The organism is Paenibacillus sp. FSL H7-0357 (assembly GCF_000758525.1).
Classification (GTDB): Bacteria; Bacillota; Bacilli; order Paenibacillales; family Paenibacillaceae; genus Paenibacillus_AQ.
Map to the genome: position 1 here is coordinate 5,881,284 of NZ_CP009241.1, position 115,343 is coordinate 5,996,626.

The following is a 115,343-nucleotide window of genomic DNA, read 5'->3' on the forward strand; positions in this document are numbered from 1 at the left end:
TCTGCCGACTCGGCGGAATTCCACGGCACCAAATGATCCACATAATAGCGGTAGCCTTTATGGGAAGGAATTCTCCCTGCCGATGTATGGGGCTGCTCGAGATATCCTAAATCCTCCAGGTCGGCCATTTCGTTGCGGATAGTAGCAGGACTGTAGCCTACATCCCCCCGTTTGGAAATGCTGCGCGAGCCCACTGGCTCAGCGGAAGATATATAATCATCAACGATAGCGTTAAGTATCATTCTCTGGCGTTCGGTTAACATGTAATTCCCTCCTATCGGCTGTGGCTCCGATTCGTTAGCACTCTGGTCAGATGAGTGCTAACCACTAATACAAAAATACCAAACTGACCTTGACATTGTCAAGTCAGTTCAGCATCTTGGGTGCAGTCATTATTCGACTCATTCCTGAATTCCCCGGAAAGTCTGCCGGTCACTTGCCACACCTTGCAGTGCAATCCAGGAATGAGTACTTAATATCAGCTTCTATATTTATGTTGCAGGCTACTTGCGGCCCGGTTAATTCAGCATCTTAAGCACAGCGATTTCGTCGCAGGCATTCTGCTTCTTGCAGTTGACACAATCGGTCCATACCTTCTCTGGGAAGATTTCTTTCTCTACGACAGTGAAGCCGTTTCTGAGGAAAAAATCAACTGCATAGGTCAAGGCCATAATCTTCGGAATCCCCTGACGTCTTGCTTCTTCCGTCAGCTTCTCCAGAATCATTGAGCCTACTCCCTTGCCTTTACCCTCATCACGCAGACCGAGGGAACGAACCTCGACAAGATCATTGCCCAGTCTGAAAAGCGATCCGCAGCCGACAAATGTGCCGCCGATTTCAGCGATCACAAACTGATCAATCTGGCGGGCCAGCGCTTGCCTGGAACGGGGCAGCATGATACCGCTCTGAGCGTATTCTTCAATCATTAGAAACAGCGGCTCAACATCCTCCACTGTAGCATTTCTGCATATCACCTTCTGATCTCCTGCAGGAACTGAATGGCGGATCATTTCCGTTTTGACAAGCACTTTGACTCACCCCTCGTTGTTAATATGAATAAATATACAACATAGTGAATTACAATTCAAGGGGTATTTTAAAATTAAACCTCTGTCAAAGCACCGACAAATTCACCAAATACATCATTCCCGAACAGGATTCCCTGCTTGCTCAGACGGTAGACATCCCCGTCCTGCTCAAGCAGCCCGGCATGCAGCATTTTATGCAGCGAGTCCGCAAAAACAGTCTCCAGCGATTTGCCGAACTGAGCCTTGAACGCCCGGTCCGACACGCCTTCACGCATGCGCAAACCGACCATCATGAAGTCCTCCATCGCCTCCTGTTCGGAGATCGGGAAGGAATCCAGCCGCGGCAGCCCGCTGCGCGAAGCCTCGATATACGGATTGACACCCTTAATATTCATATGCCGCTGCCGTTTGACATATCCATGCGCCCCCGCGCCCAGGCCGTAATAATCTTCATTGCGCCAGTACGTAATATTGTGGCGGCTTTCCATTCCCGGCTTGGCGAAGTTGCTGATCTCATATTGCGTGTAGCCCGCAGCCTCCATCGTTGACATCAGCAGCAGGTACATCTCCAGCTCATCCTCTTCACTTGGCAGCGGAAGCTTGTTCTTGTTAAACAGCGTGTGGAACAGCGTGTTCTCCTCTACCTTCAAGCTGTAGATGGAATAATGGGGCAGGTCCAGCTCCAGCGCCTTGCGGATGCTTTCTCTAAGCATATCCACCGTCTGGTTCGGCAATCCGAACATCAGGTCAACAGACAGATTATCCAGTCCGACCGCGCGTGCATTTTCCAGGCTGCGGTACACGTCATCCACATTATGAATCCGTCCAATGCCGCTAAGCAGCTCATTCTGGAAAGCCTGGACACCAAAGCTAACCCGGTTGACTCCGCCTTCTTTCATTACCATTAGCTTATCCTTGTCCGTAGTACCGGGATTTGCCTCCATCGTGAACTCGATATTCTCATCCCACTGCGGGAAATGCTTGCGTACTGACTTCAGAAAATAGGCCATTTCGTCCGGCTTCAGCACCGTCGGTGTTCCCCCGCCGACAAAGATCGTCTTGATGACACCCGGAGGGGTGTTCTTCACCGTCAGTTCCATCTCCCGGTCCAGGGCATGCAGATAGTCCATCACCGGCTGGTCCTTCAGAACATAGGAATTAAAATCACAATAAAAGCACTTGTTCGTGCAAAACGGGATATGAATATATACGGCCTCAGGGGGACGGCCATTGTTTTCTGTGTTCATAGCTGTCTCCTTACTATACTAAAGTCTTCAGCAAAGCTGACTTGATTGTGAAGAAATCTTGACGCCTTTATATTGGAAAGGCCTTGATTTACCCCATATCTTTACTTCTCTATCACAAAAGGGAAGCCTGACGGCTTCCCTTGCAGAGCGATCACTTGCCATTGACATCCTTTAAGACTGTTTTACTCGTCAATCTTCAGCACGGCCATGAACGCTTCCTGCGGCACCTCAACGCTGCCGACCTGCTTCATGCGTTTCTTGCCTTCCTTCTGCTTCTCCAGCAGCTTCCGCTTACGCGAGATGTCCCCGCCGTAGCATTTGGCAAGAACGTTCTTGCGCATCGCCTTAACGGTCTCACGGGCAACAACCTTCGTGCCGACAGAGGCCTGAATCGGCACCTCGAACATTTGCCGCGGGATGATGCCGCGCAGCTTCTCGCAAATGATCCGCCCGCGGTTGTACGCGCGGTCGCGGTGGACGATGAACGACAGGGCATCGACCTGCTCTCCGTTCAGGACAATGTCCATCTTCACCAGGTTGGACTGGCGGTAGCCGGAAATTTCATAATCGAAGGAAGCATAGCCCTTCGTGCCTGACTTAAGCTGGTCGAAGAAATCATATACGATTTCGGACAGCGGAATCTGATAAGTGATCGTCACCCGATTGGAATCGAGATACTCCATGTTGACGAATTCACCACGTTTGTTCTGGCACAATTCCATTACGGTACCCACATAATCATTCGGGACGATAATCGCGGCCTTAACGTACGGCTCTTCCACGTAATCAATAGTACCGATTTCCGGATAATGCGACGGATTATCGATCTGAAGCATTTCACCGTTGGTCAGCATAATCCGGTAAATAACGCTCGGGGCTGTCGTAATCAGCGGCAGATTGAATTCACGCTCAATCCGCTCCTGAATAATCTCCATATGCAGCAGTCCGAGGAAGCCGCAGCGGAAGCCGAAACCGAGCGCGCTTGAGCTTTCCGGCTCAAAGCTGAGCGACGCATCATTAAGCTGGAGCTTCTCCAGCGCTTCGCGCAGGTCGTTGTAGTCCGATGTTTCGATCGGATATAGACCGCAATATACCATCGGATTGATCTTACGGTAACCAGGCAGCGGTTCCGGGGTTGGATTCTTGGCATCCGTCACCGTATCCCCGACACGGGTGTCGCCTACATGTTTGATTCCGGCTACGATAAAGCCGACATCGCCGATGTTAAGCTCATCGACAATGGTCATGCGCGGCATAAACGCCCCGACTTCGATAACCTCGAATACCTTTTCCGTTGCCATCATCTTGATCTTGGAACCGGTACGGATCTTTCCGTCCATAACACGTACATAGACGATAACGCCTTTGTACGGATCATAGTGAGAGTCAAAGATCAATGCCTTCAGCGGTTCTTCAGAGTTGCCGGTCGGTGCAGGAACCTGTTTGACGACCTGCTCCAGAATTTCCTTGATACCGATACCGGCTTTGGCAGAAGCAAGCACCGCTTCACTGGCATCCAGTCCGATCACATCCTCAATCTCCTGCTTAACCCGTTCCGGGTCGGCGCTTGGCAGATCGATTTTGTTGATAACCGGCAGAATCTCCAGGTTGTTGTCCAATGCCAGATACACGTTAGCCAGCGTTTGCGCTTCAATCCCTTGCGCCGCATCCACGACCAGCAATGCGCCTTCACAGGCGGCAAGGCTGCGGGAAACCTCATAGGTGAAATCGACGTGTCCCGGTGTGTCAATCAGGTTGAGCAAGTAATCCTGGCCGTCGTCAGCACGGTAGGTGAGACGCACAGCCTGCAGTTTAATTGTAATCCCGCGTTCGCGCTCCAGATCCATCTGGTCAAGCACCTGCTCTTGCATTTCGCGCGAGCTAAGTGCACCTGTATACTCAAGAATACGGTCAGCCAGTGTCGATTTACCATGGTCTATATGTGCAATAATCGAGAAATTGCGGATTTGTTGTTGTCTTTTCTGAACGTCAGTCATTCCTTACCCCCACAGACAGCCTAATGTTAATCCACTTATTATAACAGTACGCGCTTCCCCCATCAATCCCGTCCCCCGCAGGAAAATAAAGAAAAGACATCCGGTTGATGTCTTTTCATATAAGGCCTATGTTATAAAGGCTCTTCCTGGCCTTTTACAGCTGCAATGAATAAACATGCTGCATTCTTCGTGCGGGGTGCCTGTCACTCTTCGACAGAGTCGAACAAGGAGACTACCCAGCGGATGCTTTTTTGCGAAGCCTGCTGCAGCAGGCCTGCCGTCTTATCCGCCAGCACATCCACTCCCCTGTTTTGCTCCTCCGGAATCAGAATCTGCTCCGGGGTCAGCGTGCTGTAATCCCTCACTTCCTGCTGCGGGAGCTGCTCGGTGCCATTAGGCACCGCAGTTTGCTTCTGGACCCCCGGAAGCACCGTGTAAGCACCTGTTGCCGGATCTATAGCCACAGGCACATAAACGTAAGCCTGCCCACCCTTAACGGCTCCCGCCCCTGTTCCCGTCACGGCGGAAGCTCCTGCTGCTTGTCCGGTCTGGGGGGTCCCGGATATTCCGTTCCAGCCCGGCAGCACCGCGGAGTTCTTAGCGACGCTGCTGCCAACTCCGCCAAACTGCATGCCAATCAATATGCCGATTCCCGCCCAAATTCCGACCATCGTCAGTTTTTTCCCGAACCGCGACATAGCTGTCACTCCCTTTTAATACTTGCTGATACTTGTTAATGCTTGCTGTAAAGCCCGCCCGATTTAATAGCGCTGTATGAATTAAGAAACGCCGCCTGTGCTTTTTGCTCCCTGGACGCCCTCAGCTCCGCTTTCCTGCGTCTGCGTATCGGCGCTTTTGTCCGGGGCGGCAGCTTTTTCGGCGTCATGGCTGCTCCAGTACACATCGGCGATGGCATCGGCTAGAACGTCTGCTGTACGCTTCAGCTCCTCGGCAGTATTGTCAATTCCGCCCACCTCAATCAACACGCTGTTTGGTGAGAGACTCTGGTTATACTCCCCGTTGTTTCCGTTTCCGGACGACTTGCCCCAGATGCCCCGTGAGAGACCCGGATAGCTTTTCTCAAGCAGCTGATGAATCTCGTTGGCGAAAGCCTCATTTTTCTTCCAGTTCTTATTCGCATGGCCAAGAATGAAATAGACCTGGGCGTAGCTTTTGCCTCCGATCTCTGCAGTCGTTTTGCCATGGCGCTGTGAATCACGGTGTATATCGATCAGCTCAGTCATTTCCTGATTCCCGGCAAGCGCTGACTTAATAGTCATCCGTGAATATTTATAGGAAAAATTCCAGCTGTAATCCGGTACCTTCGTCGCGTAATCCTCCTGTGCATGCACCGTTCCAATTCCCCGCTTTTCCAGCCGCTTTGTTATATATGATCCTACCAGCATTACATTTTTGGAAGGCACGCCGGAGCTTGGATTGTCGCTTTGCACCCCCAGCAGAGGATTGTAAGCCTCGCGGGGATGGGAGTGGTAGACCAGAATGCGTTTAATTGATGTATCCTGCACATTCCCCCCGTTATCACCCGGGCTGCTGTTGCCCCCGTCTCCTCCGGTCTCGGGAGAGTCAGGCGTCACCGTAGCCTCAGGTTGCGGAGAAGCCTCTGTACCCGGGTTGTCTGTGTCTTCCGCCGGAGATGGTCCATGTTCATCCACCACACCCTCTGCGCCAGTCCCTGTTCCGCCGTCCGAGGCCAGCTCATCACTGCCCGGATGATAATCAGCCGGTGCTCCCGTAGCGCCGCCTGAGCCTTTACGGAGCAGGAAAGGATCATCCGCTGCCAGCCCCGGCACCTCACGCGAGAGCAGACTCTTCGGATCACCGGGATCGACGCTTGTCAGCAGCCGGAACACGAAGGAGGTGACCTTTGGGCCCGAAAATGCCGAAGGCTCGTCCCCTTTAGGCAAATGCGGAACCTCCATGCCCAGAAGCTCCATAAAGAATCCGCTGGAAAGCGAAGCAGCCAATCCTTTCATAGAAGGAATGGGTGAAGAGTTCAGCTTCTGTCCGGCTAATCCACCGGCTCCAAGCAGCATGAAAAACACAAGTGAACCTCCGGCCAGCAGCAGCATTGTTCTCCCCAGCGACAGAACATCCAGCAGCTTTCCCCGCAGCCGGCCGATATTCCACAGCTGAAACCATTTTCTATTCATTATTGTTATGTCCTCCTCCAGCCCTCTGTAATCTCTTATATTTCAAATCTATGAGCCAGGGAGGAATACTAGAACCGAAAAAGAGATAAGTAGAAACAGCAGCGGTGGAATCTGCCAGCCGGTAACAGAAAAAAACCCGCACAGGCTTTGCCGTTCGGCAGCCGGTACGGGCTCTATATTCAGGTGAAAATTAATGCGTGTAGGCTCCGACATTGCCTGGATCCACGGCTTCATGCAATGCAGCATTCAGTCCGCTGGCAACGATATTGGCAATTTCCTCAATAAACTCATCGATTTCCTTAGGGGTAACAATCAGATCATGTCCCAGCGGCTCAAGCACTTCCTTGACCAGCGCAAGCCGCTCCTGCTCGGAGATATCATCCAGCATACCCATGATTTCTTTCGTATGGGCTGCCCCGTCTCCAACCTGTGCAAAGTGATTCTTCATCATCTCCAGCACATTATTGACGATGGTGGACGCATAACAAACGGTAGGAACGCCGATAGCAATGCAGGGAATCCCCAGAATCTCCTGAGTCAGTCCACGCCGTTTATTACCGATTCCCGAACCCGGATGAATCCCGATATCGGCAATTTGAATCGTCGTATTGATCCGCTCAAGTGAACGGGAGGCCAGGGCATCAATCGCAATAATGACATCCGGCTTCGTGCGGTCCACGATCCCTTGCACAACCTCGCTCGATTCAATGCCGGTCAGTCCGAGCACACCCGGGGCAATCGCACTCACATTACGGTAGCCGGGAGAGACCTGATCCGGAACCAATTCATAGAACTGTCTCGTAACCAGTGCGTTCTCCACCACCAGCGGGCCGAGCGAGTCCGGAGTTACATTCCAGTTGCCCAGTCCCACTATCAGCACGGAGGATTCTTTGTTGATTCCGATCCGGTTCAGGAACTGTTCAAATTCGCGGGCAAACACGGTGGATACCTTCTGCTGCAGACCGGTATCTCCGCCGCGAAGTGCCGGAACTTCCAGCGTCACATAATTTCCGATCGCACGCCCGATAGCCTGTGATCCTGCATTATTGGCTACTCCAAGCCGGGTTACCTTGATTCCGCCCTCTTCTTCCACCTCTTCATTCACACCGGGAATCGGCGTTTTTTGCGGTCCCTGGGCCATTTCCTTCGCCTCTACCGCCAAATCCGTACGTACCGAATACAGCTGAAGATCCAGTTCCATTGATAGTTCAGCCTCCTTATAATTTAATGAGCATTAGCTTTTGCTTTTTGTCGATAGTGTGCGAGAGATAGCTGTGGTTTATTCAGGGCAGCAAGGTTTAATTCAAATTCAAAATAGGTATAACATTTCACATTACGGTACTGAGAGGATCAGCTACATTGGAATGCGATTTTCAAAAGCTTTTAGTGTTGCTTTTTGCTAACGGTCATGCTAAACTATTTTAAGTTGTGAATCATATGATGATTTCGAATGTCTTCCAGGAGGTGAATGCAATGCCAAATATCAAATCCGCGGTTAAACGCGTCAAGACGACCGAAAAACGCCGTGCACTGAACGCTTCCCAGAAGTCCGCGCTTCGTACAGCTGTGAAAACTGCTGATGTAGCACTGACAGGAACGGAAGTTGAAACTGCTCAAGCTGCTTTCCAAGCTGCTTCCAAAAAGCTGGACAAGGCCGTAAGTAAAGGTCTGGTTCATAAAAATGCGGCTGCCCGCAAAAAATCCCGCTTGGCGAAGAAATTGAACGCTCTTAAGGCAGAAGCCTAAGCCAAGGGCGACATTCATAATGAGCATTCTAAGAACCTGACCGCTATGCTGCATACGGTTAGGTTTTTTTGTGCCCATTTACCTCTTTATAATAGTAGGAACTGCAAAAGCCTGCCCGGTGATATTACGCAACACGGGGCAGGCTTTTTTGCAGTATGTTCTATGAATGGTCTTGTTCCGGTTCAAGCGCCCAGCTGCAGCATAAACATCTCCAGCCCAAGCACCTTGTCTATAGCTCCTGTCTTCATCTTGTAATCCAAATCGGCCAGGGTGCTCAGAATACTCCGCAGGCGCTGGCTTTCAAATTTACGGGCCTGCTCACCAGCCAGCTTGACGGCATAGGGATGCAGTCCAATTTGCGAAGCAATCTGCCCCTGTGAGTAGCTCAGCGCGGACAAATCCTTAACCTGCAGAATGATCCGGAACTGCCGGGCGATCAGCGCGGCAATCTTGATCGGTTCCTCGCGTTGCTTCAGCAGCTCGTAAAGTGTATTAAGCGCCTTGTCGAGGCGTAAGTTCGCTATATCCTCCACCAGGGTGAACACATTCTGCTCAGTGCCGCGGTGTACCAGACTCTCCACTGCTGCAGCATCCACGGTTCCGCCCTGACCTGCGAACAAGCACAGCTTGTCCATCTCTGCAGACAAACCCTGAAGCCCTGTCCCGGCACTGGCCACCAGCGCCTCGGCTGTTCCAGACGCCACGCTGCAGCCGCGCTCACGGAAGCCCTTCTCCACCCAGCGCAGCAGCTCTTCCGCACCCAGCGGATTGAAGGCCAGCACCGTGCCTGCGGCCTTGGCCGCTTTGACGATTTTTTTGCGTTCATCCAGCTTGTCATTATTGACCATAAATACGATTACACTGAATTCAGCCGGCTGCTGCATATAATCGCTAAGTATTTCTACACGATGCTCAATCTTTGCGTTCTCTTTCCCCGCCGTGAACAGGGAAGCATCTCTCACCAGCAGCAGCTTCCGCTCCACCATAAACGGCACAGTCTCCGCTTCTTCTATAACCGCCTGCACGGGCGTCTCCGAGAGATCGAAGGGAATCACTGCAAAGTCACGGTCCTCTTTGGCAATCAGATGCTCCTCCAGAAAGGCCGCAAATTCATTCATCCGGAACTTCTCACTGCCATACAAAACATACAGCGGTGAAATATTCCCCTTCTTGATGTCCTTGGCCGCCGTTTTGGCATCCATCCCGCCACTTCCTTTTCCATTGCATTCCTCAAAGCTTTGTATGAATCCAATCCATTTTTATATTTTAACAAAAAAGCAGCTATAAACATAGGCGTCTTTCCCTCTATCCGTCCAAGCTTCCTGCAGCATGACATGCAAAAACGGAGCAACTTCGGCAGCGTTGACCAAAGTTGCTCCGTTTCAGCGGCGCATCTATATAAACGACGGAAGGAAAAGCTCTAGAAACTTCCCTTCCGACGGTCATACCGATGAAACTCGCAATCCTGAAATTCCTGTCCTCTTACCATAGCATATTCCACTAGCTCTCAAAAAGTTCCACTCTGCAATTATTTATTGGACGTTGCCGCGTCCGGGGTAACAGCAGGTGAAGCTACCGGCGTAGGCTCCGGTGATGCTGCCGGTGAGGCAGAGACACCGGCTTCAGGAACTGTATATACATTGGCTACTTCAGCGCCGTTCTGCTCGGTCACATAGGAGAACTGCAGTCCGTCCGCCGACCAGTTACCGGAAACCCACGCTCCTTCCAGTGGAAGTGAGGTCAGGACCGTCCTTTCCTGCTCTGGTCCGTTTGAAGGAAGCTTATAAATTACCAGCTGCTGTTCGGCCAGTTCAGCTGTGTAGAGACCATCGGGTGAGGTCCACGAAGCTTGGGCTTTGAGAGCAGAAAAGCCCATATTTCTATCTTCCCCCGCCCCGGGCTCATGGGAGGCATCCAGAAACTCCCGGCTGTCGGCTGCTGCCGGATCCCCGCCTTCGTCCAATTCCATGTTATTGCTGCTTTTGGAGTCCATATCCGCAGCCCCGGGTGCCGGAGTTGCTGTTCCGGTAGTGACCTTCCTGCTTGAAGTCCGCTTATCTGATCCAGACTTTTTGGTCATGGCAGGAGCTTTATCCGTTGCTTCTGCGGTTGGAGCAGCAGCAGTCTCTGCCGGTGCGACACTACCGCCGGTATTCTGGCCCCCGCCAGCGGAAGTAGGATCCACTTTCTCGGAGTTCTCCAACTCTTGCTTGCTCTCGCCCGGTGCAGCATCCTCCTCAGCGGAATCCGTAGCTGCCGAGGACATTATGCTCAGGGCATCATTGCCGGCGTTGTTCTCAGCTGTCTGTTGTAGCGATTGCTCCACATCCGCCGTCGGCATGCTGCCCGGCATATTAAACATAGCAATAAGCAGGATAACCGCTGCCGCAGCAGCTCCTATGCCTGTCCGCGCTGCCAGGGAAGCTCCCTTGGAAGCTTTGCCATGGGTGCTCTTGCGGGAAAAAGGCACGACCTTTGGATCTTCTTCAGGGCTTACCGCATCTGCGCTTTTCCCCTGGATGTTTAGGTCCAGTTGATCAAGCTGAGGCAGGATTGAGTCAACCAGACTGAATGGGGGTTTCACGTCCGGCAGCTGCTCCAGTTGCTGGGAGAGCATCTTCAGCCGGTCAAAGACTTCCGCGCAGGAAGAACAATCATCAATATGACGGAACATTTCAATCATCTCGTCCTGACTGAGATCATGATCCAAATAGCGGTGCATCCATTCCATCACCTCCGCGCATTTCATCCTGATACACCACCTTTCTGGTACTCCTGAAGTCTATTCTGCAGCTGCTGCCTTGCCCGGAACAGGTAAGATTTCACTGTATTCAAAGGCAAATCCAAACAGTCTGCTATCTCGTTGTAAGAAAAATCCTGCAAATATCGCAGTACAATTACGGTGCGGTGATGCTCAGGGAGTTGGTCAATCGCTTCACGGATATCCTCCTGCAAATAGGCGGACATCACTTCGCGCTCCACATTATGTTTATTGTCCTGAAACACCATTTCGTGTTCATCAATTGAAACTGTAGGTTTTGTTCTCCTGAATTTGTCAATGCAAATGTTGGTAACGATCCGCTGAACCCATGTTTTGAACTGTGCCTTCTCTTCATATGAACCAATTTTGGTATACACTCTGATGAGTGCCTCCTGTGATGCATCCAGAGCGTCCTGTTCATTATGCAGAATATAGAAGGCTGTTTTATATACATGTCCCTCAATTTCTCGCAATAGGGTGATTAGAGCGTCGCGATCGCCCGCTTGAGCGGCTCTGATGAGTCCCTGCTCCACCACGAAGGTTCCCCCTCTCTATGCAATCTTACTGACGCGCAAGACTGCGGATTTGTTGCAAGCCTGTAATCATTATTTTTAGGATACCAAACTTTGTTTATTACGTCTTTCCGGCCGCAAGGGTTTCAGCCCTTAGCTTCCACCGGAACGGTCTATAATCCTTACTAAGCATACAGGGGAAGCACTGAATCTTCAAATACTCTTTTATAGAAGTTCGTTACAAAATTGAAACAAAATAGCCCCACGGAGTGGGGCTGACGGCTAAATCTATGTATTTGGCAATCATTACATCCTATTTATACAAGACAGTTTGGCACAGCATTAAAATGGAATAGTTGTCTTTCTGCTCATCATCCACAATATAGATTTCACCGCCCACAAAAAGCTGCGGGTTGTTGTAGTTTCGCTCCAGCCTGTAAATCCGGCCCACCGTCACCTTGCAGCCATGCTTGCTACATTTAATACAGACATACTGCGCGTCATCCTCAGTAGCTGGGCTTAGCAGCTTATTGTTATAGGCAGACATCCAACTCACTCCCGGCAAACTAAATTATAACGCCGCTCTCTACTCTACAGTTTATTGTTTTTGTCCCTGTTCTATACAATGAAGCTTTGAAAAGAACGACAAAAGCCGTCCGGCCGGCAAGTACCCGGTCGAACGGCTTCTGTTTTGTACCATTTGGGATTTCAAGGTTTATACGCCCTTGATCTCCTTGAACTTGGCTACATACTGGGCAGCCAGCTCGGTGATTTGATCATAGCGGCCATGCTTGGCGGGGGCGGTAAGGTTGCCGCCAATGCCTACAGCGATGCAGCCGTTTGCAATCCATTTCTCCATATTGTTCAGATCCACGCCGCCTGTCGGCATGATGTTGACATGCGGCATCGGACCTTTGACCGCTTTGATATAATCCGGTCCAAATGCACTGCCCGGGAACAGCTTCAGAACATCCACACCCAGCTTGAGCGCTTCCTTCATTTCATTCAGCGTCAAGCAACCCGGCATGTAGGGAATCCCATATAGATTACACATCTTCGCCGTCTCTTCTTCAAAGGAAGGGCTGACCACAAATTCCGAGCCTGCCAGAATAGCAATTCTTGCGGTAAGCGGGTCGAGCACCGTGCCTGCACCAATCACAGCACGGCCTCCAAAATCGGCTACCAGCCGTTTAATTGCCACATCGGCATCCGGTGTAGTAAAGGTTACCTCAATGTTGTTCAGTCCGCCTTCAATACAGGCGGCAGACATCCGGTAAGCATCATCGGCATTGTCCGCACGGATAACGGCAACTACGCCAACGGATGTGATGTTTTGCAATACTTTTATTTTCTTCATCGGTTAACTCCCTTTCTTCATTCGAATATAGGATGTAAGAAATACTTCTTTAGATAAATTAATTTATCTAATTTACTAACATCAGCTCAAAACCTTATATGAAAATAGTAATAACAATGCTGTCTACAGTCAATATATATTTATGTGAATAACGAATTAATTCTTTTCCTCAGTCACAAAATGCTTATAAATAAAGGATTTATGTAATATACAATATTAAATTCTATACACAGGCTACGATGAAAGCGTAATAACTTATTGTACAAAACCGATTTATATGATAATTTCAAATTACAAATCATTTATACAGGGCTTAGATCATTACCCTGAGGAGGAATTATCCATGAGCAAACCATTAAACGCAGTCACATTCGGGGAACCGATGGCGATGTTTTATGCTAATGAGGCCGGACCGCTGCATGAGGCCACTTCATTCTCCAAGGCGCTCGCCGGGGCAGAGAGCAATGTGGCGACCGGGTTGTCGCGCCTGGAACACAAGACCGGCTATGTCACCAAGCTTGGTGAAGACAACTTCGGCCAGTTCATTGCCTTGGCGCTGGAGAAAGAGGGGATTGATACAAAGAGTATTACGTACACCAAGGAATTCCCGACCGGTATGCTAATCAAATCCAAGGTACTGACCGGTGATCCGAAAGTGGAGTATTTCCGCAAAAATTCCGCAGCCTCCAAGCTGAGTCTGGCCGACTTCAATGAAGAATACTTCGCCTCCGCCGGTCACCTGCATGTCACCAGCATCTCATCTGCACTTTCAAAGACCTGTCATGAGTTCTCCCTGCATGCCATGGAATTTATGAAAAAGAGCGGAAAAACCGTCTCTCTTGACCCCAATCTGCGCCCCACACTATGGCCGGACAAGGAGACTATGGTTAGAACGATCAACGACTTGGCGACACGTTGTGACTGGTTCCTGCCAGGGCTTGGGGAAGGCAAGATTCTGACCGGACTGGACACACCGGAGGATATTGCCGGCTACTACCTGGATCGGGGCGTATCCCTGGTCGTGATCAAGCTGGGACCTGAAGGTGCATATTACAAAACCTCCGGCGGAGAAGAAGGTTATGTCGATGGCTTTAAGGTAGAAAAGGTTATTGATACCGTAGGTGCAGGTGACGGCTTCGCCGTCGGCGTAATCAGCGCGCTGCTGGAGCAGCTGCCGGTAGGGGAAGCAGTGAAGCGAGGCAATGCCATCGGCGCTTTGGCTGTAATGTCGCCAGGTGATATGGACGGACTGCCTACACGGCACGGGCTGGAAAAGTTTATGAACGCCAGCGTGTAATTAGGCAAATACCCACTGACTGTAAAAATAACTGAATGAAAAGCCCTACACAGTTTTAAAGGGACTGTGTAGGGCTTTTCATTGTGAGGCTGCACAGATCAGATTGTGATTAACAATGCTTTATAAACCGTTTTATTTAGCCGGTGCCTGTACGGACTGCCCCTGCTGGAGTGCGGGAGGAAACCGGTAGGTGATCGGAACGGAAGTATCCTCGTTCTCAATTAAAGACAGCATGATTTTGGCTGCCTGCATCCCCATCTCATAGGCCGGCTGCCGGATGGTCGTGATATCCGGGTTATAAATCCGTGCAAACTCGGCATCGTCAATGCCGATGACGGACAACCGGCCGGGAATGGCAATGGAGTGGCGGTTGGCGTACTTGAGAATTTCCCCAAGCACAAGGTCATTGGCTGCAAGCAGCGCTGTCGGCGGCTGCGGCAGAGCGAGCAGCGCATCCAGGGCCGAAGCGATTTCTTCCCTTGGGACGCTGCGCATATACTGTTCGTTCAGCGCCAGTCCGGCATCCTCCATCGCCTTCCGAAAGCCGCTCATCCGTTCCCTGCGCGGCGTAATGGCATGCTCACCGAGCGGCAGCGAGAGCAGGGCTATCGCCTCATGGCCATGCCGCACGAGCTCCTTGACTGCAGTCTTCACCGCCATTTCGTTATCCAGCAGCAGGCTTTGCGTAGTGACCCCTTCCACCAGCCGGTCCATAAATACGAGCGGGTAATGGGCTTCGATAAGCCGGGTATAGACGGAAGGATTGTCTCCTGTCGGGAAGATGATGAGGCCGTCCACCTGGCGGGCCACCAGCGTCTCCACGTAAGTATTTTCCTTATCAGCATTCTCGTCGGCATTACAGATAATGACTTGTATCCCGTGGCGCTGCAGCTCATTCTCAATTGCCCTGATGCATTGTATCGACAGCGAATAATCTATATTGGCCACAATGACACCGACCATAAACGTGCGATTCTGCTTCAGGCTGCGGGCCAGCCCGTTCGGCTGATAATTCAGCTCTTCAATGACGGCAGCAATCCGGTTTTTGGTCGCCTCGCTCATATATTTAAACCGTTTATTCAAAAATTGCGAGACCGTGCTTTTCGACACTCCCGCCTTTTGGGCAACATCCTCAATTGTCAGCTTCTTCATCTTTTCCGCTCCACTCTTCCTCATAGAAAAAATACTTGTTATTCACGAACAGTCAGAGAGCAGCAGCAAAAAAGCTGTACTTTCTGATATTATCAAAAAGTATAGCTTTTTTTTAGTAAATTATCTAGTAATCGATCAGAGCAGAAAGATGAAGAAGATAAATATTCATTTCCAGGGGTCCATATTCAACCCATATTCTTGTTCCCACCAATCAAATAACCAATGCTCTCCAATCGGCAAGGTGATTTCTGTTGACCGTTTCTCGCCCTGCACTTCATAATGCGCGGTCAATATTAATCTCTTCTTTAACGTATTGATGTTGCTATCCGTAAAAGATGTGTTTATTTTGGCATCTGTAACTTGTTCATCCACGCTGATGGTGCCTTCCAGAATCTGTACCTTGCCTGTCTCGATATCATAAAGCTTATTGTGGGCAACAAACCAATACCCCGAACAGCAGGATTGCGGGATTTATCTTCAGCGTCGAGCGGCCGCGATATTTGCCTATATTTCGATAGGCTTTCAAGAAGACCTCCTGACTGATATCATCCGCCTGCTCGCGGCTGCGTGTCAGAAAAAAAGCATAGTGCCAGACATCGGAGCCATAACTCTCCATCATTTCCCGCAGCGTCATTGACGGTGTACACGCCATTGTATAGGACAATTTCTCGCTGTGCATCTTTGTTATCACCTCTCGCCCAATAAGACTCTCCAGCACACAAATGGTTCCATCATTTTCCTCTAAAATTAATAATTTGCCGCCGTTTGCCTTTATCCCTCTATAGCCCCCTTAAAGACAGGAAAATCATCGTTTCTCCTTCTCCAATGTTTGCTGTTCCTCTTGAGCTGCCCTAAGCTTATGGCGAACTGCAATCCCCTCCTGTTGCACCTCCAATTGAATTTCCCCATGCAAATCAGTCCGGTATACCGCAGTATTCGATTCCGCCAAACGTTGCAATACGTCGCCGTTCGGATGCCCGTACAGATTATTGACACCTGCTGAAACCACAGCAAAAGCCGGCCTCCAGAATTCCAGCCATTCGGCTCCAGTCGCGGTCTTGCTTCCGTGGTGGGCAACCTTCAGTACATCGATCTTCGCGCCACTGTCTAGTCCACTCTGTTCTGCTGCCAGAATTACCGCCTGCTCCGACGCTTTATCCATATCTCCGGTAAACAAAAAATTGTGTCCGTTCATCTCCAGACGAAACACCACCGATTCATGGTTCTGGTCTTCCACTGCCGGAAGTACGGACTGCCCGTCAGTTTGCTGCGGCTCCGGCCACAGAAAAAACAGCTTCGTCTGATCATCCGGAGCCAGTGTCAGCCCCTGCTGCACAGCGTACAACCGGGCTTTCTTCGCAATAGCGGTCCTCATCAGCTTCCTGTAAGGCTCACGCTCAGCCAGCGTGCCATTGAACAGCACAGCCGACACGGGCATTCCCTCCAGTACTGCCTGTAGTCCCCCGGCATGATCCTGATCACCATGCGTCAAAATAACGGCGTCCAGGCGGTGGATGCCGCGCTGCTTCAGCAACGGGAGCAATGTCTTCGCTCCAACTTCAAAGGGATCACGGCGGATGCGCCATTCCTCCTTGTTCCCAAAGCTCAACGTACCTCCTCCGTCGACAAGAATATGCGCCCCGCCGGGGGTTGTTATCAGGATGCTGTCACCTTGCCCGACATCCAGATAACTGATGGCTCCCGCACCCTCAAGGCTCACTGCATGGTAGCCCCTGTAGAGCAGCAGCAACAGCCCGGCTGCACATATCAGAACCGCAGATCCGGCCAGTCCCATTCGGCCCCGGGGCTGGAAGGATAGCGCCAGGGCATCGCGTTCCCGGCTTCTTCCTTCGCCCTTGCCGTTGCCTTCCGGGGCCAGTTCGGCCAACGGCCTGGTTTCATCCTCCATATATTGCGGAATCTCCCGTGCATGTGCCCCTGCCCGCTGTTTCAAGGCGTACAGCAGCCCATACAGCAGGAGGTAATAGCCGCAAATCCACAGCAGTGTAGGTGAGCGCCAGATCAGCACCCCGCCGGAGAATACGTTAACCCATTCCACCGCTCCAAAAGTGGCATTATTCAGCAGCTCGGCAGCATCTGCAACCACGCCTGCACCAGCTTCCCAGAACCAGCCCAGCAGGAGAGCCAGTGTTCCCAGCGGCAGCACCAAAAAAGTGATGAAGGGCACCAGCACCAGATTTGCAGCAAAGGACAGCAGCGAAATCTGGTTAAAGTAATAAATCGTCAGGGGAAAGGAAACCAGCTGGGCGATCAGGGTTACCGATATGGAACTTCCCAGCCAGCTCGGCAGACGCCTCATCAAAGGATTGGCAAGCGGCACATAGACCATCAAACCTGCCGTCACCAGAAATGAAAGCTGAAAGCTGACACTCAGCAGCAAATACGGGTTCCAGACCAGCATAATGAGTGCCGCAGCGGCTAGAATATTCAGTCCGTCCTTGAGCATCCCAAGCCGCGCGGCAAGGAGCGCGATCATGCCCATCAGTCCCGCCCGCACAATTGACGGCCCTGCCCCGGATAACAGCACATATACAGGAACCAGAAGTAGCGTGACAGTCAGCGCCGTTTCTCTTGTTACCCCGCAATGCCTGAGGATAAATAAAAGCACTGCGACATACACCGCCACATGCATGCCTGATATCGCCAGAATATGGGTCAATCCCAGCTGTGAGAACTGCCGGAAGGTCTCCGGGTCCAGGTCGTCCTGGATTCCGATCACCAGCCCTTTCATATATCCCGAATGCCGGTCCTGGAACAAGCGGTCCATTTCAGCTCCAAGCACAAGACGCGCCGCATCATTCCAGCGCAGCAGGGTTGAAGCTCCCCAAGACTCTGGAGGCGTAGCCTCCACGCTTCCGGCCCCGCTTCCTTTCAGGAGCCAGTAAATTTTTTGGGTATGCAGATAAGCACGGTAATTGAAGCCTCCAAAATTACGCGCCTCCGCCGGCAGTACCAGTTCACCCGCCAGCATCACCTGGTCTCCTCTTGCCCAATTGGCGGCCACGGCAATTTCCGCTTCAGCTTGGAGTTTGATCTGAACAGCGACAAGCTCCCCATCTACCTGTGCTGCAGGCTGCCCTGCTGCATTGCTCCGTATCTGTGATAGCTTCAGCGTAAAATCCACCCGGTCCCCGTCCCGTTCGACAGGAGACACAATCATCCCCCCGGCTTCCACATTACTCTCCTGCAGCTCTGCCGGTTGCGATGCAAGTGCTTTTGGCAGCTGACTGACATTGCGGCCTTCATTCCACTCCCAATACAGGGCGGCGACAGCAAGCGATATTGCGAATACAGCAAGCTGCTTCCAGCCCAATCTCCCGCAGGCCGCATAGATCGCGAGCAGCAGCAGACAGCCTGCCCACAGAATCAGCAGCTTGTAGCCCGAGAACAGGCAGGCTGCAGCACTTCCTGTGATCCAGCAGACTGTAAACCCTAACAACGGCCTTCCCTTCATTTCTTTCCCTCCTTCTGAACTGACCAGACAACAAAAAGAACCCCAATATACGCGTACATCCGCGCATACAGAGGTTCTTCCCCTTTACTCATTTAATTTCGCATGGATTCTGTTACTCCGAGACGGTGATCATCGTTTCTGCCGGCGGCTCATAATTCTCCAATTGGCGGAAAATGATCCCTTTGGTGGTCAGCATATTCTCTACCTTCTCCATATCCTTGCGGTATGGGCGCAAATAGACAATCTCCACAATACCGCTGTTGGCCAGCATGTTGGCGCAGGTCCAGCAAGGCTCATCGGTGACGTAGACCGTACTTCCTTCCCGGTCGCTCCGGTCGGTAAACAGCAGCAGATTCTGCTCGGCATGAATCGTGCGGATGCAGCGCTGCTTCTTCACCATCGTTTCCACACCGTCTACGATCTCCCGCTCATATTGTTCGGAGACCATGCAGCCCGCCTCCGAGCAGTCAGGAACTCCCATGGGCGCTCCGTTATACGCGGTACCCAGCAGTTTCTTGCCCTGCACCAGCACAGCACCGACATGGCGGCGGTTGCAACGCGAACGCGTAGAAACCATGCAGGCAATATCCATAAAATATGTATCCCAGTTTTTGCGATAGGCCACACTCATCAGTAATCTCCGCTTTCTCTTCAATAGTTGTTCACTATTGTAGCATATTGCAGCTTGCTTACACTAGGAGAACAGTCTCCTCATCTCCGGAAACGCATCTCCCGTTTCAAAAGACTACCAGAGGCTCAAGCTTTTCCAGCATCTTTGGTCCAATTCCCTTCACCTCACCTAGTTCGGACAAGCTGTGGAAAGCCCCCTTGCTGCTGCGGTAATCAATAATCGCCTGCGCCTTCTTCTCGCCGATTCCCGGCAAATCCATAAGCTCAGCGGCTCCGGCGGTGTTCACATTGATTTTCCCTTCCGTCTTCTCATTAGCTTGTGCCGTGGAAGCTGCGCCTTGTGCCGATGGGATACCCTCTCCGCCTGCCACTGCAGTAGTCCCAGCCGTTTGTGTGCCCGCCGTTGCCGCCGCGCTGCCCCCTCCTGTCCCGCTATTATCCAGAGATGCGGCTCCTCCAGCGGGGTCAGCAGCATTTGGAGCGCTGTCCGCCCCGGCTCCAGTAACTGTAGTATTACCAGCCTGTGTTGCTGCTCCGGCTTTTTGGGCTCCTCCGTTTACTTCAATCCCCTCTTTACTAACCTCACCCTGCAGCGCAGCTGACTTGCCGCTCTTTCCAGCGGGAAGCGGTTCCTCTGCATTCGCTCCGCCAACCGCCAGCGCCATAGAGGTATCCATCGTCTCCCACCCGGAGATGCCGCTGTCTTCTTCCCGATCCGCAGCCCAGACCAGCCCTCCTCCCAGCAATACTGCTACGATACCACTGACTATCATTCTCTTATTCAAGTACCTGTCCTCCTCTACAATTTGCCCTGATTATTTATGCAATCCTTATGCAAAACCAAATATGACGCAACTTCTGGAGTTTTATTCAAAAATGCGGGCGAAACCTGTCATGTGTCCAAGTGTACACTGCATACATTTAACGAAGAGTATTCCTGCAAGCCCAGCAACTCAGGGAAAGGAGGTAACCACAGAATGAAAGTGGGATTTATCGGAACAGGCAGCATGGGCAGTCTGCTCATTGACGCCTTTCTTTCTTCAGGAGCACTTGATGCATGTGACGTGCTGGCCAGCAACCGCAGTTCAACCCGGCTGATTCAGCTTCAGAAGGACCACCCTGGCATCACCATATGCGGCAGCAACAGGGACACCGCGACTGGCAGCGACATTGTATTTTTATGTGTCAAACCTTTGGAATTCAAAACGCTGACGGATGAAATCGCACCCTGTCTGAATAGCGAGCAGATTGTCGTATCCATTACCAGTCCGGTCCAGCTGTATCATCTGGAATCGGTTCTGCCGTCCAAAATAGCCAAGGTCATCCCCAGCATCACCCACAGTGTCAAAAGCGGAACTTCACTATGCATTTTCGGCAGCAGAATTAATAAAAAAGACAGGCTGTTGCTCCTGAGGCTGCTGTCTTTCATAAGTGTTCCGGCGGAAATCCTGGAGAGCCATACCCGAATTGCTTCGGATTTCTCCAGCTGCGGTCCTGCATTTATCAGCTATTTCATCGAACGCTGGATCGCCGCAGCGGTGGAAGCCACAGGCATTGAAGAAGCCTTGGTCAGCCGTCTGGCCGGAGAAATGCTGCTCGGGACAGGCAAGCTGCTGACAGAAGCAGACTTCACCCCGCAGGAGCTGCAGGAACGTGTCGCTGTCCGCGGAGGCATTACAGCGGAAGCCTTGAATCATCTGCGCAGCAGTCTGGAAGGTGTATTCGAGCGGCTGATTACCACAACGCATGATAAATATGATGAGGATGTCGACAGGCTTAATTCACTCTTCGGCCGGGACGGTATTGTGCAAGGCCCTTTGGATCGCTAGAAGCCTGAACGGCTTGAGAAAAAGCGGGCCTGCGAGCTGCATTGGAACATCCATGAATTTTGAATCCTTAACAAAAAACCCGCAGCACGGAATACTCCGTAGCTGCGGGTAAAAATGCGTTCTTCGCTTAACCCACTACAATATTTACAAGCTTTCCGGGAACCGCAATGATCTTGCGTACGGTTTTGCCCTCTACAGCCGCCTTCACACTAGGAAGAGCCAGTGCATGGTTCTGCATGTCTTCCTGCCCCATATCCTGCGGGATCTGTGCACGCCCCACAATCTTGCCGTTAACCTGTACAACGATCTCCACTTCTGCATCCACCGTCAAAGCTTCATCATAAGCTGGCCATGATACATAGCTGATGCTGCCTTCGTGGCCCAGCAGCTGCCAGAGCTCCTCGGAAATATGAGGTGCCAGCGGCGACAGCATTTGTACGAAATGCTCTGCCGATTCACGGGACAAGCTGTCCTGCTTATAGGCATCGTTGATGAAGATCATCAGCTGGCTGATCGCCGTATTGAAGCGCAGATTCTCGAAGTCCTCGGTAACCTTCTTCAGTGTCTTGTGCCAGGTGCGTTTGAACTCGTCTGTACCGCCATCCTCGGAAATCTTGGCACTGAGGCTGCCGTCCTCGTTCACGAACAGGCGCCATACGCGGGAGAGGAAGCGGTGAATGCCTTCCACGCCTTTTTCATTCCAAGGCTTGGTTGCTTCCAGCGGACCCATGAACATTTCATAGACACGGAGTGTATCTGCGCCAAAAGCTTCCACAATTTCATCCGGGTTGATGACATTGCCGCGTGATTTGCTCATTTTTTCGTTGTTGTTGCCCAGGATCATGCCCTGGTTCACCAGCTTGTGGAACGGTTCCTTGGTATCCACTACACCGATATCATACAATACTTTATGCCAGAAACGGGCGTACAGCAGGTGAAGCACTGCATGTTCAGCTCCGCCAATGTACAGATCAACCGGCAGCCACTCCTTTTGCTTCTCCGGCGAACACAGCTCCTTGTCATTATGCGGATCAATATAGCGCAGGTAATACCAGCAGCTGCCGGCCCATTGCGGCATTGTGTTCGTCTCGCGGCGGGCTTTCATCCCGGTTTCCGGATCAACGGTTTCCACCCACTCGGTGACATTGGCCAGCGGGGATTCGCCCGTACCCGAAGGTTTGATCGCGTCCACATCAGGCAGCACCAGCGGCAGCTGATCCACAGGAACAGTCTTCATCGTGCCATCTTCCAAATGAAGAATCGGAATCGGCTCGCCCCAGTAGCGCTGGCGGCTGAACAGCCAGTCACGCAGGCGGTAGGTTACCTTGCCTTGGCCGCTGCCCTTTTCCTCCAGCCAGGCAATCATCTTCACGATGGCTTCGCTGTTATCCAGACCGTTCAGGAAATCGGAATTCACATGCGGGCCATCACCACCATAGGCTTCTTCTCCCACATTACCGCCCTGTACTACTTCGACGATGTTCAAGCCAAATTGCTTGGCGAATTCCCAGTCGCGGGTATCATGTCCCGGAACCGCCATAATAGCTCCGGTTCCGTAACCGGCCAGTACATAATCGGCGATCCAGATCGGCACCTGTGCTCCGTTGACCGGGTTAATGGCGTAAGCGCCGGTGAATACGCCGCTCTTCTCCTTGGCCAAATCCGTACGCTCCAGATCGCTCTTGCGGGCAGCTTTGTCGCGGTATTCCGCGACCGCAGCACGCTGAGCTTCTGTCGTGATGGCATCTACCAGTTTATGCTCTGGTGCCAGCACACAGTAGCTTGCGCCGAACAAGGTATCCGGACGGGTTGTGAACACAGTCAATGCTGCGTCATGTCCATCAATCGCGAAATTGACTTCCGCTCCGGTTGATTTGCCGATCCAGTTGCGCTGCATATCCTTGATGCTTTCTTCCCAATCCAACTCTTCCAGATCCTCCAGCAGGCGTTCGGCGTATTCTGTAATTTTCAGAATCCACTGGCGCATCGGTCTGCGGACGACGGGATGACCGCCGCGCTCGCTTTTGCCGTCGATAACCTCTTCGTTGGCCAGCACCGTACCCAAAGCTTCGCACCAGTTCACCGATACCTCAGCTACATATGCCAGGCCGCGGTTGTACAGCTGGATGAAGATCCATTGTGTCCATTTGTAATAGCCCGGATCGGTTGTGCTGATCTCGCGGTCCCAGTCATAGGAGAAGCCCAGCGATTTGATCTGGCGGCGGAAATTGTCAATGTTCTTGAAAGTGATGTCACGCGGATGTTGTCCGGTATCCATCGCATACTGCTCTGCCGGAAGTCCAAAGGCATCCCAGCCCATTGGATGCAGCACGTTATAACCGCGCATCCGCTTGTAGCGGGAGACAATATCCGTCGCCGTGTAACCTTCCGGGTGGCCTACGTGCAGCCCTGCGCCTGAAGGATACGGAAACATATCCAGGGCGTAAAATTTCGGTTTACTTGAATCCTCACCTGTCTTAAACGTTTTGTTCTCATCCCAGAACTTCTGCCATTTGGGTTCAATGCTCTGGGCGCGGTAGCCGGCCCCAGCTGGGGTGCTCACTTTGTTTTCGCTCATCTTATGCTCCTCCTTGGAGTGTTGCTTACTTAGTTAAACCTGCTGTTCTTAAAAGAATTCAGGGAATAAAACTCCGCTGCAAAAAAGTTTTGTGCTTCCGCCCGCTGTTATACTCGGATTTCTGATCTCACACTAAGCGGTTGAAAAAGACTCGCTGCTCCGCTGGGAGATGTCTGCCTTCGATCGTCTCAGGCAGACTTGTTGTTTACCGGGGCATAAGCCCAACTCCGCAAAAAAACCTCCCATCCCTAGCGTATGATCGCTAGGGACGAGAGGTTTGAATTCCCGTGGTACCACCCTAGTTAGCGGCTGAACATGCTTTATTCTGCCACTCACTTTGACACCCTTTAACGGAGGTGAGGCGACGACGGTTCACACACTGGCCTTTCGCAGCATCTGCCCTGCGAAACCTGCGGCTTGCGCCGTTACTCGGAGGTGAGTTCATTCCGTTCCGTTAACCGGCTTGCACCAATGCACCGGCTCTCTGCTATAACGTCGCGTGAGTTAATACTCCTCTTCATCGAACTGCTATTCATCACAACATAATCGTAATATTACACAACATTATAACCAAAAACGTTGACTATAGTCAACGTGGAATTATCCGAAATACAAGCTGTAGAGCGACAGAGCGGAAATCAGGTTGAGTAATACATGGGCAACCATGCCTATGTAAATGTTTTTGGTCCGCCATACGACGAAGTACATCGGAAAGATTGCAATCAGCCGGGTGATAATCATCCAAGGAGAGAAAAAATGATACACGACAAACAGCACCACATTTATCAGCAACCCCCAGCCCCGGTATCTTCCCAGCCTAGGCAGTAGATATCCTCTAAAATACAATTCCTCTACGACCGGTGCCAACAAGCCAATCAGAATAAAATCACTGACCCAGGTTGCCACCAGCATGCCATGTGAATAGCGGGACATATCATCAGTACTGGCATCGAACCAGTCAGGATAAAAGGAAAAGACATGTTCCAGCAAAACACGGCTTACCGGTTCCATTAGCCAGAAGATCAGAACCGCCCAGCCCAGCACTACAGGGACGAGAATGAGATAGTGCCGCAGGGGCAGTTTTTGACGATATGGCATAATGCCCTTTAACGAAAATGTGCCGGTCTGTCTCCGGGCTTGATAGATCAGAATCCCAAGCATGGCTGGAGCGAGCCAAAGTATCGTTTCTAAGTTGATGGAAAGCGCAATTGTAAGTCCAGCTTTATGTAATATTGGCGAAATAAAAAAAATAAAAAGAAAAGTGACTGCACCTGGGATAAGATGAAATGCTGCTGCTTTCAGCAGCGAGTGCTGCTCTGTTTCCTGCTCGTTTCGAATTGCGTGAGTATTCAAAAGGACCTCCTATCTCTTCCTATCCGTACGATCTTAACAACTCCGGCGGCTATCAATAACAGACAGAAGATCAAAATAAAGTGCGCTATGCCCGGAAGAAACAATAAAGCTACCGGCCAAGGGAGCAGTAGCATGGGAATACCAATCAGTACGGCAATGGGAAGAACAATATTGAGTAAGAGTAGAGTCATAGAACGGATGTAGCGCCCCGGCTTTGTCAACTGTTTTGTATTTTTCCATTTAATCAATCCGTATAAGGACCATACATATAAAATAACAAACAGTAACAGAACAGCATTAATAGTCATGTGTATTTTATTATAATGAGGCAGTTTATCTACAGAAGCCACCTGCCCGTGAAGCACTTCTCCAATCCCCTGCAGGATATAATCATAACTTGCTAAAAAATCCACGGAGTTGAACAGCAATACGATCCCATACTCTCCATCCATCGACAAATAGGAAGAAGAACTTTCCGTTGTACCATTATGCCAGACCGTTTCATCAGAGATTATCCAGCCCATTCCATAATACTCGCCTTGCTTAATCAGCGAAGCAGGTTGATGCATCCGGTCCATGCCTGCCTTTGAAAGCACCCTTTGATCCTCAAAATGGCCGCCATTCATCTGGGCGATTAAATACTTGGACAGATCCTCCGCGCTTGAGATCAGATTGCCATCCGGTACTGAGGCAGTATGATCTATTCGTGGAGTGGACATCATAATCCCAAAAACAGGCTGATAGCCAGAAGCCAGCCCGTATTCTTGAGCCTCCTCAACGTAGGCAGTACTATGCTCCATATCTAGCGGTTTAAAGATGTGCTCCTTCACGTAATCACCATACGGTTGCTGCGAGACTTCTTGAATAATGCCACCCAAAATATCATAGTTTAAATTTGAATATTGATATTTTGCTCCGACCGGTTGAGCAAGGGGAACCCCTGTCATTCCGCGGAGATAATCTTCAAGCGGAAGATCATCCGAGGCCATAGTTGCTCTGCCCTCATACTCAGATATGCCGCTTGTCTGGTGCAGCAAATCTTGGACAGTAATTCGGGCAGAAGCTTCTGCATCTGCCAAATGAAACCATGGTAAGTAACGCTGTACAGGCGCTTCAAGCTCAATCTTGCCTTCCTCTGCCAACTGAATAACAGCAAGGGCTGTAATGGACTTGCTGGTAGAACCTAGAATAAATGGTGTTTGCGGTGTTACCGGCTTCTGTTCCGGACCTGATATACCGTATCCCTGCAAATAAATGATCCGGTCTCCTTTTACGATGCCAAGTGATGCACCTGGAATGTCCAGCCGTTCCATAGCATTCTTCATGTACTGGTCCACCCCTGCCCCGTCGAAGCTTGAAGCAGCCCCGGCGGTTGTGTGCGAGAACAAGGCAGCAAATAATACCAGCGTCAATAAGGCCATATATGTTTTACGAATTATTTTCATTTCCCTTCCCCTTCATATGCATAGCACGATCCTGATATCGCTCCCGGGTATTTGAATGTATTTAGCACAGTCAGCCCATATACAGATTATATTGTGACAGTGAAGAAATCAGGTTAAGCAGAACGTGGACTGCCATGCCTACGTAGATGTTCTTGGTGCGCCATACGATGAAGCACATCGGGAAGATCGCGATAATTCGGGTAATGGCCATCCATGGAGAGAAAAAATGATACACGGCGAACAAAACCACATTGATGAAGACACTTGCTCCCCGGTATCTGCTCAGCCTGGGCAGCAAGTACCCTCTAAAGTAGAATTCCTCCACAATCGGTACAAAAATTCCAAGCAAAATCAAATCACTGGCCCAGGATGCGAGCAGCATTCCACTTGAATACCGTGACAGCACATCAGCAGCAGGATTGAACCCTGCCGGGAAGAAATTAAACACATACTGAAGCAGATAATTGCCTACCGGTTCCAGCAGGAAGAAGACCAAAATAATCCAGCCCAGCAGTGCAGGAACCCAAATGAAATATTGCCGCAAGGGCAGTTTTTGACGGTATGGAAGAATACCTTCTAACGTAAATCTCCCGGTCTGCTTCTTGGCGGTATAGAGCAGAAGCCCGAGCTGGACCGGAACAATCGAAAGGAACAGCGCAAGATTGAGTGCCAACCCAATCGTCAGGCCTGACTTTATTAACAATGGAGTAAAGAATAGGACACACAGAAAGGCTATTATACCGGGGAAGAGATGATATGCTATTGATTTTGCCAACGAATGCTGCTCTGTTTCTACCAGGCTAATAGGGTGAGTACTCAAGGCGGACCTCCATTGTGATGTGAATGTAACCGCGGTTGCATTCAGTCTATCATCCTATGCAGAGGGTGTCCGCCCCGGTACGTTCAATAAGTAACAGTGTAGGGTTGAGTGCTGACGTTGGGCGGATTACAAGCGTTGGGATTCAATGATCCAATCCCGCGGATTACATCCGAACCTCTCTCGGAAGCTCGCTGCAAAATGGCTCGGGTTGGAGTACCCTACCATAATCGCTGCATCACACACATTGATTCGTTCCATTTCAAGCAGCTCCTTCGCCTTCTCAAGCCGTTTTTCTTTTAAATATCCGAAGACGGTAGTGCCGAAGAGTTCCTTGAAACCGGCTTTTAGCTTGGAATCACTGATTCCGGCCAGCTTGGACAATTCCAGTAATGACGGGGGCTGCTCCATCCGCTTCTCCAAGATCCCGCTCGCCTCGCGCACTCTCGCGATATCCTCTTTACGCAGCCGAATTCTGCCCCGCTGCGCGGGCACTTCGTCTTCAAACAAGGTTTGCTGGAGCCAGAGGGCAAGCAGCTCCAGAGCTTTTCCTTCCAGGAACATTTTTCGCATCGGTCCGGCAAAGGGATGGGAGCGAATATCCTGCAGAATAGCCTGCACCTTGGGTAATATCGAGTGGTGGAATATGAGATTCTCGCGCCCACCAAGAATCAATGCTGAGCTGTAACGCGCGTGTCCAAGTTCATCCATTAATTCGTCAAATAAAGCTGTAGACAAACGAATTTCACAGATGGCTATTGGCATCCCTGCCGCGTATTTTAGTTCAAGCTGCTGCTCCAGGCCAAATGTAAGGTGGCCAAGACCTGGGGAAATCTGCTCTTGTATTCCCGAATGAAGGATTTCAATATTGCCCTGAATCCAGAAGGTCAGATCGACCATCGGAAGATTGCCGTTGAGCTGCATGGTATGAACGTCCTTCATCTGGCAGTCGGCCATGATAACCTCCATGCCGGGTCTCAGGCGTGTCCGGCTGATGCTGCCGCTTCCTATGGATTCAGGCAGAATGATCCGATCGGTATATCGATCATTTGAGCTGTAAGGGAGAAACGGAGACAAATATCTGTTGTAATGGGAATGAAGCTCTTCATACTGCAGGGACTGCAGGGACTGCAACGTTTGCATGAGTGTTCCCTTTCATAATGTTATATTGTAGGATCGTTTGGTCTCTCCGGCTAAACCGGCTTTCGCTTAATATAATAAGCCATTAAGTGCTGAATTACGACTTTTCCGGCCGCAAAACACGGCACCGCCAGAATAAGACCAATCATTCCGGCCACCTCTCCGCCGACCAGCAGGGCAAAAATAATCAGCAGCGGATGCAGATGCAGTCTCCGTCCGACCACCTGGGGCGAGATCACATTGCTCTCCAGCATCTGGCACAGCGTATTCACTACTGCCACCAGCAGGACAAGGCGCAGGGATAGGGTTGAGGCCATCACAATGGCCGGAGCCGCCCCCAGAAACGGGCCCATGTATGGAACGATGTTGAACACAGCGACTACACAGGCAAACAGCAGCGCGTAAGGCATCCCGATGATGGCATAACCGATATATGCCAGCACGCCTATAATAATACAGACGAGGAACTGTCCGCGGATATAGTTGCCCAGCGCTTCATCAATATCCTTGAGCAGCTTCACAATCGATTTGCGGCGCGAGCGGGGCAGGCAGGAAACTACGGTCCGCTCAAACACTTCAAAGTCCTTGAGAATGTAGAACACGAGAAACGGAACGATAAATGCATTGAACAGCACACCTATCGTTGTCCCGATATTGTCGAGAAAATGTGATATTCCTTTTGCCAGACGTTCCTCCAGCTGAAAAAACCAATTGTTCATCCCCATCTCAACACCGGGCGGGATCAGCCGGGAATTCATATTCTTCATGAGACCTTGCGCATGCAGTGTCATCTCCGGCAGATGTTCGTTCAGCTCCTCAAGCTGCTCGATAAACATCGGTATGAGATTGATGGCAATGACCGCAATTGAAGTCAGGAATACGGCGTAGATGAGAAGAACGGCAACGCTGCGCGGCATCTTCCGTCCCGCCAGCATACTGACCACCGGATTCAGTACATAAGAAATGATCATGGCCGCCAGAAACGGCGCAAGAATCGCTTTTAGAAACTGGAATATCCCCTGCAGCATCGGACGAAGCTGCCACACAAAATACAAAATGATCAGGGTGAGCAGCACTCCGATCATCCAGCGGAACCATTTACTGTGTGACCACTCCTCCATAATATCCCTCCTGATCGTATTCACCTAAGACAGGCATGCAATATCAGTATGTGTGGGAGGGTGACGAAATAACCTTTTTTTCAGACAAAAGTTGTTTTTTTGTTATCCAGCTTCAGTAGATGGTATGGCGGACAGAGTTGGCGCTGGCTAAAATCATATTGTAAAAACGCTTTCATTTTAAGGAGGGATGTTTTTCTATGAAAATGCTGAAAAAATTGTACGGTGCAGGTCTAACTTTGCTGCTTGCCGGATTGCTGGCGGGGGCTCCGTCTGTTTCGGCAGCCACCGTCTTCGATGAACCTCTGACCTACTTCAATTCCGCAACCTGGCAACAAGCCGACGGCTATTCCAATGGCGGTATGTTTAATTGTACCTGGCGCGCAAACAATATCTCGTTTACCAGCGGCGGACAGCTTCGCCTGGCGTTGACCAGCCCCAGCAACAACAAGTTTGACGGTGCAGAATACCGGTCCGTGTACAAGTATGGCTACGGCAAATATGAGGTCAGCATGAAGCCGGCCAAAAACAGCGGAATCGTCTCCTCTTTTTTCACCTATACCGGTCCTTCCGACGGCACCCCCTGGGATGAAATCGATATCGAGTTTCTGGGCAAAGATACCACCAAGGTCCAGTTCAATTATTATACGAACGGCGTTGGCGGTCATGAGAAGATCGTCGATCTTGGCTTTGACGCTTCTCAAAGTTATCATACGTACGCCTTCGACTGGCAGCCGGGGTACATTAAATGGTATGTGGACGGTGCATTGAAGCATACGGCAACGAGCAATATCCCCTCCCAGCCAGGTAAAATTATGATGAATCTCTGGAACGGAGCCGGTGTAGACTCCTGGCTCGGTTCATATAACGGCGCCAATCCGCTGTACGCCTATTACGATTGGCTGAAATATACAAGCAACTAAAAGCGAGTGTTGGACCCTGGCCGCTGAGCATTCCGCGTCTGCCGGGGTCCATTTGCTTCTATTAAAAATCCGTTATCTTCAGAATTTGTTATCCGGATTGACACATTGGTATGGCGGCTGCAGCCGCCATTCAGTACGATAATAGTAAGAAAACATCACAGGAGGAACAGAATTGATACGCAGCAGGTTAATCAAGGCGTCCGCAGCGGTCGCAGCTTTGTCAGCCGCCGTGTGGGGCATATGGGCCTTCGCTTCAGTACCGAAATCCAGCGCCGGAGGCGTGAAGGACGATTTTACAGAGTTCAATACGGAGTTCTGGACCAAAACGGATGGCTATTCCAACGGAGACATGTTCAATTGCACCTGGCGCGGGAACAACATCTCATTTGCCGGTGACGGACTTTTGACCCTGTCGCTCACCAGTACGTCTCCCGGCGAGTTCGACGGTGCGGAGTACCGTTCGCTGGAGAAGTACAGCTATGGCAAGTATGAAATCCGGATGAAGCCGGCGGCCAATCCCGGTGTAGTCTCTTCTTTTTTCACTTATACCGGCCCCTCGGAAGGCGAGCCTTGGGACGAAATCGACATTGAATTTTTGGGTAAAAATACCCGGCAGGTACAGTTGAATTACTTCACGGGTGGCGTGGGGGAGCACGAGAAGGTGATCGACCTCGGTTTTGACGCTTCACAGGAATTTCATTGGTACGGATTCGACTGGAAAAAGGATTCCATTACCTGGTACATCGACGGCCGTCCTGTTCACACGGCGACCGAGAACCTTCCCTCCACTCCGGGCCGCATTATGATGAATCTCTGGAACGGGACAGGCGTGGATTCCTGGCTGGAGCCGTATGACGGAAAAGCCCCGCTCCATGCTTACTATGACCAGTTCCGCTATACTCCGGATCAATCGTCGGGCAAGTAAGAAATTCCGGCGCCTCTCCGACAAGAAACCGCCTTAATCAAGGCGGTTTCTTGTCCCTGCGGCACTCATTGGCGGCTGCGGTCCCAGACGTTGACTTCCGAGGTTTCGGTCAACCCTCCGTAGGCTTTCCATTTGTCGACGAATTCATCGAATTCCACGATGCCGCTGTCCGCGAAGATTATTTTTTGAAAGCTTTTTTGTTCCAGCTTCTTCAGCAGCTCGCCGTCGCTCTTCATCGTCGCGGTTGGCGGTCCCGTGAACTGCTCCTTGCGGGAAGCCTCCTTCTGGCTGAGTAGCACAGGGGCAATGTCCTCCGGAATTTCCTTGATGACTTTGGAGGGAATTCTTGCTCCATCGAAGGTTAGCGTGTAGGAAGCGACCCGGATGCCGCCCAGCGGCAGAGCGGAAGGCATAATTGTCGGCTTGCCGCCCACCATTGCCCAATCATAGTCTTCGGCAAGACCATGGATGAACTCGCCGGTCGAGGTGGCGTAATAATCAAACAAATAATTTTGATAGGTAAAAAAGATTTCCGGATGCTTCATTTTCTTGCTAATCAGAATAGCGCCATTGACAGGCAGGGTGCCCCTTCTCAAGGCCATACCGCCTGGTCCCGAAGGTATGGCGATGGCCTTGACGCGTGCCTGCGGGTCAGCGGCGGTCAGGAAGGACAAGGGCCAGCCACGCATCCAGTACGGACCGGCAATGATGCCGGCCTTGCCGGAGACGAACAGATTGGCGGCGCCCTCTTCATCAAGCCACGCACTGTCGGTGGACAAGTATCCTTGATGCACCCAATGCTTCATGAGTGCAACAGCCTTGCGGGCGCCGGGCTGCACGGACCCGTATTCCAGTGTTCCGTCGCTCATGCGGTTCCACTGCTCAGGAACCGTGCCGAACGCGCCAAAGACCCAACTGCTGTCCCCCATCCAGGTGTTCGGACCGTTGCGGAATCCAACGGCAAGGCCGTAAGTGTCCTTAAGACCATTGCCGTCCGGGTCCCGGTTGACAAAGGCATCCATGACCCGTCCCAGTTCGTCCAGATTCCGCGGCGCGTCCAGATGCAGCTTATCCAGCCAATCCTGGCGGACCCAGAGCAGCGGATCGGAGTTATATTCGTAATCCATGATGGGAATGGCATACTTGCGCCCGTCCCGCACGAAAGTATCCCATGCCGAGGCATCCTCGGCCACAGCCTTCTTCCACACCTTGGAAGCGTACTGTTCAAATAAATCACCGACTTCCATGAATTGCCCGGAGTCGATCAGTTCCTGGATGATGTCGGCATCCCGGGTCGTTACGACATCGGGCATATTGCCTTTGGCCAGTTCAAGCCTCAGCTTGTTGGCATAGGTCTCGGAGGTGCCGGAGATGGTCCAAAGATAACGGATACGGATGCCGAGCCGGTTCTCGGCCCAGATGGTATGCACGTTATGCTCGAGGCTCTCGCCTTTTTTGAAGGTCAGATTGGGGTTCACGGAACCTACCGTATACAGGTCTACAGGAGGATTATATTTGCCCGCCTTGACGTCGAAATGAGGCGCTGTGCTCTCCGGGGAGCCCGCCGGGAGACCTTCGCCGGCGCTGCGGAACGCGCATCCCGACAACGACAAGAGCAGTAGGAATAGCGGTAAACGGATTTTCATGGAACCACCTGCTTTTCGTAATGTTCTGGGGAGCCCAACAAATTGTATCATAATCGTCTTCAGCATCGTATGATACAATTCTTTTATACAGCGAAGTCTTTGAAAAGGATGATCTTATGGCCTGGCGTCCGAACCTATTTATAAAAATGGTTGCGATTCTTATTTCCCTTATTTCAGTCACGCTCTTATTCTACGGATTGTCCTACCGCAAGGATATCGGAGTCATTACGAACCAGATTAAAACGACCGATTTGAATCATCTGGAGTTCCTGACCCAGCAGATGGACAACAATATCAACCAATTGGCAGGCAGCATGTATGCACTTCAGCGAGATCCGACCGTCCGCGACTATGAGCAGATCCGGCAATTGGGCCACCTTATTGATCCCCCTCAGACCATTATGACCGTTCTGGAGAAGCTGTCCCTTCAGACCAGCTCCAGCACATGGGAGAACCGGATTGTCCTGTACAAGCCGCACAGCGGCGAGACCCTGGGGTCGGATTCCTCGCTCTCCTTTGACTCCTCCATACTTGAAAAGCCTTTGCCGGCTGGCTGGGAGTATATTTCGGAGGACAAGGGCAGCGCCGAAGCGGGCTTCCGTCTGCTGCTGTCGGACCCCATCGAGAGAAGAAATGCCCCCCGCGAGGCGGAACTGCTGATGTCGATGTATTTTCCCATATCCAATATTGAGCGGATGTTCGATGCCTACCAATCGCAAAACAAGGGCGACACCTTCCTGTTCCATCCGGCTTTTGGGATAATCCTCTCCCGCAATACCGACCGGAAAATGGCGAAGCGGATTGTGGCAACGCTGACTCCTTCAACCGGACAAGGGACCTCGGACATCTTCAGTCTCAAGGAAGGCAGCTTTCTTGTCAGCTCGGTTCCATCTTCGGCCATTAACTGGCAGGTTGTGCATTATTCGCCGCTGAAGCAGATTCTTCAGCCGATCCGCAGCAGCCGTTATTCCTTCCTGACGGGATCGGCCATACTGCTGGTGATGAGCCTGCTGTTCTCGCTGCAGCTCTATCGTCAAGTACAGCGTCCGGTAAGCCTCTTGCTGCGTTCCCTCAACAGAATGAAGGAAGGACGCTGGTCTACCCGTATTCATACCAAGACCAATCCCGAGTTCACGATGCTCAACGAGGAGTTCAATGAAATGGCTGAGAAGATTCAATTGCTGATTGAACAGGTCTATCTGGAGCAGCTCCGGGCCAAGGACGCCCACCTCAAGCAGCTTCAATCGCAGATCAATCCGCATTTTCTCTACAATTGCCTATTCTTTATCAAGAGCAAGGCTGTTGTCGGCGATACGGATTCAGTGGAGGCCATGGCGCTTAATCTAGGCGAGTACTACCGTTATATCACCAAAGTCGACCATTCTCTCACCACCCTTCAGGAAGAACTGAAGCTGCTGGAGAACTACCTGGAAATACAGAATTTGCGGAAACAGCGCATCTGCTATGAGATGGATATCGCCGATGATCTGCTGGGCCTGAACATTCCCCGGCTGCTGATTCAGCCCTTGGTCGAGAACAGCATTATTCATGGCATTGAGAAAAAAATCGGCCAAGGCTCTATTCGGATCACCGCCAGCCAAACGCAAGAAATGGTCACCGTCACTGTTGAAGACAATGGAGCCGGCATGACCGATGAGGCGATTGCTGCTCTGCATGTTAGAATGTCTGAATCGACGCGCGAGGACGGAGGCTGCGGGCTATGGAATATCCAGCAGCGCCTCAAATCTTATTATGGCGATTCTTCCGGCCTTCTGATCGCTCCTTCATCTGACGGCGGCCTAAAAATCACTCTCCGCATGGAGAAGAAAGAGGAACCCTATGCACCAAATTCTGCTGGTTGACGACGAACCCTACGTCGTCGATGACCTATCCATCTCGCTTCCTTGGGCAGAAATGGGATTCGAACAGGTTCATAAAGCTTATTCGGGTTACGAGGCGCTGGAACTGCTTCAGCGCTATCCTATCGATATTGTAGTTACTGACATCAATATGCCGGAAATCTCGGGCATCGAACTGATTGCCTCTATCCGCAGCCGCTGGAAGCATATCCGGGTAGTTATGCTGACCGGTTATGCTGAGTTCGAATATGCCCGCAAGGCGATAGAGGAGCAAGCCAGCGCCTACTTGCTTAAGCCGATTGCCAATGACCAGTTGATCGCCGTGATCGCGAGGCTTCAGGAAGAGCTGCGCGGCGAATGGGAGACATGGTCCTCCTATCAGCGGACGATGCAGACCTTCCGCGAGCATCTTCCGCTCCTGCGGGACCGCCTGCTCGGGGAGCTGCTGCAGGGACGGAAGCTGCCTAAGCCGCAACTGGAAGAACGGCTGGCACAGTTCGATCTGCCGCTCTCAACCGACCTGCCGGTATGCCTCGCAGTGGTCAGACCGGAGGAATTCTTCCGGCGCCAGGACATGCGCAGCATGCTGCTGTTCGAATATGCGATTATCAATATCGCACAGGAGCTGTTCCAAGACCGTTTCCGCATCTGGTCCTGCAAAGATGTGCATGATTATCTCGTATTTCTGCTGCAGCCCAAGGATGATATTGAACCCGGCGGCAATCCGGGCGATGATGTCGCCCAGGCAGCCTATCAGTTGCAGAACCATGTCGGCACGCTGATTGGAGGCGGCCTCTCCGTGGTGACTACAGGCTGGGGAAGCTTCCCCGACCAGGTCTACACGCTCTATCAATCAGCCATCTCGGCCATCCGCCAGCATATCGGCAGCGAAACAGGCATCTATCTGGACGCAACGGATAACAGCGGCCCCCAGCCTGTGGAGATTCTGCAGCCGCTCTATGAGCCTCCGCTGTTCTTTCATATGTTCGAAGCAAACAACTGGCAGGGCATCGAGGACAAGCTGAATGCCATCGCTTCGGAGCTGGCCCGAAATCCGGACCGTTCACTGGAGCATATCCACGAAGCCCGTCTGCATCTGGAGACGGCATTCTATTATTTTGCCCATAAGAACAACAAAATGCTGAGCGAGATTGTCGGCAATCCGCTGCTGGAGCAGGCCCCCTTTCAGACGCCGGACAAGCTGCGGGAATGGGCGCTGGAGGTCATCGCTTTGCTGAGAGAGCATTTCGAATCAGAACGCCGGGACAGCCGCACCGTCCTGATTCGGAACGTCCATGAATATATCAACAGCAATCTCCACTATGTCTCACTCCAGACCATCGCCGATCATGTCCAGATGCATCCGGTCTACCTGTCCAAAATGTACAAGCTGGAGACAGGCAAGCGAATCAGCGACTATATCAGCCAGGTAAAGATGGAAAAAGCGGCGTATCTGCTGATCCATACGCCGCTGAAAATTTATGAAGTTTCCGCCGAACTTGGCTACTCCAACGCCCATTATTTTATTAAGCTCTTCAAGGAATACGCCGGTATGACCCCGCATGAGTTCCGCGATCGGTCGTTGTAACGCCCTTAACCTTCAAATCGCAGCTCTACCTCATGGGCGAGCCCGTCATCTGCGGTCGGCACAAGCCCTTCCTCCAGCGTCCGGCCATCCAGCGTCAGACGGGCTGTGCCGTCCTGCATCCGGCGGAAGCCCTCCGGCTTGCTGATCCGGATCCGGTAGGAGGAGCTGCCAAGCTTCAGCGTATAGGCGAATTCTGTCTGCTCCTCCCGCAGGATCGGATTGAGCGCAATGCCCTGCGCCGTATATTCAATCCCAAGCGCTTCCATCAGCGAGAGGGTGAGCCAGGTCGAGGTACCGCTTAGCATCGGACCAATGTTCTCACCGGTCTCGCTGTTATTGTATTGGGTGCAGAATCTCGGATTCCCGCAGATGGCGAACGGATCTTCCATCGTCTTAAACGGCATGATCCGGTCCAGCAGCCAATAGCCGAAGCGGCCCAGTTCAGCGGCAAGTCCCGCATCCGACACTTCCTTGGCTCCCTTAAACATCGCTGAAGCGGCCATCATGCAGGCATGCTTAAACACACCGCCGTTTTCCCGGTCGCCCGGAAAGTATTCGTCCGAAGCCGTGTGGGAGGACACCCGGCCCAGTGCAACAGGCGAGACCAGCTTCAATCCAAAAGGAGTCATGAGATGCGACTTCATAGTGTCCAGCATCACCGAGATCTGTGCTTCATCCGCACAGCCGGCCAGGATGCTCCAACTGAAGGAATTCAGGAAGTAAGAACCGTCGGACGCCGGATCTGAAGACAGACCGTCCCCGGCAGCTCCCAAATACGTGTATTCGCCGTTGGCATATCGGTTGAACAGAACGCGAGCGAAGAAGTTATCCTTCCAGGCATGATATTGAATACGTCCCCGCAGCTCTGCTCCAAAGCGGTCCAGCTCCGCGGCATAGTCCTGCTCTCCCTTCCGGGCGGCCAGTATGGACAGTTCATCTACCGCCACCTTCAGCAGGAAGGCGTTCATAACGCTCTCGGAATAATCGCTTTCCAGCGAATCCCCGAAGACTCCGCCTGCCTGCAGCTGCTTCCGGTATAGCTCTTCCTTGGCCGGACCGTTCAGATACGTATCATCCAGCTTCAGACAGTCGTTCCAGTCTGCGAAGTCCAGCAAGGGCAGACCGTGGCGGCCGATCGAAATCTGCCCCGAATAGACAATAATTGCCTTGAGTGTCTCGAAGACCGGCCGGCTGGTTTCTTGTCCCGCCACGGGGCAGGACTCATCCAGGAACTCAAGATCTCCTGTGAGCATGACATAGCGGTAGACGGCTTGAACAAGCCATAACGCGTCGTCGGACCATTTGCCCGGCTCTTTGCCGACCCAGAAGAAATTGTGATACGCATAGCCCAGCTCGAACACCATGCCGGTCCATTCTTTAAGCAGACTTTTCACCAGAGCGCTTCGGCCCATACCGACAAAATAATACATCGAAGCGTACAAATCCTGGATTTCGCGGAAGCCAATTTCCCTATACCCCTTTTGTGTCTGGCAAAAGGAACGGGAGACGAACGTTTGGTAGAGCACCTGAAACGGCAGGTTGCGGTTGACAAACACATCGAAGTTCCCGTCACCGGAGGATACCTGCAGGAACTTGCCATAATCCCGCACGAAGCCGGACGACTCGGCCAACGCCGATTCCGCCGCACTGCGCTTGGAGAACCGGGCGACCAGCGCCCCCACTTCGTCCGCCAGCACCGTGTCGTTCCAAGGCGCGCCGCTCTTGTCGGAGACAAGTCCGGTCAATTGGTCAACCGTTGCCGCGCTTCCGGCAGGAACATGGATCTCGCCGGCTACGGCGAAGAAGCCCGGTCCCTTGCGGTGCAGAATACTGCTCAGCTTAAGCGCTCCAGCCGGCCGGTGCAGCGAGCCTGTACCGACGAATTCATTGTAGCTGACGCAGTATTCGCGCGGCAGCACCGGCCCGCCTTCTCCATGCACGATCATCGTGTGGAAACGCAGATCGTGACGGCCGCCTTCCGGATAATAATCGGGACTGATAGCCGCCACAGCTCCCGATTCATCCTGAAGCACGCCGCCTTGCATGATGACATTGCTGTACAGCACATCCTCGAACAGCGCCCCCGGAGCGGCGGAACCGAACATCCCCGTATAGACAATCCGAAGACGGCGGTCAGCTTCTCCGCGGTTCACAACCTCAATCCGCTGCGCTTCGGTCGCCAGAGGCAACCCTTCGGAGTGTGGCAGAATAAAGATGGTACGGGTGATCTCCAGACCGCAGCGGGTGCGGTAGCTTATGACGGTTGCATTCTGGGAATGCCGGCAGACCGCCGATTCAATCCCTTCATCTCCGGGGTCTGCGGAATAAAAGATCTGCTTCCCGTCTTCGAACAGATAGAATTGCCGGTTGGCCGGGAAGCCGTTCTCCTCCTGGCGCATATCCCAGCGGGTAGCCAGCACTTGGGTTGCGGCGTGCGAGCGGAAGCTGCCGCCGCCGAACCGGTCAACCACGCTCTTGGGCGTGGTCTGGAGCGGATGGGGAAACTGCAGGCGGTTGCCCAGCAGCAGATTAACCGCGAAATGCGGACCCGGAACGGGTGAACGCAAATCAACTACATGCTCACCCTCAGCGTTAAGCGCTCCGGCCCAGCCCGGTGCAGCTTGCAGCTGCGCCAGAGCCTCGCTTGCCGTTGCCTCCGGGATCTGGACCGTCTGTTCCTGCCTTCCGGCATGCCGGATATAGAGCGACAGTTCTGTTCCCTCGCTGTTTACGGTGAACAGCGCGGACGCGCCGGCTTCAGCCGGCAGCAGCGCAGCCACGGCGGGCAGCTTGAGCAGCTCCTGAATGGCAGGCAGCCGAAGCGGCAAACCTGCTATCCCTACAGCCCCACGGCGTTCCGAATCGGTAAAGAGGGCGCTAACGTTCGCGCCGGTGCCAATCCGGTCGGCAAACACTTGTCTCAGGATATCTTCGGCCGAAGCCTTTGTTTCTCTTGCGGTAGTAAGTTTCAGCATTATAGCTCTCACCTTTCCTGTCATATTGCGGATCAGCCCTTCACGGCCCCCGCAGTCATACCGCTAATAAAGTATTTCTGCGTCATGAAAAATATCACCATTACCGGCACTGTTACAACAGTGGAAGCCGCCATCAGCAGATCATAGCGTGTGTTGTACTGGCCGACAAACAGGCGGATTCCCACTGGAATCGTCTGTACATCCGAACTGGTCGTGAGTACCCAGGCGAAGAGAAGCTCATCCCACGCCGTAAGGAAAATAAAGATACCGGTCGCAATAATGCCGGGCACAGACAGCGGCAGAATAATTTTGTAAAAGGCCTGGAATTTCGAGCAGCCGTCAATTGACGCCGACTCCTCCAGATCTCTTGGAATGGAGACAAAGAAACCGCGCATGATCCAGATACTGATCGGGGTATAGAACGCCGTATAGACGAGAATCATTCCCCAGTACGTGTTGATCATCGGCAAACCGAACGTATTCTTAATCCACAGGAACATCAGATAAATCGGGAACAGGAACATAATGCCCGGAATAAGCTGGGTGGATATGATACTCATGCTGAACAGCTTCGATCCCGGAAAATCAAACCGGGCCAGCGCATATCCCGCCAGCACGGCAAAAGAACCGGCAAGCAGGGTCGTTACGCCGCAGATCAGAAGGCTGTTGCGGAAATATACGGCGAAATTGACCGTATCCCACATGTTGATATAATTGACCCACTGCGGCTTCGGCAAGCTGAAGGTAGTGATGCCGTTCAAAATCTGGTCATTCGAGTGCAGAGAGGTAAAAATCATCCACAGAATCGGAAATACCGTCACGACTACGATGAACCAGGTCAATGAAGTCAGCAGAAACGAAGAGACAGAACGTTTACGGTGTGTACTCATTGGGCATTCAACTCCGTTCTAAAGGCACGATACCAAACGCCGACTACCATCAGCATTACGAACATCAGCATCATGGAAGCGGCAGAACCGGAACCAAATGACCAGTAGCCGAAGGATTGGCGGGTTAAGGCCGTCATCAGCAGATCTCCCCACTCCCCCGGATACCCGGCACCGTTGCCAAACATCGTGGAAACGATATTGTAGGAGTAGACATTATTGATGATTTGGAACAAAAGCTGTACCGCAATAACCGGCTTGAGCATCGGCAGCGTCATGTTCCAAAACTGGCGGAACTTGCTGGCACCGTCAATGGTCGCCGCTTCGTAGATATCATCGGGAATGGTCTGCAGTCCAGCCAGAAAAATAACCATCAGGAACGGCCAGCCTCGCCAGATGGTCGGGATAATGATTGCCCAGATGGTATTCGGTCCCAGCAGCCAGAAGGGCTTCTCCGAGAAGATGTGCAGAACATCGACCAGAATATAGTTAATAATACCGTTCTGCTGCCACATGAAGCCCCAGAGCACGCCGACAACATAAGACGGAATGACCCAGGGGAGCAGCATGGCTGTGCGGGCGATGCTGCGGCCGGGAAAATCACGGTTCAGCAGCATGGCCATCATCAGCCCCATAATCATTACACCAATTGTTACGATAACCGCATAAATCGCGGTGTTGCGTATTGCAAAGTTCAACCCCTGGCGGACCGGATTATCGGTGTTGAACAACAAACCGATATAATTGTCCATTCCGACAAACGGGGCCTTCAAGTATTTAACCAGTGTAAATTGGTTCAGCTTCAAAAATGACATCCAGATTCCCTGGAGCATCGGAAGCAAGTGCACCAGCATCATGAAGATGATGGTCGGCACCATCAGCATGTAAGCGAACTTATTATCTTTGACCCGCTTGCGCCACAGCTCTCGCTTGCTTAAAGAGGCTTTTGCGGGAAGCTTATTTTCAGTATGGAGTCCCATCTCGTATCCCTCGCTTTGTTAATGGAAGAAACCGCCGCGCCCTAATCGCGCGGCGGCCTCCCAAAATTCTAGTAGTTATTGATTAATAATCGCTTTGACTTCAGCCGCTGCGGAGTCCAGCTCTTCCTTGACGCTTTCTTCGCTGTATGTGCCCTTCACGCCGGCGACAATATCCCAAACGTTGGCAAAATGCTTTTGCAGTGCAGTTTCCGTAGGTCCCCATTGCGGGATGGACGGATAGGTTCTGCCGTATTTTGTTGCTTCGGAGAATGCTTTCATATTGGCATCAAGATCTGGAGCTTCCAGAAGAGACAATCTGGCAGGAAGCTGGCCGGATACCGCAGCATAGGCTTTTTGTGCTTCATCTCCAGTCAGGTATTTGATAACCTCCCAAGTGGCTTCCTTCTTCTTGGAGCCGCTGAACACCGTCAGCTCGCTGCCGCCGACAAAGGTGGCTTGTCCTTCGGGACCGGCTGGAAGAGGTGCCACAGCGAAGTTTTTCGCTGCCTTCTTGTCATCCATGCCGCCGTTTGCTTTTGGTGTAGCAAAGTTTTTGGCCAGCCACGGTCCGGAGATAATCACTGCCGATTTGCCGTCGCCGAAATCGCTCTCAATCTGCGACGAGTTCTTTTCAAGCGAGGACTTATCGACGAGACCTTCTTGCGCGAGTCCTGTGTAGAACATTACGCCTTTAAGACCTTTCTCTTCGTTGAAGACTACGTTTTTGTTGTCTTCCGAGAGAACGTCGCCGCCTGCAGCCCAGATCCAAGGGAAAATATTATGCACAACGTTCCAGTCGTTTTTGCCCGGAAGTCCCAGTGCAGCGATCTTCTTGCCATCGACTGTTTGCCCGTTGACCGCTTCCAGCGCACTTTTGAAGGAATCCCAATCCTTGAACGCAGTTTCCGTATTTACTCCGGCTTGCTTGAAAACATCCGTCCGGTAGTAAATGGCACGTGCATCCACGAACCACGGCACTCCGTACACCTCGCTGTCGCCCGCGATGGAGGTTGTTTTCCAGATGGCCGGCAGGAAAGCCTCGGCGCCGCCTACATCTGCCACCTTGTCAGTGACTTTGTCAATGCCGCCCATGCTGGCGATGGCCGGCACCCAGGTCGACCCAAGCTGGAGCAGGTCCGGGCCTTCGCCGCTTGTAGCCGCCGTTGTAATCTTCGTCCAAGCAGAACCCCAGTCAAGCACCGTTACCTTGACGGTGACGTTCGGATGCTCCTTCAGGTAGGGATCAAGGGTCTTCAGGAAGTCCTGATCCGGTTTGGGACTGTTCGGCATCACCCAAGCGTTCAGGGTAACCGGTTCTGTGCTTGGAGCTTCAGAAGCCGTAGTCGCGCTGGAATTTTCTTTCTTTCCTCCGTTGTTAGCAGAATTAGATTGATTGTTGCTGCCTCCACATCCGCTGACAACTACTGAGAATGCCAGGAGCAGCGCACTAATGGATACTGCTGTCTTTTTCACAATAAATCTCCCCCATTGTCTTTTGAAGATCTCGGAGAACGGTTGCCCGTCCTCCATAGTTTGATTATAAAAGCGTTTCTTGCCGGTCTAAATACCAAATCCCAAGCCTGGATAACAAATTATAAAGCTTGTCTCAAGGTGCAGCTACCGTTCCGTTGTTCATCAACACAATATCATCGACGTTTACCGCGAGATGTCCTGTGCCGCCATCCTTAATATTTCCCAGCTCGAACGAGATGCGGCCGATGGATGTGCTGCCTCCGGCAACGTCGAATTCCAGGGTATAGTCGGTGTATTCCGTTCCAAGATCGACGATTTTATTCGCATACCCATGCCAGGTGTAGTTGTTCGCGACATCCAGCCAGCCAATGCTGATGTTCATTTTGCGTGGTGCTCCTGCTTTGGCTTTGAAGGTGAGCGTATAATGATTGCCTTCGTTGTAGGCTACTCCCTCATAATAGATCTGCCGATCCCAACTGTTCGTTCCTGTGGAACCAACCTGCATTTGCAGCGACCCATCCACATTGTCAATGGACAACTCGCCATTGTCAGAGGAATAGCTGCTCCAGCCCTTAAGCGGAGCGGAGAAGTCTCCGTTAGGGATCAGATTCTCTCCATACGCCTCTCCAGCCATCACCGGACTTACCTGAATCAGTGAAATGTTGCTCAGCTTAACTGTGTGTTCTCCCAATTCCTCGGAAATCTTGCCCAGACTAAACTGAAGCAGGGCATCAGGATCGCTTGCCGGAGCGGTGAACAGGTATTCATAATGTCCGCCGCTTTCGCTCAGGCTCACTTTCTCATTCGTATAAGCCGTCCAATCTTTGTCCACAGAGCCGTCATGCTGGACCAGCACCCGAATCGATCTGGCTATCGAGGAATCCGCATCGAAGCGAAGCAGATACTTCTTGCCTTGCTCTACCGGTATTGCCCCTTGTTTCACCTGTACGTTCCAGTCCTCTTCACCGGTGCCCCCAAGGTCAACCCGCAGCGCTCCATACACAGCTTTCATAACGGTATTCTTCACTGGAGCATCGTCCCAGTCCTTCTTGAACAGCGTCCAGCCTTCAGTGGAATCACCCTTGAGGCTGCCGTTCATCACCAGTTCGCGGGAAAGATCCAGCCAAGCCAGATTGTAGCCGCTGCCGCCAAGACGGAAATAATAGCTTCCCGCAGGCAGCTCCAGCGGCGCCCCGATGATAGCGCGGTAGGATTGAACGCCTCCGGTATCTCCAATTGCAATGCTATAGACAGATGCCGTCACCACACTGTGCTTGCTGGCATCCAGAACGGACAGCTCCAGCTCCGAATCCGCATGTACACTGGATACCCGGGCTACCGGAATAATGCTGGCCGCCTGAGGAAGAACCACTTTGTATTCGACATAGTCACCCTTGTCCATATCGGTGGTGTCCTTGCCACCCTCTCCGCTTGGGACCAGACTGATTCCCGATGATCTCCAGTACTGATCTCCCCGCAGATGCAGGTAGCTGTTGAGTACAGGTGGATTCACCATCCGGACCAGACGCACATTGTCAATTTCGGTCTGTCCGGCAGTCTGGCCGAGCAGGAACGACAATGAACCTTCAGTACCGGTCGCGCCGGATAGCGCTATTTCCGCTGTATAGCTCTTCCACTCCGGCGTCAGATTGAACGTTGCCCCGTCAGGATAGACAGTATTTCCACCGCTGTTCTCCAGCTTGATTCCAACCGGCTGCGCCTTATCGGATCTAGCGTCGAAGGCGAGTTGATAGACCCCTTCTGCTGACATAGGTATGCCTGTCTGGGTAAGCGTCACATCCTCCGGAGATCCGCCGGTGTGGCTGACGTCTGCCCTGAACTCCCGTTTCATGAGCGGCAGCTCCAGAGCATTGGTTACGCTAGCCTGCGCTACTGCTCCTGCGTCTGGCTTAACGGCAAATGCCCAATAGCCCAGACGCCCTTCTCCCAGCTCGAAACCTCCATTATAAATAAGGTTGCCATCAGCAAGTGGTGTACGCACCACCGGCAGCGGCTCCGTCTCTACCACTCGAACATTGGCGAAATAGGCTGCAATGTCATTCAGACCGAGATTGAACTCGAAGCGGACATTGTTGTCAGTAGCCTGCACCATGTTGAAGGTGTATTCGAACGATTGCCAGTCCGGCGTAAGCTGGAAATTGCGTTCCTTGGAATACGCCGTCCATCCACCGCCAAATTCAGTCAGCTTGCTCATCACCGGACGAGTTACGTCCGCTTTAGCGTCGAATGTTATCTTGTAGGCTTTACCCTTCTCCACTAGAAGTGGCTTCTGGGTTAGCTGAATGGAATAATTTTTGGTTCCCCCATCTTTGACGGCAACCTTGACCACCTTGCCCTTATCCTTATCCTCAATGACTGAGGATGTAGCTGCTCCGCCTGCGTTCTCAATTAGCTCCCAATATTTAGGCAACCCGTCGGCAGCTATATCGCCTTTGAAATCTCCGTTATAGATCTGATTTCCATCTGCAAGAGCTGGGCGCTGCGGAGCCGAGGTCTCAGGCTTCGTTGGCCGCTTGCCCGTTACGTCCGGCCATTGATCCAGCTTGTTATACTTGTAGACCCGGACATAATCGACATACATCTTGTCCGACTTGAAGTTTGCTGCCGGATCACCCGGCCAGTCGCCGCCCACTGCCAAATTGAGAATCATATAGAATGGACGGTCAAACGGTGCAGGGTACGTAAAGTAATCCGGCTGGCCTTCAGCCTTCGTTCCCCAATCGCTTGTTTCGAAATACATTTTATCATCCACGTAATACCGAATCAGGCCCGGAAGCCATTCAAGTGTGAAGTTATGATAATCATCAGCAAAGGTTTTGCCTTCCGGCAGAATATAGGTTTTAGACTGGGACATATGTGGAATGTCGTAATGAATCGAGCCATGAACCGTTCTCGGGTAGAGATCAGCTTTCGCTGTATCACCGGCAACCGGTCCTGTCAATTCCATAATGTCCATCTCGCCGCTTCCCGGCCAAGGTCCGTACTGCTTCTCATCATCGGTTGGCATCATCCAAATGGCGGGCCACATCCCCTGCTGAATCGGCAGCTTGGCGCGTACCGTGAATTTGCCGTAAGTCCAGTCGCCCTTCATCTTGGAGGTCAGCTTAGCGGAAGTATACTCTTTCCCGCCGTAAGCTTCCTTCCGCGCTTCCAGTGCCAGTACCCCCTGTCCGCTCTCGGTTTCGAGCGAAGCATTGTCCGGATGATAATATTCCAATTCGTTGTTGTATACCGTTCCGGTATCCTGAACATTCCATTTAGCCTGGTCAATGGATTGACCGTCGAATTCGTCGTTCCAGACCAATTCCCATTGGTTCTGCTCTGTTGACGGAGTGGATGTCGCCGTTGCACTCGCTGTTGGCGTGGCGCTGGCCGTCGCGGCCGGTGTCGGCGTTGCGGGTACAGGTGTCTCAGGTGCAGGCGTTGGTGCCGCGCCTCCGGCGTTCCCTCCACCCGCTGCGAAGGTAACCACAGCACTTGCCTGAGGCGAGGATACACTGCCCGTCAAGCCGCGAAGTATCTCTCCGGATTTGAGCGCTGTACCGTTAAGCACACTGTCGGCCTGTGTCTCAAGCAAGCCGATTTGCCCCCGGTTCACGATCTCTGATCCGGCAGCACCGGCCCCAACAATCAGGGTATCAACCTTTGAGCCGGCCCCAATCTCTACTTTGGCCGGCCTGGTCAATTCGATCCGGACCGCCGAGCTTCCATCCTCCAGCACGAGCCGCACAGGCGCTTTTGGCTTATCTACGGTCGTCTGCCCCAGGGCAGATTTGCGAAAGATCACCGAATGTCCGCCGCCTCCAGAGATTCGGGTGGTACCCTTCACCTTGATTCCGGAGAACGATACTTCTCCCTCTCCTGTTCCGGCGGTCACATAGAGATTTCCGTTGACCGATCCGCCTTCAATCTGTACACCCGCCCGATTGACAATAACGCTGCCGGACACCTCGCCAATTGAATAGCTGCCTTCGCCCGGACTGACCCACCCGATCATCCGGCCAAGCAGCACAGCCAGCTCAGCTCGGGCCATTGGAGCCTGAGGATTCAGCCTTCCCGCCGAGTCACCGTGAATATAGCCGGCGTCAAGCATAACGCTCACTGCTTCCCGGGCATAGCCGCTGACTGCTGTCCCGTCCGCCTGCGCAGACAGCACAGTCTGGGAGGCAGCCTCCAGACGAAAAGCCCTGCCCAGCATCGTCATTGCTTCCTGTCGCGTTACAGCCGCTCCCGGCTGAAAGCGACCGTCCGTGTAGCCCTTGATTATCCCCGCTGCGTTGACCCCGGCCACATCCTTACCATACCAAGAAGAAGCGCTTACATCGCTGAAAACAGCAATGCCCGGATCTGTATAGCTAAACACCCGGCTCAGTATGACTGCCATCTCTGCGCGGGAGACTGCCCGGCCCGGTTGAAATTGTCCTTGGCCGTCGCCTTGCAGAATCCCGGCGGCTGCCAGTCTGTCTGCCGCCGACGCAGCCCAATGCTGGTTCATATCGGCAAACACTGCCGTTCCGGCTGCAGCAGCGCCGCTTGCGCTTGCGGCTGATCCGGGAAGCCCGTCCATCCCAGCTGCTGCTTGTGCCAGTCCCGTGTTTCCCGGAAGCTGAAGCCCTGACAGCAGCATAACCACAATTAGAAGTTTGGATATTCCTCTACGGTTCACCTAACTATTCCCCCTTGTGCAGATCCTAGTAGAATCCCGGCGTTGCTGCCGGTCGATTTCAGTATAGGTTCTGCTCCCTGCAGGTAACATACCAATTCCTTAGCGCGTATAACAAAGATGCAACTTTCGTAAAAAAAGCAAAAAGCCCAATCCTCAAGCGGCTGCAGCAGCCGCCCAAGGATTGGGCGCGGTGAACCTATGTAACTCTTTTGGAGCATGAACCAGGCTAAGGATCAGGAAGATGCATGGATCTGCGGATAATCCTGGGCAATTTCTTCCCCGGAGAACAGATCGTCAAGCGAACTGAGCGTGCCGTCTTCTTCAACCTGATAAACCGACATTTTCTCGCCGTTAACCGTAAGTTCGATGAAACAGCCCCAGCAATAGAACTGGTGGGAACCGATCTTGCCGATATCCTTGGAGTTGCAGTTTGGACACTTCATATAATACATTCCACCTATCCGTTAACAATATTAATGGCTTTTTGGAGCCGTTCTTCGCTCATCGCGGGAACCAGTACGGAATCCTCCCCAATGGACATTTCTTCAGAACAAGGCAGCCATTTGCGGCCTTCGATCAAATCAGTTACAAGCCCGTCACTGATTTCCAGCGCTACTATTGTGTTTCCCAACTTCTGGTCAAAATAAACATCGGATATTCTTCCAAGTATCGTTCCGGATGCAGTCAGTACCTGCAAATCCTTCAATTTCTTCTTTCCTAAAAGAAAAGTATAGGGTATATGGTCAGTGTCGGCCTTTAGTATCGACTCTTTACTGCGAATCATGACAGCATCTTCGCCATAAGCGACAATATCTTCCCATGCCACAACTTTCACATGACTGGAAAAAAAAGATTTGCTTTCCAGTTCAATACCCGTAATATTCCAGTTTGAATCCAGTACAACATCGACAATTTTGCCGATTTCATTACCTTCTTCAACTTCATATACAGCCAGGCCGATCATATCTTGAAGTTTCATGGCTGCTTTAGTCCCCTCGCTTTGAGTGTACTTTCAAATCACTTATGGTTAAAGAGCCAAATACCAAAACGGATACGAGACCGAAAAAAATCCTAGTCTACACTACGCAACCGTCTCAGGATGGTTTCAACTTTTTCTGCAACAAGCTTTATTTCTTCATTAGTATTACCCAGACCTGTGCTAAAACGAATCGCCGAGTCCAAAACTTCTTCCGGAAGATTCATCGCTTGCAGAACATGCGAAACCTCCAGTGAACCAGAGGTGCAGGCTGAGCCGCTGGCAGCAGCAATCCGCTCCATATCAAGGTTCATCAGCATCACATCGGTCCGGGCTCCCGGAAAACTCACATTCAGAATTCCAGGCAAAAAATGCTGCTCGTTTCCGTTAATCACATAGTTCTGCCGCCCGATACGGCTGTCCAGCTCCTGCAGCAGCACATTCCGCAGCTCAAGCGCTTTATCCTGCCGCCCGTGAAGCCCCTGCACCGCCAGCTCCACCGCTTTGGCAAAACCTGCTGTGCTAGCAAGACTCTCCGTTCCCGCCCGTCTGCCGCGCTCCTGGAGTCCTCCGTGCTGTCTGGAATGCAGCGGTGCACCGCGCCGTACATACAATCCACCGATGCCCTGCGGGCCATTTATTTTATGGGCGGAAAAGCTCATATAATCAACGGGAAGCTCGCGAAGTGTAATGGGAATCATCCCGAGAGCCTGTACAGCATCGACGTGGAACAAAATGCCCCGTTCGGCAGCGAGACGGCCAATCTCTTCTATAGGTTCTACTGTTCCTACCTCATTATTCGCGAACATCACACTGATCAATACCGTATCATCTCGCAAAGCGGCTGCCACATCTGAAAGCGAGACGAGACCTGTCGAATCAACCGGAAGATAGGTAACATCATAGCCCTGCTTCTCCAGTTCTTCGCACGTATGTTGAACGGCATGATGCTCAATTGCTGTGGTGATGATATGTTTGCCCTTCTCTCTGGTAGCAGCTGCAGCTCCAAACAGCGCCAGATTATCGCTCTCCGTGCCTCCGCTGGTGAACACCCATTCATCGGGAGCACAGCCTAAAAAGCCCGCGATGGTATCGCGTGCCCTGTTCACAATCTTTTTGGCGGAACGTCCGAACGTGTGCACACTGGACGCATTGCCGTATTGTTCAAGCAGCATATTGTACATAACCTTGGCCACCTCCGGATGAACCGGGGTTGAGGCGGCGTGGTCCAAATAGATGGGTTTCATGACTAAATTCTCCGCTTCTTGAAATTCAGGATTTTCTTACAGGACTACTCGATTATACTGCTGAATGTCGCCTTTTACCACCTGAGAATAAACACAATATTGTAACAACCTTTAGGGGTCTGTTAGTGGGAATTCCCGCTAAGCCACTCACTTTCCAGCACATTCCAAAGCTTCCAGCCGAGCGGAGAGCTGCTGCTCAGAAATCACTTCAATATTGTTTCTTCTCAGCAGGGCGGACGTTACACCTTGCCCGGGAATTTTCACACCGGCAAATTGTCCGTTATAGATCATCGCACTGCCGCAAGAAGGGCTGTTTTCTTTGAGTACTACGGTGGTGGCTCCGATCTCCCGGGCTTTCTCCAGCGTTTCATAGGCTCCTTTGAGGTACATTTCGGTTACATCATTTCCTGACCGGTCCATTACCCTGGCCTTCCCCTCCAGCACATCCTCCCCGCCGCCGCCGATAATTTCCGCCGGTTCCCTCGGTGTCGAGAATCCGCCAAGCAATTCTGGACACACAGCAACTGCCTTGTTGTTATCCAGCAGTTTTTGAAGGCTTGTATCGAGACAATCCGTGCCGTTGTATCTTACTTTCATTCCTGCGAGACAGGAGCTTACGATAATCATGCGGAATCCTCTCCTTCGTTTCGCTATCATCCGTTTCTTCATTTATAATAATGTGAAATACTCCGAGCATAGCATGAGGGCTACAGCACTGTAAACAAATTCAGACCACATCATAAATGAACCGGGAGGCTAAATCAGCATGTGTGGAAGATACACAATTACCGTAACCATGGATGAGTTGATGCTGCGTTATTTTACGAATGACACCACCATTGTCCACTATGCCCCAAAATATAACGCGGCCCCGATGCAGTATATCCCGGCAGTTATTCATAATGGCAAGCATAATAAGCTTGGGGAATTACGCTGGGGGCTGGTCCCGTCCTGGGCCAAGGATGACAAAAGCGGCAGCAAAATGATCAATGCCCGTGCAGAATCCCTTCTGGAAAAAGCATCCTTCAAAAACCTGGTGAGCTCGCGCCGCTGCGTGATTCCTGCGGACGGCTTCTACGACTGGAAGCCGCAGGAAGGCGGCAAACAGCCGCTGAGAATTACGCTGCGTGACGGGAAGCTTTTTTCCATGGCCGGCTTGTACGATATTTGGATGGATCAGAGCGGCAATAAGCTCAGCACCTGCACAATTATTACTACAGAATCCAACAGCCTGATGGCTGAGATTCATGACCGCATGCCGGTTATCCTCACCTCTGAAGCTGAGACAGCGTGGCTTGACCGGCACAATCATGACGTCCCCGCTCTAATGAAGCTATTGCGGCCATATAATGCAGAGCATATGCGGGCTTATCCCGTCTCACCGGCAGTGGGCAACGTCCGCAACGATTATAAGGAGTTAATTAAAGAAGCATAGCGAAGAATCGCAGCAATGACCCGGATCAAGGGCTTTTTGGGTTTGAAAATTCAATCGCAAGGCAAAAAATCCGCCAGCTTGGGTGCTGGCGGAGACTATTTTAGAGTTAAAGCGATTTAAAGCTTACAGCAGGATTGTCTTAGAGATAATTACCAACAATATAAACAACACGAGTATAGCACCCGTAGAAGTCCACGCTCCGCCGTATCCACCGACATTTTCACTCATAACGATTCCTCCTTAAAAATAGAATACAGCTTAGGGTATGCAGGCATAATCTCTTTGCTTGGGCAATCAGTAAGCTTCCGATAACAACATTAAAATTCATGTTCTTATCCTCAATACCAAGCTGTGTCCATCCTCTAAAATAATTAGGTATCCATCCAAGCTTAACAAGCATAAGGTCTATAAAGATGTTAAGGAGGGATATTATGTCTAACATGTTTGTCGCCCGGTCACTGGAAGAGGTCAGCTTTTGGTCAAGAATTATGAAAGAACATTCCTTGTTTCTAGGATTGGGGTTCCGGGCGGAAGATACAGTCCTGAAACAAGAAGCTAATCACTTTTACCGGATTTTCGAAGACATTGAGAGACGGGTGCATGCTTTCTCCCTTGATACAGACCCTGCAACGATTCACCAATTTAATCAGGAGGTTCATACCGCAGTATGTCACATATGGGCGTTCAAAAGAAAAGTACTTGGCTTAATTCTATGTTGCAAGCTCCCTGGACAAACGAATTTCCCACTTTTAGTGGATCATGTAAGTAGAGAAGCCAATTATTTCAGAAATCGGCTGGAAGAGCTAAACCAAGGCAAATTAGAGCCATTATATGATGCTATTATTGATGAAAATGTATTTTTCTTAAGAATTATGGCCGACCACGCCAAATTTATAGGTCATCTATTAGATCCTTCAGAACGGAAGCTTGTCGAGCAGGCCCGAGAATTCAGTCAAGATTTTGATCAATTATTATTTCAGGCTAGAGATATTGAATCCATGAGACCTCAATCGCAAACCGGTCCAATCTTAACCCAATTTCTTGATCAGAATAGAGTATCAGTGAAATCACTAAGGGATTTTAAGAAAACAGCCCGGGATTTAATCGAACAATGCAGAATTAAAAGCATCATACACCCGCTGCTTGCGGATCACGTTTTCCGTGAAGCAGAGAGATTCTTGGAGATTATTGATATGTTCGAAAACTCTTTAACCGGGAAAGGGAATGCACCAATGATCCACCATTAGCTCCTTCTTGGTACCAAGTTCTTCAGGCTTCAATAGAGCCTTAAATTTCTTTACATACAACATGGGCTTGCTGACAGTTAATGTTCCGGTTTTCCGACAATCACTACCCTCCCGTTCATTAACAAAAAGTCCTGCTGACCATCACGGTAGCAGGGCTTTACTACGCTTTGAAGATGCAGCCATATCCCCCACATTTTGCCCCAGTCCCAAGCCTCACCGGACCAGCCGCATCACCTCGGAATAAACCCGCTGAAAATCATAAGTGAATTCGTTAGTCAATATAGCTTTAATATGGAATAACCTTTTGCTTTTTTATTAAAAGCTATGGCAACTCTTAATTCCTTTCAAGCGTTGACAGTGAAACCATTACCCATGGAGCAAATTTATTCGACAGTTCACCCTTAGGATTGTGTATCCGGAAAAGAAAAGCTTCCCCCGCTTGATTCTTCCACACCATATAATCCTCTATTCCCTTATCACCGGTAGCCTGCAGATATAAATCTGCAAAACCCAGAGGATGCTCAAACAGCTCCCCGCTATGATCGTTAGCCTTACCCATTGCAGAAAGCTCAGTTTGTCCCTGTTGCTTCAGAGCGGTGAGATCGTAACCGGATGGCAAGTGTTCAATCTCGGCATAATAGGTGGGGTCCTCAGTGAGTGATAAACGGCCAGACTGTTCATCGAATATGAAATCCTCAAAGACATACAGGGAATATCCATCACCTTGCTCAAGTGTACCTTCTTGCCCTGAGACCCCTCCCTCCTGTTCACCAAATGCCTGGGTCTCCGGACGTTTGGATGTCTGAGGATCAGTAGCGTCCGGACTGGCGGACTCCTGCGCCTCCGTGGCTGCGGGAGTAGCAGAAGGTTCAGGAGTGGCTGTAGCTTCAATAACAGGCATAGTCGCTGCACTTGACGCTGTAGGCTCTGCCTCGTTTACTGTTTCATTGTTACTGCATGCACCGAGAATTGAGGCGGACAGAAGAATGCTGGTAACTGTAGCAATCAATGTTTTATTCATTTTATACCTCCTCATCTGAATAGTAGTTATTACCCAAATGTCCAACATCCCCGCACCACTTAAGGTTGACGGGTTATTTTGGAATCTGTATCGTTCTCTATAAAGCACATAGTAAATATTACCCAATTCTGATAGAATGATTCTGAATTTATTATCAGATTTAGGGGGAGCTATGAATAGTAAGAATTGGTGGACATTGATTATTATACTCGTATTAATTGGGGGAAGCATTGGTGGGAAACTTCTTTATGACGCGAAAAAGGAACGGGATCGTCAAGACCTGATTCATATGGGGGATGAACTGGACAAAGCTTGGTCTGACTACGAGAATACTATTAACGAGATAGATAAAAATCAGGATTTAGCTGAGGAATACACAAATCTAATGGAATCTATCCTTGACGATGATATTGCATCAAGCGAGTTAGAGGAAACTATAGTTAAAGCCTGTGAAATGGAAAGCAAATTGATGGAGCTCTACCCTACTGTCTACAATGAACCTAGTTCTGTTTGTGAATGAAATCAAGCCCCGCCAGCTCAATCAAATACCGGCGGGTTATTTTATGTATGCTCTAAATTCAAAATGTTTCCTGACGAATCGGGCGCCATCAATTTTAATGGACCCTGACGTAAATCCTTCTTCAATCCCTCCACATTCCATCAGATGGCCTATAGAATCTGGATCTTCAATAAGAAGGATACTAGGTGTCTAGTCACTGTATTCCGTTAAAACACTTTATGGTCTCAAATAATTCATGCAAGTAATCAAAATATGGGTAATTCCAAAAATAGCACATGGAACGAGAAGGACATAGTTTTTCATCCAAAGTCCGACAAAAAAGAAATACAAAGGCGGCATGCATGCAATTCCTAGTATCAGTAACCACGGAGCAACCACGCCATTATAATAGAAAACCCAAGAAATATAATAGGCTGCTAAAAACAAAACTGCTAGTCTAATATAAAAGTTACTGTTATTTCCTTCGCCTTTGTTTATCAGAACAACCATAAGAATAACCGTTAACACCCCAAACAATCCCTCTATAATATTCAGTGTTTTATAGGCAGAACTATTTCCAGTAAGCACATTATTTGTTGGAGGCACTAGCATCCAGATTATATTAGGAAGTAGCTGTAATGCGTATAATAAAAGGCCTGTCAACGAAAATTGAAGTCCATAATTTCTCATAACACCCTCCCAAAGTCTTTATTGGTAGAGTATATTACAAAGTCAAAATCCACACCTCAGTCTCTAGTCGGGTTATTTTATGTATGCTCTAATTTCAAATCGATCTCACACATAGTGGGAACCGGCAATCTTAGTCGATTCTGATATCAATAAAATTTATGGAACCGCCTAATAGGATGAAGTTGCTTGCATCCCGGACAAAAGAACCGCTAAGCTTTCGTCCTTTTCCTAGACCTCACTTATGTTTAAACATGCAAGACGCAAGGGTTTTATTGAAGCAGACCCGACTGAGGATGTGGTAATACCTAAGGAGAAAAAGACGGCACGTAAAATCGGAGAAAAAAAAGTCCTCCTCAAATTTCTTGAGAAGGACGAGTTGAGATTTCTGCCAGGCGGGTAACATTTTTCAAAAATCCCTTTGAAATCAACGGAATTTTAGTTCCTGTTAGATATAAAACATATAGTTGTCAGCCTTGCTTTCTTCCTTATAGTTGATTAAGTCGGACAATGTGGTGGAATCCAGCACATCGGCAATGCTGTCGCGGATGCGCAACCAGAGGTCGCGTTTTGCCGGATCATCTTCTTCTGTAAAATCAACAGGCGATATGGGGCCTTCCAGCACCCGGATAATATCGCCGGCTGTAATGGTGATGGATTCGCGTGAAAGGATATAGCCGCCGTAAGCACCACGAATGCTCTTCACAAGCCCTGCGTTGCGCAGTGGGGCAATGAGCTGTTCCAGGTAATGCTCGGATAGTCCGTTTTTCTCGGCGATGCTTTTAAGTGAGGTTGGACCTTCGCCAAATTTCAGGGCAAGCTCCATCATAATGGTTAATCCGTAACGTCCTTTTGTCGATATCTTCAAGGGGCACCTCTTTCGGTTTAGTTGCTGATAGAATCATAATCCATTGCTACGACATGAGATATGTCATATCAAGGTATTCCGATGTTTGCTCTCAGCTTATGTTATCATATTTATGGACATATTTGGAGCCAAAAAAGTAACTTTTCACATGAATGTTCGCCAGTGGTGGACAAATTGTCAATTTTAACGTCTTTTCTGCTGCATTTTCCCGTCCTCACGGGCAGTTTAAGCTAGACAGGTGTGTTATAATACAAAATGAGCCGGGTGTTTGTATCAATAACCGGTATTTTTTGTATAGAAAATGGTGATTACGATGACAAAGGCAAACCAAGACACACGTGTCGTCGTCGGCATGTCCGGAGGGGTTGATTCCTCCGTTACGGCACTTCTGCTGAAGCAGCAGGGCTATGACGTCATCGGTATCTTCATGAAGAACTGGGACGACACCGATGAGTTTGGCGTATGCACGGCCGAGACTGACGCAGAGGATGTCCGCCGCGTATGTGAGCAGATCGATATTCCTTACTATACCGTTAACTTCGAGAAGGAATACTTTGATAAAGTCTTTTCCTATTTCCTCGATGAATATAAGGCCGGACGCACACCAAATCCGGATGTGATGTGCAACCGCGAGATCAAATTCGGAGAATTCCTGAATAAGGCACTACAACTGGGCGCTGATTACGTGGCTACCGGGCATTATGCACGGGTCATTCAGGAAGACGGCAAGTTCAAGCTGCTGCGCGGCGTGGACAGCAATAAAGACCAGACCTACTTCCTGAACGCGCTGAGCCAGTACCAGCTTTCCAAAGCGATGTTCCCGATCGGACATCTGCCAAAACCTGAAGTACGGAGAATCGCCGAGGAAGCCGGATTGTACACAGCCAAGAAAAAAGACAGCACCGGCGTCTGCTTCATCGGTGAGCGTAACTTCCGTGAATTCCTAAGCCAGTATCTGCCTGCCCAGTCCGGAGACATGGTCGATATCGCCACAGGCGAGGTGAAGGGCCGCCACGAGGGCCTGATGTATTACACACTGGGCCAGCGCCAGGGTCTGGGAATTGGCGGCTCCGGCAATGGTGAGCCGTGGTTTGTGGCTGAGAAGGATCTGGACCGCAACATCCTGTATGTAATCCAAGGGGACAAGCACCACAGCCTCTACTCCACCAGTCTGATCGCCTCCGGTGTCAACTGGATAGACGGCCTTCCCCTTACGGATGCACCGCTGAAGTGCACCGCCAAGTTCCGCTACCGCCAGCCTGATCAGGGCGTAACACTAACAGCACAGGAAGACGGTACCGTGCATGTTGCCTTCGATGTGCCGCAAAAGGCGATCACACCGGGCCAAGCTGTTGTCTTCTACCTGGACGAGGAATGCCTCGGCGGAGGTACGATTGAAGCTGCAGAGAAGGTAATACCGCAGCCGCAGCAATAAGAACCGAATGAACGCACCTAAAAACGGCTGCTGACCATACCAAGGTCGGCAGCCGTTTCTATGTGGCTAAAGCGGTAGCATTTAACCCTATGTGTATACAAAAACCTCCTTGCGGCTGTAAAAGCCGCAAGGAGGTCTTGAATTACAGGTTGCTAAATCCCGGAAAATTACTGTGCAGCAATCCCCTTGTCGGCGGACAGTGCAATCTCATTTCTGTAAATACCCGTTCCATCGCCAATAGCGTAATTCAGAACGCGGTTATTTACCGGAACGAGTTCTGCACGATAGAGGGTTGGGAATACAGGTATCTCGTCAACCATCAGCTGCTGCCACTCTTTGTAGATTTCTTTGCGCTTCGCTACATCAAATGCTGCTTCCGATACGCCTTCTTTCATTAGGCGGTCGCTTTCTTCACTTGCGTAACGCGGGAAGTTGTAGATAGCGTCGCGGCCATACAGTCCTTGTGGATCCACGTCGATACCGACTGTCCAAGCGCCTTGGTATACATCAACAGAAGGATCATCTTCACCATTGGAACCTACGCGGTCATAGAAGGTGTTGAACTCCACCATTTCCAGCGTTACATTCAGACCGATGGCTTTCCACGACTGCACATAATATTGGGCCAGCGGCTCAGCGATATCCGAACCTGTCATGGAGATGAAATTGATCGTCAGCGGTGTGCCGTCCGGATTGGTACGGAATTCTCCGTTAAGTTTATAGCCTGCATCATCCAGTGTTTTCTTTGCTGCTTCCTGATCAAACGTTACCCCAGGATTGCTGTCATCGTGGAATTCGGGATGGGATGGCGGAATCAGCGTAGTCGCGTTCCAGCGCAGACCATGATAGAATTTCTTGCCTACAGCATCATTATCAACCGCCTGCCACATCGCCTTACGCAGAGCTACATTGCCCATCTTCGCCTTCGGATCTGGAGCAACCACTTTTTTGGTCGCGTCCCATTTGCCAAGCTTGAAGCCAATGTAAGTATAAGCACGGTCAATTGCTCCAAGGTATTCAACGTTGGACAATTTAGAGTTATCAGGGAACTGGTCAATCGGGAAGCTGTCAACCAAATCGATATTTCCGGCTTTCAGCTCCTGCACAACCGTAGTCGGTGGAATTACTTTCAGGACAACCTTATCCAGCTTCGGAGCGCCGCGCCAGTAGTCGTCATTCTTGACAAATACTACGGATTCACCAGGTACAATACTTTCCACTTTAAATGGACCAAAACCAATTGGTTTTTGACGGACCTCAGGGGAAGCGGAAATTTTGGCTACATCCATATTTCCGAAAATATGTTTAGCCAGCGGATAAATCCAGATACTGCCTGTCAGCAGGGATGGAGTGGATTTTACATAAGTGATTTCCAGTTTTTTCTCACTAAGTACTTTGATTCCGGAAATGGTCTTTGCTTTGCCGGCATGGTAGTCTTCCATACCTACAATATTAGTGAAATCAGAGCCGTAACGAGGGCCATCATAGGCCGGATTACCGATAACTTCATGGGCAAACAGCCAATCTTCGGCAGTAACAGGCTTGCCGTCATGCCAGTTTACATTGTCATGGATGGTAAAAGTGAAGGTACGTCCATCTTCAGAGACTTCATAGGTAGCCGCCCCGTCATTGGTATACACATAGTTCTTATCCCAGGTCAGCAAGCCTTCGTCAAACCAGTCCAGCACCTGAGAATCCGGAACACCGGAGGAGAAATTGTTGTTCAAAGTTCCTTCAAAGGGAGTATCGGATACAAGGCCAAAGTTGAGTGTGCCACCTTCAATGGCTTCACCCTGGTTCGTCTTAACATTGCTGAAATCTGCGATGTTGTACAGCCCGTCTTCTGCTGCCGGTGCTGCAGTTGGAGCAGCAGTAGCAGCTGCATCTGTCTTGGCTGTTGTTGAAGGCTCAGCCGCTTCGTTGTTGCCTGAGCCGCAGGCCGTAACCGCAAGCGTCAGGACAAGCATCAATGTGAAGAGCATGGTCTTGCCAGAGTTTCTTTTTCTCATTCTTGTTTCTTCCTCCCTTATTATCCTTTTCTTTGTCTTGCATCCGTCGCACGCTTAAGCGCCTGACCGACATTATTTATACTCAACATCAATACCAGGATCAGCAGTGATGCGGGTAACCATATCCACCATCTCGATTGCAGCGTCTGCGGATTCCGGGCATAGCTGACCAGCGTCCCCAAACTAGGCGTGCTTTCAGGAAAACCGAAGCCGAGAAACGAGAGTCCCGACTCCAGGCCGATGTTGGCAGCCAAATTCAGCGTCATCGTAACGATAATGATGGAGCTTAAGTTCGGCAGTACCTGGTTGAACATAATCTTAAGATGGGAGGAGCCCAACGTTCTGGAGGCCTGGACATATTCCAGTTCCCTCTCCTGCAGTGTCTTTGAGCGTATTAGCCTCGCAATGCCCATCCATAGAAATGCCGTCATGATCAGTGAAAAGGACAAGGTATTATATTTGGGAACCGCCGTAACAAACGCGATGACAATCATCAGCATCGGCAGGATCATAAAGAAATCCACGAAACGCATAAAGATATTATCGACGAATCCACCGAAATAGCCGGAGATCAGACCTACCAGAATACCGATAACCCCCGTCATCAGAGTGACCATAATACCGATACTCAGCGAGTTGCGCGTACCGATAATGAGCTGGCCGAACACATCGCGTCCGCCGTAATCAGTGCCCAGCCAGAATTTAGCCGAAGGCTTCTCATATAAGGCGAACAGATCGACGGTTACAATCTGCTTTTGATCCAGAAACAGGGCGATGCCAAATACTCCGCATACAACTAAACCTAGAAAAATCAGGGAGACCAAAGCCAGTTTATCTCTGAAAATTTCCTTCCAGAGGATTCTCCATCCGGATGGGCTCTTCTCCATATCCTGCGGGAGCGACAGCTCAGCGCTTGATTTTGCCATTACATTCACCTCAACAAGTTCTGATCATTATTTAATCCGGATACGGGGATCAACAATGCCTAATATGATATCCGAGAGCAGGGATCCGATGATTTGAGCAATCCCATACAGCAGCACAAGTGCCGTTACAACGGTGAAATCGCGGATAACGATGGAACTCAGGAACAGCTGGCCCATGCCGGGATAGCTGAAAATACTCTCTACAAAGATGGTACCGCCAATCAATCCCGTAAGCTCATACCCGAAAAAAGCGGCAATCGGCAGGAGGGAGTTGCGTAAGATGTGGCGGTTGTACACCCGTGATTCCGAGGCACCTTTTGCTCTTGCCGTAAGGATAAAATCCTTCTGCTTCGTATCAATGATTTCGTTCCGCAGATATTGGACCGTCCCGACGGTAGTAATCAGCGCGATGGATATGGCCGGAAGCAGTAAATGATATAACTTGCTCAGAATGTAACTCATCGTCCCGGGGACCTCGCCCGGTGATACGCTTCCTCCGGTAGGGAACCAATGAAAGTAGAAACCAAACATCCAGAGCATAACCAGGGCTACGATAAACAAGGGAGCCGCAAAACCGACATAGGTATATCCTGTAATCAACCGGTCGCCCCAGGTGTCATTGAAACGTCCGCTAATGATGCCGAGCGGTATTGCAATAAAATAGGTAATGACCAGGGTCGTCACAGATAACCACACCGTGTTCATCAGCCGCTGGCCAATCAGCTCAGTTACCGGCATCTTAAAGCGGAAGGACTGGCCCATGTCTCCCTGCAGGGCATTAGTGATCCAATCCCAATACTGGATGTACCACGGATCATTCAGGCCGAGCCGTTCCCGCATCGCTTCAATGGTTGCCGGATCAATGTTCGGATCGAGCAAACCGGTGAGCGCATCTCCGGGCATGGCTTTGGCCATAAGAAATACCAGAATGCTGAGCAGAAATACTTGAGGGATCATAATCAATATTCTTCGTGCAATAATCTTCCACATACGTCTCAACCTTTCTCGGGCATGGCCACCAAATGGGTATCGGAAATGGGTTGTAAAGGATAAGCTAAACCGTCATTGTCAAAATAATTCCGGTAGGCTCCCTCGTACTCCTCACTTACGGACTTGCGGAACCGGGTCCGTTCGTCACGCTGCAATGGGTCAATGTCCGGGATTGCGGCAATCAGACGTTTCGTATAAATATGTCGCGGATTGTCAAAAATATCCTTAGGGGTCCCCTGCTCAACATGCCGTCCCTTGTACATGATGCCGATATGATCGCACATATGTCTGATGATTCCGAGATCATGACTGATAAATAGGTAGGTTAAATTCAATTCCTTTTGGATTTCCCGTAAAAAGTTAAGCACTTGTGCCTGAACCGAAACATCCAGCGCGGACACCGGCTCGTCGGCGATGATCAGCTTGGGCTTCAGCGCAATCGCCCTGGCGATTCCGATCCGCTGACGCTGTCCGCCGGAAAATTCATGCGGATATTTATAAATGTTGTCCGGACTCAGGCCGACCTGCTCCAGCAGCTCCTGAACCCTCCGTTTCTCTTCCTGGGGGGACTGTTTGTCGAAATTACGCAGCGGCTCGGCGATGATGTCGAGCACACGCTTCTTGGGATTGAGCGATGAATAGGGATCCTGAAAGATCATTTGGACGTCGCGGCGTACATTGTTCAGCTTGCGTGAGTTCTTCAGGGCTAAATCGGCGCCTTCAAAAAGAATGCTGCCGCCCGTAATCTCGTTCAGCCCGATAATCGCTCTTCCTGTCGTTGTCTTACCTGAGCCGGATTCACCGACTAATCCGTAAGTCTGCCCGGCCTCAATGGTGAAATTGACCCGGTCGACCGCCTTTACCTCACCGACCGCTCTGCTGAATATGCCGCCTCTAATCGGGAAATGAACCTGTAAATCCTTAACTTCAAGCAGTGCCATGGCTGTCAGCCTCCTCAACGCTCTCGGGGAAATGAAAATGTCTGTAGCAGGTGCAGCGGACCAAATGACCCGGAGCGATTTCGTGCAGCTGTGGATTCTCCTCATGGGCTGATTCATCAATCCATGGGGTTCTGGCGGAGAAACGGCAGCCTGTACGCGGCAAGTTTTTGAGCGACGGGACGATTCCCTGAATCACATGCAGTCTGGACTTCGCTTCCTTGACCGTAGGTATCGAATTAAATAAAGATCTTGTATAAGGATGCTGCGGGTTGGAGGTCAGCGTATAAATATCAGCAATTTCGACAATTTGCCCGGCGTACATAACAGCTACGCGATCTGCCATTTCACTGACTACGCCCAGATCATGGGTAATGAGGATAATTCCCGCTTGCATATCATTTTTGAGCTTCTTGATCAGTTCAAGAATTTGCAGTTGAATCGTTACATCCAGTGCGGTTGTCGGTTCATCGGCGATTAGCAGCTGTGGTCCGTTGGCGATTGCGATGGCAATAACTACCCGCTGCCGCATTCCACCGGATAATTCATAAGGGTATTGCTGATATGTATGCTCGGGACGGGGAATTCCAACCTTGGTCAACAAATCGATGACCTTTGCTTTTCTTTGTTTCTTGGAGAGGCCGGTATCATGAAGGAGAAGTACCTCTTCAATCTGCCGTCCGATAATCATTAGCGGATTTAGTGCAGCTAAGGGGTCCTGGAAAATCATCGACATTTCCTTGCCGCGGACCTTATTCAGCATGCCTGGGGACATTTTGACAATATCCTGACCTTTGTAATACACATGTCCATCAATTTTTGCTTTGGTGTGCAGCCCTATTATTGAGAAAGCCAACGCACTTTTGCCTGATCCGGATTCTCCTACGATGGCGAGGATTTCGTTCTTCTTCACCGTGAGCGTCACATCATCGACCGCAGCGTAATAATCGTCTGCAATCTTGAAGGATGTCGTTAAATTCTCAATACGCAGCAAATCTTCACTCAAGTTCATCACCCTAACACTAGGATTTTTTTAGCAAGGAGCACCTATGTGATATACAGTAACCCTATCTATCAACTACGAATTGCCTTTTAGGATTATATTGGAATTAATCCCTGAATGTTAGAGTTTATTCTAATTGACTTATGGTAAATTATCAATGATTTTTCCATAAAAAATTTTTGTTGTGTTAAGTAACATGACAAATACGACAAAATTCGACTCATCTATTAGATTTTTTTGTCACATATTTTCACAGTTTCGCACATGAAATGTGATATTAATAACAAAGCCGCAAATGTCCCGGAGTATTGGGGATTTGCGGCTTTTCATTTTACCTTCTATTGCACTTTTAAGGCTCTAATCCCCAGACCAGCGTTCCATTCAGGTAGAGCGGTACACGTGCCCAATCAGTGAACGAGGTTTTGGCCGGGTCGTAAGAATAATCACCGATCTCGTTATAATTGCTCCAATCGGTTTTGTTGATCCGCAGCTGAATTTCACCGGTGTTGGCTCCGGGAGCAAGGCTGCCCGCACCCGCAGTGAAGGAGATCTCCACATAATAATCTGCCTCTGTCACAGAGGGAGTCAGCTTCACGAATGTTCCCTGCACATTGCCGCTGCCTATAGCGGCATAGTCTACATTGAACTGCTGCGCCTTCTCGCCGTCTATCGTGTAGTAGTAGCGCAGCTTTACATCCTTAAGTGCAACCGAAGTGTCCCCGCTGTTCACAATCCGCAGCTGCGGACGGAACTGGGCATCGCCCGGATTCGTATCATTGGTCCGATACTGCACGATCAGATCCCCCACAGGCGGCTCGGGAACCGCTGCTGGCTTGGCGCTGACCTCGGGTGAATTCGGGCTTGTTCCTACTTTGTTAGCCGCACTGACAACATAAAAGTAGGTCGTTCCATTGACTACAGAGGTATCGCTGTAAGTGGCCTGGGTAACTACTGATACATCGCTGTAAGGACCTCCGCTGACAGTGGCCCGCTTAACTGTATAATTGTCGGCAGCAGTTACATTGTTCCAGCTAAGCTGTACAACACCGTCGCCGGCAACAACAGCCGGTTTAGAGGGAGCTTTCGGGGCAACGGGCTCGACCGGACCGCTGCTGTTGTTGATTAACCTGTCATATTCGGCATAGGCCGTGGCCATATCCACTTGGGACCAGAAGCGGTGATACGTAAATTCAGGTGCTCCATTCTCCCATTGCTTGGTGGCCGTATTATATGACGAATTATATTTGTTAAGCAGGTACTGCCAATCGGGATCATTCACAATATCCGGCCGGATGTCAGTATAGCTGGCGTAGACACCGTTTCCGCCTTTGGCAGGATCGGAAGGTACTGTCGCTGTTCCCGGAATCGTATTGCCTTGTCCAAAGGTACCCGTCCAGCCGCTTGGGAAATAGACCTCCTTGGTGAAGTAACGGGCATAATCGCCACGGCTCTCCTTAGTTGCTATTCCGACACCATCATTATATCCCCAAGCTGTATCCAGCAAGGATTTAGCCAACTGCTGAGCCTTCCCGCCAAGCGCGGTATAACTGCCGTTTTCCGCCTCAGTACCTGCGGCAAAGAAGGTGAGCGCTTTGATATAGCTGCCGAGTACACCGGTATCCTGGCTCGGGCTCTTGGTGACTGACTTTAAATTGCTGTTGCCGTCACTGCTTGCAAAACCGGTCCAGGTATCCGGTTTCCCCTGCCATTCCACATTGCCCGGAATCCAGAATTCTCCCGGAGCAGCAACTGTAGCCACTTGGGGATTATCACCGCCGAGAATGCGGTTGCCCTGGCTGTCCAGATAATAGCCCTCTGCATCCGTAACCGGCCGGCTGCCTGCAAAGACATAGTCCGTGGACCAGTCCACCCAGTTCTTCACCACCTGCTTGGCCATCTGGAAGTTCTCGGAGGTTGTGTCGCCGCTTGCAGCCAGAATGTAATACAGCTCGGCCACACGTTCAACACTCCAGGCCTGCATTCCGAACCAGTTGTTGGACGGCGGATCATGGTAGACAGGCGCGTCATCATATGCCATGCCGTAGAAGGTGCTTGTGCCGGCAGGATAAGCCTTATAAGCACCGTCGTAACTGTTCGTTGCTCCGCCGGCAATCGCGCCTTCAGCAGATTGCAGCCAGGTGTAGAACTCCAGCTGGCGCTTCAGCGAATTGCTCCAGTCCTGCCCTGCTGTTGCTGATGCCGGAACCAGACCGCCGTCCGGATTGGAAAGCGCGTAGGCTGCCACGACATTCTGGTAACCCTGATGCGCATGGCTGGCGCCGATTCTCCAGGCCCAATTGCCGGTTGAACCAAGCCCGCCGCCCCAAGCGGTATACCAGGCAAGCAGGTATTGGTTGGAATCCTTACCGGTTCCCGCTTCCGGTGTGCCGTCAGCTGCGCTGCCGACCTTTTGGAAATACTTGTCGTACATGCCGTAACGGAGATAATCCCCCATTTTCTTGGCTTTATTCAGATAAACTGAATTATTATAGCCAAGCTCCTGGGCCCAGTACATAGCCTGAACTGCACGTGCATCTGCGTCGGTAGCATTGGTATAACGCCACTGTGCTGCAGGCGCATTGCTTTCTTTGGTGAACAGGCTCATAAAGCCCTCACCTGTCTTGCCGAATGATTTGTCGTCCTGGGACGGATGCGGGACAGCTTCCCACACCGATTCCTGTTCGCCCCTCTGGAATGTATTTACATAAGCGGCTGTATGTGTAGGATTCAGCAAGTTGCCGAAGCCGTACCAGTTGTCCACATCCACCAGCCAATGCATAAGATAGGTCTGGTTGTTGCCATAGCTTGCTTTCAGTTCAGAATCAAGCGGGTCCTTGCCTGCTGTATACTTTCCGCTAAGCTGGCTTGGATACTGATCCGGCTGCGCATACTCGGAAGCGTAGGTAGCCGGGCTGTTCGCATTGTAATAACTCATCGTCGGCTGCTCCTGCTTGCCGTCGCCTTCATTAACAGGAATAATGTATTTCTCCATGTTGTCCCAAGCCGTTTCCAGCTTGCTCCAGTCGCCAGTATGATGGCCATACAGCACCTCGAGCCACATCCAGTAGCTGTAAGCTTCCGAAGTGGTCATATGCCCGTAATCAGGCGCTTCGCTCATCAATGTCTCTACCGCATGGTAGGGAATGCCTTCAGCCGAGAAATAGCCGTTCGCCGGATCCTTTAGCTGAGCATATAATTGCAGAAATCGGGTCTCCTCCGCCGAAGCGGCCTTTGCAGTTCCGGGGCTACCAGTAAACAATCCGGTTATGAGTGAGAGAAACAGAATCGAGGCCATTATAGCGGAAATAGGCTTCTTGCTTAAGCTCAATTTCATCATTTTGGCTAGCTCCCTCTCTGTAGATAAATTATGGTTCTAAACCCCACACAAGTGTTCCGTCACGATACAGTGTCACCTTTTCCCATTCGGCGAAGGCAAGCTGCGTTCCGCTGTAGGAATAGTCATTGCCCTCGCTATAATTCGTCCAGTCCTCTTTGTTGGTGCGCACCTGAATTTCTCCGCTGTTCCCTCCGGGAGCAAGGCTTCCGGCACCTTCAGCAAAAGTGATCTCCAGATAGTAGTCCGCTCCGGTTAGGGACGGATTAAGTTTCGCAAAGGAACCGCTTACATTTCCGCTGCCGACAACGGCATAATCGCAGTGGAATTGCTGGGTTTTGTCTCCGTCCACGGTAAAATAGTAGCGGAGCTTAAGACCACTCAACGGTACCGCGGCAGTTCCCGTGTTCACAATCCGGAATTGCGGGCGCATCTGTCCGTCCCCGGGATTGTTGTCATTAGTACGGTATTCCACCCTTAAATCACCTTTTGCCGGAGTAGGTGTTTCACGCGGCTGGGCACTAACCTGCAGAGATGGCGTACTCTCGCCAACACTGTTCGAGGCGGTGATTACATAATAATAGGTAGTACCATTAACCAGCCCGTTGTCGGAATACACGGCCCCTGTTGTGCTTGCAACTACAGTGTAAGGCCCGCCACTCGTTACAGCCCGTTTAACTGTATAGTCCGTTGCCCCGCTGACTGTGTTCCAGGACAGTTTTACGCTGGCGTTCTCAGCAGCAGCCGCTACACCGGAAGGCTGTGCGGGCACCTTCGGTTCACCCGGATGTCCGCCTCCAGGAGGCAGTTCACCGAATACAAGCACCCCGGCGTCGTATACCGGTATATACGCCGTTTTTACCGGAAGCGCTCCTCCCGTTGCCACGCCTTTAAATGAATAGTCATTTGTATTGTCCCAGAAGAGCGTGTTGAGCGGAGCGGCGATCCGGAACTGGACTTCCTTCCGGTAAGCGGATTGACCGCCCGGATAGATCGAAGTGCCGGTAAAATCAACCTTGGTGTAATAAATATGATGTTCTTCATCATAAGGCTGAAGTGCGGATACCGTTGCTCCCTGGTTGTAGCCACCGGCAGTGACCGTAATATCCTCCGGACCGTACCCTGCGGCAATTGCTTCGCTGAGGTCCAGATAATAATGGAAGGACATCGACTTGCTGACCCGTGCCGGCCAGCCGGAACGGTTGTTGAGCAGTGCCCGGATCTCTACAAAATTGCTGCCGCTGGCATTTACGGAAGCCTCGACAAACATTTCATCCTCAGGGGTCTCTGCCGCAGGAAACTGTGGTTGCGGCTGCTGCCCTTGCCCGTGGAGCAGCATCATTTTGGCCAGCGCCCCTGTAAAGGCGGAATTGTAGTCGGTTGCCACTTCATTCGAGACATAGTCGTTGATCGAATCGGTATACGTGTCCGTCTTGGATGGACCCCCGACCAGCGCTCCGTATAGAACATGACGGTGATCTGAAGGAGTAGACTGGCTGTCGCTCCATGAACCATGTGAGGTCCGGTGATGCGGATGCTGCGGCGAATTGTTGCCATACCCGATCACATAGCTGCTGTTCCGCGGGTTGTCGCCCAGCATATACGTAATCTGCCGTTCCGCGAAAGAACGGGCCGTTTCGCCTTTGACAGGGTCGCTTACCCAGTCCGCGTAAACAAACGCCAAAAATGCCTGGTTGGCGGCATATCTCAGGGCTCCCCACTGATCCAGATGTGCCAACCCTCCAGGTGTATAGGCGACCCGGTCGCTAGTCCCGCCTACACCAGTTGTCCAATACTGCATGTTGCGTTCCGTAGATTGAATGAACTTGGCATCCCCGGTAATCCGTGACAGCAGCAGCTGCGCACCGTAATGCTTGTCATCCCAGGATTGTGTCCACTGGTAACCCCATAATCCCGATTGGTTCGTTCCCCACAGACTGCTTGCGGCAACTGCCTTATCCAGGTACGTCTGCTCACCGGTCGCCAAATAGAGCCATACACCGCCCCAGCTCAACTCATCGGCATAACCGCTCCATGAATTGTAATACTGCTTGACGTCGGTAATACTGTCCGAATAGGCGCCGCGGTAAGTGTCCGCAAATTGATACAGCTGTTTGGCATGCAGCAGCAGCTTGTCCGCATAGACAGCATCCGAATCCCGGAAGATAATCGATGCCGAAGCCAGCGCCGCTGCGGTTTCTGCCGCCAGATCAGAGCCGGGATGAGTTGCATCAATTTTGTAGGAGGGCCGCTGCATTTGCATCACTTCCGCTGCTCCCCACCAATTATGGTCGGCCGTTCCGTTCCCTACCTGTCCCCATAGCTCATTTGGAGCTGTATGGGCTTTGACAAAATAGTCGGTAGCCCAGCGGATATTATCCAGAATCTCCTCCAGCTGGCCGGACTGCACGTAACCATCCTTGTATTCATAGACCGACCAGGCCAGCATCGTAGCTGTATAAGCCATTGGAAAACCAAATTTGACATGATCCCCCGCATCATACCAGCCCCCGGATAAATCGTGGCCGACATCCGCGCCATCCAGAAGTCCGGAGTCCCCCCGCCACTCGACCCGGTTGTCTTCCGGCAGATCGCCTGAACGCTGAGCCTCATAGAAATAAATCGATTTTTGCAGTGCCTCTGCGTAGTTGTAGCCGGCAGCCGCTGCTGTGCCCACAGATGGATGAAATACAGCTCCGGAACATGTAACCGCTAACATAAAGCTCAAGGACAAAACCCAGCCCTTCCTGATCCCTTTGCCCATCTTAGCCCTTCTCCCTTCTTGTCCTTCTTGTCCTTGTGTTCAATTTCATCTCTGCACAGACTCTTCAAACCGTGGCTCCAAACTCTTATTCATTCCCAATGAAGTTTCCCACCTTCTTTCCGGGTTTCTTTAGGATGATTTGCATCCTATGTAAATATATACCATATATTGGAATAGAATTCTATATACAAAATAGCAAAAATGTAATAAAAAATAGATATTTTTGTAAGAAAAATTGGAGTCTATCAGAAAAACCGCGAGTCCGTCAAACAAAAAACCGCTTCTTTTACAAAAGGAATGAAATCTCCCCCTGTAAAATAAGCGGCTGATGCATAAAATGGAGAAATTTGTACAATCGAACTCCTACATGACTACTGTCCGCGCCGAAGCGACTGGTTATGGCGGATCTTCGCTTCATTGCCCTGTTCAGTAGCCTGATAAAAGACCCGGCGTGCAATAGCCTTAGGCAGATAATCCTGTTTGACATAATGGCCCGGAAAATTATGCGGATACTGGTAGCCCTCATGGCCGAGCTTCACGGCTCCTTTATAATGCGTATCGCGCAGATGCAGTGGTACTTCAGCCGATTTCAACTCGTCGATACTGGCCATGGCATTCGAAATCGCCATGGTCACGGCATTCGATTTCGGACTTTCCACCGCAAACAGAATCGCCTGGGCAATATTCAGCTTGGCTTCAGGCCAGCCGTTATTGCGGTAGGCTTCCAGTGCGCTGACCGCCTGGACCATCGCCTGCGGATTGGCCAGACCGATATCCTCACTGCTCGCAGCAATCAGCCGGCGGATGAATGTCATCGGGTCCATCCCCAGCTTCTCCACAGCATAGAGAAACCAGAACAGCGCCGCGTCGCTGGAGCCGCGGATGCTTTTGTGAAACGCAGACAACACATCATATTGCGTCGATTCGTCCGCTTTGACAATCGGGCGGCGGATGGATTCTTCAGCCACCGCAAGCGTAATATGCACACTTCCGTCCGGTTCCGGCGCAGTGGTCATGGCCGCCAGCTCAAGTGCATTAAGCGCCCGGCGGATATCGCCGTTGGCCATCGTTGCAATATGCTGCAAAGCTTCTTCATCCACCTGCAGCTGCATGAACCCAAGCCCCCGCTTCTCATCGGTAAGCGCCCGCCTCATAGCAATCAGACTGTGCTCACTGGTCAAGGACTCCAGCTGAAACAGCGTGGAGCGGCTCAATAACGCCCCGTTCACATAGTGGAACGGGTTCTCCGTCGTCGCGCCGATAAAGGTGATGGTCCCCTTCTCCACAGCGGGAAGCAGTGCATCCTGGCGGGAGCTGTTGAAGCGGTGCACCTCATCCAGAAACAAAATGGTCTTGGAGCCGTACAATGCCTTATTGCTCTGAGCACGCTCGATCACTTCCCGCACATCCTTGACCGAGGCTTCGACCGCATTCAGGCGGACAAATTCCCCCTGTGTATGATGGGAAATAATATGCGCCAATGTTGTTTTTCCGCAGCCTGGAGGGCCGTAAAGCAAAATAGAGGAGACCTGATCTGCCTCAATCGCTCTGCGCAGCAGCTTCCCCGGGCCAACAATATGCTCTTGTCCTATATATTCATCAAGATTCGCCGGACGCATGCGGTCCGCCAGCAGGCGGCCGCTACCGGTGTCTTCCCCGAGCGAAAATAAATCCATTCTTCCACTTCCTTGCTGTAATCTTGTAGGTCGGCACTATTAGAATACCTCCCACTATCATACCATACCACGGATACATCCTAATATTTAAAAAGAGCATGACCTCGCCTCCTCCGGCGGTGCCATGCTCTTTGTTCAAAGTTCAGGCTAGCGGTTTAGCGCCAGCCGCATTTTTGAAATAATCTTGCGGATGCTTTCTTCGGATAAATGGTATCTCTTCTGCAGCTCGTTCACCGAGCAGCCGCTGCTGTGACTGCAGAATATCTCCTCGTTCCGGCTGGCAATCTCCTGCCTGGATCCGCTGTTCTCGCCCCATCTTACCCGTTGCTCGGTTTTCTTGGGGATGTATAGCAATTCACCCTGGATGTATCCCTGAAGCTCTTCGAGCAGGCCCGGGGGGAGCACATCCTTCCCATTTACATAACTCACTTTTTACTTCCTCCTTCAACAGGTGTGTCCCTTTGTGTCCGACGACTGCTTGTAATGAATTGATCACGTCACCTGCCTCCTTTCTTCAGCTCATATTTGGTAAATACCGTAAGTTCATTATATAAAAACCATTGGATAGCGTCTACCTTCGGTTTTTGATCACAACTTTATGTGAATTATTTATTTCTATGTTTTTTAAATAAGGAGGCCTTTCGGCCTCCTCCGGTTATGCGGATTTCCGTCTTAGACGGAAACCACCTCGTATACTGAAATCATTTCAATCAGCCTCCTTCCAGAGTAATCTGCCCGGCCGGACACTTATTATTAAGCCATACCCAGGGATAGGTTACAAGTTCAAGAACAGTTATAACTGTTCTTCACCAGATGGGAACTTATTTTTTTAAGAAAAATCTAAAAAATAAGTCGATTAGTGTCGAAATATAAAAGTAATTATCTATTAACTAATAGATATGGAAGTAATTAAAAGCAGGAGGAATATAATATGACAGCTAAAAGGCACATCCTCAAACAAGTATTCGGCATCAAGAAACTCAGAACCGAACTAATGGCTTTTATCATTACCGCCATTGCAGTTCCTTCGCTTGTACTAGCTGTCAACTCTTCGGAAACTTCCAAAACAGAGCTGCAGGGCAAAATGGAGGAAACTACAAAATCGAGCATTCATCTTCTCGATAAGACACTTGAGCAATTAATACAGCTGGAGAGCAGCAATGTGAATCAGCTTGCCTATCAAATTACCGCAGCTGATCTGACTGCGAACTCTCCACGCGTACGGAATCAGATCAACAAATTCAAAGCGGAGCATCCTGAAATCGATATCGTCGCTTTAGGCAACAGCGATGGCAAGTTTATGTTAGCGCCTGATTCTAAACCAAACGACTATGATCCCCGGGTCCGCGACTGGTATATTGACGCACTGAAGACACCGGACCGCACATCCGTTATCAACCCGATTTTCTCCAAGGTTACAAACTCCTTCATCCTGCCGATCTCCAAAGCCTTCCAGGACGGCAAAGGGGTAGCTACAATCAGTTTGAGCATGAATGGGCTTATGGAACTGGCGCAGAATGTCAGCCTCGGTTCCAGCGGTTATGTATATATACTGGACAGCAGCAATAAGGTTATCTACCATCCCACTCTGGAGGTAGGAAGCCCCGTTACAGGCGGGCTGCTGGATACGCTGAATACGGCCCCGGCAGGCAAAGTGTCCTACAAAGACAGTGCCACAGACCAGGCAATGGATGGCTTTTACATTACGAATGAACTTAGCGGCTTTAAGCTGGTTGGTGTGCTGCCCGAGAGCGAGTATGCAGAGGCCGTTTATCCTATTTTGTATAACTCAGCTATCGTTCTGCTGGTTGCGCTGCTTCTGGCCGCTGCAGTAACGTTCTTCATCATCCGCCGCATCACCAAGCCGCTTGAGCAGCTGAACCGTTCGGCAAAGCGCGTCAGCGAAGGCTATCTGGATGAAGTGGTCAACACCACACGTAAAGATGAAATCGGGCAGCTTGCGGGCAACTATAACGCCATGGTAGCATCGCTTCGAAAGATGGTGCAGGATGTGGCCGAAACCTCAGGCCAGCTCGCAGCTGCCAGTGAGCAGCTGACAGCCAGCACCGGCGAGAACAGCAAGGCTGTGGAGTATGTCACCGGACTGGTGGAGGAATCCACCCGCGGTGTGGAAACCCAGGCCCATGCTTCCTCCGAGGTAGCCGTAACTATGGATGAAATGTCCGAAGCCATCCACAAAATTGCTTCCGCTTCCCAGGCCATTGTAAGTGCCGCAGTGCAGACTGAGCAGGTTGTTAACACCGGAAGCACCAGAGTGCAGCATGTCAGCGAGCAGATGAAGACGATCCGCCAGTCCGTTCAGCAGTCCGGCGGACTGATTTCCGAACTTAACGGGCTTAGCACAAAGGTAGCAGAAGCAAGTACAGCGATCTCCGCGATCGCGAAGCAGACCAATCTACTGTCGCTCAATGCAGCTATTGAAGCTGCCCGTGCCGGAGAACAGGGCAGAGGATTCGCCGTTGTTGCCGGTGAGGTGCGGAAGCTGTCCGAAGCCTCCCATGTCAGCGCGGGTCAAATTCAAGAGACCATTACCGAAATGGTCGGCCTGATCGCCAGCGCCTACGACGTAATGAAACATAAAGTGGCCGAAGACGTTGAGCAAGGCATGAATCTGGCACTGGAAGCAAGCGATGCCTTCATCCAGATTGAGCAGTCCACCCGGCATGTGGGCGAACAAATTCATGAGATTTCGGCGATTACCGAGCAAATGTCTGCCAGCTCGGCTGAAGTGGCCGCCTCCGTACAGGAGATGGCTGCCATCTCGCGGGCGGCGCTGGATTCCTTCCAGAGCGTAACAGCTGCAACGGAGGAACAGCTTGCTTCCATGGAGGAGATTACGGCTTCCTCTGCAGCGTTGTCCGCTATGGCTTCCGATATGCAGCAGCAGGTGGAACGGTTCCATATCACGGATCAAAACGAGATGAAATAAGACGTTCTCACCCTATAGAATATAAAAACGGACCGTCCTGTTTATGACAGGCGGCCCGCTTTTTATATTTGCACTACTGCGAATCAGGCCAGCCGGAGACTGTCTCTTCTCCAAGCAGCTGTACATAAGGCGGCAGCTGCCCGTCATGCAGCAGCCACAGTTCATGCAGCGCACGGGTACAGCCGACATACATCAGCTTCGCGTCCCAGGCCGCTTCCCCGTAATGTCCGCTGTCCGCGTCTGCCAAGATGACGGCGTCGAACTCCAGCCCCTTGGACAGATACACAGGCAGCACAGACAACCCGCCCCGGTATTCAGTCATGCTGCCGTCAATCAGGTGAAGATCCTCAAACTGTCCGGCAAGCGCGTCGTACAGCTCAGCAGCTTCCCGCAGGCTGCGGGTTAAGACAGCCACTGTGCGGTATTCACGCCCGGAGAGTGCCCCCAGAGCCGTTCTGACGGCACTGAGGCGCTCACTCCCGGCTGCTGCCGCTGCCGGCTGACGATCGGCGTAAGAGATCAGCCGGACCGGGTTGCCGCTGCGGAAGACCGGAACGGCGAGCAGGGAGCTGCCAACACCGGAAGACAATATGCCGTTGGCAAATTCAATGATCTCCATGGTGGACCGGTAGCTGCGGGTCAGTGCATGATAGGCCGTATGTTCCGGTGCAAACAGCGTCTGCATTTCTTCCCAGGCATGTACACCCTTGTAGGCATGTATCCCCTGTGACAAGTCGCCCAAAATGGTAAAGGAATGACCCTTCACGTACAAATCAAGCACTGCAATCTGGAAAGGCGAGAAATCCTGCGCCTCATCAATAACGATATGGTCAAAGCGGTCCCCGCCTTCATTTCCGCTGAGCAGATAATGAATATAGAGCAGCGGCGGCAGATCCTCTTCGCGCAGGATGCCTTTTTTGAGCTCCTTGACCGTTTCCTTCAGCACGCCTTGCGGAATAATCTCCGGGGCTGCAGCCGGCCAATGCTCCGGAACCTTTGCCGCCCGGAAAATCTGCTTATAGATCATAAGCGGATCATATTTGGGCCACTTGCCGCTGTAGGTCTTCTCGCGTGCCGCCGCTTTTTTCTTGCGTTCCTTCAGCGCTGCCTGCGAAGGGCTCTTCTTGAGCTCCATCTCAATCCAGCGGTGAATTCTGGCCATCACACGCTCTTTGCGTTTGGCCGGCGGATAGGGGGCGTATTCCTCGTTATGCCAGCGCAGAATCATCGAACGCCGCAGTACCGCACCTTCCCAGGGAATGAAATCCCCCTCCGGCACCGCACCGGTCTCAAGCAGCTTGATCGTGGCTTCAATAATCTCCATCAGCACCGTTGAACCCTTGAAGCGGCCCGGTGTTTCTTCAGTAATCTCCGGCATGCTGCCAGCCGTTTCGAACCAGCGGTTCATCGTTTCCGCTGTATCTTGCTCCGGCAGTGTGATACCCAGCACGTCCGCAGCCCAATCCGGGAAGGTACTCTGGGCAATGTTGCCCACGCCAAGCTCCGGCAGCACATCCGAAATATAATCCAGGAACATCCGGTTCGGGGCGAAAATAATCATTTTCTCCGCGGAGACCTGTTCCTTGTATTGATACAGCAGGAAAGCCAGGCGGTGCAGCGCAACTGTTGTTTTTCCACTTCCGGCCACACCTTGAATGATCAGCGCCGTATTCTTCGCGGCACGGATAATCTTGTCCTGCTCCTCCTGAATCGTCGAGACGATATCGCGGAGACGGTTGTCCTTATTCTCGCCCAGGCGGTATACGAGAAATTCATCGGATACGGCCGGGGCGTCGCTGTCGCGGTTGTAGGTATCCGCCACCCGCTCCAGGATTTGCTTGCGGATCACCACGTTGCGTTTTAAATATACCAGCCCCTCAATCAGCCCCTCCGGGGCTTCATAGGAGGCCGGCTCCGTTCCGCCTGTAAACGAATAGAACAGGCTTGCTACCGGTGCGCGCCAGTCAATGACTAGCGGACGGTCGCTTACCTGTTCTCGGTCTACGCCGATTTTGCCAATATATAGTGCCTTGCGTTCGTCCTCGTCATTGCCCTGAAAATCAAGCCGTCCGAAATAAGGCTCCTGCCTAAGCTTGGCAAGATCTTTGCGCCTCTGTTCTCTGGAATCCTCCAGCACTTGTTCCGTATACTCGCTTCCTGTGTACACCGGTATGCTGCGCAGTCTCTCCAGGACAGTGTCGATTTCTGTAAGCGCGCCGTTAAGCCTGTCTTCTTCCTCTTGATAGGCACTTTGAACGTCGTCTTCCAATTTCAGTTACCTCCTAAAAGTAATCTTAAAGATTGATCTCGTGCAAGACTGGCTTCACTCACACAAAAAGGATACTCATCATATCACAACAGACCGGTGAAATCCACATATTTCAAATTCTAGTATACAGGCGAGTCTGGATAAGCTGCTCCGCCAGGTTCAACCCATTAAGGCATGCAATACAAAATTCGCCACAAAAAGTCCGGCGATGCCGTACAGCGCAGGCGGCACTTCCTTGCCCCGGCCCATAGCGAGTTTAACGATGGGGTAAGTAATGAAGCCAAAAGCCATACCGTCGACAATGCTATAGGTGAATGGAATCATTACCATGATCAGAAAGGACGGAAACAGCTCGGTCATATCGCTGAGATCCATCTCACGTACACTCTGCACCATAAGACCGCCGATTACAATCAGGATCGGTGCGATGGCGCTGTCCGGCACATAAGCCAGCAGCGGGATGAACAGGAAGGTTGCCCCGAACAACATGCCGGTAACCAGCGAGGTAAGTCCGGACTTTCCGCCGGCCGCGATGCCTGCAGTCGACTCTGCGGCAGCGACTACCGGACTGCTGCCGAACAGGCCGGCCGCAATATTGGCGATGGACAACGCACGCAGGCTGCTCTTGAATCGCTCCGGGCGTCCTGCCATCAATGTCTGGGAAGAGATCAGCCCGATATTTTCAAACACAACAATCAACAGCAGCAGGAACACGGCAATCCAGAACACAAGGCTGATCCCCCGGCTCAAGTCCATTCCGGCAAATACATCACCATAGCCTGAAAACACATGGCCGGAATCCTCCTGGCCCGGGGCATGCGACGCACCTAACAGATAGGCAAGTCCTGTGCCCACAATCATGCTGATCAGCAGTCCCCCGCGTGTTCCGCGGATGAACAGCACCAGTGCCAGAACCAGGGTTACGCAAGAGGTTATCACGGCAGGGTCGCTGAAATGTCCGATCGCGACAAATGTCGTCCGGTGGGCGATGACGATTCCGCTTTTTTGCAGGCCAATGAAGGTCAGAAACAAGCCGATTCCGACAGTAATCGCATGCTGCAGATTATGAGGGATCGCGTCGCTGAGAATACGGTATAGCGAGGTGAACGCCACAATCGCAAACAGCACTCCGGTCACAACTACAACAGCAAGCGCTTCCCGCCAATCCAGCTTCATGGAATGCACCAGCGTATAGGTGAAAAAGGCGTTGATCCCCATTCCCGGAACGACGATAATTGGTGTCTTGCCGCCGAAGGCCATTAGCAGACAGCCGGTAATTGCCGTCAGCAGCGTAGCCACCATACCGGCCCGCAGCGGCATCCCCGCATCATGCAGAATAGCAGCGTTGACCATAACAATATATACAGAAGCAAAATACGATAGGATCCCTGCCGCCCATTCCTGTTTCCAGTTGTCGCCCGGCTCCAGACCTACGCTATTTCGCCAAAAATTCGATTTCATGTAAATACCTCCACTGATGGTAAATTCCGCTGCCAATACAGCATTCCTGCGTTGTTTCCGGATTTTAAAATCACAATAAAAGGGCGTAAGCAGCCGGATTCCGGCTGCACGCCCTTTTGTCCTTTGGTTAGTTCGAGCTGAGATAGGCCTGCTTTCGTTTATACGTTTACTCCGCCAGCCTTCAAAAGGTCCTGTACGGCTACACTCACCATAATGAGTCCAACTACCGGAGGCACAAACGAGTTGCTGGCAGGCGGCAGTTGAGCCTTACGTCTGTCCGGCGCATCTTCAGGAACGATCTGCTCGGTCACATCCACACGCGGTTTCACCGGCTTCTCAGTGGAGAAGACAACCTTCACACCTTTTTTGATCCCATCCTTGCGCAGCTTCTGGCGGATCACACGGGCAATCGGGTCCATCTCCGTCTTGGAAATGTCAGCCACCTTAAAGCGTGTCGGGTCCATTTTGTTAGCTGCGCCCATGCTGGAAACCATCGGGATTCCCCGGCTCAGGCATTCTTTAATGAGATGGATCTTGTAAATAATCGTATCCGAAGCGTCGATGACGAAATCGGGCTTGTATTTGAAGAGCTCCTCATAGGTTTCTTCCGTGTAGAACATATTCAGGGCAATGGCTTCGCATTCCGGATTGATCAGCTTGACACGGTCCACCATCAAATCCGCTTTTTTCTGGCCGATGGTTGTCGTAAGCGCATGAATCTGGCGGTTGATATTGGTGATATCCACTGCGTCTTTATCAATCAGGATAATGCGGCCGATACCTGTACGGGCCAGAGCCTCAACCGACATGGCCCCTACGCCGCCAATGCCGAGCACGGCCACTGTGCTGTTCTTCAAAATCTCCAGACCTTCCGGTCCGATGGCCAGCTCCGTACGCGAGAACTGATGCAGCATGATGTAGCGCCTCCTTCAAAAAGCCGGCGAAGCAGCGCTGCCGCTCCGCTTAGGCCTGGTTAGATTTAGTTCTTTACCTTCTCAGGTTTCGGAGCCAGCTTGATGTGCAGCTGTTCCAATTGTATTGCATCTACCGGTGCCGGTGCATCCATCAGCAGGTCAGTCGCACTTGCCGTCTTAGGGAAGGCAATGGTTTCGCGCAGGTTGGTGCGGCCGGCAAGCAGCATTACGAGACGGTCGAAACCAAAGGCAATCCCGCCGTGCGGAGGTGTGCCGTATTCAAATGCATCCAGCAGGTAGCCGAATTTCTCGTAAGCAACCTCCGTTGAGAAGCCGAGTGCATCGAACATTTTTTCCTGTACCTCACGTTTGTAGATACGCTGGGAACCGCCGCCTACCTCGTAGCCGTTAAGCACGATATCGTAAGCCTGGGCACGGATAGCACCCGGATCAGTCTCAAAGAGGTGCAGGTCTTCATCCATCGGACGTGTGAACGGATGATGTTCTGCCACATAACGTTTCTGGTCTTCATCGTAGCTAAGCAGCGGGAATTCAGTAACCCATGCGAACTTGAACACATTGTCGTCAATCAGACCAAGCTGGCGTCCGATCTTCAGGCGAAGCGCACCCAGTACATCGGCTACCACTTTTTTGTTATCAGCAGAGAAGAGCAGCAAGTCGCCTTCTTCGGCACCGGTACGTTCCTTCACGGCAGCAATCTCTTCCTCGGTGAAGAACTTCACGATAGGCCCCTTGAATTCGCCATCCTTCACTTGAATCCAGGCAAGTCCTTTAGCTCCGTAACGCGCGGCATAAGGTCCAAGATCGTCGATCTCTTTACGGGTCCAGGTACCGCAGCCTTTGGCGTTGAGGCATTTTACTTCTCCGCCCTTTTCGATCACAGAGGCGAATACTTTGACGCCGCTGCTGGCCACGATGTCATTCATTTCTACCAGCTCCAGGCCAAAACGCAGGTCCGGCTTATCTGAGCCGTATTTGCCGATGGCTTCGGCATAAGTCAAACGCTGGAACGGCAGGGCAATTTCGACGCCGATCGTTTCTTTAAGCAGGCGCTGCATCAGGGTCTCCATCATCGACAGCAGATCATCCTGCGGCATGAAGGAGGTCTCGATGTCGACCTGGGTGAATTCCGGCTGGCGGTCAGCGCGCAAATCTTCATCACGGAAGCAGCGGGCAATTTGATAATAGCGCTCAATACCGCCGACCATCAGCAGCTGCTTGTAGATTTGCGGCGATTGCGGAAGTCCAAAGAACTCGCCTTCATGCACCCGGCTCGGTACCAAATAATCACGGGCGCCTTCAGGTGAACTTCTGGTCAGGATTGGTGTTTCGATATCAATAAAACCTTCGTTATCCAGGAAGTCGCGGAAGATCTTCGCCGATTTGGAACGAAGCAGCATCGTTTTGTACATCTCCGGACGACGCAGGTCGAGATAGCGGTATTTCATCCGCAAGGATTCATCCACTTCCACACCGTCTTCGATGAAGAACGGCGGCGTTTTCGCAGCATTGAGTACTTCAATATCCGTAATCTGCACTTCTATCTCTCCTGTAGGCAGGTTACGGTTAATGGTTTCTTCGTCTCGCTTAACCACTTTCCCCGTAACAGCGAGCACATACTCACTGCGCACTTTATCTGCAATTTGCAGCGCTTCGCCGGAATAGTCGGGATTGAAAACGACCTGTACGATTCCGCTGCGGTCGCGGAGATCAATAAAAAGTACGCCCCCAAGGTCGCGGCGGGTCTGCACCCATCCGTTTAGAGTTACGGTCTGGCCGATATGCTCCGGCGTCAATTGTCCACAGTGATGGCTTCTAGTCATAATATATTCTACCCCTTCATGGTTAAAAGTAACTGCGCTTATATGAATCAGTGAGTTTCTTCCTCTTGCAACAATACAATTACTTCATGCCAAGCTGTCTAGTCCAGCGACTGTCCCAGCTCTTCCAGCTTGATGGTCCGCTGCTCGCCAGTAGCCATCGATTTCAGGGCAATGACGCCGCTGTTCAGCTCATCTTCACCGAGAATCGCTGTGTACCGAGCCGACATGCGGTCGGCCGATTTCATCTGCGCCTTCATCTTACGGCCCAGATAATCCCGTTCTGCAGAAAAGCCAAGACTGCGCAGAATGAACAATTGTTTCGTAATCTCCAGATCGGCCGCTTCGCCAAGTGCCACGAAGTATACATCCAGCGGCTTCACCGTCTCCAGCTCTACCCCTTGATTCTCCAGAATCAGCAGGATCCGCTCCAGCCCGATGCCAAAACCGATGCCCGGCTGATCCGGACCGCCGATTTCCTCCACCAGACCATTGTAACGGCCGCCGCCGCCGACCGTGTCGATAGATCCGATGCCGGCTGCTTTATATTCAAACGCTGTATGCGTGTAATAATCCAGTCCGCGTACCAGACGGGGATTGATGCTGTACTCCACACCCATGATATCCAAATGCATTTTGACCTTCTCAAAATGAGTTGTGCATTCTTCATCCAGGCTGTCCAGAATGGAAGGCGCACCGCCGAATTTGTCCTGGTCGACCTTGCAATCCAGCACCCGCAAGGGGTTGCGGTCCATACGCCGCTGGCAGTCACTGCAAAGGTTATCCCTCATCGGTCTCAGGAAATCCAGCAGCTTCTCCCGGTACGCCGCACGGCTAGGTACGTTGCCCACGGAGTTCAGCTCTACCCTTACATCCCTCAGTCCCAGATCCTTATAGAACTGGTACCCTAGGGAAATCACTTCCGCATCAATCGCCGGATCCACTGCTCCAAATGCCTCGATGCCAAATTGGTGAAACTGGCGGTATCTTCCCGCCTGCGGACGCTCATAACGGAACATGGGACCGATATAATACAGCTTGCTTACATCCGGCTCACCGTAAAGCTTGTTCTGAACATAAGCACGGACCACACCGGCTGTTCCTTCCGGACGAAGTGCCAGATCGCGGTCGCCCTTATCCTTGAAGGTGTACATCTCGCCTTCCACAATGTCCGTTGTTTCCCCTACACCACGTTCGAACAGCGCCGTGTGCTCGAACATAGGAGTGCGGATCTCCCGGTAATTGAACCGGCGGCAAAGATCCCTGGCCTTCCCTTCAACATACTGCCATTTCTCAACCGCACCCGGAAGCACATCCTGCGTGCCTGTCGGTTTCTCGAATCTTTCTTTAGCCACAGCCTATCCCTCCTGAAAATAACCCCTCTTGCCTGTCTGTTTGTCAACTTCTAAAAAAAACAAAAAAATCCCTCGCCCTGTTTATAACAAACAGGGACGAGGGATTATTATCAACCTAATAATACACCCGTGGTACCACCCACATTCCGGATCCATGCAACTGCCTGAATCCGCTCTAAGCGGTTAACGCCCGCCTACGCGCAATCGGCTACTGACTCCCGGCAATCTTCATTGCCTGCTTTCGCCGTGCGTTCTCGGGGAGGTCATTCATCCGTTCATCAACAGAATCCTTGCAGCCGGGCGGAAACGGTAAGCTCATCCTACGGTAGGACGATATCCATCTCTGCGGGGGATTCCTCTCTGGGGTTGTGGGGTACGGATTACTTGGTCCCGTCATCAAAACTTTATGACAATCTGTATATTGTTAGATTCTACTGAACCACTGCGCTAAAGTCAAGGAATCCAATAAAAAAAGCTATTACAAAAAAAAGTGACCTGCAGCCGATTGCTGCAGGTCCATCATCATATATTATAAAAAAGGGGGTCATGCTTCTATTATAAACACGCTATATTAAGGAATCATGAATGTAATATTACGGTTGTATTACAGAAAAGAAAGCGTTTTATAAATCTGGACAATCCCCTACTGAAACACAAGGATTACTTTACACTACAACATAATTCCCTGTCCAGAGAAAAAAAAGAAATATTACTGTTCTTGGATTTTAAAAAGCTCCGCCAATCCCTGTAACGGATCGGCGGAGCTGTAGTTTCGCAACTATTCATCTGCGAGAGAGCGTGCTCTCTTTTTAATCAAAGATTTCCACGTAAGCACGCTTCCGGCGCAGCGCCTCGATAACCTCATCCTGTTTGCCGTCAGCCACCTTAACTTCCATGACATAACGAAGATCATCCAAATCCCTGTCGTCAAATTCAGCATGATTCCGGACATCACCCGCACTGCGGTTATCCAAATCATCAGGACCGTCATTCACATCGATTGCCGGTACAATAGGGGCACCGGCAATCGGGCCGGAGCCTGCAACCGCACCCGTAGCGCCAAATGCGCCTCCGGTCATCGCGGAGTTGTTATAAGGAACCAAGGGAATCAGGATATTATTTCTGTAATTCCCGTCTGTTTTTAAAGGATCCGTCAGCGGGGATACTTCCAGATTATCCACTCCGTAAGGAATCAATGCCGTCTTAGCGCCTTCTGCTTCATCTTCTGTTCTGAAATAAGCCTGGATTCTTCTACTCATTGTCGTTCCCTCCTTGGATTGTTGTTTGATTTTGGGGGCCCAGCTTTTATTACAACACCTTCAACAGCTCACGCACAAATGCGGGCTCATCTTTTGGTGTGCGTGAAGTAATGTAATTGCCGTCCACGACGACCTCTTCATCCTTAAATTCCGCTCCTGCGTTAACCACATCATCCTTAAGGGGCGGGTAGGATGTCACCGTGCGGCCTTGCAGCAAGTCTGCGCTGATCAGGATTTGCGGTCCGTGGCAGATGGAGGCAATCGGCTTGCCTGTTCCACTTACTTCCTTCACAAAGCTCAGGATATCAGGATCGAGCCGTAAATTTTCCGGGGACGAGCCTCCGGGAATAACCACAGCGTCATAGTCTGCGGCTTTCACCTCGCTGATGGCTTTATCGGCTGCATAGGACACACTGCCTTTTTTGCCGAGCAAGGTTTCGTTTTTCTTCAGACCGATGATCTCCGCCTGATGCCCTGCTTTTATGACTTCATCGTAAGGTATCTTCATTTCGGAATCTTCAAAACCGTTGGCGAGCAGAAATGCAACTTTACTCATGAGATTAATTCTCCTCTCCACTTTTCTGTTCTCGTCTTCTTATTACCCTTATTGCAGCGCTTTCTAACGAAGTGCAGCGGCTTACCTTTCTTTTCATCCCTTTACGCTATAAAAAGAGTTACGCCCAATATGCCAAAAACCGCAGCCTCCCAAGCATTTCAAGTGCGCGGCAGGAGGCTGCGGCTTCTTCCTTTCAACACGTCAGTCTCTTGTTGCTCCACGGTCCCTTTGGCCGCAGCAGCGGCTTCTGCAGAACTTCCGGCCGCATATGCCGGCAAGACGCTCCATACCCATGCTTTCTGTGATTGTCTCATGCTGGACTCCCTGCTCCTCGGCGAATTATGACTCTCCCTTAGTTTATCCAGCCCAGAACGCCTCTATCCGCAGGGAAAAAGCAAAGGATGCCGCATAGGGTCCTTGGAACGGAACCCCACGCGGCATCCTCGATGCACGTAAACATCTTAAATTAAGCCAAAGCGGCAATTAAATTTCACAGCTAACCCCGGCTGTCCAGAATCAGGGTGACCGGGCCCCAATTGGTCAGTGATACATCCATCATTGCGCCGAACACGCCTGTTTCCACCGTAAGTCCGCCATTTCTCAGCTCATGGTTGAAATAGTCGTAGAGCCGCTCTGCCTCAGCGGGTGCTGCGGCAGCCATAAAGTTGGGACGCCGGCCTTTACGGCAATCTCCATACAGCGTAAACTGCGACACGGACAAGATTGCTCCGCCGGTCTCGGTAACGCTGAAGTTCATTTTGCCGGATTCATCTTCAAAAATGCGCAATCCGGCGATCTTGTCGGCCAAATATTTAGCATCCTTCTCCGTATCCTCATGAGTAACGCCGACAAGCAGCATCAGGCCTTGGCCTACAGCTCCAGTGACTGTCCCATCCACGGTAACTTTTGCTTCCTTGCAGCGCTGCACGACCACTCTCATTGGTGCGTTCCACTCCTTGCCTTATTGCATAATGCGGTTAACCGTATATACATCCTTGACCCGTTTCACCCGATCGACCACTGATTGCAAATGGTCTGTATTGCGGATAAGGATCGTCATATGAATCATCGCCATCTTGTTCTTGTCGGAGCGTCCGGTGACCGCAGAAATGTTAGTCTTGCTCTCTGACACCGCCTGCAGCACTTCATTGAGCAGGCCGTTGCGGTCATGGCCGGTAATCTCAATATCAACACTGTAGTTGGCCTCCATACTGCCTTCCCATTCCACTTCAATCACACGTGCCGACTCTTCTCCGTCACCATCGCCCGGAATGTTCGGGCAGTCCTCGCGGTGGACGGAAACGCCGCGTCCGCGCGTCACATAACCGATAATGTCATCGCCAGGGACCGGATTGCAACATCGTGCAAAGCGGACCAGCAGATTATCAATTCCTTTTACACGCACTCCGTTGGTTGGCTGATTCCGTTTCTCTCCGCTGGACTTAATCTCCTTCATCTCAGAAGTAAGCTCCAGATGCCCCGCAGCCTCTTCCTGATCCTTGCGCAGCTTCTCCGTGAGCTTGGAGGCAATCTGCGCCGCAGTAATCCCTCCGAAACCGACTGCCGAGAGCATATCTTCCAAATCGCCAAAAGCGAATTTCTTCGATACTTCAGTCAGCTTATCTTCCGTAAGCCAATCCGATACTTCAACATTGAGGCGCTTCAGCTCGCGTTCGATCGCTTCACGGCCTTTTTCAACGTTCTCCTCGCGTTTCTCCTTCTTAAACCATTGCTTGATCTTGCTCCGTGCATGCGAGGATTGTGCGATCTTCAACCAGTCCCGGCTGGGACCATACGAATTCTTCGAGGTCAGGATCTCCACGATATCCCCGGTCTTCAGCTTGTGATCCAGCGGCACGATCCGCCCGTTCACCTTGGAGCCGATAGTCCGGTTACCTACCTCCGTATGGATACGGAAAGCAAAATCAAGCGGAACGGAACCTGCCGGCAGCTCCACAACCTCGCCCTTCGGGGTAAATACGAAGACAAGGTCGGAGAAAAAATCCATTTTGAGCGATTCGACAAACTCTTCCGCATCCTTGGCTTCATGCTGCAGTTCCAGGATTTCGCGGAAAAACGGCATCCGGTTCTCCGGATTGACGTTATTGCTGTTTCCTTCTTTATAAGCCCAGTGGGCGGCAATCCCGAACTCTGCGGTGCGGTGCATCTCCCAGGTACGGATCTGCACTTCCGTTGGCTCTCCGCCTGGACCCACTACCGTCGTATGCAGCGATTGGTACATGTTCGCTTTGGGCATGGCTATATAATCCTTGAAACGTCCGGGCATCGGCTTCCAAAGAGTATGAATAATCCCTAATGTGGCATAACAATCCTTAATGTTGTCGACGATAATGCGGATAGCGAGCAGATCATAGATTTCGTTAAACTGCTTGTTTTTGGTGCTCATTTTGTTATAGACACTGTAAATATGCTTGGGACGTCCCGACAGATCGCCTTCAATGCCCATTTCATCGAGTTTGGCTCGAATGCGGCCGATTACGCTCTCAATGAACATTTCGCGTTCCGCCCGCTTTTTATGCACCAAATTGGCAATACGGTAGTATTGCTGCGGATTCAGGTAACGGAGAGCGATATCCTCCATTTCCCATTTAATCGCCGATATCCCCAAACGGTCTGCAATGGGACAGAAAATCTCCAGCGTTTCATAAGAAATGCGGCGCTGGCTTTCTTCTGACTGGTACTTCAGTGTCCGCATATTATGCAGACGATCCGCCAGCTTGATCACAATAACGCGGATATCCTGAGCCATAGCAATGAACATTTTGCGGTAATTCTCGTTCTGCTGCTCTTCCTTGGAACGGAAACGGATGCGTTCCAGCTTCGTCAGACCATCCACCAGCATGGCACAGGTATCGCCAAAATTCTCGCGGATCTGCTCCAGTGACACCGTTGTATCTTCTACGACATCATGCAGCAGCGCTGCAATAATGGATATGACATCCATCTGCATATTCACAACAATATCTGCGACCGCGAGCGGATGCAGAATGTATGGCTCCCCCGATTTCCGAACCTGCCCGTGATGAGCCTGATCGGCAAATTCATAAGCTTCCCGGATGCGGAGAAGATCTTTTTCTTTTATATAGGCGCTAGCCTTTTCAATTAATTGCTCTATGCCCATTCTCGTCGTATCCGTTTCCTTTCTATAAAGAAAAATTCCGTAATGGAGTTTATCTATTTAATGAATGAACCCGCAAGGTGTGTCCGGTTTGCAGGGTTATCAGCTATTCCAGGCTACACTACACGCAGTTTAAAGTTGTTTATAATTATGACGCTTACGATGGATTACGTCAACACTTGCCATAGTGTGGCATTCCTGCAGGCTTAGGCCTCAAAGAATGGGCAATTTCGTGGCATCTGTAAAATTGTTGTTGTAAAAAGTCGCCGTACTATTTAATCTAGTAAAAGCGGTTTTCCGCGACCTAACCTAAAACTACATAAAAGAAAGAGAAGTGAACTCCATTGCAACGCGAATTTCAAGTTAATGAGAAACTCCCTTGGGGCCCGGGATTTCTGCTAAGTCTTCAGCATTTATTCGCCATGTTTGGCAGCACGGTGCTTGTCCCCAACCTGTTTGGGGTAGACCCTGGCATGATCCTGTTGATGAACGGTATCGGCACATTGCTCTACATCCTGATTACCCGCGGCAAAATCCCGGCTTATCTTGGATCAAGCTTTGCCTTTATCTCACCGGTACTCAGCGTGCTTACCAAAAACGAGAGCGATCATATGCATGGATATTCGCTTGTACTGGGAGCGTTTATTGTTACCGGTATTATCTTTATTCTCGTCGCTTTAGTCGTCCGTTATGCCGGTACAGGCTGGATTGATGTGGTGTTCCCTCCGGCGGTTATGGGCGCAATCGTGGCGACCATCGGACTGGAGCTGGTGCCGGTTGCCGCACGTATGGCCGGACTGATCGCTCCTGAAGGTGTAAGTACTGCCGACTGGACACCGGACGGAAGCGCAATTACGCTGTCTATGGTAACGCTGGGTGTAACGGTTATTGGCGCAGTACTCTTCCGGGGCTTCCCCAAAATCATTCATATTCTGATCGGGATTGTTACCGGTTATGTGCTGGCCTATATTATGCACAAGGTTAACACGGGTGCCATTTCCGACGCACAGTTCCTCTCCCACCCGACGATCGTCACCCCATCCTTTGACTGGGAAGTAATCTTCACCATTATTCCTGTATCCCTTGTCGTTATCGTTGAACACATCGGCCACTTGCTCGTAACCAGCAACATTGTCGGCAAAGATCTGGCGAAAGATCCTGGTCTTGACCGCTCGCTGATGGGGAACGGGATTTCCACCGTCCTCTCCGGATTCATGGGTTCTACTCCTAATACTACTTACGGCGAGAACATCGGTGTTATGGCCTTAACCAAAGTGTATTCGGTGTATGTGATCGGCGGAGCAGCTGTCATTGCCATTCTGCTCTCGTTCTCCGGCACCTTCTCTTCTATCATTGCCAATATCCCCGCACCGGTAATGGGCGGAGTCTCTCTCTTGCTGTTCGGGGTTATCGCGGCTTCCGGTTTGCGGATCTTTGTAGAGCAGAAGGTCGACTTCTCCAAAGCAACCAATATGATTCTGGCTACCTTGGTGCTTGTTGTCGGCATCAGCGGCATCTCCCTGAACATGGGCAAAGTGGAGCTTAAAGGAATGGCGCTGGCTACGATTGTTGGTATGGTTCTGTCTCTGCTCTTCAAGCTGTTCGAGGTTCTTGGCTGGTCAAACGAGCAGGAAAAAGAGAAGTCCGCCCATTAGACCCCGAATACTTATATATGAAGAAAACGGATGCTCATCTGCTTCAGGATGGCATCCGTTTATAGTAAATAAACAGATTGATTTAAGCTGTCCCCATTTGGGCGAGGACGTAGCTACGGTGAATATTTGGCCTTCCGGCCGCTGTTGTCGTAAGAATTTCTTGATTGTACCCGCTATATGCGGTGGAAAACGAATCAATTATATTAATAAAAGCGGACCGCTGTCTTCATTCGACAGCGGTCCGCTTTTTATTTCCCGGGAAAAGTTATCCCGTTTGAAATTAGTCCTCGTAAGTCATCAGGGATATCACTTCAATATCCGAAAGCTTGTTGCGGCCGGCAAGCTCTACCAGTTCGATGAGGAAAGCAGCGCCGACAACTTTGCCGCCGAGCTGTTCCACCAGACTAACTGATGTGGCAATGGTACCGCCGGTAGCCAGCAAGTCATCAGCGATCAGCACCTTTTGTCCCGGCTTGATGGCATCAGTATGTACGGCCAGTTTATCCTTGCCGTATTCCAGATCATAACCCACTTCAATGGTTTCGTAAGGAAGTTTCCCACTCTTGCGAATCGGTACAAATCCCACCCCCAGCGCGTAAGCCAGCGGTGCGCCGACTACAAAACCGCGTGCCTCAGGACCGGCAATTACGTCAATCTGCAGATGTGACACAAGCGCTTTAAGCTCATCAATCGCCTGGCGGTATTTGTCGCCGTCTTTAAGCAATGTAGTAATATCTTTAAAGCTGATTCCCACTTGCGGAAAATCCGGAATCACACGAATACTGTCTTTTAAATCCAACATGATCATCTCCTAAAAGTTGTGAGCAGTTCCCTCACTGAATTCTCTTCAAACAAACTTTCTTCGGAAGCAAAGCCTCCGATCCATTCCGCCCTAGGATGCTCCTAAACGGCGGGACAGCATCCATTCCTGCAGCTCGCTGAGGCTGCCTTCCATGAAATATTGCTCCATTTCCGCAGTCTCACCCAGTCTGACAAAATGCCGGGAGGCCGTAAGACTCTTCGCCGCAGGCTGGGTAACAAAGGTAATGGTCCCGTTGCTGCGCTTGATAAATTCAAGTTCCTCAAACACCTCAAGCATCTTGCCCAGCATGCGCACACTGAGTGAAGACTGGCGGCTAAGCCGCAGCAGCACCTCATGCTCCGGTGTCGCCGCAGCAGCAATCGAAGCCAGCAATTTATATAACGACTTGAAATGATCACGTGTCGGTATTTGCAGCCGGTCACGGCCGTCCCGAATGGAGTGCAGCAATGCGATATTCTCAGCTTGTGGAAAAGCAGCAAGCAGCGCATCCAGCTGCTCTGGTGTACCCGGCATGTCCAGCAGGCAAAGCAGGGAAACCTTGCCTTCACCAGTATCGGCTTGTCCTTGATTCAGCACGGAGATCCCAGCATTCTCATCATATACCCAAAGCGACATGCCTTTCAATTGATTCAACGGCGTCATGCGGCTGTTGTGAAACACAGCTGCAGCGCTGAAGGAAGTTCCGCTGCTGTATTGCAGCAGCAGCTCTTTGAGGGTGGCCGCCTGCTTCACTGCATCAGCAGTCCCGCGCAAATCCAGCAGCTGCGCATTCGGGACTGCCAAATCCTGCAGCATCAGCTGAGGTTTGCGCGAGCCGTTCCATTCATTCACCGAAAGCTCCGCCAGGACATCTACCATAGTGCCACCTGGCAGCAATTGGGCTAACGCACCTTTGCCGAAGGCTACCGCCTCAATCGTATGCTTGCCTTGCTGCAAGACCAGCTTGAGATGTTTGCCATCCTGACCCATCTTGCGGGTCTCCTTCACCGCAGCTCCCCGAACAATAAACTTGGGCAGCGGATTGGCCATCCCGAAGGGAGCCAGTCTGTCCAAATCCAGTGCGGCCTGCAGCGTTAAATCAGAGATCGCCGTTTCACCGTCCGCAGCGGTCACAGGCATGAAATGTTCCGGCTGCAGAACGGAGGCTGCAAACTCATTAAGCGCAGCCGCGAAGGCATCCAGCTTATCACGATGCAGGCTCATCCCTGCTGCAGCTGGATGGCCTCCGAAATGATCCATCAGCCCGGCGCAGGAAGAAAGCGCCGCATAAATATCCAAACCGGGAATCGAACGGGCAGAACCTTTGCACATCCCGGTTTCGGGGTGAACATCCAGTATAATCACCGGACGGTAATACCTATCCAGCAGCTTAGAGGCCACAATACCCACCACGCCGACATTCCAGCCTTGATCAGCAAGAACAATAATGTCCGGCAGTGTTCCCTCTACGGTCTGCTGCTCAAATTTAGCGGTGGCTTCCGTGACGATTCTTTCCACGACCAGCTGACGCTCTTTGTTAAGCAGATCCAGTTCTCCGGCAAGCTGTTCAGCTTCCCCGGAATTTGTGGTCGTGAGCAAGGCCACAGCACGGCCTGCGTGATCCAGCCGGCCACTGGCATTAATGCGCGGCGCCATGCCAAAGGCAATATTTACAGCGCTTACTGTACTCATCGTTACACCACTGACATCAAGCAAGGCCCGGATCCCCGGAAAAGGTGAATGCCGCATACTGGAGAGTCCTCTGCGCACTAGACTGCGGTTCTCACCGAGCAGCGGCATGAGATCAGCAACTGTACCAATGGCCGCGATCTCGCTCCATTCCTCCGGCACCTCGTCCCCAAGCATGGCTTCGGCCAACTTGTAGGCAACCCCTACACCCGCCAAACCCTTGAAAGGATAAGGACAGTCAGGAAGCTTGGGATTAATCAGCGCAAAGGCCTCCGGCAGCAGTTCAGGCGGCTCGTGATGATCCGTTACGATCACATCGATTCCAAGCTCTGTCGCATAAGCGATCTGATGATAAGCGCTAATTCCGGTGTCTACGGTAATGACCAGCGACACTCCCTGCTGTACCGCCCAGTCCAGCGCATGATTGTGCAGCCCATAGCCTTCATTTGAACGATGGGGAATATAAATGTCAAAGGATGCCCCCAGATAACGCAGCAGGTAGATCATCAGTGCGGTGCTGGACACTCCATCCGCATCATAATCACCGTACACGAGAATATGTTCTTCTTCTTGTAATGCTTTTTTGATCCGTGGAACCGCTTCGGCCATTCCCTTCAACAGGAACGGATCATGTCTATCCTCCGCGCCTCCATCCATGAATTGCAAAGCATCAGCAGCCGTCCCCAAACCTCTGGTTACCAGCAGTGATGAAAGGAGCGGAGAAATAGAAAGGCTCCGGGCCAATTCCTCTACTGCAATGGGATCGGCTGCCGGAGAATGCCATCTTGTTTTTGAATGAAGCAAATGAGTTCACCTTTCTCTCACCCTGCGAACTACTGGAGCAGCGTGGGACTATCGTTGTCCACGAGCTCATAGTTGCTTTTGTAAGGATAACCCGGATCATAAGGCACAACATCCATATGAACCTCGCCCACATGGACAAAACGGTGCTGCAGCAGCTTCCTGGCGCATTCCGAAATATCCTGGGCTTCCGTCACGGTAATCCGCGGGTTAACGCTGATTTTAACTTGGAGGTTCACGTAACGCCCCTGCTCAAGTGCTTTTAAATACTCTACACGAATAACACCATGCACCCGTTCCACGGTTTCAATAAAGCTGGCCGTCTCCGCGGAAGGAAGTTCCTGATCCCTCTGGGCCAATACAGAAGTCGTAATCAGCGAATACCCTTTGCGGATAATTAGTGCGCTGGTTAGAAGAGCGGCAATCGGGTCCATATACAGCAGCGGATTCCAGTTGAGATATCCTCCAGCAAACGACCCGGCAATCCCGACGAATACGGTAATTGAAGTATATAGACTGAAGCGGTGGTTATCCGCGTATGCGGCATGGCTGCCATCGCCAATTTTCTTAAAATAACGATATTGATATTGAAAGATAGCCTCTTTAAATGCAATGGAGATCAGGACGGTGACAATCGCCGCCTCTCCAGTGGGTGATAAATGTCCCCGGGTTAAATCGCGAATTGCCGAGAAGGCAATTTGCAGCCCGCCCATTAGAATAAGAACTGAAAAAAGGATCGCGACAATCGGTTCCTTATTACGTTGCCCTTTCTGGGTACGCTCTGTTTCTTTATTCTTCTTAACCAGTTCTGAGCGCCACGGAAGAATATCCGCCAGCTTGGCTGCAGCGTCTGCTCCGGAATATAAAGCATCACCCAGCAAGGCTTTGCTGCCGGAGAAATAGCCAACACTTCCTTTAGCCAAAGCTAATGCAACATCGCTGACGATTCCGGTCCAGGCAACCGTCTCACTTTGCGGTGATTGTTTGTCATTCATAACGAGGCCCTCCTTGCCGGGTAGCGAGTAATCTCATGATGATTGAAGTTTGCTCATTCCACTCCAAAGATTCGAAAAGCCGCGTCGCCTTTGACGCGGCTTTTCGGGACAGGAAATTTTAAGCTTTGGCCGGATTGTTCTTCACTGGAGTCTTCTGGCGCTTCTTCAGCAGCAGCCAGAGCGGACTCGCGATAAAGATCGAGGAATAGGCTCCGAAGAGCAAACCGATAACCATCGCAAGTGAGAACATTTTGATGGACTCTCCGCCAAGGATAAGCAGGAAGAATGCAGCAATAAATACCGTAAACGCTGTGTAGAGGGAACGCATCAGGGTTTGGCTCACACTTTTGTTCACCAGCCCCTTAAGGTCCTCATACGTCTTCTGCTTGCCGAAGCGCAAATTCTCGCGAATCCGGTCAAAGATAACGATGGTATCATTGATGGAATAACCGATAATGGTCAGCACCGCGACAATGAAGGTCAAATCCACCTCAAGGCGGAAAATCGAGAAGATCGCAACAACCATAAACGCATCATGTGCCAACGCTACAATCGCAGCCAGGGCAAAACGCCATTCAAAGCGGATACTTACATAAATGATAATCCCCAGACAGGAAATCAGCACAGAATAGATCGCATTACGCGCCAGCTCTTTGGCCATTTCTGTATCCACCGTGTTAATCTCGAAGGAAGCTTTATCATCAATCTTGCTAATTGCAGCCTGCAGCTGCTCGCTCTGTTCCTCTTTAAGAACCTCATCATAACGGATATTCACCCGTTTCTCACCAATGGTGATGCTTGGTTCATGGGAGAGGCCCAGACCGCTGAGCGCAGGATTAAGTTCTTCCTGTGTAATCGTCTTGGACAGCGCCACGTCAACATTGGAGCCGGCCTTGAAATCAACGCTGTAGTTCAGTCCAAGAAAGCCAAGGAACACTAAGCCGAGTATCGTAAGGACAATGGAAAAGATATAGAAAAACTTACTCAAATGTACAAAATCAAGTTCTTTCTTAAAGCGCACGGATGTCACTCTCCTTTACCCCAAATTGCTTCGGCTTTTTCAGAACGCCGGCTTTGACCAGTGTACTGAGCAGCCAGTGGGCAAAATAGAGGTTCGTTACGATACTGAGCACAATTTCCACAATCAGTATCAGAGCAAAGCCTTTAACCGCACCCGTACCAAATGCGAACATAACGGCCGCTACGATAATAGTCGTCACATTGGCGTCCATAACGGTCCGGAAAGAGGTTTTATTCCCCGCTTTGACGGAAGACAATATGCTCTTCCCGCTGCGCATTTCTTCTCTTATCCGTTCGTTGGTAATGATATTGGCGTCAACCGCCATCCCTATACCGAGAATGAACGCGGCAATACCGGGAAGTGTCAAAGTAAAGTCAGCAACGACAAATACCAGAATCAGCAGCCATGTGTGCAGGATGAGCGCGAAGCTGGCCAGCACGCCCGGCAAGCGGTACATGCCGATCATAAAGATCAAGATAATGAGGGAACCCACAAGTCCCGCTCTGATCGTTTGATCAAGGGATTGTTTACCCAAGGTAGCGCCTACGCTTTGCGAATATTTCTCTGTCAGCTTCAGCGGAAGGGCACCGAGGTTAATCGTGTCGGCCAGTTCACGGGCCTGTTCTATAGTATAACCTCCGGAAATCGAAGCTTTTCCATCCGTAAGTACTGCTCTTACCGTTGGCGGAGCGGATAACAAATTTTCGTCAAGATAAATAGCAAGTTCTTTACCTAGCAGGCGCTTGGTAATTTCCGCGAATTTATCCTTATCCTTAACAGTAATGCCGATCTCAGGCTGGTTCAAGTTGTTGCGTTGAACCTCGGCAGCATTCTCAACAAAGTCACTGCCCACAAGTTCTATCTTGCTGTAAACCCCTGGAGCATCGCCGTCGGCAGCACTGCGGAAGGTCAGAACCGCTGGTTCCTTCATCTTCTTGCGCACCTCAGCCTCGTCGGTAACGCCCGCAATTTTCAGACGGATGCGGTCAGTTCCTTCAGTGGTTACTTCAGGTTCGCTTGTTCCAAGCGCATTGGCACGTTTCTCCAGACTTTCCGCTGTTTTCTGCAGCGAGGCACGGGTTAGTTCTCCTCCGGTTTCCATGGGCTCCGCGTGATACAGAATCTCGAAGCCGCCCTTCAGGTCAAGCCCCAGCCGAACCTTGTCCAATAGTCCGGGAGTACTAAATGCCATGACGCCTGTTAAAACGAGCACGGTAATGATAAAGCTCAAAAGTCTCTTCATGCTCTTGCTAGTTCCCCTTTCATTACTCAATATTCCTATTATAGCTACGTGCGAAATCACCGTCAATTCATGGAGGAACGACGGTGTTATACTCACACAAAGAAACGGCCGGCTCTGCCCAAGGCAAGCCATCCGTTTGATAGGAAAAGCAAAATTGGTCTTCTCTTACTTTACTGCTTCCTATAGCCATTTGCAAAAGAAAATCGTTCCTTGTATCAGTTTAATCCCCGATAAGCGGCAATCGTTAAATAATTCATATAACTAGTGGCCTTCAAGGAATAGATATCGTTCACAAGCTTGTGCAGGGGAGGATTGCCCTCCTTGGCATAGTTGCGGCTGATGCAATCCCAGATATCCTTGCCTGTTACATACTCATAGCCGAGGAGTCGGAATTCCTCCGCTTTGCTGCGGCACATGGCTTCGATATCTTCACCAAGCTCATCATCACTCCACTCTATCGATTCCACGTGTTGACACCTCCAAAGTTCGCTCGCTTTCGCATGTTACTTTTTAGTATTCGACCAGACTCCCCCGCTTTCCTTCTTCCGGGTTAAAACTTGTCATTTCCAAAGCTTGTCATGGAGTAGACAGGGTACCGCATATCAATATACAAGCCTACATCCACAAGCTTACCTTTTGGACAGACAGGAACGCCAGCGTTTTATTTCAATTCGGGAAGAAGGAGTGCCCTTTGAGTAATCTAAGGAAACAAAGCTTTATCCAAGGAACGCTTATACTGCTTGCTGCAGGCATTATTAACCGGATGCTTGGATTTATTCCGCGCATTGCATTACCTCGTATTGTCGGTGCTGAAGGCGTTGGGCTGTATCAGCTGGGTTATCCCTTTTTCATCGTGCTGATCACTGTAATCACTGGAGGGATTCCGCTGGCCATCGCCAAAATGGTAGCGGAAGCAGAGGGGGAGAACCGTCCTGAAGAGTCACGCCGTATTCTGCATACCGGACTTACCCTCAGTCTGGCGCTCGGCATCTTGTTCACCCTGGTCGCCCTGTTCAGCGCCTCATGGGTATCCAATGTGCTCCTTACGGACAGTCGTGTGTATTATACATTTGTCAGCATGACGCCGATGATCTCTATCGTTGCCGTATCTTCCATATACCGGGGCTACTTTCAGGGCAGGCAGAACATGATTCCTTCCGCACTCTCCTCCGTTCTGGAGTCAGTAATCCGCATTATCTTTATGCTGTGGTTCTCTTGGCTGCTGCTTCCTAAGGGTATTGCCTTTGCTGCAGCAGGTGCAATGCTGGGGGTAACTGTTGGAGAAATCGTCGGCATGCTGGTGCTGCTATGGCAATATTATTACATCCTAAAAAAGGACAAGAAGGATCTTCCTGACCCTGTAACCGCGGAAAATGACATTCCAGATCCGGTTATCCCTGAACCTTCAGCGGGCAAGCAGACTTCTGTACTGAAACGTCTGCTAGGCATTGCTGTTCCCGTCACGGCCGGAAGGCTCGTCGGCTCTTTTTCCTATCTTCTGGAATCGATTATTACCGCTCGCAGTCTGGCACTTGCCGGAATTGCCACCGCAGCTGCAACCGCGCAGTACGGCTCCTTACAAGGGATGGTTATTCCACTGCTGCTGCTGCCGGGAGTGCTCAGCTCTTCCCTTGCTGTTTCGCTCGTTCCTTCCTTGTCAGAGGCGGCAGCGCGCCATGATTTGGCAACCATTCATAAAAGAATGCATCAGGCCCTGAGGCTCGCTATGGTAACCGGAGCCCCTTTTGCTGCAATTATGTACATCCTTGCCGTACCGCTATGTACGCTGATGTACGGCAATGCGGACACCGCTCCGATGCTGCGGATGATGGCGCCTTTTGCACTCTTCCTCTATGTCCAAGCACCGTTGCAGGCTGCCCTTCAAGCTATGGACCGCCCCGGGAGGGCGCTTATTAATACGCTGGTTGGTGCAGTGATCAAAATCCTGCTCATTCTCGTTTTGGCCTCACAGCCCGAATACGGGATTTATGGCGCAATTATCGCAATTATCGTTAACAGCATTTTTGTAACTTTGCTGCACGGCTTCAGTGTGGTTAAGCTGATTAAATTGTCGATTAGAGTTTCCGATCCACTCAAAACGTTGACCGCGGTGATTATCATGGCCGCTGGCATGTCTTACATCTATACCTCTGTGCCCATCGCTGATACCCAGTGGCTGCAATTTTTACTTTCCGCCGCCTGCGGGATGGCTCTCTACCTGGGAATCTGCCTGCTTTCAGGCCTGATCTCTGTCCGCGACCTGGACCGTGTACCGTTCTTCAAACGCCGGCGTTAACCATACTCTATCTGGAACGCTGGCGGTCTACATATATTTCACCCTTGTGATCAATCGAGCACAGAAAAACATCGCGGAAATCAGATACGCCCTTTTGGCGGATTTGGGTTCTCAGCCAGAATCTTGTTTTCCCAATTAGCTCCAGATTGGTATCCTGCACCTTCCCGTCCATAATGAGCGGAATCGGCAAGCCTTCATACCTGATTTTATGCTTCGGCAGCTTGACGCCGCCGGAACTGTCACCACCACTGTTGCCCTGTTCATTATGCTCAGCATTAGAACTGCTGTTTCCCGATTGGTTGGATGACGACGCACCCTTGTTCTTCTCGATGACGGTAAGCTGGCCGCTGGTTTCCAGAATGGCAAACTCCACATCAGCGGGGCTGTCGATGTTCTGTCCCCGCAGCTGCAGCAGCAAATCATCAAGGTTATATCTTTGCCTGCGCATTTCCCCCCGGTGTATTTTGCCATCTGAGATCAGTACGCTAGGCTTGCCGTCAATCAGCAGCCGCAGCTTTCTGTTCTTAAGGCTGATCTGTGCCACAAGTACCTGAATCAGTACCAAGGTTGCCATGGGCACGATTCCGTCATAGACCGGCCGTTCGATGTCTTCAATGACAAACACAGCAATTTCAGCAATCATGATCGAAATCGTTAAATCGAATACAGACAGCTTGCCAATTTCCCGTTTCCCCATAATCCGCATGCTCAGGAAAATGAAGATATACATCAGCACGGTCAGAAAGATATGGGTAGTAATATGCTGGAACATATTCTCTTCGCTCCCCCTTCCGCTTCTCGCCCGGGCAGTTTGCCTTACGGGCGGATTAATGTACCCCTATTCTGGCCTCCCTGCCAAGGGAACATTCGGAAATGGTCTTAATAATTAATGGTAAATGAGCAGGCCTTGCCATTCTTGTACTATTGGGGCAAGCCTCCCCATACAATGAATAATAGTTAACTTAAGGTGATCGTCAAAAAACATTTAGGAGGTTTTACCATGTACTTCATTCGGCGCCTGTTCTCGTGGAGAATAACGAGTCCTGTATTATCCGGTTTATGCCGATCCTTCCTGTGGATGCTGCTGGGCGCGTTTGTCCTCTCACTTTTGCTGTGGGGCAGCGGTCTGAAGGAACAGGATCTTACAACGTATACCTACATCGTACACGGCATCGCCGCCGCATTCGGCGGACTGACGGCAGGACGCAGGGCAACCAGTAAGGGTTGGTATCAAGGATCCCTTACGGGGGGATTTTACGGAATCATTGTGTTGCTGGTCGGATTTTTGGCGCTTGACAGTGCCCCTGCAGGCATTGATGCTTTGTGGGTTATGGCTGCTGCGGCAATCGGAGCGCTCGGCGGAATGTTTGGAGTTAATTTACAAAAAAACTAAATTATTAGAATCCATAAAATTTGAAACCATTCTCTTAAAAATATGTTACACTGGTTTCATCTGAATTCGTAAGAGCTTGAGGAGGCTTCGATAGCTTTGCTTTACCAATCCATGAACCATGTTGTTTTGTACACCGTTGTAATAGTAATTCTGCTGATTTGGATCAGTACCAGGCGCAACCCTTTAATGGCCTTTGTAGAACTCGGAAAGGAACTGCTGCACTCCTATAAATTTCTGCTGGTTATTATCGGAATGATCAGTGTTCTCCTTCTGAATAAATATGAGCTGCAGATTGAGCAGAACATGCATCTGGCATCTGATTATACTTCTGTATTCTTTGGACTTGAAGGACATTTTGTCCAGACGCTGCAGCAAATATTCTACGCTCCCTGGCTTACACCTATTGTCGTTTTCTTCTATATCTTTATGCTCCAAGCCGTGCTGGCTGCTTCACTCGGAGTCTATTTGCTGGAGAAGAACCGCCTGATGCTGTATGCCACCTGCTACACGGTCATGCTAATTTACACAGTCGCCATTCCGTTCTTCTTATATTTTCCAATCAACGAAGTTTGGTCCTATGCTCCGGCAGGTGTAAGATTCATCATGTTGGATGTCTTTCCAAACTTTGAACAGGAATACCGGCCGCTCTCCGGTCTAAACAACTGTTTCCCTAGTCTGCACACGGCCATCGCTGTAGCTACGGCGCTGCTCGCCTTTCGGTCAGAGAACAACCGCTGGAAGATCATCTCGACGATTTCAGCAGTAGCTATTGTGTTCGGAATCTTCTATCTCGGCATTCATTGGCTGATTGATATGCTGGGCGGCACTCTGCTGGCTGTTGTGTCCACCTCTGTTGCAGTACAGCTGGCCAAGCTGACACTCCGCAGCGAGGAAACATCGCTTCCAGTCCGAAGCCGCGCCACAGATGCCCGTTAATTTTTCAATTCCTTCAGGGTGATGAATACGAGATTTATGTGATAGCATACCAAAAAGCGGCGTTCTCCCGAAGGAGATACGCCGCTTTTTATGTAGGTTGTAAAGAAATACTATTCCTTACCTTCCGTCTCCAGTGCCACAGCATGGCTGATAGAGCCCCGGTCAAAGGTTAAACGGGTCACATCATTAACGCGCAAAACGACGATGTCGTCGGAAATCTCCATGATCGTCCCGTGAAGGCCACCAATAGTGACTACCTTATCGCCCTTCTTCAGAGCTTTCAACATTCCGTTACGTGCTTTAGTTTTCTTCTGCTGCGGACGAATGAGCAAGAAATAGAACACCACAAACATAAGTACAAACGGGCCTACTAGACCTAGAATGCTGCCGGTACCCGCTTGATTTGCTGCAAATTGAAAATGTAACATATCCTTTCCCCCCTTTCGATATGCATTAAAGCACAATCCAGTTCTTCTGTTACAGGCGTACTAGAAGCCTTTGAGATTATCATACAATCCGTATTGTGCAAAAAACTCATCGCGAAAATCAAGCAGCCGATCCTCTCTGATGGCTTCACGCACTTTACGCATCAAATCCAGCAGGAAGTGTAAGTTATGGTATGTCGTTAACCGCAAGCCGAAAGTTTCGTCGGCTTTGATTAAATGGCGCAAATAAGCCCGGGAATAATTCCGGCAGGTATAGCAACTGCATTCCGGATCAAGCGGCCCGAAATCACGAGCATACTGTGCGTTGCGTACAACGAGTCTTCCCTGACTGGTCATTGTCGTTCCGTTACGGGCAATGCGGGTAGGCAGAACACAGTCGAACATGTCCACTCCGCGGATTGACCCTTCAAGCAACGCATCCGGTGAACCGACACCCATTAAATAGCGCGGTTTCCCTTGCGGCAACAGCGGAACAGTATAATCCAGCACTTCATACATTAGCTGCTTGGACTCTCCGACGCTGAGCCCCCCAATAGCATACCCCGGGAAATCCATGGAAGTCAAATCAGCCGCGCTCTGGCGGCGCAAATCCTCATGCATGCCTCCCTGTACAATAGCGAACAGCCCCTGATCCTCGGGACGGGCATGGCTTTTGAGACATCTCTCTGCCCAGCGGGAGGTACGTTCCAATGACTTTTTGACGTAATCATATTCTGCGGGGAAAGGCGGGCATTCATCAAATGCCATCATGATATCGGAGCCAAGTGCGTTCTGAATCTCCATCGCCACTTCCGGCGAAAGGAATTTCTTGTCTCCATTAAGATGGGAGCGGAAATGTACGCCTTCCTCGGTGATTTTGCGCATATCGCTCAGTGAGAATACCTGGAATCCACCGCTGTCCGTCAGAATCGGCCGGTCCCAGTTCATAAACTTGTGCAGACCGCCGGCCTCACGGATAATGTCATGGCCAGGCCGCAGAAATAAATGGTACGTGTTGCTCAGTATAATATGAGCGTCCATTTCTTTCAGTTCTTCAGGACTCATGGTCTTGACTGTAGCTTGTGTGCCAACAGGCATAAAGGCAGGTGTCTCGATGACACCATGCGGGGTATGGACTCTGCCGAGCCGGGCTCCGGACTGCTTGCAGGTCTTAATGTGTTCATAAGTTATTGCTGCCATTTGTTTAACCCTTCCTCTTGCTTAATAAATAAACATCGCATCACCAAAGCTGAAAAAGCGGTACTGATGCGCTATCGCTTCCTCATAGGCGGCGAGAATCTGTTCACGTCCTGCTAAAGCGCTCACCAGCATAACCAAAGTGGACTTTGGCAGGTGAAAGTTCGTAATCAATGCATTAACAACTGTGAATGCGTAACCGGGATAAATGAAGATATCCGTCCACCCGCTGCATTCTTCAATCTGTCCGCCCTGGAACTTATTGCCCACGGTCTCCAAAGTCCGGCAGGAGGTTGTGCCAACAGCGATAATACGGCCGCCTCTTGCTCTCGCATCATTCAGAAGCTCTGCAGTTTGCCGGGACAGCTCGAAATACTCGGCATGCATGACATGCTCTTCAACCTTCTCCACTGACATCGGTCGGAATGTGCCAAGTCCAACGTGAAGTGTAATGTAAGCAATATTTACACCTTTGGCGGCAATACGCTCCAGCAGTTCCTTTGTAAAATGCAGTCCTGCCGTCGGTGCCGCTGCTGAGCCTTCATGCCGGGCATACACCGTCTGATACCGTTCCCGGTCATCGAGTGTTTCCTTAATATAGGGTGGAAGGGGCATCGTCCCCAGTCTGTCCAGAATCTCCTGAAAGATTCCTTCATACATGAAGCGCAATGTCCGGCCGCCCATATCGGCCTCGTCTTCGATCACCGCACGGAGTTCATCGCTGAAAATAATGACCGCGCCGGTCTTCAGCTTCTTGCCCGGCTTCACCAGCGCTTCCCACCGGTCCTCTCCCAGATTCTTCAGGAGCAGCACTTCCGCCTTGGCTCCGGTGTCTTCCTTAATCCCAAACAGTCTGGCAGGAATAACGCGCGTATCATTCAGAACAAGCGTATCCCCCGGCTGAAACTGCTCCAGTATATCGGTAAAATGCCGATGAGCAAGCTCTCCGTTCTCCTTGTTTACCAGCAGCAGCCTTGAGGCGCTACGGTCAGAAAGTGGAGTCTGGGCAATCAGCTCCTCCGGCAAATGAAAATCATAATCGTCTACATTCATGGTCAGTCTTCATTCCTTAACTATAGTAACGTTATTAAAATAGTGTTGCAATATTTGCTTGTAATCATACCCGTTATCGGCCATACCCTTCACGCCCCACTGCGACATGCCGAGCCCATGGCCATTGCCCCAGCCGATAAAATAAAATCCCGGGTTAGTTGTAACCACTCTTGCCGAAGAATCAGCTCCCATTACAACCGTTCCGCTGCTCTGGACAGTAACCTTGCCGGATGCAGAAAGCACACCCGCAGACTGTGTTCCGCCAATGGTTGCAGTAGAGCCGTCAGCGCCTAATACAGTATAACTGCCGGAAGGTACAATATCAAACAAAGTACTGGGCAGTCCATTAAAGGCGGAGCGGAAAAGATCCGGGTACTTAACCTGCAGAATATTACCGTTGGCTTTGACCTGAGTGACTCTTCCTGAAGGCCCGCGCTGGGTAACCTGCAGGCTGGTAATGGATGACGGCAATGTACTGCTTGTCTTGCCGGCTAAGCTTTTGAGCAGCTCCGCCGAGGTGTACGGTCCTTTAATCCAGCTATAGCTCCCGGATTCATAGACTTGATCCAATACGACGGCATTTTCACCGGGATTCAGTTTGCCTACCGGACTTGCACTGCTGTCGATAACAGGCAGCGGCCGAATGTTCACATTACTGGTCGAAGCTGTCGCAAGGGGAAGTCCTGCCGCCGTCTTACTGCCGGTCAGTTTCATATTATCTTCACGGGCATAGCCGGAGGCACCGCTGGACAGCAGCACATAATACCACTTCTTAAATGAGGCAGCGGCCGAAGCATCCTCAGCGCTGAGCACACTGACAAAAGCAGCTCCGCCATTGCCCCAGACCTCTGACGGATCCGCAGTGCGGCCGCCGCTGTTGGAGGAGAAGACAGTTTCGACAATCTTCCCGCCGCTCTTCAGCACTTCACCGGCTGTGGCATCCACCGCCTTGATAATTGTAGGTGCTTCGGCCCCGATACCGTTATATACCTGGCTTAGTGTCGTATCGACCACATCGGCCACATCAAAACGTTTGCCCTGAAACAGCGCATAGCTGCGCGCGGCGACTGCCTGGGCTTTAAGCGCTTCTTCATTCCAGCTCGAGGAGACTTCTCCGCCGACTACCGCATACAGGTATTGCTCCAGCGGTACTTCATTAATGACAGCCAATGAGCCGTTTAAACCACTTAGCTCCAAGCTGCCGCGATACGTACGTTTGGATCTCTCCTCCAGTTGAATCCCCGATTCATTGCCTGCAGCAATAAACTTGGCATTGGCTCCGGACACACTGTAATGAAACGCTTGTCCCTCCTTGCTGAGGTCCAATCCTGCGTCACTGCGGATAATTAACCCGGGTGCCGAAGCAGGAGACAAGACGAGCTGGGGAAGTGCAGCCGCAACTTCGGTCTGCAGGGCGGAAAGCTCACTTTCGCCAGCAGCTTCGCCGACCCATACCTGCGTCTTGGCACTGCCGTCCGCTCCAGCCACCATTACCTTCCAGGCATCGAAATTGGCTGCCGTCAGTGCCTGGAGAGCAGCATCTGCTTCCTGAGTGGAAGCGAACTCTCCGGCAGACAAGTGTTTATTGCCCTTCACGGCTGACGTTTGGCCCGCCGGGATGGACAGTCCCGCTTTCCCTACGCGGGTAAGGCCTTCTTTGGCAGCATTTTCACTGGCGTACGGACCTGTGTACAGCTGGTATGCATTAACCCCATTCCGTGAGGTTACCAGCAACTGCGGCTTATCGGATGTAGACTGCAGCTTCTTGGCGGCATCGGCAGCTGCCTGCCAGGTGGCAGCTTCCATAACCTTAACCTTGTAGCTATCGAGACTTACGCGTATTTTGCTGTTGGCCGGAACCGGCAGCAATGAGGCTGCCCCACTCTGGCCGGAGAGAAAATTGAAGTCCTTAGCAGACTGCAGCGTCACGTATGGTACGGTTAATTTATATTTGCTGCCGATATCAGCATATATCGCAACCCGGATGTTTGCACTGGATTCAGCATGGATATCACCTGCAGGAACCAGGAAGCTGCCCGCAATCAGTGTTGCCGCCAGCAATCCCCGGCCCAGCAGTCCCATTCCTGTCAGTTTGCGCCTCGCATGATTCATCGTGAAGCCTCCTAAAAGTATGTTGTAGGTCTAGCATTTCAACTTTAATGCTGCTCCGGAGGAAGCGGAAGACCCAGGTGATGATAAGCCGCCGGGGTTACCACTCGTCCCCGGGGAGTGCGCTGCAGGAAACCGATCTGCAGCAGATAAGGTTCATACACATCTTCAATAGTCTGGCTCTCTTCGCCTATCGTGGCGGCAATCGTATCCAGCCCGACAGGACCGCCGCGAAAGGCGGTGATCATCGAGTGCAGCATCTTATGGTCTATGCTGTCCAGCCCGCGCGGATCGACCTGCAGCATCTTCAGCGATTCACCCGCAATATCGGGGGTGATGATTCCGTCACCGCGTACCTGGGCGAAATCGCGGACCCGCTTCAGCAAGCGGTTAGCAATCCGCGGTGTTCCCCGGGCACGCAGGGCAATCTCTTCAGCGGCATCGCCCAGGATTTCAATGCCAAGCAGCTCGGCATTGCGGGAGACGATGAAGCTCAGCTCATCAATCGTATAATATTCCAAACGGCTGACCACCCCGAAGCGGTCACGCAGCGGCGCCGACAGCAGCCCGGCCCGCGTGGTGGCTCCGATCAGTGTAAAGGGCGGCAGATCCAGCCGCACCGAACGGGCGCTAGGCCCTTTGCCGATCATGATATCGAGCGCGAAATCCTCCATCGCCGGATACATGACTTCTTCCACAGTCCGGTGCAGGCGGTGAATTTCGTCAATAAACAGCACGTCGCCTTCCTGCAGGTTGGTCAACAGCGCCGCCAGATCCCCGGGCCGCTCAATGGCCGGCCCGGACGTCGTCCGCAGATTCACACCAAGCTCGTTGGCGATAATGTTCGCGAGCGTGGTTTTGCCAAGACCCGGAGGCCCGTACAACAACACATGATCCAGTGCCTCACTGCGCATTTTGGCTGCTTCAATATATATTTTCAGGTTCTCTTTCACCTGTGTCTGTCCGATATATTCGCCCAGATAACGGGGACGCAGACTTAATTCCACCGCCTGCTCGTCCATCATCAGATTCGCCGATATAATCCGGTCATCCATCTATTTCCTCACTCCGTTCTTCAAGGCTGTCCCTTTAGGCAGCTGCGTTATGGCTTATTTGGCGATATACAGCAGCCCCAGCGCCTTCTTCATCAGCACATCGACAGTCCCTGTATCTGTGCCTTCTTTCTTCATCGTCAGCCATACCCGGTCCAGCTCTGCTTCGGTATAACCGAGCGCTTTCAGACCGTCTCTGGCTTCCTGCCACGGCAGGGCGGCATTCTGCTCTTCCATCGGCACCGCAAATAACCCGGTCTGCATAGAGGCGGCGCTCAAACCATCCAGTTTGTCCCGCAGATCCAGAATCATCCGCTGCGCCGTCTTCTTGCCAATACCCGGCAGCTTGGTCAGGAAGGTGATATTCTCCTGATAAATCGCTGAGATCAGTTGGTCCGGCGTGCCGCCGGTCAGAATCCCCAGCGCCACGCGCGGTCCGATGCCGGACACCTCAATCAGCTTACGGAACAGCTTCTGTTCTTCCCTTGTCGGGAATCCGAACAACAGAGTGGCATCCTCCCGTGTCTGATAATGGATGTAAATGGTCACAGGTCCTTCCAACTTGGCGAACGCATAAGGATTCGGGCAGAACACCCGGTACCCTACACCCTGGACATCCAGCACCACATACTCCGACTCCAAATGTACTACCGGTCCTCTTAAGTAATCTATCATTTTCGCAATACCTCATTTAATTTAGAATTAAGACTCACCGAATGGGCGTGGCAAACAGCCACCGCCAGCGCATCGGCCACATCGTCGGGCTTAGGAACAGCGGACAGCTTAAGCAACAGCTTCACCATTTCCTGTACCTGCTTCTTCTCAGCCTTGCCATAACCGACCACAGCCTGCTTCACCATCATCGGTGTATATTCGGCGACGGGAAGCCCGCGCTGCACGGCAGCCAGAATCAGCACACCCCGTGCCTGCGCCACCGGAAGCGCAGTTGTCACATTGCGGGCGAAGAACAGCTTTTCCACTGCCACTGCGTCCGGCTTATATTTATCTATCAGCTGCACCATGCCCTCATAGACATGCAGCAGCCGTTCTTCCTCAGGCGTATGCGCCTCGGTCTGAATACTGCCATATTGAACCGGCGTCAATTTATTTCCTTCCTTATCTACGAAGCCAAAGCCGACGATCGCCAGCCCCGGGTCTATTCCTAAGATGCGCAAGCCCAATCTCTCCTTCTAACAGGCAGGATATTCCACCGTATTCATCCATTGCCCGCTCTTAAAGCGAACATATGTATTCCTTCTACCCATTATAGCAAAAATCCCTCTAGCAGAGAAAAAAATTTGCCTCATTTGTAACCCTCATGCCAAAAAGCCCCCGATCATAAGATCAGGGGCCTTCCAGTACTATTCTCTGCTGCTTATTCCGACTGCATTGCCTGCTCCGCCGAATCACGTGCATAATCGCTGAATGTCGACAGCACGCTGTTGTATTCCTCAATGTCCTGCACCCGGATTCCTTCATGCAGTTGTTTCATGATCCCTTCCGGGAGCGAAGACTTCATGGAGCCTATGTCCATCTGAAAAAAGGTCTTCAGCACTTTTTCCGCTGCCGGCGGACCTTTGAACAGGCTTAAATTCCCGTGTGCGTCTACACCGATATAAGCATCCTTTTTGGTCAGCGGCGAAAGATCATTGACTCGATGCTCCAGCCACAAGTCGCCTTCCTGGCTAATCCAGCCGTTCCAGCCCGGATGTTTCTCTATCAGCACTTTAAGCTGGCCCGGATTCCGCTCTCCTGAAAGGGTCTGTACTTCTACGCCCGTAACATAGACCGTCTTCAAATGTACCGTTCTGCTGACAGCGTCTTGGCTAACCGCTTCCAGCAGTTGTTTGCTCTCTACAGCAGCACTGCCGTCTTCTTCGCTGTTTCCGATATTATTAGAAACGGCTGCCACCGCGGCCACGCTGTCACCCTGCCCTCCGGTCTGCTCCGGGCTGTATGTTTCACTTAATGACTCCACCGGTATCGCCCAGTCTGAATTGCTTAACAATCCGCTGATCTCCTCCGGAACCTGCATGCCGCGCCAGGCCACTACCGTCAAAGCGATACAAGCCGCTCCCACCCAGGGAGCCTTTTTCCAACGTCTCCACCGCCGCCACAGTTGTTCTTTCAAACGAAAAGCATTCATGTTAATCCCTTCATTCTGCTTTTTCCCTATTGTGACCTGTGAAGGAAGCAATTATGCGCTTAAGAGGAAAAATTGATCTTCAACGCTTCCCGCTGTCCTGCAGCAAAATAATTTAATTTCAAAACTTATCTTTCTAAGCTATCATTTGCTATACTCTATATTAGCGAAAATTAAGTTAAAAACTAAACAAAGGGGATTTCCTTGATGATTATTCAGCCCAAAACCCGCGGCTTTATTTGCACCACTGCCCATCCCGAAGGATGCGCCAAGCAAGTGGAGCAGCAAATTGACTATGTAAAAGCACAGAAGAAACTGAATGGTCCGGCTAATGTTCTCGTGATCGGCGCTTCTACCGGATACGGTCTGGCTTCGCGGATTACCGCCGCTTTTGGTGCAGGCGCGAATACGATTGGCGTATTTTTTGACAAGCCTGCTGAAGGTGCCCGCACCGCCTCTGCCGGCTGGTATAACTCCGCAGCACTTGAGCAGCAGGCGGCGAAGCTTGGCCTCAAATCACACAGCATCGTCGGCGATGCTTTCTCTGATGCGATTAAAGCAAAAACGATCGAGCTCATTAAAGCCGAATACGGCACAGTGGATCTCGTGATCTACAGTGTAGCTTCCCCCCGCCGCACTCATCCGGTAACGGGAGAAACCTTCTCTTCTGTGATCAAACCCGTCGGCAGCGCGTATACGAACAAAACGATGAACTTCCACTCCGGTGAAGTCTCTACCGTCACCATTGAGCCAGCGACAGACGATGAGGTCCGCCAGACCATAGCCGTAATGGGCGGTGAAGACTGGGGCATGTGGATCGATCAGCTTCAGGAAGCAGGCGTTCTTGCAGATGGAGCTACTACCGTTGCCTATTCATATATCGGGCCGGAAGTTACCCACCCGATCTATAAGGACGGAACGATCGGCCAAGCCAAAAATGATCTCGAAAAAACAGCAGTTTCTTTAAATGACCAGCTTAAGCCACAAGGCGGTCGTGCCTTTGTCTCCGTCAACAAAGCTCTGGTTACTCAGTCAAGCTCAGCTATTCCTGTGGTACCGCTCTATATTTCAGCACTATACAGAGTGATGAAGGAAAAAGAGCTGCATGAGAACTGCATCCAGCAGATGTACCGTTTGTTCGCCGAGCATTTGTACAACGGCGGCGAGGCTGCTGCTGATGGCAGCCACCTGATCCGGATCGACAATTGGGAAATGCGTGAGGATATTCAGACTGAAGTGATGCGCCGCTGGACCGAGCTGGAAACGGATAATGTCCCTGAACTTGCCGACCTTGCCGGATATCAGGAAGACTTTTTCAATCTGTTCGGCTTCCGCACAGAAGGTGTGGATTACGAAGCTGACAGTGAGCCTGCAGTGGATATTCCCAACCTGGTATAAGTGTATTCAGCGTTTATAAATAGCAAAGAAGCCGTTCCCTTACAGGAGCGGCTTCTTTGCGTGCATTTACAGGCATAAGCATTATCCGGCCAGTGCCGATTTAATCTGTCTGGTGTAGAACAGACGGACAACACAAAAGTAAACGAGCTGAATGATAAAGAACAGGCTGAGTACAAGAACGGATTCTTTAAACATTGAATAATTGAACATGTGGGACAGAGTGGTAAGTGCCACCGCTCCATGCACCAGTGCGACAACGATAGGAGCGAAGAACAGCAGACTGATTTGGCGGTTCAATATCTTGCCCAGCTCTCTTTCGCTTAGTCCCAGCTTGGAAATGGCTTTGAACTTTTGTTTATCTTCATCCAGGTCACTGTATAGCCGGAAATAAAGAAAGCTGCCGGCAGAGACAAAAAACACAATTCCGATAAAGAAACCGATGAACATCAGTGGCCCAAAGCTTTCATTAATCCGGTTTGTCTGAAATTCAAGTGCATAAAATTCGTAATTTTCGTCATATGGAAGTTTGTTGGTCAGCTTTCCGCCCGCAGCCACCGCTCCCTGCTGCTTAATCGGCCCGTGCCAGGCATAATAATGACTTTCTTGATCCGGCGGGGCGAGTTTTGCAAACAGTTCATCAGGGACAATGTAATAGCCGCTCAAACCCCGTATCGCCGGAGATACAACCGCCTGGGTTGCTTCGATGACTATCCCGGACTGTAGCTTTACAGGCTGGTGGAGCATCTTTTCACCTTTCCGTGACAACCCAAAATCAACGATGGCCGCCTTCCCGTCAGAAAGCTTTATAGGTTTGATTCCAAGCAGCTCCGCAAGATGGTTATACTCGGCTTGCTTCACTAGGGTAAGCGTTTGATTGCCTTCGGCAGTATTATAATAATTAAGCTCAAGTAAAGTCTTTTCAGCGGTAACCTTGGATTCGCTTAAGCTCTGATCAATCAGTTGTACATGGGCTTGTTCCTTACTGTCGCTATCAGCGGCCAGGTATGTGAACAGATAAGGATTTTCCTTCGTCATTGCCCCATTAAGCATGGATTGAAATCCGTACAATGCGCCTATGGCACTAAAGGAAACTGTAGAGATGATGGCGACCAGAAAAAAGGAGCGTGCATTGTCCTTCATCCGGTAGGAGAGATCGGAGAACAGCAGCATATTGGTCTTAAACCAGAAAAAACGCTCCTTTCCCTTCAGCTTCCGGATCAGATATACACTGAGCTGTGTGAACAGCAGATACGTACCAATAGTCACCATAATTACTACAGGCGGAAGCAAGAACACAACATCCAAGCCGCTTGCCCGTAAAGCAAGGAAATAGCTGGTCCCTAGCAATGCCACCACAAGCAGTGACAGCAGCAGTGAAGCCTTCGGCTCCCGCTTGGGCTGACGATCCGCCTTGATGAGAGTGATCAGCTTGCCGCTCCGCAGCACCACTGAAATAAACAGGGAGATCAGGATGAACAGCAGCAGGAATGAAGCCAGCGTGAGGAAGATCGCCTTGAACGGAAAATAGAATTGCAGCTGCTCATTGAGCGCAAGCGCCTGCTCTCCGGCAAGCAAAATCCCCTTCGCAAACACAATTCCCAGACCGATACCACTAATAGTTGCTCCGAACCCGATAATCATATTCTCCAGAAAAATCATCGTCCGCAGCTGGCGGGTAGTCATACCCTGCATCATCATTAATCCGAATTCCCTTTTCCGCGATTGCAGAAATGCGCTCATCGAGTAAAGCACGAAAAAAAAGGAAAACACATAGATAATCCATTTCGACACCGAAAGGGCAACCACCGCACTCGACTGCATACGATCTTCACTAAGCATCGGATGAAACGCAAAGATGGAAAAGGTGAAAAACACCATTACGGTAAACATACTGCTCAAGAAATACGCGGTGTAGAGCCGTTTATTCCGGCTGACGTTACGGAATGCGAATTGACGGAACGTCATTTCCATATCCCCCCAACAGCGAAAGTGTATCAATGATTTTCTGGAAAAAGCTTTGGCGGTTGTCCCCACGGTGGATCTCCGTATAAAATCTGCCATCTTTAATGAACACTACCCGATGGCAATAGCTGGCCGCCACAGCGTCATGGGTGACAAGCATCATGGTCGTTTTCTGTTCCCGGTTGATGGTTTCCAGCATATCCATGACATCCTTTGCCGCTTTGGAATCCAGATTACCGGTGGGTTCATCCGCCAGCAGCAGCTTGGGTGAATGAATCATAGCTCTGGCGATTGCCGTCCGCTGGGCCTGCCCCCCGGAGATTTCATAGGTACGTTTCTTCATGATGGCGGTTATTCCCAGCTTATCGGCAATCGCTTGTGCCTTTTGCTTCATTTCGCTGATCTGGGTTCCATCCAGTGTCAGCGGCAGCACAATATTCTCCTCCACGGTCAGGGTATTCAGCAGATTGAAGTCCTGAAAAACAAAACCTAGCTGCCGGCGGCGAAATACCGCCAAATCGTTTTTGCTCAGCTTTCCTATATCCTTGTTGTCGATGATAATTTCCCCTGTGGTTGGGCCGTCGACTGTAGCAATCATATTAAGAAGAGTTGTTTTACCGCTTCCGGAAGGACCCATAATCCCGACGAATTCTCCAGCGTCGATAGTTAAATCAATGTCGGTCAAAGCCCGGTAGGCCACATTTCCTTCATATATTTTACTAACCTGTCTTACCTCCAGCATAATGCTTCTATCTCCTCTCCTGCATTAAATCCTTCTATAAACCACTATACCGGAGACACAGAACATCAACTATCGATTTAGGTTTCACTTTTATTACACGGATGTAAGCTAATGATTGGCTGCAAATACAATGCGCACCACTGTCCCTACGCCAACCTCCGACTCCAGCTCAAGCCGGTGCCCGAGACGGTCGGCAGACTCCTTCGTCAAATACAGTCCCATTCCTGTAGATTCACGCAGCCCCCGCCCGTTGTCGCCAGTAAAAAAAGGGTCAAAGACCCGTTTGAGATCAGACGCCTGGATCCCTATCCCCTGATCTCTGACCTCAATGATGGGTTCAGCGTTCCGTAAATAGCAGGAAACGACAATCCTTTTATCCTCTGTATCTTTGGCAGCTGAATATTTGATGGCATTGTTAATGATTTGGGACAGCATAAAGAACAGCCACTTCTCATCGCTCTGGGCAGTAATCCCGGGATCCGCAGCCAGAACCTCGGGAAATATCCGGTTGCGGATGAACAGGCGTTTGTGGTCATGCACAACCTCGTTCACGAGCTGCGGCAGAACGACCGGTTTGACATGAAAATCCTTTTCAAAGGCACGGAGCCTGGCCATGTATAACACCGTATGCAGGCCGCTGCGCATCCGCTCCAGCTCCTCACGGATGCTGGCAAACTCAGGCTCATCCATATTCTGAACCGTGAGCTCAATGACCGAAAGCGGCGTTTTCATCTGATGGACCCATTGATCAATAAAGGTTAAGTGCTGCTCCTGCTGCTTTTTCACCGCTATGAGCTGCTGCATGGAATGGCGGTACTGAGCATGCAGCAATTCTTCAAGCGCTTTGGATACAGGTGTGTTATCAATCTTTTGATAAGATTCGTCCAGCGTTTCCAGTGGCCGGCTCAGGCGAAGATAGTAGCGGCGCCGGGTGAGATAATGCCGAACCAGATAACAGCCAAGGAAGAAAAAACCTATGAAGGCCGCATATAGAGCTGTCGAAAGATGGTTATAGCCGTCGAGCCAGTAGATCGATAGTATCGCAGCAAATTGAACAATTTGAACGGCGATCAATAAAGTATGCTCCCGGATAAACAGCTTCATTGGCTGCCCTCTGTCCAGGTGATGTTCAACTTATAGCCTGATCCCCTGACCGTAAGCACAGCTTCCTCGATGCCAAGCTCCTGGAACTTCTTCCGGACCCGTGTAATATTTACGTTGAGCGTATTTTCATCCACAAAAGCTTGCGGATCCCACAGCTTCTCCAGCAAAGCCTCCCTGCTGGCCACCCTTGGGTAGCGCTCCATGAGGCTCTCTATTATATCCGATTCTTTTTTAGTCAAGGTCACCATGGCTTGTCCCAGCTGCAGCTCAAGCCTTTCGGGATAGAGAGTAAGCCCCTCCAGCTCTATCACCGGCTCCTCGCGTCTCGCCGCATACTCCCCGTAGGCACGGCGGAGATGACTGTGAATCTTGGCCAGAACAACCCCTGAATGAAATGGCTTGGTGATATAGTCATCCCCGCCATTCTCAAGTGCCATAATCTGATCCATTTCACCTTCACGGGCCGAAATAAACAGTACCGGACATGTGGAAATCCGGCGGATTTGCCGGCACCAGTAATAACCGTCGTAACTCGGAAGATTCACGTCAAGCAGCACCAGCTCCGGCTTAACCTGCTGGAATTCCTCAAACACCTGTTGAAAGTCCTTCACCCGTACCACATCATAACCGTACTTTAAAATAGCAGACAGCAGAAGATCCGCAATTTTGGGATCATCCTCCACAATCATAATTTTGAACATATTCATGGCACTCCTTATGGATTCATCAATGTTAATATTAATCAGCTCAAAGCGTCGGCTCCGGCATCGGGTTCCCCGCCTTTTCAAGGACAATATGCGCCCGCAATCTCAATGTTGCTTTTAACCCCTGGCCTTTGTCACTTTCCAGAATAAGCATGCCTTGGTGGGCCTGTGCGATTCGTGCAACCATAGGAAGTCCCAATCCATGACCTTGACGAACAGGGCGGATCCGCCCAGCCGTATAGGGCAAAACAACAACTTCTGATAAATGCTCCTTAGGAATGCCCGTCCCGTTATCCGCAACAACAAATTGATAGAAGGCACCTTCAGAAGAACTTGACGTCTCTAGTATAATCCGGCAGCCTTCCGGGTTATGCCGTACGCTGTTATGAACCAGATTGCTTACCGCACGATACAGCAATCTCTCATCCCCCATAATTCTCAAGCTCTCATCACTGATCTTGATTGTAATGGGATAGCGCTCATCCAGACCGTTATTCAAAAACTCGGAAGCCACCTGTCTTGCCAGAACTGAGAGCCGGATCTGTTTTAGATGCAGCGGCTGCATATCGTATTCAAGCATGGATACCAGATTCAGGTCATTCACCAAAGATCGCAGAATTTCTCCCTGCCGCCGGATAATGGCTGCATGCTGTTTTTGTTCAGTTGTCAGTCCGGGCTGTTCTTCCAGTTCACTTGCATAGCCCAGAATCATAGAAAGCGGCGTACGGATATCATGGGAAATACCTGCAATCCAATTGGAGCGTGCTCCATCTCTGGCCTTAAGCGCGTCATTTTTATTCTGCAGCATATCCGATGTTGAATTTATGCTTTCTGACAGGTCACGGAAAATGCCACCCTTGTCCATATGGACCGGTCTCTCCTTCGCCAGGGCATGAATTCCCTCAATCAGTGGCCGAATGCTGCGGATTAAGCGGTTCCCCGTGAATAAGGATAACAGTAAAGCCAGAGCTATATTGGCTGCGAAGACCAGCACAATTCGTATAGGCAGTGACTTGAGCCAATCCACTAAAAATTCAAGCGGGTATTTTACATACGTATTCTTCGGATACCCTAAGACAAGCAGCCCCTCTTTATGTTCCCAGACGTACACAGGATACTCCTTGAGATAAAAGCGTGAAAATTTAGCCACATCAATAAGAGTATAGGAACGCGGAATTTCTTCAGGCAACTTCTCACTCCACCTTACCTCCCCCTTCTCATCCAGCAGCATAACCCATGCTTGATCCTGTTTCAGGAGATTCGCCGATTGCGCATCTAAAATATATTTCCCGTTCTCCCCCGTAAGTCCTTCAGCAATCTGCTGTACAACAGTCTCCGGAGAAGGCCTTTTATGCACTTCCTTGAATACCAGGGAGCCCAGCATAATGAAGTTGAACAGAAGTAGCATGACGGAAACCAGAATCGTCGCTACAACAAATTTCCGTAAAATCCGGATAACCCCATCCATTACCGGTCCCCCTGTACAAGCAGCTTATAACCAAGTCCTCTTACCGTAAGCAAATGCACGGGCTTGGATGGTTCCTCTTCTATTTTTTCCCGGATTCGCCGCACATGTACCATTAATGTATTCTCATAGCCGAAGCTGTCATCTCCCCATACCGCCTGACATAGGGCGTCGCTTGTTACGATTCTTCCTTGGTTCTCATGCAGTTTAATCAGTATTGCGTGTTCTTTGGCTGTCAGAGGAAGCTCGGTGCCCTCTCTACGCACAACAGCGCTTTCCAAATCTATCACCTGCCCGCCCAGCCGGAAGACAGGGAGCCTCTCGGGAGCATTGAAGGCATATGCCCGCTTTAAAATGGCCATCAGCCGTAAAATCAATTCTCTCGGCAGAAAAGGCTTGACGATATAATCATCCGCGCCCAGCCCAAGGCCAAGCAATCGGTCTTCATCCTCTCCACGCGCGGAGAGAAACAGCACCGGCATGTCCGAAAATGTTCGGATTGCGGAAAGAAGAGAAAATCCATCTCCGTCAGGCAGCATAACATCCAGAATGGCCGCATCCGGCTTTTCCATCCTGCAGATCCTCAACGCATCAGCATAATTACCGGCTATGAAAATACGAAAAAAACCTTCTTTACGTAAAAACATCTCTATCATTTCAAGGATTTTTGGTTCGTCATCCACGATCAGTACTTTTTTATTTTTTATGATATCCAATTCGCATCACCCTGTTTAGTATACCTGATCTAGCCGGAAACTCGATA

At 50.9% G+C, this 115,343-nt stretch carries 95 protein-coding genes (1 of these 95 only partly in view); 17 read left to right on the forward strand and 78 right to left on the reverse strand.

Going from position 1 to position 115,343, the window contains the following annotated elements; translation table 11 throughout:
* The 7 genes from hrcA to gpr form a co-directional block, all read right to left on the reverse strand.
* Window positions 1-263: the beginning of a heat-inducible transcriptional repressor HrcA gene (gene hrcA / locus H70357_RS26025; RefSeq protein ID WP_038595487.1), read on the reverse strand. 769 nt of this gene lie to the left of the window's left edge; the window shows 263 of its 1,032 coding nt (coding positions 1-263); its start codon is at window positions 261-263; its stop codon lies off the left edge, out of view.
* Between the two features lie 255 nt (window positions 264-518).
* Window positions 519-1,010, reverse strand: a complete 492-nt coding sequence (locus H70357_RS26030) for an N-acetyltransferase (protein ID WP_052092669.1) — start codon at window positions 1,008-1,010, stop codon at window positions 519-521.
* Between the two features lie 92 nt (window positions 1,011-1,102).
* Entirely contained in the window at window positions 1,103-2,275 is a 1,173-nt protein-coding gene (hemW, locus tag H70357_RS26035; RefSeq protein WP_038595488.1) for a radical SAM family heme chaperone HemW, read from the reverse strand.
* A gap of 182 nt (window positions 2,276-2,457) precedes the next feature.
* Window positions 2,458-4,272, reverse strand: a complete 1,815-nt coding sequence (lepA, locus tag H70357_RS26040; RefSeq protein WP_038595489.1) for a translation elongation factor 4 — start codon at window positions 4,270-4,272, stop codon at window positions 2,458-2,460.
* Window positions 4,273-4,475: 203 nt separating this feature from the next.
* Window positions 4,476-4,970, reverse strand: coding sequence for a hypothetical protein (locus H70357_RS26045; protein WP_038595492.1), 495 nt, complete (start codon window positions 4,968-4,970; stop codon window positions 4,476-4,478).
* 81 nt (window positions 4,971-5,051) lie between these two features.
* Window positions 5,052-6,443 (reverse strand): stage II sporulation protein P, encoded by a 1,392-nt coding sequence (locus H70357_RS26050; protein WP_052092257.1) that lies wholly within the window; start codon window positions 6,441-6,443, stop codon window positions 5,052-5,054.
* A 190-nt stretch (window positions 6,444-6,633) separates the two neighbouring features.
* Window positions 6,634-7,644 carry a GPR endopeptidase gene (gpr, locus tag H70357_RS26055; RefSeq protein ID WP_038595493.1) on the reverse strand — a complete coding sequence of 337 codons (1,011 nt, stop codon included), beginning with the start codon at window positions 7,642-7,644 and terminating at the stop codon, window positions 6,634-6,636.
* A gap of 272 nt (window positions 7,645-7,916) precedes the next feature.
* On the opposite strand from gpr, the gene rpsT reads away from it, so the two are divergent.
* Window positions 7,917-8,189 carry a 30S ribosomal protein S20 gene (rpsT, locus tag H70357_RS26060; RefSeq protein ID WP_038595494.1) on the forward strand — a complete coding sequence of 91 codons (273 nt, stop codon included), beginning with the start codon at window positions 7,917-7,919 and terminating at the stop codon, window positions 8,187-8,189.
* A 182-nt stretch (window positions 8,190-8,371) separates the two neighbouring features.
* Here rpsT and holA read toward each other — a convergent pair whose 3' ends face one another.
* From holA to H70357_RS26085, 5 genes are all read right to left on the reverse strand, one after another.
* Complete coding sequence (holA, locus tag H70357_RS26065; protein ID WP_038595500.1) at window positions 8,372-9,391, reverse strand: DNA polymerase III subunit delta; 1,020 nt, start codon at window positions 9,389-9,391, stop codon at window positions 8,372-8,374.
* A 326-nt stretch (window positions 9,392-9,717) separates the two neighbouring features.
* Window positions 9,718-10,938 (reverse strand): anti-sigma factor family protein, encoded by a 1,221-nt coding sequence (locus tag H70357_RS26070; RefSeq protein ID WP_038595501.1) that lies wholly within the window; start codon window positions 10,936-10,938, stop codon window positions 9,718-9,720.
* The gene (locus tag H70357_RS26075) at window positions 10,935-11,486 is read right to left on the reverse strand and encodes an RNA polymerase sigma factor (RefSeq protein ID WP_038595503.1); all 552 of its coding nucleotides are present in this window, start codon (window positions 11,484-11,486) and stop codon (window positions 10,935-10,937) included. Before H70357_RS26075 ends, H70357_RS26070 begins: the two co-directional genes overlap by 4 nt.
* Window positions 11,487-11,775: 289 nt before the next feature.
* Window positions 11,776-12,009, reverse strand: a complete 234-nt coding sequence (locus H70357_RS26080; protein WP_038595504.1) for a hypothetical protein — start codon at window positions 12,007-12,009, stop codon at window positions 11,776-11,778.
* Window positions 12,010-12,177: 168 nt separating this feature from the next.
* Entirely contained in the window at window positions 12,178-12,819 is a 642-nt protein-coding gene (locus H70357_RS26085; protein WP_038595505.1) for a bifunctional 2-keto-4-hydroxyglutarate aldolase/2-keto-3-deoxy-6-phosphogluconate aldolase, read from the reverse strand.
* A 343-nt stretch (window positions 12,820-13,162) separates the two neighbouring features.
* Here H70357_RS26085 and H70357_RS26090 point away from each other — a divergent pair, with 343 nt between their 5' ends.
* Window positions 13,163-14,116: a sugar kinase gene (locus H70357_RS26090; protein WP_038595506.1), complete on the forward strand. Its 954-nt coding sequence runs from the start codon at window positions 13,163-13,165 to the stop codon at window positions 14,114-14,116.
* 132 nt (window positions 14,117-14,248) lie between these two features.
* Here H70357_RS26090 and H70357_RS26095 read toward each other — a convergent pair whose 3' ends face one another.
* The 6 genes from H70357_RS26095 to H70357_RS34555 all read right to left on the reverse strand — a co-directional run bounded on the left by H70357_RS26095 (window position 14,249) and on the right by H70357_RS34555 (window position 20,158).
* The gene (locus H70357_RS26095; protein ID WP_038595508.1) at window positions 14,249-15,268 is read right to left on the reverse strand and encodes a LacI family DNA-binding transcriptional regulator; all 1,020 of its coding nucleotides are present in this window, start codon (window positions 15,266-15,268) and stop codon (window positions 14,249-14,251) included.
* 165 nt (window positions 15,269-15,433) lie between these two features.
* Entirely contained in the window at window positions 15,434-15,640 is a 207-nt protein-coding gene (locus tag H70357_RS26100) for a hypothetical protein (protein ID WP_038595510.1), read from the reverse strand.
* Between the two features lie 52 nt (window positions 15,641-15,692).
* Complete coding sequence (locus tag H70357_RS26105; protein ID WP_231578316.1) at window positions 15,693-15,947, reverse strand: RNA polymerase sigma factor; 255 nt, start codon at window positions 15,945-15,947, stop codon at window positions 15,693-15,695.
* A gap of 126 nt (window positions 15,948-16,073) precedes the next feature.
* The gene (locus H70357_RS26110; RefSeq protein ID WP_052092258.1) at window positions 16,074-18,743 is read right to left on the reverse strand and encodes a ComEC/Rec2 family competence protein; all 2,670 of its coding nucleotides are present in this window, start codon (window positions 18,741-18,743) and stop codon (window positions 16,074-16,076) included.
* A 112-nt stretch (window positions 18,744-18,855) separates the two neighbouring features.
* On the reverse strand, window positions 18,856-19,374 hold the full coding sequence (locus H70357_RS26115; RefSeq protein ID WP_038595511.1) for a deoxycytidylate deaminase: 519 nt from the start codon (window positions 19,372-19,374) through the stop codon (window positions 18,856-18,858).
* A gap of 106 nt (window positions 19,375-19,480) precedes the next feature.
* Window positions 19,481-20,158 (reverse strand): ComEA family DNA-binding protein, encoded by a 678-nt coding sequence (locus tag H70357_RS34555; RefSeq protein WP_052092259.1) that lies wholly within the window; start codon window positions 20,156-20,158, stop codon window positions 19,481-19,483.
* A 192-nt stretch (window positions 20,159-20,350) separates the two neighbouring features.
* Between H70357_RS34555 and comER the strand changes: the two genes are divergently transcribed.
* Entirely contained in the window at window positions 20,351-21,202 is an 852-nt protein-coding gene (comER, locus tag H70357_RS26125; RefSeq protein WP_038595512.1) for a late competence protein ComER, read from the forward strand.
* A gap of 127 nt (window positions 21,203-21,329) precedes the next feature.
* Here comER and leuS read toward each other — a convergent pair whose 3' ends face one another.
* The 6 genes from leuS to H70357_RS26155 all read right to left on the reverse strand — a co-directional run bounded on the left by leuS (window position 21,330) and on the right by H70357_RS26155 (window position 29,656).
* The gene (gene leuS / locus H70357_RS26130) at window positions 21,330-23,780 is read right to left on the reverse strand and encodes a leucine--tRNA ligase (protein WP_038595513.1); all 2,451 of its coding nucleotides are present in this window, start codon (window positions 23,778-23,780) and stop codon (window positions 21,330-21,332) included.
* A gap of 600 nt (window positions 23,781-24,380) precedes the next feature.
* Window positions 24,381-25,133, reverse strand: a complete 753-nt coding sequence (locus tag H70357_RS26135) for a CPBP family intramembrane glutamic endopeptidase (RefSeq protein ID WP_038595515.1) — start codon at window positions 25,131-25,133, stop codon at window positions 24,381-24,383.
* A complete protein-coding gene (locus H70357_RS26140) occupies window positions 25,130-26,578 on the reverse strand; it encodes a serine hydrolase domain-containing protein (protein WP_038595517.1) in 1,449 nt (482 codons plus the stop codon). The genes H70357_RS26135 and H70357_RS26140 overlap by 4 nt, the downstream gene beginning before the upstream one ends.
* A 70-nt stretch (window positions 26,579-26,648) precedes the next feature.
* Window positions 26,649-27,398, reverse strand: coding sequence for a CPBP family intramembrane glutamic endopeptidase (locus H70357_RS26145; protein WP_038595519.1), 750 nt, complete (start codon window positions 27,396-27,398; stop codon window positions 26,649-26,651).
* 126 nt (window positions 27,399-27,524) lie between these two features.
* Window positions 27,525-28,538, reverse strand: a complete 1,014-nt coding sequence (locus H70357_RS26150; protein WP_038595520.1) for a helix-turn-helix transcriptional regulator — start codon at window positions 28,536-28,538, stop codon at window positions 27,525-27,527.
* Between the two features lie 50 nt (window positions 28,539-28,588).
* Window positions 28,589-29,656 carry an AI-2E family transporter gene (locus tag H70357_RS26155; protein ID WP_038595522.1) on the reverse strand — a complete coding sequence of 356 codons (1,068 nt, stop codon included), beginning with the start codon at window positions 29,654-29,656 and terminating at the stop codon, window positions 28,589-28,591.
* A gap of 203 nt (window positions 29,657-29,859) precedes the next feature.
* On the opposite strand from H70357_RS26155, the gene bglS (H70357_RS26160) reads away from it, so the two are divergent.
* Together bglS (H70357_RS26160) and bglS (H70357_RS26165) are read left to right on the forward strand one after the other, a co-directional pair.
* Complete coding sequence (bglS, locus tag H70357_RS26160; protein WP_038600501.1) at window positions 29,860-30,576, forward strand: beta-glucanase; 717 nt, start codon at window positions 29,860-29,862, stop codon at window positions 30,574-30,576.
* A gap of 217 nt (window positions 30,577-30,793) precedes the next feature.
* On the forward strand, window positions 30,794-31,501 hold the full coding sequence (gene bglS, locus H70357_RS26165) for a beta-glucanase (protein ID WP_442950482.1): 708 nt from the start codon (window positions 30,794-30,796) through the stop codon (window positions 31,499-31,501).
* A gap of 65 nt (window positions 31,502-31,566) precedes the next feature.
* On the opposite strand, the gene H70357_RS26170 is transcribed toward bglS (H70357_RS26165), so the two are convergent.
* Window positions 31,567-33,147: an extracellular solute-binding protein gene (locus H70357_RS26170; RefSeq protein WP_038595523.1), complete on the reverse strand. Its 1,581-nt coding sequence runs from the start codon at window positions 33,145-33,147 to the stop codon at window positions 31,567-31,569.
* A gap of 116 nt (window positions 33,148-33,263) precedes the next feature.
* Between H70357_RS26170 and H70357_RS26175 the strand changes: the two genes are divergently transcribed.
* Together H70357_RS26175 and H70357_RS26180 are read left to right on the forward strand one after the other, a co-directional pair.
* Window positions 33,264-35,009 carry a sensor histidine kinase gene (locus H70357_RS26175; RefSeq protein ID WP_052092260.1) on the forward strand — a complete coding sequence of 582 codons (1,746 nt, stop codon included), beginning with the start codon at window positions 33,264-33,266 and terminating at the stop codon, window positions 35,007-35,009.
* Complete coding sequence (locus tag H70357_RS26180) at window positions 34,987-36,594, forward strand: response regulator (RefSeq protein WP_038595526.1); 1,608 nt, start codon at window positions 34,987-34,989, stop codon at window positions 36,592-36,594. Before H70357_RS26175 ends, H70357_RS26180 begins: the two co-directional genes overlap by 23 nt.
* Window positions 36,595-36,599: 5 nt before the next feature.
* Here H70357_RS26180 and H70357_RS26185 read toward each other — a convergent pair whose 3' ends face one another.
* From H70357_RS26185 to H70357_RS26225, 9 genes are all read right to left on the reverse strand, one after another.
* On the reverse strand, window positions 36,600-39,569 hold the full coding sequence (locus H70357_RS26185; RefSeq protein WP_197073619.1) for a GH36-type glycosyl hydrolase domain-containing protein: 2,970 nt from the start codon (window positions 39,567-39,569) through the stop codon (window positions 36,600-36,602).
* Between the two features lie 32 nt (window positions 39,570-39,601).
* A complete protein-coding gene (locus H70357_RS26190) occupies window positions 39,602-40,459 on the reverse strand; it encodes a carbohydrate ABC transporter permease (RefSeq protein WP_038595527.1) in 858 nt (285 codons plus the stop codon).
* On the reverse strand, window positions 40,456-41,436 hold the full coding sequence (locus H70357_RS26195) for a carbohydrate ABC transporter permease (protein ID WP_081965936.1): 981 nt from the start codon (window positions 41,434-41,436) through the stop codon (window positions 40,456-40,458). The genes H70357_RS26190 and H70357_RS26195 overlap by 4 nt, the downstream gene beginning before the upstream one ends.
* A 75-nt stretch (window positions 41,437-41,511) precedes the next feature.
* The gene (locus tag H70357_RS26200) at window positions 41,512-42,909 is read right to left on the reverse strand and encodes a sugar ABC transporter substrate-binding protein (protein ID WP_052092261.1); all 1,398 of its coding nucleotides are present in this window, start codon (window positions 42,907-42,909) and stop codon (window positions 41,512-41,514) included.
* Window positions 42,910-43,042: 133 nt separating this feature from the next.
* Entirely contained in the window at window positions 43,043-47,596 is a 4,554-nt protein-coding gene (locus H70357_RS26205; RefSeq protein ID WP_052092262.1) for a carbohydrate binding domain-containing protein, read from the reverse strand.
* A gap of 233 nt (window positions 47,597-47,829) precedes the next feature.
* Window positions 47,830-48,039 carry a hypothetical protein gene (locus tag H70357_RS26210; protein ID WP_020428077.1) on the reverse strand — a complete coding sequence of 70 codons (210 nt, stop codon included), beginning with the start codon at window positions 48,037-48,039 and terminating at the stop codon, window positions 47,830-47,832.
* Between the two features lie 14 nt (window positions 48,040-48,053).
* Window positions 48,054-48,575, reverse strand: coding sequence for a PRC-barrel domain-containing protein (locus H70357_RS26215; RefSeq protein ID WP_038595530.1), 522 nt, complete (start codon window positions 48,573-48,575; stop codon window positions 48,054-48,056).
* 92 nt (window positions 48,576-48,667) lie between these two features.
* Complete coding sequence (locus H70357_RS26220; protein WP_038595532.1) at window positions 48,668-49,819, reverse strand: cysteine desulfurase family protein; 1,152 nt, start codon at window positions 49,817-49,819, stop codon at window positions 48,668-48,670.
* A 147-nt stretch (window positions 49,820-49,966) separates the two neighbouring features.
* Complete coding sequence (locus tag H70357_RS26225; RefSeq protein ID WP_038595535.1) at window positions 49,967-50,446, reverse strand: 2-thiouracil desulfurase family protein; 480 nt, start codon at window positions 50,444-50,446, stop codon at window positions 49,967-49,969.
* A gap of 139 nt (window positions 50,447-50,585) precedes the next feature.
* Here H70357_RS26225 and H70357_RS26230 point away from each other — a divergent pair, with 139 nt between their 5' ends.
* A complete protein-coding gene (locus H70357_RS26230) occupies window positions 50,586-51,254 on the forward strand; it encodes an SOS response-associated peptidase (protein ID WP_038595537.1) in 669 nt (222 codons plus the stop codon).
* Between the two features lie 123 nt (window positions 51,255-51,377).
* On the opposite strand, the gene H70357_RS36775 is transcribed toward H70357_RS26230, so the two are convergent.
* Window positions 51,378-51,482: a YjcZ family sporulation protein gene (locus tag H70357_RS36775; RefSeq protein ID WP_218642507.1), complete on the reverse strand. Its 105-nt coding sequence runs from the start codon at window positions 51,480-51,482 to the stop codon at window positions 51,378-51,380.
* A gap of 203 nt (window positions 51,483-51,685) precedes the next feature.
* Between H70357_RS36775 and H70357_RS26240 the strand changes: the two genes are divergently transcribed.
* Window positions 51,686-52,501, forward strand: coding sequence for a DUF2935 domain-containing protein (locus H70357_RS26240; protein ID WP_038595540.1), 816 nt, complete (start codon window positions 51,686-51,688; stop codon window positions 52,499-52,501).
* Window positions 52,502-52,835: 334 nt separating this feature from the next.
* Here the strand turns inward: H70357_RS26240 and H70357_RS26245 are convergent, their stop codons facing one another.
* The gene (locus tag H70357_RS26245; RefSeq protein WP_038595542.1) at window positions 52,836-53,522 is read right to left on the reverse strand and encodes a DUF8580 domain-containing lipoprotein; all 687 of its coding nucleotides are present in this window, start codon (window positions 53,520-53,522) and stop codon (window positions 52,836-52,838) included.
* A 172-nt stretch (window positions 53,523-53,694) separates the two neighbouring features.
* Here H70357_RS26245 and H70357_RS26250 point away from each other — a divergent pair, with 172 nt between their 5' ends.
* On the forward strand, window positions 53,695-54,042 hold the full coding sequence (locus H70357_RS26250; RefSeq protein ID WP_038595544.1) for a hypothetical protein: 348 nt from the start codon (window positions 53,695-53,697) through the stop codon (window positions 54,040-54,042).
* A gap of 216 nt (window positions 54,043-54,258) precedes the next feature.
* Here H70357_RS26250 and H70357_RS26255 read toward each other — a convergent pair whose 3' ends face one another.
* A complete protein-coding gene (locus H70357_RS26255; RefSeq protein WP_038595546.1) occupies window positions 54,259-54,711 on the reverse strand; it encodes a hypothetical protein in 453 nt (150 codons plus the stop codon).
* Between the two features lie 445 nt (window positions 54,712-55,156).
* On the reverse strand, window positions 55,157-55,576 hold the full coding sequence (cymR, locus tag H70357_RS26260; protein WP_038595549.1) for a cysteine metabolism transcriptional regulator CymR: 420 nt from the start codon (window positions 55,574-55,576) through the stop codon (window positions 55,157-55,159).
* A gap of 313 nt (window positions 55,577-55,889) precedes the next feature.
* On the opposite strand from cymR, the gene mnmA reads away from it, so the two are divergent.
* Window positions 55,890-57,011 carry a tRNA 2-thiouridine(34) synthase MnmA gene (gene mnmA, locus H70357_RS26265; protein WP_038595551.1) on the forward strand — a complete coding sequence of 374 codons (1,122 nt, stop codon included), beginning with the start codon at window positions 55,890-55,892 and terminating at the stop codon, window positions 57,009-57,011.
* 167 nt (window positions 57,012-57,178) lie between these two features.
* On the opposite strand, the gene H70357_RS26270 is transcribed toward mnmA, so the two are convergent.
* From H70357_RS26270 to H70357_RS26310, 9 genes are all read right to left on the reverse strand, one after another.
* The gene (locus H70357_RS26270) at window positions 57,179-59,020 is read right to left on the reverse strand and encodes an oligopeptide ABC transporter substrate-binding protein (RefSeq protein ID WP_038595554.1); all 1,842 of its coding nucleotides are present in this window, start codon (window positions 59,018-59,020) and stop codon (window positions 57,179-57,181) included.
* Between the two features lie 20 nt (window positions 59,021-59,040).
* Window positions 59,041-59,946 (reverse strand): ABC transporter permease, encoded by a 906-nt coding sequence (locus tag H70357_RS26275; protein WP_038595555.1) that lies wholly within the window; start codon window positions 59,944-59,946, stop codon window positions 59,041-59,043.
* A gap of 27 nt (window positions 59,947-59,973) precedes the next feature.
* A complete protein-coding gene (gene opp4B, locus H70357_RS26280) occupies window positions 59,974-60,936 on the reverse strand; it encodes an oligopeptide ABC transporter permease (protein WP_038595558.1) in 963 nt (320 codons plus the stop codon).
* Window positions 60,937-60,941: 5 nt separating this feature from the next.
* Complete coding sequence (locus H70357_RS26285; RefSeq protein WP_038595561.1) at window positions 60,942-61,877, reverse strand: ABC transporter ATP-binding protein; 936 nt, start codon at window positions 61,875-61,877, stop codon at window positions 60,942-60,944.
* The gene (locus H70357_RS26290; RefSeq protein ID WP_038595562.1) at window positions 61,864-62,880 is read right to left on the reverse strand and encodes an ABC transporter ATP-binding protein; all 1,017 of its coding nucleotides are present in this window, start codon (window positions 62,878-62,880) and stop codon (window positions 61,864-61,866) included. Before H70357_RS26290 ends, H70357_RS26285 begins: the two co-directional genes overlap by 14 nt.
* A 346-nt stretch (window positions 62,881-63,226) precedes the next feature.
* Complete coding sequence (locus H70357_RS26295; protein WP_081966242.1) at window positions 63,227-66,211, reverse strand: glycoside hydrolase family 48 protein; 2,985 nt, start codon at window positions 66,209-66,211, stop codon at window positions 63,227-63,229.
* A 31-nt stretch (window positions 66,212-66,242) separates the two neighbouring features.
* Window positions 66,243-68,975 (reverse strand): glycoside hydrolase family 9 protein, encoded by a 2,733-nt coding sequence (locus tag H70357_RS26300; RefSeq protein WP_038595564.1) that lies wholly within the window; start codon window positions 68,973-68,975, stop codon window positions 66,243-66,245.
* Window positions 68,976-69,346: 371 nt separating this feature from the next.
* A complete protein-coding gene (locus H70357_RS26305) occupies window positions 69,347-70,651 on the reverse strand; it encodes a replication-associated recombination protein A (RefSeq protein ID WP_038595567.1) in 1,305 nt (434 codons plus the stop codon).
* 147 nt (window positions 70,652-70,798) lie between these two features.
* Complete coding sequence (locus H70357_RS26310) at window positions 70,799-71,080, reverse strand: CD3324 family protein (protein ID WP_038595570.1); 282 nt, start codon at window positions 71,078-71,080, stop codon at window positions 70,799-70,801.
* Between the two features lie 502 nt (window positions 71,081-71,582).
* On the opposite strand from H70357_RS26310, the gene H70357_RS26315 reads away from it, so the two are divergent.
* Window positions 71,583-73,601 carry a methyl-accepting chemotaxis protein gene (locus tag H70357_RS26315; protein WP_038595572.1) on the forward strand — a complete coding sequence of 673 codons (2,019 nt, stop codon included), beginning with the start codon at window positions 71,583-71,585 and terminating at the stop codon, window positions 73,599-73,601.
* A 73-nt stretch (window positions 73,602-73,674) separates the two neighbouring features.
* Here the strand turns inward: H70357_RS26315 and H70357_RS26320 are convergent, their stop codons facing one another.
* From H70357_RS26320 to H70357_RS26360, 10 genes are all read right to left on the reverse strand, one after another.
* Window positions 73,675-75,870, reverse strand: a complete 2,196-nt coding sequence (locus H70357_RS26320) for a HelD family protein (protein WP_038595573.1) — start codon at window positions 75,868-75,870, stop codon at window positions 73,675-73,677.
* 159 nt (window positions 75,871-76,029) lie between these two features.
* Window positions 76,030-77,331, reverse strand: coding sequence for an NCS2 family permease (locus H70357_RS26325; RefSeq protein ID WP_038595576.1), 1,302 nt, complete (start codon window positions 77,329-77,331; stop codon window positions 76,030-76,032).
* 158 nt (window positions 77,332-77,489) lie between these two features.
* Window positions 77,490-78,245, reverse strand: a complete 756-nt coding sequence (locus H70357_RS26330; protein ID WP_038595578.1) for a tRNA threonylcarbamoyladenosine dehydratase — start codon at window positions 78,243-78,245, stop codon at window positions 77,490-77,492.
* A gap of 65 nt (window positions 78,246-78,310) precedes the next feature.
* Window positions 78,311-80,089, reverse strand: a complete 1,779-nt coding sequence (gene aspS, locus H70357_RS26335) for an aspartate--tRNA ligase (protein WP_038595579.1) — start codon at window positions 80,087-80,089, stop codon at window positions 78,311-78,313.
* Window positions 80,090-80,187: 98 nt separating this feature from the next.
* The gene (gene hisS / locus H70357_RS26340) at window positions 80,188-81,441 is read right to left on the reverse strand and encodes a histidine--tRNA ligase (RefSeq protein WP_038595581.1); all 1,254 of its coding nucleotides are present in this window, start codon (window positions 81,439-81,441) and stop codon (window positions 80,188-80,190) included.
* An 809-nt stretch (window positions 81,442-82,250) separates the two neighbouring features.
* On the reverse strand, window positions 82,251-82,700 hold the full coding sequence (locus H70357_RS26345; RefSeq protein WP_038595583.1) for a hypothetical protein: 450 nt from the start codon (window positions 82,698-82,700) through the stop codon (window positions 82,251-82,253).
* 49 nt (window positions 82,701-82,749) lie between these two features.
* Window positions 82,750-83,256, reverse strand: coding sequence for a type 1 glutamine amidotransferase domain-containing protein (locus H70357_RS26350; RefSeq protein ID WP_038595584.1), 507 nt, complete (start codon window positions 83,254-83,256; stop codon window positions 82,750-82,752).
* Between the two features lie 158 nt (window positions 83,257-83,414).
* Window positions 83,415-83,570 (reverse strand): hypothetical protein, encoded by a 156-nt coding sequence (locus H70357_RS36075; protein WP_156130950.1) that lies wholly within the window; start codon window positions 83,568-83,570, stop codon window positions 83,415-83,417.
* Between the two features lie 182 nt (window positions 83,571-83,752).
* Window positions 83,753-84,196: a D-aminoacyl-tRNA deacylase gene (dtd, locus tag H70357_RS26355; protein WP_038595586.1), complete on the reverse strand. Its 444-nt coding sequence runs from the start codon at window positions 84,194-84,196 to the stop codon at window positions 83,753-83,755.
* A 21-nt stretch (window positions 84,197-84,217) separates the two neighbouring features.
* Window positions 84,218-86,398, reverse strand: a complete 2,181-nt coding sequence (locus H70357_RS26360) for a RelA/SpoT family protein (protein WP_038595588.1) — start codon at window positions 86,396-86,398, stop codon at window positions 84,218-84,220.
* 341 nt (window positions 86,399-86,739) lie between these two features.
* On the opposite strand from H70357_RS26360, the gene uraA reads away from it, so the two are divergent.
* Window positions 86,740-88,050: a uracil permease gene (uraA, locus tag H70357_RS26365; protein WP_038595589.1), complete on the forward strand. Its 1,311-nt coding sequence runs from the start codon at window positions 86,740-86,742 to the stop codon at window positions 88,048-88,050.
* Between the two features lie 280 nt (window positions 88,051-88,330).
* Here the strand turns inward: uraA and H70357_RS26370 are convergent, their stop codons facing one another.
* From H70357_RS26370 to H70357_RS26395, 6 genes are all read right to left on the reverse strand, one after another.
* A complete protein-coding gene (locus tag H70357_RS26370) occupies window positions 88,331-88,849 on the reverse strand; it encodes an adenine phosphoribosyltransferase (RefSeq protein WP_038600521.1) in 519 nt (172 codons plus the stop codon).
* Between the two features lie 93 nt (window positions 88,850-88,942).
* On the reverse strand, window positions 88,943-91,345 hold the full coding sequence (recJ, locus tag H70357_RS26375) for a single-stranded-DNA-specific exonuclease RecJ (RefSeq protein WP_038595591.1): 2,403 nt from the start codon (window positions 91,343-91,345) through the stop codon (window positions 88,943-88,945).
* 29 nt (window positions 91,346-91,374) lie between these two features.
* Window positions 91,375-92,337, reverse strand: coding sequence for a cation diffusion facilitator family transporter (locus H70357_RS26380; RefSeq protein WP_038595593.1), 963 nt, complete (start codon window positions 92,335-92,337; stop codon window positions 91,375-91,377).
* 118 nt (window positions 92,338-92,455) lie between these two features.
* Window positions 92,456-93,358 (reverse strand): protein translocase subunit SecF, encoded by a 903-nt coding sequence (gene secF / locus H70357_RS26385; RefSeq protein WP_052092263.1) that lies wholly within the window; start codon window positions 93,356-93,358, stop codon window positions 92,456-92,458.
* Entirely contained in the window at window positions 93,348-94,601 is a 1,254-nt protein-coding gene (secD, locus tag H70357_RS26390; RefSeq protein ID WP_038595595.1) for a protein translocase subunit SecD, read from the reverse strand. The genes secF and secD overlap by 11 nt, the downstream gene beginning before the upstream one ends.
* 215 nt (window positions 94,602-94,816) lie before the next feature.
* Complete coding sequence (locus H70357_RS26395) at window positions 94,817-95,068, reverse strand: post-transcriptional regulator (protein ID WP_038595596.1); 252 nt, start codon at window positions 95,066-95,068, stop codon at window positions 94,817-94,819.
* Window positions 95,069-95,292: 224 nt separating this feature from the next.
* On the opposite strand from H70357_RS26395, the gene spoVB reads away from it, so the two are divergent.
* Entirely contained in the window at window positions 95,293-96,897 is a 1,605-nt protein-coding gene (gene spoVB, locus H70357_RS26400) for a stage V sporulation protein B (protein ID WP_038595597.1), read from the forward strand.
* Between the two features lie 7 nt (window positions 96,898-96,904).
* On the opposite strand, the gene H70357_RS26405 is transcribed toward spoVB, so the two are convergent.
* A complete protein-coding gene (locus tag H70357_RS26405; protein WP_038595600.1) occupies window positions 96,905-97,669 on the reverse strand; it encodes a YetF domain-containing protein in 765 nt (254 codons plus the stop codon).
* A 228-nt stretch (window positions 97,670-97,897) separates the two neighbouring features.
* On the opposite strand from H70357_RS26405, the gene H70357_RS26410 reads away from it, so the two are divergent.
* Complete coding sequence (locus H70357_RS26410; RefSeq protein WP_038595602.1) at window positions 97,898-98,290, forward strand: TIGR04086 family membrane protein; 393 nt, start codon at window positions 97,898-97,900, stop codon at window positions 98,288-98,290.
* A gap of 96 nt (window positions 98,291-98,386) precedes the next feature.
* Window positions 98,387-99,226, forward strand: coding sequence for a phosphatase PAP2 family protein (locus tag H70357_RS26415; protein ID WP_231578318.1), 840 nt, complete (start codon window positions 98,387-98,389; stop codon window positions 99,224-99,226).
* Window positions 99,227-99,336: 110 nt separating this feature from the next.
* Here the strand turns inward: H70357_RS26415 and yajC are convergent, their stop codons facing one another.
* From yajC to H70357_RS34560, 8 genes are all read right to left on the reverse strand, one after another.
* Window positions 99,337-99,654 (reverse strand): preprotein translocase subunit YajC, encoded by a 318-nt coding sequence (yajC, locus tag H70357_RS26420; RefSeq protein WP_038595604.1) that lies wholly within the window; start codon window positions 99,652-99,654, stop codon window positions 99,337-99,339.
* A gap of 60 nt (window positions 99,655-99,714) precedes the next feature.
* Window positions 99,715-100,851 carry a tRNA guanosine(34) transglycosylase Tgt gene (gene tgt / locus H70357_RS26425; protein ID WP_038595606.1) on the reverse strand — a complete coding sequence of 379 codons (1,137 nt, stop codon included), beginning with the start codon at window positions 100,849-100,851 and terminating at the stop codon, window positions 99,715-99,717.
* Between the two features lie 21 nt (window positions 100,852-100,872).
* Window positions 100,873-101,901, reverse strand: a complete 1,029-nt coding sequence (gene queA / locus H70357_RS26430) for a tRNA preQ1(34) S-adenosylmethionine ribosyltransferase-isomerase QueA (protein ID WP_038595607.1) — start codon at window positions 101,899-101,901, stop codon at window positions 100,873-100,875.
* A gap of 9 nt (window positions 101,902-101,910) precedes the next feature.
* Window positions 101,911-104,013: a SpoIID/LytB domain-containing protein gene (locus H70357_RS26435; protein WP_038595608.1), complete on the reverse strand. Its 2,103-nt coding sequence runs from the start codon at window positions 104,011-104,013 to the stop codon at window positions 101,911-101,913.
* 44 nt (window positions 104,014-104,057) lie between these two features.
* Entirely contained in the window at window positions 104,058-105,065 is a 1,008-nt protein-coding gene (gene ruvB / locus H70357_RS26440; protein WP_038595609.1) for a Holliday junction branch migration DNA helicase RuvB, read from the reverse strand.
* A gap of 54 nt (window positions 105,066-105,119) precedes the next feature.
* A complete protein-coding gene (gene ruvA / locus H70357_RS26445; protein WP_038595611.1) occupies window positions 105,120-105,737 on the reverse strand; it encodes a Holliday junction branch migration protein RuvA in 618 nt (205 codons plus the stop codon).
* Window positions 105,734-106,237 carry a crossover junction endodeoxyribonuclease RuvC gene (gene ruvC, locus H70357_RS26450; protein ID WP_038595613.1) on the reverse strand — a complete coding sequence of 168 codons (504 nt, stop codon included), beginning with the start codon at window positions 106,235-106,237 and terminating at the stop codon, window positions 105,734-105,736. Before ruvC ends, ruvA begins: the two co-directional genes overlap by 4 nt.
* 200 nt (window positions 106,238-106,437) lie before the next feature.
* Window positions 106,438-107,208: a BofC C-terminal domain-containing protein gene (locus H70357_RS34560; protein ID WP_052092264.1), complete on the reverse strand. Its 771-nt coding sequence runs from the start codon at window positions 107,206-107,208 to the stop codon at window positions 106,438-106,440.
* Between the two features lie 204 nt (window positions 107,209-107,412).
* Between H70357_RS34560 and fabV the strand changes: the two genes are divergently transcribed.
* Entirely contained in the window at window positions 107,413-108,603 is a 1,191-nt protein-coding gene (gene fabV, locus H70357_RS26460) for an enoyl-ACP reductase FabV (RefSeq protein ID WP_038595615.1), read from the forward strand.
* A gap of 81 nt (window positions 108,604-108,684) precedes the next feature.
* Here the strand turns inward: fabV and H70357_RS26465 are convergent, their stop codons facing one another.
* The 6 genes from H70357_RS26465 to H70357_RS26490 form a co-directional block, all read right to left on the reverse strand.
* Window positions 108,685-110,568 carry an FtsX-like permease family protein gene (locus H70357_RS26465; protein ID WP_038595618.1) on the reverse strand — a complete coding sequence of 628 codons (1,884 nt, stop codon included), beginning with the start codon at window positions 110,566-110,568 and terminating at the stop codon, window positions 108,685-108,687.
* Window positions 110,540-111,307, reverse strand: coding sequence for an ABC transporter ATP-binding protein (locus H70357_RS26470; protein ID WP_038595620.1), 768 nt, complete (start codon window positions 111,305-111,307; stop codon window positions 110,540-110,542). Before H70357_RS26470 ends, H70357_RS26465 begins: the two co-directional genes overlap by 29 nt.
* Before the next feature lie 108 nt (window positions 111,308-111,415).
* Window positions 111,416-112,411, reverse strand: coding sequence for a sensor histidine kinase (locus H70357_RS26475; RefSeq protein WP_038595622.1), 996 nt, complete (start codon window positions 112,409-112,411; stop codon window positions 111,416-111,418).
* Window positions 112,408-113,112: a response regulator transcription factor gene (locus H70357_RS26480; RefSeq protein WP_038595624.1), complete on the reverse strand. Its 705-nt coding sequence runs from the start codon at window positions 113,110-113,112 to the stop codon at window positions 112,408-112,410. Before H70357_RS26480 ends, H70357_RS26475 begins: the two co-directional genes overlap by 4 nt.
* A gap of 46 nt (window positions 113,113-113,158) precedes the next feature.
* A complete protein-coding gene (locus tag H70357_RS26485) occupies window positions 113,159-114,583 on the reverse strand; it encodes a sensor histidine kinase (RefSeq protein WP_038595626.1) in 1,425 nt (474 codons plus the stop codon).
* Window positions 114,583-115,296: a response regulator transcription factor gene (locus tag H70357_RS26490; protein ID WP_038595627.1), complete on the reverse strand. Its 714-nt coding sequence runs from the start codon at window positions 115,294-115,296 to the stop codon at window positions 114,583-114,585. Before H70357_RS26490 ends, H70357_RS26485 begins: the two co-directional genes overlap by 1 nt.
* Window positions 115,297-115,343 lie beyond the last annotated feature (47 nt).

Coding starts and splice junctions, on each gene's coding strand:
- H70357_RS26030 (WP_052092669.1), bottom strand. CDS start 1,010: ATGATCCGCCATTCAGTTCCTGCAGGAGATCAGAAGGTGATATGCAGA.
- hemW (WP_038595488.1), bottom strand. CDS start 2,275: ATGAACACAGAAAACAATGGCCGTCCCCCTGAGGCCGTATATATTCAT.
- lepA (WP_038595489.1), bottom strand. CDS start 4,272: ATGACTGACGTTCAGAAAAGACAACAACAAATCCGCAATTTCTCGATT.
- H70357_RS26045 (WP_038595492.1), bottom strand. CDS start 4,970: ATGTCGCGGTTCGGGAAAAAACTGACGATGGTCGGAATTTGGGCGGGA.
- H70357_RS26050 (WP_052092257.1), bottom strand. CDS start 6,443: ATGAATAGAAAATGGTTTCAGCTGTGGAATATCGGCCGGCTGCGGGGA.
- gpr (WP_038595493.1), bottom strand. CDS start 7,644: ATGGAACTGGATCTTCAGCTGTATTCGGTACGTACGGATTTGGCGGTA.
- rpsT (WP_038595494.1), top strand. CDS start 7,917: ATGCCAAATATCAAATCCGCGGTTAAACGCGTCAAGACGACCGAAAAA.
- holA (WP_038595500.1), bottom strand. CDS start 9,391: ATGGATGCCAAAACGGCGGCCAAGGACATCAAGAAGGGGAATATTTCA.
- H70357_RS26070 (WP_038595501.1), bottom strand. CDS start 10,938: ATGAAATGCGCGGAGGTGATGGAATGGATGCACCGCTATTTGGATCAT.
- H70357_RS26080 (WP_038595504.1), bottom strand. CDS start 12,009: ATGTCTGCCTATAACAATAAGCTGCTAAGCCCAGCTACTGAGGATGAC.
- H70357_RS26085 (WP_038595505.1), bottom strand. CDS start 12,819: ATGAAGAAAATAAAAGTATTGCAAAACATCACATCCGTTGGCGTAGTT.
- H70357_RS26090 (WP_038595506.1), top strand. CDS start 13,163: ATGAGCAAACCATTAAACGCAGTCACATTCGGGGAACCGATGGCGATG.
- H70357_RS26095 (WP_038595508.1), bottom strand. CDS start 15,268: ATGAAGAAGCTGACAATTGAGGATGTTGCCCAAAAGGCGGGAGTGTCG.
- H70357_RS26105 (WP_231578316.1), bottom strand. CDS start 15,947: ATGCACAGCGAGAAATTGTCCTATACAATGGCGTGTACACCGTCAATG.
- H70357_RS26110 (WP_052092258.1), bottom strand. CDS start 18,743: ATGAAGGGAAGGCCGTTGTTAGGGTTTACAGTCTGCTGGATCACAGGA.
- H70357_RS26115 (WP_038595511.1), bottom strand. CDS start 19,374: ATGAGTGTGGCCTATCGCAAAAACTGGGATACATATTTTATGGATATT.
- comER (WP_038595512.1), top strand. CDS start 20,351: ATGAAAGTGGGATTTATCGGAACAGGCAGCATGGGCAGTCTGCTCATT.
- leuS (WP_038595513.1), bottom strand. CDS start 23,780: ATGAGCGAAAACAAAGTGAGCACCCCAGCTGGGGCCGGCTACCGCGCC.
- H70357_RS26140 (WP_038595517.1), bottom strand. CDS start 26,578: ATGAAAATAATTCGTAAAACATATATGGCCTTATTGACGCTGGTATTA.
- H70357_RS26150 (WP_038595520.1), bottom strand. CDS start 28,538: ATGCAAACGTTGCAGTCCCTGCAGTCCCTGCAGTATGAAGAGCTTCAT.
- H70357_RS26155 (WP_038595522.1), bottom strand. CDS start 29,656: ATGGAGGAGTGGTCACACAGTAAATGGTTCCGCTGGATGATCGGAGTG.
- bglS (WP_038600501.1), top strand. CDS start 29,860: ATGCTGAAAAAATTGTACGGTGCAGGTCTAACTTTGCTGCTTGCCGGA.
- H70357_RS26170 (WP_038595523.1), bottom strand. CDS start 33,147: ATGAAAATCCGTTTACCGCTATTCCTACTGCTCTTGTCGTTGTCGGGA.
- H70357_RS26175 (WP_052092260.1), top strand. CDS start 33,264: ATGGCCTGGCGTCCGAACCTATTTATAAAAATGGTTGCGATTCTTATT.
- H70357_RS26180 (WP_038595526.1), top strand. CDS start 34,987: ATGCACCAAATTCTGCTGGTTGACGACGAACCCTACGTCGTCGATGAC.
- H70357_RS26185 (WP_197073619.1), bottom strand. CDS start 39,569: ATGCTGAAACTTACTACCGCAAGAGAAACAAAGGCTTCGGCCGAAGAT.
- H70357_RS26190 (WP_038595527.1), bottom strand. CDS start 40,459: ATGAGTACACACCGTAAACGTTCTGTCTCTTCGTTTCTGCTGACTTCA.
- H70357_RS26195 (WP_081965936.1), bottom strand. CDS start 41,436: ATGGGACTCCATACTGAAAATAAGCTTCCCGCAAAAGCCTCTTTAAGC.
- H70357_RS26210 (WP_020428077.1), bottom strand. CDS start 48,039: ATGAAGTGTCCAAACTGCAACTCCAAGGATATCGGCAAGATCGGTTCC.
- H70357_RS26215 (WP_038595530.1), bottom strand. CDS start 48,575: ATGAAACTTCAAGATATGATCGGCCTGGCTGTATATGAAGTTGAAGAA.
- H70357_RS26220 (WP_038595532.1), bottom strand. CDS start 49,819: ATGAAACCCATCTATTTGGACCACGCCGCCTCAACCCCGGTTCATCCG.
- H70357_RS26225 (WP_038595535.1), bottom strand. CDS start 50,446: ATGATTATCGTAAGCTCCTGTCTCGCAGGAATGAAAGTAAGATACAAC.
- H70357_RS26230 (WP_038595537.1), top strand. CDS start 50,586: ATGTGTGGAAGATACACAATTACCGTAACCATGGATGAGTTGATGCTG.
- H70357_RS36775 (WP_218642507.1), bottom strand. CDS start 51,482: ATGAGTGAAAATGTCGGTGGATACGGCGGAGCGTGGACTTCTACGGGT.
- H70357_RS26240 (WP_038595540.1), top strand. CDS start 51,686: ATGTCTAACATGTTTGTCGCCCGGTCACTGGAAGAGGTCAGCTTTTGG.
- H70357_RS26245 (WP_038595542.1), bottom strand. CDS start 53,522: ATGAATAAAACATTGATTGCTACAGTTACCAGCATTCTTCTGTCCGCC.
- H70357_RS26250 (WP_038595544.1), top strand. CDS start 53,695: ATGAATAGTAAGAATTGGTGGACATTGATTATTATACTCGTATTAATT.
- H70357_RS26255 (WP_038595546.1), bottom strand. CDS start 54,711: ATGAGAAATTATGGACTTCAATTTTCGTTGACAGGCCTTTTATTATAC.
- mnmA (WP_038595551.1), top strand. CDS start 55,890: ATGACAAAGGCAAACCAAGACACACGTGTCGTCGTCGGCATGTCCGGA.
- H70357_RS26270 (WP_038595554.1), bottom strand. CDS start 59,020: ATGAGAAAAAGAAACTCTGGCAAGACCATGCTCTTCACATTGATGCTT.
- H70357_RS26275 (WP_038595555.1), bottom strand. CDS start 59,946: ATGGCAAAATCAAGCGCTGAGCTGTCGCTCCCGCAGGATATGGAGAAG.
- opp4B (WP_038595558.1), bottom strand. CDS start 60,936: ATGTGGAAGATTATTGCACGAAGAATATTGATTATGATCCCTCAAGTA.
- H70357_RS26285 (WP_038595561.1), bottom strand. CDS start 61,877: ATGGCACTGCTTGAAGTTAAGGATTTACAGGTTCATTTCCCGATTAGA.
- H70357_RS26295 (WP_081966242.1), bottom strand. CDS start 66,211: ATGAAATTGAGCTTAAGCAAGAAGCCTATTTCCGCTATAATGGCCTCG.
- H70357_RS26300 (WP_038595564.1), bottom strand. CDS start 68,975: ATGGGCAAAGGGATCAGGAAGGGCTGGGTTTTGTCCTTGAGCTTTATG.
- H70357_RS26305 (WP_038595567.1), bottom strand. CDS start 70,651: ATGGATTTATTTTCGCTCGGGGAAGACACCGGTAGCGGCCGCCTGCTG.
- H70357_RS26315 (WP_038595572.1), top strand. CDS start 71,583: ATGACAGCTAAAAGGCACATCCTCAAACAAGTATTCGGCATCAAGAAA.
- H70357_RS26325 (WP_038595576.1), bottom strand. CDS start 77,331: ATGAAATCGAATTTTTGGCGAAATAGCGTAGGTCTGGAGCCGGGCGAC.
- H70357_RS26330 (WP_038595578.1), bottom strand. CDS start 78,245: ATGCTGCATCAGTTCTCGCGTACGGAGCTGGCCATCGGACCGGAAGGT.
- aspS (WP_038595579.1), bottom strand. CDS start 80,089: ATGACTAGAAGCCATCACTGTGGACAATTGACGCCGGAGCATATCGGC.
- H70357_RS26345 (WP_038595583.1), bottom strand. CDS start 82,700: ATGAGTAGAAGAATCCAGGCTTATTTCAGAACAGAAGATGAAGCAGAA.
- H70357_RS26350 (WP_038595584.1), bottom strand. CDS start 83,256: ATGAGTAAAGTTGCATTTCTGCTCGCCAACGGTTTTGAAGATTCCGAA.
- H70357_RS36075 (WP_156130950.1), bottom strand. CDS start 83,570: ATGAGACAATCACAGAAAGCATGGGTATGGAGCGTCTTGCCGGCATAT.
- dtd (WP_038595586.1), bottom strand. CDS start 84,196: ATGAGAGTGGTCGTGCAGCGCTGCAAGGAAGCAAAAGTTACCGTGGAT.
- H70357_RS26360 (WP_038595588.1), bottom strand. CDS start 86,398: ATGGGCATAGAGCAATTAATTGAAAAGGCTAGCGCCTATATAAAAGAA.
- H70357_RS26380 (WP_038595593.1), bottom strand. CDS start 92,337: ATGAATGACAAACAATCACCGCAAAGTGAGACGGTTGCCTGGACCGGA.
- secD (WP_038595595.1), bottom strand. CDS start 94,601: ATGAAGAGACTTTTGAGCTTTATCATTACCGTGCTCGTTTTAACAGGC.
- H70357_RS26405 (WP_038595600.1), bottom strand. CDS start 97,669: ATGTTCCAGCATATTACTACCCATATCTTTCTGACCGTGCTGATGTAT.
- H70357_RS26410 (WP_038595602.1), top strand. CDS start 97,898: ATGTACTTCATTCGGCGCCTGTTCTCGTGGAGAATAACGAGTCCTGTA.
- yajC (WP_038595604.1), bottom strand. CDS start 99,654: ATGTTACATTTTCAATTTGCAGCAAATCAAGCGGGTACCGGCAGCATT.
- tgt (WP_038595606.1), bottom strand. CDS start 100,851: ATGGCAGCAATAACTTATGAACACATTAAGACCTGCAAGCAGTCCGGA.
- queA (WP_038595607.1), bottom strand. CDS start 101,901: ATGAATGTAGACGATTATGATTTTCATTTGCCGGAGGAGCTGATTGCC.
- H70357_RS26435 (WP_038595608.1), bottom strand. CDS start 104,013: ATGAATCATGCGAGGCGCAAACTGACAGGAATGGGACTGCTGGGCCGG.
- ruvB (WP_038595609.1), bottom strand. CDS start 105,065: ATGGATGACCGGATTATATCGGCGAATCTGATGATGGACGAGCAGGCG.
- ruvA (WP_038595611.1), bottom strand. CDS start 105,737: ATGATAGATTACTTAAGAGGACCGGTAGTACATTTGGAGTCGGAGTAT.
- H70357_RS34560 (WP_052092264.1), bottom strand. CDS start 107,208: ATGAATGCTTTTCGTTTGAAAGAACAACTGTGGCGGCGGTGGAGACGT.
- fabV (WP_038595615.1), top strand. CDS start 107,413: ATGATTATTCAGCCCAAAACCCGCGGCTTTATTTGCACCACTGCCCAT.
- H70357_RS26465 (WP_038595618.1), bottom strand. CDS start 110,568: ATGACGTTCCGTCAATTCGCATTCCGTAACGTCAGCCGGAATAAACGG.
- H70357_RS26470 (WP_038595620.1), bottom strand. CDS start 111,307: ATGCTGGAGGTAAGACAGGTTAGTAAAATATATGAAGGAAATGTGGCC.
- H70357_RS26475 (WP_038595622.1), bottom strand. CDS start 112,411: ATGAAGCTGTTTATCCGGGAGCATACTTTATTGATCGCCGTTCAAATT.
- H70357_RS26480 (WP_038595624.1), bottom strand. CDS start 113,112: ATGTTCAAAATTATGATTGTGGAGGATGATCCCAAAATTGCGGATCTT.
- H70357_RS26485 (WP_038595626.1), bottom strand. CDS start 114,583: ATGGATGGGGTTATCCGGATTTTACGGAAATTTGTTGTAGCGACGATT.